General features: G+C 44.5%; 91 protein-coding genes and 1 pseudogene (1 of these 92 running past the window's edge). 46 read left to right on the forward strand and 46 right to left on the reverse strand.

Annotated elements, in window-relative coordinates; translation table 11 throughout:
* Positions 1-77 precede the first annotated feature (77 nt).
* Positions 78-506, reverse strand: a pseudogene (locus IEV16_RS08155) (transposase family protein); the annotation flags it as partial.
* A gap of 106 nt (positions 507-612) precedes the next feature.
* On the opposite strand from IEV16_RS08155, the gene IEV16_RS08160 reads away from it, so the two are divergent.
* Both IEV16_RS08160 and IEV16_RS08165 read left to right on the forward strand, forming a co-directional pair.
* The gene (locus tag IEV16_RS08160; RefSeq protein WP_188365206.1) at positions 613-1560 is read left to right on the forward strand and encodes a hypothetical protein; all 948 of its coding nucleotides are present in this window, start codon (positions 613-615) and stop codon (positions 1558-1560) included.
* 79 nt (positions 1561-1639) lie between these two features.
* Positions 1640-2134, forward strand: a complete 495-nt coding sequence (locus IEV16_RS08165; protein WP_188365207.1) for a hypothetical protein — start codon at positions 1640-1642, stop codon at positions 2132-2134.
* A 302-nt stretch (positions 2135-2436) separates the two neighbouring features.
* On the opposite strand, the gene IEV16_RS08170 is transcribed toward IEV16_RS08165, so the two are convergent.
* Positions 2437-3003, reverse strand: coding sequence for an NUDIX hydrolase (locus tag IEV16_RS08170; protein ID WP_188365360.1), 567 nt, complete (start codon positions 3001-3003; stop codon positions 2437-2439).
* Between the two features lie 14 nt (positions 3004-3017).
* Positions 3018-3908, reverse strand: a complete 891-nt coding sequence (rsgA, locus tag IEV16_RS08175; RefSeq protein ID WP_188365208.1) for a ribosome small subunit-dependent GTPase A — start codon at positions 3906-3908, stop codon at positions 3018-3020.
* Between the two features lie 65 nt (positions 3909-3973).
* On the opposite strand from rsgA, the gene orn reads away from it, so the two are divergent.
* Entirely contained in the window at positions 3974-4546 is a 573-nt protein-coding gene (gene orn / locus IEV16_RS08180) for an oligoribonuclease (protein WP_188365209.1), read from the forward strand.
* Positions 4547-4580: 34 nt separating this feature from the next.
* Here the strand turns inward: orn and IEV16_RS08185 are convergent, their stop codons facing one another.
* The 10 genes from IEV16_RS08185 to ccmA form a co-directional block, all read right to left on the reverse strand.
* A complete protein-coding gene (locus tag IEV16_RS08185) occupies positions 4581-4946 on the reverse strand; it encodes a response regulator (RefSeq protein WP_188365210.1) in 366 nt (121 codons plus the stop codon).
* Between the two features lie 163 nt (positions 4947-5109).
* The gene (locus IEV16_RS08190; RefSeq protein ID WP_188365211.1) at positions 5110-6228 is read right to left on the reverse strand and encodes a TPR domain-containing protein; all 1119 of its coding nucleotides are present in this window, start codon (positions 6226-6228) and stop codon (positions 5110-5112) included.
* Positions 6225-6608, reverse strand: coding sequence for a cytochrome c-type biogenesis protein (locus IEV16_RS08195; RefSeq protein WP_188365212.1), 384 nt, complete (start codon positions 6606-6608; stop codon positions 6225-6227). The genes IEV16_RS08190 and IEV16_RS08195 overlap by 4 nt, the downstream gene beginning before the upstream one ends.
* A 2-nt stretch (positions 6609-6610) precedes the next feature.
* The gene (locus IEV16_RS08200; RefSeq protein WP_188365213.1) at positions 6611-7138 is read right to left on the reverse strand and encodes a DsbE family thiol:disulfide interchange protein; all 528 of its coding nucleotides are present in this window, start codon (positions 7136-7138) and stop codon (positions 6611-6613) included.
* Positions 7135-9078, reverse strand: coding sequence for a heme lyase CcmF/NrfE family subunit (locus IEV16_RS08205; protein WP_188365214.1), 1944 nt, complete (start codon positions 9076-9078; stop codon positions 7135-7137). The genes IEV16_RS08200 and IEV16_RS08205 overlap by 4 nt, the downstream gene beginning before the upstream one ends.
* A 1-nt stretch (position 9079) precedes the next feature.
* Entirely contained in the window at positions 9080-9511 is a 432-nt protein-coding gene (gene ccmE, locus IEV16_RS08210) for a cytochrome c maturation protein CcmE (protein WP_188365215.1), read from the reverse strand.
* Positions 9508-9666: a heme exporter protein CcmD gene (ccmD, locus tag IEV16_RS08215; RefSeq protein ID WP_188365216.1), complete on the reverse strand. Its 159-nt coding sequence runs from the start codon at positions 9664-9666 to the stop codon at positions 9508-9510. The genes ccmE and ccmD overlap by 4 nt, the downstream gene beginning before the upstream one ends.
* 1 nt (position 9667) lies before the next feature.
* Entirely contained in the window at positions 9668-10423 is a 756-nt protein-coding gene (locus tag IEV16_RS08220; RefSeq protein ID WP_188365217.1) for a heme ABC transporter permease, read from the reverse strand.
* A 10-nt stretch (positions 10424-10433) separates the two neighbouring features.
* A complete protein-coding gene (ccmB, locus tag IEV16_RS08225) occupies positions 10434-11147 on the reverse strand; it encodes a heme exporter protein CcmB (protein ID WP_188365218.1) in 714 nt (237 codons plus the stop codon).
* Positions 11107-11763, reverse strand: coding sequence for a heme ABC exporter ATP-binding protein CcmA (gene ccmA, locus IEV16_RS08230; RefSeq protein ID WP_188365219.1), 657 nt, complete (start codon positions 11761-11763; stop codon positions 11107-11109). The genes ccmB and ccmA overlap by 41 nt, the downstream gene beginning before the upstream one ends.
* A 71-nt stretch (positions 11764-11834) precedes the next feature.
* Here ccmA and IEV16_RS08235 point away from each other — a divergent pair, with 71 nt between their 5' ends.
* Positions 11835-12539 (forward strand): NAD-dependent deacylase, encoded by a 705-nt coding sequence (locus tag IEV16_RS08235; protein WP_188365220.1) that lies wholly within the window; start codon positions 11835-11837, stop codon positions 12537-12539.
* 460 nt (positions 12540-12999) lie between these two features.
* Here IEV16_RS08235 and IEV16_RS08240 read toward each other — a convergent pair whose 3' ends face one another.
* The 11 genes from IEV16_RS08240 to recN all read right to left on the reverse strand — a co-directional run bounded on the left by IEV16_RS08240 (position 13000) and on the right by recN (position 30485).
* Positions 13000-13707 carry a Crp/Fnr family transcriptional regulator gene (locus IEV16_RS08240; RefSeq protein WP_188365221.1) on the reverse strand — a complete coding sequence of 236 codons (708 nt, stop codon included), beginning with the start codon at positions 13705-13707 and terminating at the stop codon, positions 13000-13002.
* 112 nt (positions 13708-13819) lie between these two features.
* Positions 13820-15964: a cytochrome D1 domain-containing protein gene (locus IEV16_RS08245; protein ID WP_308611103.1), complete on the reverse strand. Its 2145-nt coding sequence runs from the start codon at positions 15962-15964 to the stop codon at positions 13820-13822.
* A 146-nt stretch (positions 15965-16110) separates the two neighbouring features.
* Complete coding sequence (locus tag IEV16_RS08250) at positions 16111-18288, reverse strand: TonB-dependent hemoglobin/transferrin/lactoferrin family receptor (protein WP_188365222.1); 2178 nt, start codon at positions 18286-18288, stop codon at positions 16111-16113.
* Between the two features lie 45 nt (positions 18289-18333).
* The gene (ubiT, locus tag IEV16_RS08255; RefSeq protein ID WP_188365223.1) at positions 18334-18858 is read right to left on the reverse strand and encodes a ubiquinone anaerobic biosynthesis accessory factor UbiT; all 525 of its coding nucleotides are present in this window, start codon (positions 18856-18858) and stop codon (positions 18334-18336) included.
* Positions 18831-20357 carry a UbiD family decarboxylase gene (locus tag IEV16_RS08260; protein WP_188365224.1) on the reverse strand — a complete coding sequence of 509 codons (1527 nt, stop codon included), beginning with the start codon at positions 20355-20357 and terminating at the stop codon, positions 18831-18833. The genes ubiT and IEV16_RS08260 overlap by 28 nt, the downstream gene beginning before the upstream one ends.
* A gap of 6 nt (positions 20358-20363) precedes the next feature.
* The gene (gene ubiV, locus IEV16_RS08265; RefSeq protein WP_188365225.1) at positions 20364-21257 is read right to left on the reverse strand and encodes a ubiquinone anaerobic biosynthesis protein UbiV; all 894 of its coding nucleotides are present in this window, start codon (positions 21255-21257) and stop codon (positions 20364-20366) included.
* Entirely contained in the window at positions 21254-22249 is a 996-nt protein-coding gene (gene ubiU / locus IEV16_RS08270) for a ubiquinone anaerobic biosynthesis protein UbiU (RefSeq protein ID WP_188365226.1), read from the reverse strand. Before ubiU ends, ubiV begins: the two co-directional genes overlap by 4 nt.
* A gap of 76 nt (positions 22250-22325) precedes the next feature.
* The gene (locus IEV16_RS08275) at positions 22326-23519 is read right to left on the reverse strand and encodes a hypothetical protein (protein WP_188365227.1); all 1194 of its coding nucleotides are present in this window, start codon (positions 23517-23519) and stop codon (positions 22326-22328) included.
* A gap of 397 nt (positions 23520-23916) precedes the next feature.
* Positions 23917-27015 carry a choice-of-anchor Q domain-containing protein gene (locus tag IEV16_RS08280; RefSeq protein WP_188365228.1) on the reverse strand — a complete coding sequence of 1033 codons (3099 nt, stop codon included), beginning with the start codon at positions 27013-27015 and terminating at the stop codon, positions 23917-23919.
* Between the two features lie 361 nt (positions 27016-27376).
* A complete protein-coding gene (locus IEV16_RS08285; protein WP_188365229.1) occupies positions 27377-28567 on the reverse strand; it encodes an IS4 family transposase in 1191 nt (396 codons plus the stop codon).
* A gap of 250 nt (positions 28568-28817) precedes the next feature.
* Positions 28818-30485, reverse strand: a complete 1668-nt coding sequence (gene recN, locus IEV16_RS08290) for a DNA repair protein RecN (protein ID WP_188365230.1) — start codon at positions 30483-30485, stop codon at positions 28818-28820.
* A gap of 107 nt (positions 30486-30592) precedes the next feature.
* Between recN and IEV16_RS08295 the strand changes: the two genes are divergently transcribed.
* The 4 genes from IEV16_RS08295 (at position 30593) to dapB (ending at position 35218) form a co-directional block, all read left to right on the forward strand.
* The gene (locus tag IEV16_RS08295; RefSeq protein WP_188365231.1) at positions 30593-31210 is read left to right on the forward strand and encodes a nucleotide exchange factor GrpE; all 618 of its coding nucleotides are present in this window, start codon (positions 30593-30595) and stop codon (positions 31208-31210) included.
* A gap of 68 nt (positions 31211-31278) precedes the next feature.
* Entirely contained in the window at positions 31279-33216 is a 1938-nt protein-coding gene (gene dnaK, locus IEV16_RS08300) for a molecular chaperone DnaK (RefSeq protein WP_188365232.1), read from the forward strand.
* An 87-nt stretch (positions 33217-33303) separates the two neighbouring features.
* Positions 33304-34443, forward strand: coding sequence for a molecular chaperone DnaJ (gene dnaJ / locus IEV16_RS08305; protein ID WP_188365233.1), 1140 nt, complete (start codon positions 33304-33306; stop codon positions 34441-34443).
* Between the two features lies 1 nt (position 34444).
* Positions 34445-35218, forward strand: a complete 774-nt coding sequence (gene dapB / locus IEV16_RS08310) for a 4-hydroxy-tetrahydrodipicolinate reductase (RefSeq protein ID WP_188365234.1) — start codon at positions 34445-34447, stop codon at positions 35216-35218.
* Here the strand turns inward: dapB and IEV16_RS08315 are convergent.
* The 11 genes from IEV16_RS08315 to IEV16_RS08365 all read right to left on the reverse strand — a co-directional run bounded on the left by IEV16_RS08315 (position 35150) and on the right by IEV16_RS08365 (position 46140).
* On the reverse strand, positions 35150-35596 hold the full coding sequence (locus IEV16_RS08315) for a GGDEF domain-containing protein (protein ID WP_188365235.1): 447 nt from the start codon (positions 35594-35596) through the stop codon (positions 35150-35152). The genes dapB and IEV16_RS08315 overlap by 69 nt on opposite strands.
* Before the next feature lie 19 nt (positions 35597-35615).
* On the reverse strand, positions 35616-36281 hold the full coding sequence (locus IEV16_RS08320; protein WP_188365236.1) for an MASE2 domain-containing protein: 666 nt from the start codon (positions 36279-36281) through the stop codon (positions 35616-35618).
* Between the two features lie 197 nt (positions 36282-36478).
* On the reverse strand, positions 36479-37462 hold the full coding sequence (locus IEV16_RS08325) for a DUF1207 domain-containing protein (protein ID WP_188365237.1): 984 nt from the start codon (positions 37460-37462) through the stop codon (positions 36479-36481).
* Between the two features lie 46 nt (positions 37463-37508).
* Positions 37509-40172, reverse strand: a complete 2664-nt coding sequence (gene acnA, locus IEV16_RS08330; protein WP_188365238.1) for an aconitate hydratase AcnA — start codon at positions 40170-40172, stop codon at positions 37509-37511.
* 122 nt (positions 40173-40294) lie between these two features.
* Entirely contained in the window at positions 40295-40915 is a 621-nt protein-coding gene (hflD, locus tag IEV16_RS08335; protein WP_188365239.1) for a high frequency lysogenization protein HflD, read from the reverse strand.
* Entirely contained in the window at positions 40912-42027 is a 1116-nt protein-coding gene (gene mnmA / locus IEV16_RS08340) for a tRNA 2-thiouridine(34) synthase MnmA (RefSeq protein ID WP_188365240.1), read from the reverse strand. Before mnmA ends, hflD begins: the two co-directional genes overlap by 4 nt.
* 2 nt (positions 42028-42029) lie before the next feature.
* A complete protein-coding gene (locus tag IEV16_RS08345; RefSeq protein WP_188365241.1) occupies positions 42030-42476 on the reverse strand; it encodes an NUDIX hydrolase in 447 nt (148 codons plus the stop codon).
* Positions 42473-44122 carry a Na+/H+ antiporter NhaC family protein gene (locus tag IEV16_RS08350; protein WP_188365242.1) on the reverse strand — a complete coding sequence of 550 codons (1650 nt, stop codon included), beginning with the start codon at positions 44120-44122 and terminating at the stop codon, positions 42473-42475. Before IEV16_RS08350 ends, IEV16_RS08345 begins: the two co-directional genes overlap by 4 nt.
* A 41-nt stretch (positions 44123-44163) precedes the next feature.
* The gene (gene murU, locus IEV16_RS08355; RefSeq protein WP_188365243.1) at positions 44164-44838 is read right to left on the reverse strand and encodes an N-acetylmuramate alpha-1-phosphate uridylyltransferase MurU; all 675 of its coding nucleotides are present in this window, start codon (positions 44836-44838) and stop codon (positions 44164-44166) included.
* 8 nt (positions 44839-44846) lie between these two features.
* On the reverse strand, positions 44847-45830 hold the full coding sequence (locus IEV16_RS08360) for an aminoglycoside phosphotransferase family protein (RefSeq protein ID WP_188365244.1): 984 nt from the start codon (positions 45828-45830) through the stop codon (positions 44847-44849).
* Between the two features lie 13 nt (positions 45831-45843).
* Complete coding sequence (locus IEV16_RS08365) at positions 45844-46140, reverse strand: hypothetical protein (RefSeq protein WP_188365245.1); 297 nt, start codon at positions 46138-46140, stop codon at positions 45844-45846.
* Positions 46141-46279: 139 nt separating this feature from the next.
* Here IEV16_RS08365 and IEV16_RS08370 point away from each other — a divergent pair, with 139 nt between their 5' ends.
* The 6 genes from IEV16_RS08370 to IEV16_RS08395 all read left to right on the forward strand — a co-directional run bounded on the left by IEV16_RS08370 (position 46280) and on the right by IEV16_RS08395 (position 52321).
* Positions 46280-47002, forward strand: a complete 723-nt coding sequence (locus tag IEV16_RS08370; RefSeq protein ID WP_188365246.1) for a lysophospholipid acyltransferase family protein — start codon at positions 46280-46282, stop codon at positions 47000-47002.
* A 179-nt stretch (positions 47003-47181) separates the two neighbouring features.
* A complete protein-coding gene (locus IEV16_RS08375; RefSeq protein WP_188365247.1) occupies positions 47182-47502 on the forward strand; it encodes a lipopolysaccharide assembly protein LapA domain-containing protein in 321 nt (106 codons plus the stop codon).
* A complete protein-coding gene (gene lapB / locus IEV16_RS08380) occupies positions 47499-48668 on the forward strand; it encodes a lipopolysaccharide assembly protein LapB (RefSeq protein WP_188365248.1) in 1170 nt (389 codons plus the stop codon). The genes IEV16_RS08375 and lapB overlap by 4 nt, the downstream gene beginning before the upstream one ends.
* A complete protein-coding gene (locus IEV16_RS08385; protein ID WP_188365249.1) occupies positions 48655-49602 on the forward strand; it encodes an MraY family glycosyltransferase in 948 nt (315 codons plus the stop codon). Before lapB ends, IEV16_RS08385 begins: the two co-directional genes overlap by 14 nt.
* 9 nt (positions 49603-49611) lie before the next feature.
* A complete protein-coding gene (locus IEV16_RS08390) occupies positions 49612-51471 on the forward strand; it encodes a polysaccharide biosynthesis protein (RefSeq protein ID WP_188365250.1) in 1860 nt (619 codons plus the stop codon).
* A complete protein-coding gene (locus IEV16_RS08395) occupies positions 51431-52321 on the forward strand; it encodes a UTP--glucose-1-phosphate uridylyltransferase (protein ID WP_188365251.1) in 891 nt (296 codons plus the stop codon). The genes IEV16_RS08390 and IEV16_RS08395 overlap by 41 nt, the downstream gene beginning before the upstream one ends.
* Here IEV16_RS08395 and cdd read toward each other — a convergent pair.
* Together cdd and IEV16_RS08405 are read right to left on the reverse strand one after the other, a co-directional pair.
* Positions 52307-52711 carry a cytidine deaminase gene (gene cdd, locus IEV16_RS08400; RefSeq protein WP_188365252.1) on the reverse strand — a complete coding sequence of 135 codons (405 nt, stop codon included), beginning with the start codon at positions 52709-52711 and terminating at the stop codon, positions 52307-52309. The genes IEV16_RS08395 and cdd overlap by 15 nt on opposite strands.
* Positions 52704-53243, reverse strand: coding sequence for a hypoxanthine-guanine phosphoribosyltransferase (locus tag IEV16_RS08405; protein ID WP_188365253.1), 540 nt, complete (start codon positions 53241-53243; stop codon positions 52704-52706). The genes cdd and IEV16_RS08405 overlap by 8 nt, the downstream gene beginning before the upstream one ends.
* 72 nt (positions 53244-53315) lie before the next feature.
* Between IEV16_RS08405 and IEV16_RS08410 the strand changes: the two genes are divergently transcribed.
* Complete coding sequence (locus tag IEV16_RS08410) at positions 53316-54263, forward strand: DUF4920 domain-containing protein (RefSeq protein ID WP_229728298.1); 948 nt, start codon at positions 53316-53318, stop codon at positions 54261-54263.
* Between the two features lie 18 nt (positions 54264-54281).
* Positions 54282-55670: a GntP family permease gene (locus IEV16_RS08415; RefSeq protein WP_188365255.1), complete on the forward strand. Its 1389-nt coding sequence runs from the start codon at positions 54282-54284 to the stop codon at positions 55668-55670.
* Between the two features lie 75 nt (positions 55671-55745).
* Here the strand turns inward: IEV16_RS08415 and IEV16_RS08420 are convergent, their stop codons facing one another.
* From IEV16_RS08420 to coq7, 3 genes are all read right to left on the reverse strand, one after another.
* A complete protein-coding gene (locus IEV16_RS08420; protein WP_188365256.1) occupies positions 55746-55961 on the reverse strand; it encodes a cold-shock protein in 216 nt (71 codons plus the stop codon).
* Between the two features lie 194 nt (positions 55962-56155).
* The gene (locus IEV16_RS08425) at positions 56156-57802 is read right to left on the reverse strand and encodes an electron transfer flavoprotein-ubiquinone oxidoreductase (protein ID WP_188365257.1); all 1647 of its coding nucleotides are present in this window, start codon (positions 57800-57802) and stop codon (positions 56156-56158) included.
* The gene (coq7, locus tag IEV16_RS08430; RefSeq protein ID WP_188365258.1) at positions 57799-58431 is read right to left on the reverse strand and encodes a 2-polyprenyl-3-methyl-6-methoxy-1,4-benzoquinone monooxygenase; all 633 of its coding nucleotides are present in this window, start codon (positions 58429-58431) and stop codon (positions 57799-57801) included. Before coq7 ends, IEV16_RS08425 begins: the two co-directional genes overlap by 4 nt.
* 120 nt (positions 58432-58551) lie before the next feature.
* On the opposite strand from coq7, the gene IEV16_RS08435 reads away from it, so the two are divergent.
* On the forward strand, positions 58552-59280 hold the full coding sequence (locus tag IEV16_RS08435; RefSeq protein ID WP_188365259.1) for a DUF481 domain-containing protein: 729 nt from the start codon (positions 58552-58554) through the stop codon (positions 59278-59280).
* Positions 59281-59491: 211 nt separating this feature from the next.
* Here IEV16_RS08435 and tyrS read toward each other — a convergent pair whose 3' ends face one another.
* The gene (gene tyrS, locus IEV16_RS08440; protein ID WP_229728303.1) at positions 59492-60691 is read right to left on the reverse strand and encodes a tyrosine--tRNA ligase; all 1200 of its coding nucleotides are present in this window, start codon (positions 60689-60691) and stop codon (positions 59492-59494) included.
* A 120-nt stretch (positions 60692-60811) separates the two neighbouring features.
* On the opposite strand from tyrS, the gene IEV16_RS08445 reads away from it, so the two are divergent.
* The gene (locus IEV16_RS08445; RefSeq protein WP_188365261.1) at positions 60812-62176 is read left to right on the forward strand and encodes a peptidoglycan DD-metalloendopeptidase family protein; all 1365 of its coding nucleotides are present in this window, start codon (positions 60812-60814) and stop codon (positions 62174-62176) included.
* Complete coding sequence (locus IEV16_RS08450) at positions 62173-63255, forward strand: anhydro-N-acetylmuramic acid kinase (RefSeq protein WP_188365262.1); 1083 nt, start codon at positions 62173-62175, stop codon at positions 63253-63255. The genes IEV16_RS08445 and IEV16_RS08450 overlap by 4 nt, the downstream gene beginning before the upstream one ends.
* Here IEV16_RS08450 and IEV16_RS08455 read toward each other — a convergent pair.
* Together IEV16_RS08455 and mltF are read right to left on the reverse strand one after the other, a co-directional pair.
* Positions 63249-63956 (reverse strand): PP2C family protein-serine/threonine phosphatase, encoded by a 708-nt coding sequence (locus IEV16_RS08455; RefSeq protein ID WP_188365263.1) that lies wholly within the window; start codon positions 63954-63956, stop codon positions 63249-63251. The two genes, IEV16_RS08450 and IEV16_RS08455, sit on opposite strands and share 7 nt — an antisense overlap.
* Before the next feature lie 162 nt (positions 63957-64118).
* Entirely contained in the window at positions 64119-65501 is a 1383-nt protein-coding gene (mltF, locus tag IEV16_RS08460) for a membrane-bound lytic murein transglycosylase MltF (protein ID WP_188365362.1), read from the reverse strand.
* A 136-nt stretch (positions 65502-65637) separates the two neighbouring features.
* Between mltF and IEV16_RS08465 the strand changes: the two genes are divergently transcribed.
* The 15 genes from IEV16_RS08465 (at position 65638) to IEV16_RS08535 (ending at position 94431) form a co-directional block, all read left to right on the forward strand.
* The gene (locus tag IEV16_RS08465) at positions 65638-66030 is read left to right on the forward strand and encodes a DUF6165 family protein (RefSeq protein WP_188365264.1); all 393 of its coding nucleotides are present in this window, start codon (positions 65638-65640) and stop codon (positions 66028-66030) included.
* A gap of 101 nt (positions 66031-66131) precedes the next feature.
* A complete protein-coding gene (locus IEV16_RS08470; protein ID WP_188365265.1) occupies positions 66132-67094 on the forward strand; it encodes a GGDEF domain-containing protein in 963 nt (320 codons plus the stop codon).
* A 59-nt stretch (positions 67095-67153) separates the two neighbouring features.
* The gene (locus IEV16_RS08475) at positions 67154-70813 is read left to right on the forward strand and encodes an exodeoxyribonuclease V subunit gamma (RefSeq protein WP_188365266.1); all 3660 of its coding nucleotides are present in this window, start codon (positions 67154-67156) and stop codon (positions 70811-70813) included.
* Complete coding sequence (locus tag IEV16_RS08480; RefSeq protein ID WP_188365267.1) at positions 70810-74343, forward strand: UvrD-helicase domain-containing protein; 3534 nt, start codon at positions 70810-70812, stop codon at positions 74341-74343. Before IEV16_RS08475 ends, IEV16_RS08480 begins: the two co-directional genes overlap by 4 nt.
* Positions 74340-76301 carry an exodeoxyribonuclease V subunit alpha gene (recD, locus tag IEV16_RS08485; RefSeq protein WP_188365268.1) on the forward strand — a complete coding sequence of 654 codons (1962 nt, stop codon included), beginning with the start codon at positions 74340-74342 and terminating at the stop codon, positions 76299-76301. Before IEV16_RS08480 ends, recD begins: the two co-directional genes overlap by 4 nt.
* Positions 76302-76342: 41 nt before the next feature.
* On the forward strand, positions 76343-76717 hold the full coding sequence (locus tag IEV16_RS08490; RefSeq protein ID WP_188365269.1) for a VOC family protein: 375 nt from the start codon (positions 76343-76345) through the stop codon (positions 76715-76717).
* Positions 76718-76725: 8 nt separating this feature from the next.
* Positions 76726-77556, forward strand: a complete 831-nt coding sequence (gene proC, locus IEV16_RS08495; RefSeq protein ID WP_188365270.1) for a pyrroline-5-carboxylate reductase — start codon at positions 76726-76728, stop codon at positions 77554-77556.
* Positions 77557-77664: 108 nt separating this feature from the next.
* Positions 77665-80811 carry a DEAD/DEAH box helicase gene (locus IEV16_RS08500; protein ID WP_188365271.1) on the forward strand — a complete coding sequence of 1049 codons (3147 nt, stop codon included), beginning with the start codon at positions 77665-77667 and terminating at the stop codon, positions 80809-80811.
* Positions 80808-82373: a phospholipase D family protein gene (locus IEV16_RS08505; protein ID WP_188365272.1), complete on the forward strand. Its 1566-nt coding sequence runs from the start codon at positions 80808-80810 to the stop codon at positions 82371-82373. Before IEV16_RS08500 ends, IEV16_RS08505 begins: the two co-directional genes overlap by 4 nt.
* Before the next feature lie 32 nt (positions 82374-82405).
* On the forward strand, positions 82406-82732 hold the full coding sequence (locus tag IEV16_RS08510) for a hypothetical protein (RefSeq protein WP_188365273.1): 327 nt from the start codon (positions 82406-82408) through the stop codon (positions 82730-82732).
* A 558-nt stretch (positions 82733-83290) separates the two neighbouring features.
* Positions 83291-84262: a calcium/sodium antiporter gene (locus tag IEV16_RS08515; RefSeq protein WP_188365274.1), complete on the forward strand. Its 972-nt coding sequence runs from the start codon at positions 83291-83293 to the stop codon at positions 84260-84262.
* Between the two features lie 96 nt (positions 84263-84358).
* Positions 84359-89281: an alpha-2-macroglobulin family protein gene (locus IEV16_RS08520; protein ID WP_188365275.1), complete on the forward strand. Its 4923-nt coding sequence runs from the start codon at positions 84359-84361 to the stop codon at positions 89279-89281.
* 1 nt (position 89282) lies between these two features.
* Positions 89283-91631, forward strand: a complete 2349-nt coding sequence (gene pbpC / locus IEV16_RS08525; RefSeq protein ID WP_188365276.1) for a penicillin-binding protein 1C — start codon at positions 89283-89285, stop codon at positions 91629-91631.
* 199 nt (positions 91632-91830) lie between these two features.
* Positions 91831-93249: a right-handed parallel beta-helix repeat-containing protein gene (locus IEV16_RS08530; RefSeq protein ID WP_188365277.1), complete on the forward strand. Its 1419-nt coding sequence runs from the start codon at positions 91831-91833 to the stop codon at positions 93247-93249.
* 183 nt (positions 93250-93432) lie between these two features.
* Positions 93433-94431, forward strand: coding sequence for a virulence RhuM family protein/type II toxin-antitoxin system death-on-curing family toxin (locus IEV16_RS08535; protein ID WP_188365278.1), 999 nt, complete (start codon positions 93433-93435; stop codon positions 94429-94431).
* Positions 94432-94591: 160 nt separating this feature from the next.
* Here IEV16_RS08535 and acs read toward each other — a convergent pair whose 3' ends face one another.
* Positions 94592-96520, reverse strand: coding sequence for an acetate--CoA ligase (acs, locus tag IEV16_RS08540; RefSeq protein WP_188365279.1), 1929 nt, complete (start codon positions 96518-96520; stop codon positions 94592-94594).
* Between the two features lie 271 nt (positions 96521-96791).
* On the opposite strand from acs, the gene IEV16_RS08545 reads away from it, so the two are divergent.
* On the forward strand, positions 96792-97058 hold the full coding sequence (locus IEV16_RS08545) for a metalloregulator ArsR/SmtB family transcription factor (protein WP_188365280.1): 267 nt from the start codon (positions 96792-96794) through the stop codon (positions 97056-97058).
* A gap of 29 nt (positions 97059-97087) precedes the next feature.
* A complete protein-coding gene (locus tag IEV16_RS08550; RefSeq protein ID WP_188365281.1) occupies positions 97088-97741 on the forward strand; it encodes an SdpI family protein in 654 nt (217 codons plus the stop codon).
* Positions 97742-97996: 255 nt separating this feature from the next.
* Here IEV16_RS08550 and IEV16_RS08555 read toward each other — a convergent pair whose 3' ends face one another.
* Complete coding sequence (locus tag IEV16_RS08555) at positions 97997-98689, reverse strand: outer membrane protein (RefSeq protein ID WP_188365282.1); 693 nt, start codon at positions 98687-98689, stop codon at positions 97997-97999.
* 383 nt (positions 98690-99072) lie between these two features.
* On the opposite strand from IEV16_RS08555, the gene IEV16_RS08560 reads away from it, so the two are divergent.
* Genes IEV16_RS08560 through bamE form a run of 8 tightly spaced genes read left to right on the forward strand, consistent with a single transcriptional unit; the run spans position 99073 to position 114087 of the window.
* The gene (locus IEV16_RS08560; protein ID WP_188365283.1) at positions 99073-101397 is read left to right on the forward strand and encodes a type I restriction-modification system subunit M; all 2325 of its coding nucleotides are present in this window, start codon (positions 99073-99075) and stop codon (positions 101395-101397) included.
* Positions 101397-102701 carry a restriction endonuclease subunit S gene (locus IEV16_RS08565; RefSeq protein WP_188365284.1) on the forward strand — a complete coding sequence of 435 codons (1305 nt, stop codon included), beginning with the start codon at positions 101397-101399 and terminating at the stop codon, positions 102699-102701. Before IEV16_RS08560 ends, IEV16_RS08565 begins: the two co-directional genes overlap by 1 nt.
* Entirely contained in the window at positions 102698-103426 is a 729-nt protein-coding gene (locus IEV16_RS08570; RefSeq protein ID WP_188365285.1) for a hypothetical protein, read from the forward strand. The genes IEV16_RS08565 and IEV16_RS08570 overlap by 4 nt, the downstream gene beginning before the upstream one ends.
* The gene (locus IEV16_RS08575; protein WP_188365286.1) at positions 103423-106677 is read left to right on the forward strand and encodes a type I restriction endonuclease subunit R; all 3255 of its coding nucleotides are present in this window, start codon (positions 103423-103425) and stop codon (positions 106675-106677) included. The genes IEV16_RS08570 and IEV16_RS08575 overlap by 4 nt, the downstream gene beginning before the upstream one ends.
* Before the next feature lie 33 nt (positions 106678-106710).
* Positions 106711-112005: a DUF4011 domain-containing protein gene (locus IEV16_RS08580; protein WP_188365287.1), complete on the forward strand. Its 5295-nt coding sequence runs from the start codon at positions 106711-106713 to the stop codon at positions 112003-112005.
* A complete protein-coding gene (locus IEV16_RS08585; protein ID WP_188365288.1) occupies positions 112006-112842 on the forward strand; it encodes a GIY-YIG nuclease family protein in 837 nt (278 codons plus the stop codon).
* 7 nt (positions 112843-112849) lie between these two features.
* Positions 112850-113410 (forward strand): hypothetical protein, encoded by a 561-nt coding sequence (locus tag IEV16_RS08590; RefSeq protein ID WP_188365289.1) that lies wholly within the window; start codon positions 112850-112852, stop codon positions 113408-113410.
* Positions 113407-114087, forward strand: a complete 681-nt coding sequence (gene bamE, locus IEV16_RS08595; protein WP_188365290.1) for an outer membrane protein assembly factor BamE domain-containing protein — start codon at positions 113407-113409, stop codon at positions 114085-114087. The genes IEV16_RS08590 and bamE overlap by 4 nt, the downstream gene beginning before the upstream one ends.
* A gap of 71 nt (positions 114088-114158) precedes the next feature.
* Here the strand turns inward: bamE and IEV16_RS13560 are convergent, their stop codons facing one another.
* On the reverse strand, positions 114159-114251 hold the full coding sequence (locus tag IEV16_RS13560; protein ID WP_188365291.1) for an IS3 family transposase: 93 nt from the start codon (positions 114249-114251) through the stop codon (positions 114159-114161).
* A 79-nt stretch (positions 114252-114330) separates the two neighbouring features.
* Here IEV16_RS13560 and IEV16_RS08605 point away from each other — a divergent pair, with 79 nt between their 5' ends.
* Together IEV16_RS08605 and IEV16_RS08610 are read left to right on the forward strand one after the other, a co-directional pair.
* Complete coding sequence (locus IEV16_RS08605) at positions 114331-114915, forward strand: nucleotidyltransferase domain-containing protein (protein WP_188365292.1); 585 nt, start codon at positions 114331-114333, stop codon at positions 114913-114915.
* On the forward strand, positions 114902-115343 hold the 5' portion of the coding sequence (locus IEV16_RS08610) for a HEPN domain-containing protein (RefSeq protein WP_188365293.1). It continues 8 nt past the right edge of the window; only the first 442 of its 450 coding nucleotides appear in the window; it begins with the start codon at positions 114902-114904; the stop codon falls past the right edge of the window. Before IEV16_RS08605 ends, IEV16_RS08610 begins: the two co-directional genes overlap by 14 nt.

Genomic DNA, 115343 nt, shown 5'->3' on the forward strand with positions numbered 1-115343 from the left:
AAAATCTGTAGTGATTATCGATTGGACTTGTAAGAAATTGTCGATTTTCATGCCTGTCCTCAATTATTCAATTATTTAAAGTGCATTTGCTGTGAGGCACAATAACCGTGGTTGGGAGATGTTTTGATATCTTCACTGCAAATAGTTGACCTGTTAGAGCGACTCATTTTACAAACCTCAAGGGGCATAGAATCAATGATATAGTGGGTTTCTCCCTGGGTCATTTGTTCTACCATTTGTTCTCTAAGTGATTCAATATAAAAGAATAACCGTTTCTTTCTACGATGATAGACTGACCGCTCAATACGGGTGCTTAATCGGTCAGGCAATCGTCGAAAAAGATCTCTTTCAGAGTCGATATTCAGATATTCTGCAGTCAGTATCAGTGCAATTACTTCAATATCAGATAGTTTTGGAATCCTTATTTGGTTAAGAAAATTAGATTCTGGATTTAGTTGCTGTAAAACAGATAGAATTTTGATATAACTGGATTCTAAGTTACTCATAGTATTGGTAATTTTCAAGTTTCGAGACTTATTAATATACCGCATTTTGCTATGAGTAACTTCTTGTTTTTTAACTATTTTCTAAATGCACCACGGGTTAAATCATATGATAAAACAACTCACAATTATGCTTTGTTTGTTGGTGTTTTTCGCCATTAATGCAAGCAGTTCAAACACTTTGCAACAAGTCCCGGGCACCGGTATTTTTATGCAAACACCACAAGGCTTTACTGCGTCGAAACGTTTTGCCGGTTTTGAGCAGGTGGACAGCATGTCCTCTTTGATGGTTATGCCGTTAAAGGATGTTTCATTGGATGAGATCGGTCAACAGATGTTTTCTAAAGAGCAATTAAAAAAACAAAAGATGACGATGCTGGGCCGTGAAGACCTGCTTTTTAATGGTCGAATGGTTGGTTTGGTTTTCTTACAACAGGAAACAGCTGCCGGCGTGGTGGAAAAAATCGTACGTTTAATCGAGGGTGACAATGAATTGGTGGTTTTAAACGGCATTTACTTACCGTCCAATAAAGATCAGGTTTATCAGCCATTACGGCATGCGATTCTCAGTGCTGAATGGCGTGATGTGCCGGCGCCCACCGGTTTTGAAATGGTGGACTTTACGTTTGATGTGGCGCCGGGTTGGGAAATTCGTGAACCCGGTCAATTAGGTCGGATGGTTATGTTATCTCCTGTTGATGCACCTAAGCACAGTACACCCATGGATTGGCCACTGGTGATTGTGGCACCTTCATTGGATGACCGAACCGTTCATAATCTGCGTGCGAGCAGTATTGAGATGTTAAACAATGTCAAAGGCTATGAATTTGATTCGATTCAATCGGAACAGTCGCGTGAAATCGATGGTTTAAAATCTTATTTTATTAAAAGCACCGGCACGGATATTGAAACCTCAGAACCTTTAGAATGTTGGCAGTTACTGTTACGCGGACAAAACAATAAAGGCTATTACAGAATTCTGGCCCTTGGCAGTGACTTAAATTCCGATGCCGGAGAACTCTTTGAAATATTAAAAAGTACCTTTACGTTAAAATAAAATTTCGCCGGTAAATCAGCCATAATTTTCTGCCAGTCTACTATATTATAATGAGTTAATTGTACAAGGTTTTATAATTATGCTTAGCTTATATGATTTCGATATATTCCATTTGTTAATTGCTGCACCGTTGGTTTATTTCGGCTTACGCTTTTTATGGTTTAGTGCGCTTGTCAGCAGTTCTCTCATTAAATATGCAAAAGAACATGAACTTCGGGGTGCCTGGAAAAATGGGGGTTATTTTGTTCTTTATATTGGTATATTAATATGTATTTATGCACCTGTTACAGCTCGGATACCTCATGAAACGACATCAAGAATAATAGGCGCTGTTCTCGTGTTTTCCGGAGTTATTGCTCTTTGGACTGCTCGCCGTAGCATGCTTAAAATGAAGGTTTCAGCAATAGGACTTTCAGGTAACGATTTGACCGGGTATTCGCAAGGACATAAATTGGAGGAGGTTGTTGATGAGACTTGTCAACGCTTTGAACCATTAAATGCTGAAGATAAGGTTTTGGTTAATCGCATTAAAAAACAAGCGCTTATTGATGAAAAATTAAGTGATTTTGATTGAAAAATATATGCGTCTGCTGTGCTGGGTGGAATTGTATTTATTTCAGGAATAATACTTTGGCAGATTGAAATAAGATCGGGCGTGTCTGATCCGCCTTCAATCAGAGAACACACTGCAGTGGCCATGTTTATTTTTGGGATTATACTTATGTTGCCTTTGCTTTTTTTGTCCCTTCGTTCTTTGATGTCTGTTAAAAGATCGACTAAATAACATATATTTAAAGCTAAGTCTTAAGGAAAAGTATCGACAATACCTGAATAGTGTTGCGGCTATGTTATGGGATAAGACTTAATCAATGGACTTTAGCGGTCAAACTGTCTGAGCATGTCGTAATCAATCAGGATTTCTTGTTCGTGAATGGCGAACTCGTCGCTTTGCATGTCTTTGACGTAGTGTTTGAGGGCAGTGATGTTTACCGGGAAGGCGAGGTTGTCCCAGGGGATGTCATCGGGTAGAAATAATTTTGATTCGGAGGTTTCGGCACCGGCGCCAAAGTCGGCTGAATCTAATTGAGCACGGTAATAAATATGCACCTGACTGCGTTGTACGATGCTATAAATGCCGAACAATTCAATATTTTTGATGTCAGCCAGCACTTCTTCTTTGACTTCCCGGATGGCGCCATCGAGGGTGGATTCACCAATTTCTAAAAAGCCGGCCGGGACATTCCAGCAGTTTTTACGGGGTTCTATGGTGCGTTTGCCGAGTAATATGCTGCCTTTATGTTCAATGATACAGCCGGTAACAATCAGCGGATTTTCATACTGGACATAGAAACAGCTTTGACAGACTGCCCGAAGCTTGTCATCGTTTTCTGGTTTTTGATATTCAACAGGGTGTCCGCATTGATTACAGTATTTTATGGTCATTATCAGTCTTCCCGTTAATAATTTGTTGGTTTTAAATGGTCCATGGATTCGCAGATACGAATAAACGACTGGTAGCGTTTTTCTGATATTCTACCATCGGCCACCGCCTGAATAACAGCACAATCCGGTTCGTGACTGTGACTGCAGTTACTGAATTTACAAGCACCGAGATAATTTTGAAACTCACGAAAGCCGTGGGCAATTTCAATTGGTGACAAATGCCACAGTCCGTATTCCCAGACACCCGGTGAATCAATCAGAAAAGCATTTTGTGAGGTGTCATAATAAAGTTGGGTGACACTGGTGGTGTGCGCGCCCTTGCCGGTTTTTTTCGCCAGTTTACCGGTTTTTAAATCCAACGCCGGAAATAATAAGTTGCTCAAGCTGGATTTACCCACACCGGATTGACCGGCGAGTAAGGAGGTTTTATCTTTCAGGCATTGTTGTAATGCTTTGATGCTGTCGATTTGTCGGATGCTGGTCAGAAAAACCTCATAACCCAACTGTCTGTAGCTGTTGGCGGTGGCAATAAAATATTCTGATTGTAGGTCAATTTTATTGAACACCAACAGGGGCTTGATGTGATTGAGTTCAGCGGCCACCAGATAGCGGTTGATAATATCCCGGGTGGGTTCAGGTGAGACGGCCATAATAATGAGAACCTGATCAACATTGACGGCCAGGTGTTGCTTACGACCATGTTTGTCGGCACGGCTAAAGACATTATCTCGAGGCAAAATGCTTTCAATACGGTAATCGTTCTGCTCTTTGGTTAAAGCCACATAATCGCCGCATATCGGTTTGATTTTGCGATTAAAAAAAACCTGATGTTCAGAAAAATCTGACAGGTCAATGGCTGTGGCGGATTGTTTTAATGTGGCGCTGATTCGGTGGCGTTTTTCCATGAATAATGAGTTGATAGGCTAACAATCCATTATACAACAGGTATAATGCTTTTTTTATTGAGGAAATGCATGTGCGTTCAGAACATCATTTAATTTGGATTGACCTGGAAATGACCGGTCTAAATCCAATGAAGGATCATATTATTGAAATTGCCACCATTGTCACCGATACTGATTTAGAAATCGTTGCCCAGGGACCTGATGTTGCCATTCATCAACCACACAAAATACTGGAAGCCATGGATGACTGGAACACCGAGCACCATACTCAATCAGGTTTATGGCAAAGGGTATTGGATTCGGATGTCTCTGTGCGTGAGGCGGAGCGAATTACCCTTGAATTTTTAAAGGAGCATGTGCCCAAACATGCCTCACCCATGTGCGGTAACAGTATCTGTCAGGACCGACGCTTTCTGGCACGCTGGATGCCGGAATTAGAAAACTATTTTCATTACAGACAAATTGATGTGAGCTCAATCAAAGAGGTTATTCGTCGTTGGAACCCGCAATTATTAGACGGCTTCAGTAAAACAGGACAGCATCTGGCATTAGCGGATACGGAAGAATCGATTAAGGAGTTGCGTTATTACCGACAATTTATGGGAGAAGCTGGCGGCCACAAAAAAACCACTGATTAAAGATCAGTGGTTTTTAAAATAGGTGTCTCAATCTTTAACCGGGTAAATGATTTTCCAAAACCTCTTTTAAGGCCTTTTCTGTCACCGGTTTAACTAAATATTCTTTGGCGCCCTGACGCAGCCCCCAAACCCGATCAGTCTCCAGTTTTTTAGTGGTGACAATAATCACCGGAATATGGGCGGTACGTTCATCTTTACTGATTTTACGGGTGGCCTGAAAACCATTCAGATCCGGCATCACCACATCCATTAATATCAAATCAGGCAGCTGTTCACGCGCAATTTGAATCCCTTCCTTACCATCTTCTGTCAAAATAGTTTCATGACCCAGCTTTTCAACAATTTTTTGCATGCCGTAAAGCTGAGAAGGGGAGTCGTCAATAATTAGTATTCTTGCCATGTTGTTATTCTGTTTAAACCCAACATTATCTTAATGAAAACAGGGATTAATTGCAAAACATAGTTGCTTAACCCGGTTAAAAGGGTGATTTTAAATGACCAACGGAAGCCGGATTGTAAAAAGGGTCAAATATTGTCACAAATGAGTCCTTTAACGGTCTGTTTTATTGTTCGTTAAGTTTTAAATTTGCACGATTATTATCGGCAGTTAAGAGGACCTCTTCGCTGCGGTAATTACTGACGCCGGCATCTCCGCTGACACTCAACCGGGCTGAAAAAATCAGTTGTTCAAAGTCGCTGAGTTGACGTTGCGGGGTTAAGTTATGTTGATTGGATAATTCAACATTTAGAGGCCAGGTAAAGGGCGGTGCCAGGTCAATGGCTGCAACCGGCATGGCCGGGCCGGTCGGTGATTTGGCGGACACAAACACCCGCGTGGTGGCAGGGAATTGTTGGTTTTTAATCATTGCATCGGCGTCAATAACGATGTGGTAAATTGGTGTCTCTGAATCAGACTGAGTGGAACCTTTGCCGGGAATTAAATCCGTTGTGTTTAACGGGCTTTTATTTTGCTGACTGCGGGCCTGATTGATTTGTTTGATGATGGTGGCTTTGACTTGGTCGTCACTGATTTTTTGTATCAAGACAGTCCATACATTTTCGGCCTGGATGTAGTCTTGTTGCTCATAAGCAATTATGCCTTGTAACCACAAGGCTTTTTGGTGATTGGGATCAGCTGCTAAAGCCTGGTTGATGTATTTTTGTGGTTCGCCTAAAAAACTGCCGGTGTTGTTTTTAAAAGCCACCGCTTCCGCCAGTTCAGTGAGGATATTGGCATTGTTCGGTGCCAATGTATTGGCTTTTTTAAAGGCGTTGACCGCCGCCTCAAAATTTTGCATGCGCATCATGGCGCTGCCGTACAGCATTTGACCTTCTATATCATTGGGATTTTTTTGCAGTGATTGTTCTAACTGTGTCAGTGCCTCTTCAAGACTGGGTGGCTGTTGTGATTGTTGAGTTTGTTTAGGAAACAGGTAGGTGTTAAGCAGTAAAGTGGCCGGAATAAGTGCTAACAGCAGCCATACCGTTGTTTTAGAGCTGTGTGTTTGCTGTTGGTCTAATTTATTTAGAGCATTGATATAATCATCTTTGCGTACGGGATCGGTTTTAATTTTATTGAAAAGCCATTTTTTTTGAGAGGCTTTATTTTGGCGCCACAGCAACCAACCGAACAACAGGCCGATGAATAAAGTGATCGAAGCGTAAATCAACCAAGGGGTCATTTTTGTTTTTTCCTGATGTTATAAATAAGGATAACGGCACCCAGTAGTAATACCATAAATGGTGAAAACCACAGAAAAAATGTACTCGGGTTTAAGGGTGGGTTGTACGTGACAAAATCACCGTAGCGTTGCACCATATAAGCCAAAATGGTGTCTTTGTCCTGACCGTTGATAACAAACTCAGCCACCTGGTCCTTCAGGTCTTTGGCCAGATCAGCATCAGAATCGGCTAAGTTCTGATTTTGGCAGACCAAGCAACGCAGTTCCTCGGTGAGTTCCTGATACAATTCTCGTTGTTGCTCGTTTTTAAAATCATAGACCTCAATGGCATTCACATGGCCAGAGGTAATCAGAGATATAATAATGAAGAATAATCGCATGGTTATTTTAACTGAGCTAATTTGGGCAAAATTTCATTCTGTACATTGTCGGGGGTTAATTCGCCGACAATTTTATGGACGATAATACCGTTGGCATCAATCAAAAAGCTTTCAGGGGCACCGTAGACGCCAAAATCTATGGCCACATTACCTTTGTAATCGACCAAAATGGTGTCATAGGGATTACCCAGCCGTTTTAACCAGGCATCGGCATTTTCAAATTCATCTTTCCAGTTTAAACCCACCACCTTTAACTGGCCGGATTGGGCTAAATCCGTGACCACCGGATGTTCATACAAACAATTGGGACACCAGCTGCCCCAAACATTCAGTAACCAGGGTTCACCGAGAAAATCTTGCTCAGTGAGGGTGCCTTTTTCATAAAGCTGAGGCAGCTCGAAAGCCGGCACCGGCTTGCCGATTAAAGGCGAGGGCACTGTTTCGTTGTGATAACCCATGTTTAAAAACAACAGGGTCAATAGGCCGACAAAAATGGCTAAGGGGATGAGGGTAATTACAATTTTTTTCATGATAACTTTAACTGTTGTGCCATCACATGATCGCGTTGTTTGTCTTCCTGGCGTTTAATGCGGGCACTGAATAAACCGATAATGGCACCGGTGAGCATTAAAATACCGCCAAACCACATCCAGCGAATCATCGGTTTGATGTAAATACGTACTGCCCAGGCACCTTCCTGGTTGACCGCCTCACCCAGAGACACATAAATGTCTTTGCTCCAACCCACATAAATGGCGGCCTCGGTCATCGGCATTTGTTGTTTGGGATAGAAGCGTTTTTGCGGATTCAACGTGGTGATTAACCGACCGTCCCGGCGCACTTCCACATGGCCTTGCTGGGCCTGATAATTTTCTTGTTTAACGCGGTCCACACCGGTAAAAGTAAAGTCGTAACCACCGACCTGTTTGGTAATGCCCGGTGACATCAGGATATCTTGTTCAATGTCTTTATGTTCTGTCATCGACATCGCAATTAAAAAAACCGCCACACCCACATGGGCCACACTCATGCCGATAAATCCGGCAGTGGCACGTCCAGGCCGTTTAAACCACTGACCCAGAGTGGCAGTCAACACCCAAAAACCACCGTAAATTCCCGCAATGGCCCGTATATTCAACGGTTTAAAGATAAGCCAAACAACAACAGTCAACAGGGTTGAAGCGATAAAATAGGGTAACAGTTGCTTCACCGCAGCCAGCATGTCATCACGATGCCATCTCAGCTGACTGCCCAAAGGCAATATTACCGCCATCGGTATCATCAGCACAAAAAACATCAAACCGAAATAGGGTGCGCCCACCGAAATTTTCTTACCCACCGCTTCAAAAATCATGGGGAATAAAGTGCCCAGTAAAACCGTAAAAGTGGCGGTAATAAAAATCAGGGAATTGGCCAATAGCAGGGTTTCTCGGGAATTGAGATTAATGGTGTCACGGGATCTAAGCTGATTGGCACGGAAGGCGTAGAGGGTAAGCGCACCGCCAGAATATATCGCCAGCAACACCAGAATAAAAATGCCGCGGAAAGGATCGGCGGCAAAGGAATGCACCGAGGTGATACTGCCTGAGCGAACCAGAAATGTGCCTAAAATACATAAACTAAAAGCAATAATCGCCAGTAGTACGGTCCAGCCTCTGAACGCATTTTTGCGTTCACTGACCGCCTGAACATGAATTAATGCGGTACCGGCCAGCCAGGGCAGGAATGAGGCATTTTCTACCGGATCCCAGAACCACCAGCCGCCCCAACCGAGTTCATAATAAGCCCACCAGGAACCTAAAATGATACCCATGGTGAGAAAAGCCCAGGCAATATTGGTCCAGCGTCGTGACCAGCGAATCCACTGTTCGTTAATCTCACCGCCAATCAAGGCTGCCACGGATAAAGCAAAAGCGACGGATAAGCCCACATAGCCAAAATACAGTAATGGCGGGTGCATAATCATGCCGAAATCCTGTAGCAAGGGGTTCAAATCACGACCATCAGCGGGTACCGGAAAAATCGTTTCAAAAGGGTTGGACGCGAACAGCACAAAGGCCACAAAACCCAGGGCAATCAAACCCAAAACAGACAGTACCCGTGAAATCTGACTCAACGACAATGATTGGCTGAATTTGGCCACCGCAGAAATCCACAAAGCTTGTACCGTCACCCACATTAAAATAGAACCTTCATGGGCACCCCAGGCAGCGGTGATGCGGTAGCGTAAAGGCAGCTCTAAAGATGAATTTTCTGCCACATAAAGAACCGAAAAATCCTGCTGTACAAACAACACCACCAAAACCACAAAAGATGCCATAACCGTGATAAACAGTACATGCGCCAAAGGTCGGGCAGTTTGCATTAAGGTTTGACTGTTTCTGGCATAACCCAGCATCGGCAAAACCGTTAAGGCGGCAGCCAACAGTAAGGATAATACCAATAAAAATTGTCCAATTCCGGGTAACATATTAAGGTTGTTCCTGCGTTTGTAAAACATCGGCCACTTCAGGCGGCATATAGTTTTCATCGTGCTTGGCCAGCACTTCTTCTGCGACAAACAATTGGTCGCTTGCCATGTAACCTATGGCCACAACACCCTGACCCTCACGGAATAGATCCGGTAAAATACCTTCGTATTCAACGGCCACATCGGCACCATAATCGGTCACGTCAAATTGCACTTTTAAACTATTCTCAATGCGCTTTAAACTGCCTTCTTTTACCATACCACCCAGACGAAAACTGCGGTTTTGCGGATAGTCCTGAGCACTCACTTCGGTGGGACTTTTAAAAAACATCATATTGTCTTTGAAAGCAGTGAGGAAGATGGCGGTGGCCACGGCCACGCCAAAAATCACCAGCGAAATTAAAATCAAACGGCGTTTACGGGTCGGCGTCATGACTGTTGTCTCCGTTGTCGTGATTTAATTTGTCGGCTCAATTGTTTGCGTTGCCGGTGTATGCTGATAAAGTCAACGGCCAGCATGACACCAAACAGTGCCATAGAACCCCACACAAAAAAGTTATACTTGCCCATATCCAGTAGTGTCATCATGTTATTGCTCAGTCAATTGTCTCATTACCCATGATTTATTTTGCTCAGTGCGCAATAAATAATTACGCGCCCGATGTAACATGGAATAAAGATAGTAAAATTTAGTGGCCAGGGCCATGACCAGTAAAGGTCTTAACATAGACCAGTCTTTAATACCGCTGTTCCCGCCCATTAATGAAATACTGGCTCCCTGATGGATACTGGTCCACCATTCCACAGAGTAACGGATAATGGGTAAATTAATCAGGCCGATAATGGCGACCAAAGCGGCCAATCGGGCGGCTTTTCGCGGATCATCATCATAAGCGCTGTAAATGCCCATCACACCAATATATAAAAACAGCAGAATCAATTCGGAGGTCATGCGGGCGTCCCAGTCCCAGTAGGTGCCCCACATGGGTTTACCCCACAGCATGCCGGTGAGCAGCGTGAGGGCGGTAAACAGTGCGCCTATCGGGGCACTGGCCATCATCACCGCTTCGGCCACTTTCATGCGCCAGACGAAGGCAATAAGACCGCAGACACCGATAATGGCATAGATAAATAAACTCATCCAGGCCGCTGGAACATGCACAAACATAATGCGGTAGGAATCGCCCTGTTGATAATCAGGTGGTGCAAAAAACAAGCCGTCAATCAAACCATATACGGTTAATGCCAGGGCCAGAACAAAAAAAGGTTTTAGCCAATAGCCTGTGATGCGATAAAAGCTCGGGGGTGAGCCCATTTCATGATAAAACTTGACGATTTTGTTCATGTTTATTTCATTACTCCAAATTAACCTTGATGGCGGCTGCAGCCGCTAAAGGGGCCAGGGTCAGGGCGAGTACAAAACAACCGGCCAATAAAGCCAGATGACCATTCGGGTTGTTGCCTAAAGTGGTTTCAAGAACCGCACCCGCACCAAATATCAACACCGGCGCCAACAGCGGCATAATCAGAACACTGAGCAACATCCCGCCATTTTTAAGGTTCATTATAAGGGCTGAACCGACGGTACCCAATAAACTGAATATGGGGGTGGCCATCAGCAAAGACAACATCAAAACCCCGTAAGCATAGCCCGGTAAGTGTAACAACACGGCAATCACCGGTGCAAATAAAATAACCGGTAAACCGGTGGTTAGCCAGTGGGCACCGGCCTTGGCTAAAACAGCCACCGGCAAGGGTAATCCCGACAGCACATATAACCCCAAACTGCCATCCTCATAATCATCCTTAAAAATATTTTCTAAAGTAATCAGGGTGCTGATTAAAGCCAGAATCCAAACCACCGCCGGGGCAATTTTCTGCAAGGTTTGGGCACCGGCACCCAGGCCCAAAGGAAACATGGTAACAATTAAGAGTTGAAACACCAGCGGTTGATAAATATTGGATTTTTTTCGCCAGGCCACCAGTACATCGCGCTGTAGCAATACCCAAAACTTCATACCCATAGGCTTATGGCCGCTCCAGATGAATGAGGTGGTCGGCTTTTTCATGGATACGTTTGTTGTCATGAGCCGTGAGTAAAGCCGCGCCACCGTTATTAATGTGATGGCTGATACATTCAAACAACCAGTCGCACCCGGCCACATCCAGGTTCACAAAAGGCTCATCCAGCAACCAGTAGGTCTTGTTCAATATAAGCAAACGACTCAGTGCCAGACGTTTTTTCTGTCCGGCTGATAAATCACCGGCATGGTGGTATTCATATCCGCCCAAACCCACCTGATCCAGAGCAGCGGATAATTGGTTTTCATGGCTTGAAGAACCATTCATGGTGGCCGCAAAATTTAAGTTCTCAAGGCAGGTTAAACTGGCTTTGTTACCGAGAAAGTGCCCCACATAATGGCTGTGTTGTAACCAGGAATCCGGGCTGTCCGGGTGATCAAATTCCATGCCACCTTCACAAAAGCTGCCTAATCCGGCAACCGCTTCTAACAGGGTGGTTTTACCAGAACCATTGCGACCTGAAATAACGGCCATTTCACCACGTTCTAAACGTAAATTGATTGGTGCAAACAGCGGTTCACCGCCTTTTTGACACTGGGCATGTGAAATATGTAGAATGGTCGATTGCAAAGAAGTGTGTGGGTTTAAATTATTGAGGGACATTTTAGTTTTAAGTGCCCTGAAAGTAAAGAAATGGCGCTATTATACCGTCCTTTAAAAGTCTTGTCTTTGATATGAATCAATACCAAAAAATTGTTGTTTTAACCGGTGCCGGCATATCTGCAGACAGTGGCTTAGCCACCTTTAGAGATAATGATGGCTTATGGGAAAATCACCGGATTGAAGAAGTCGCCACCCCCGAAGCATTCGATCGATATCCGTCGCGGGTTCATCGTTTTTACAATGCCCGGCGTGCAGCCGCTGCTCAAGCTGAACCCAATGCTGCCCACCGTTGTCTGGCCAGGGTGGAGCAACAAATAGATGAATTTGTATTGATTAGTCAGAATGTGGATGATTTGCATCGGCGGGCCGGTAGTCAGCGGTTATTGTCGATGCATGGTCAACTCAACCGTTTTCGTTGTGTTCAATGCCATCAGGTGGGGTCAGTTAACCACGATCTGGCTGTTCATGATGCCTGTCCTCAATGCAAGAAGACAGGGTGTTTACGGCCTCATATAGTCTGGTTTGGTGAAATGCCTTTGTTTATGGATGACATTATGACGTATCTGATGGCCTGTGATTTATTTGTCGCCATCGGTACTTCGGGTACGGTTTACCCGGCCGCAGGATTTGTAGAAATCGCTAAAAGACATCAGGCACATACGGTGATGCTGAATTTGGATGGCACGGACAACCTGTTGTTTGATAAAGTGATAACCGGACAGGCTTCTGAAGTGGTACCGGCGTATTTTTACGAACAATTGGGTTTTAATCGTTAGTGACTTGTTATATTTATTTATCATTATCTTTTTTATTAACCACAGAGTTCACTCAGGTTTTCACAAAGGACACTAAGTTTAACTTTTAATTTTTTTGACTTTGTGAGCTTTGCGTGTATTTCGAGTTCTTTGTGGTTAAACCGTAGTTCGAACATGCTTAAAGACGCTGGTTAGCGGCCAGCGCCGGTATGGCGGTGTGATGCTTTGTATCAGCGCGACCCGCCGAGCCGGTTAGGCTAGGTAAATGAAGTCATGCGGTTTCGCCGCAGGCGAAGAAGCGTGACGGAATGTCCGTTAAGGCCGTGAGCGAGCGGCCGCTTCCGCTCCAAGCTCACGCGACAGACCTCCATCCATGGAGGCCAATCAGAGGCGAAGAGCGCGAAGTTATATGAAGTGTTCGCCGCGGCCGCTTTCACTTTTGTTGGGAACAAAAGTGAATGAAGTCCCAAGAGCACACCTTTTATAATTCTTCCAGTTCAATCATCTCTTTTAATAAGGCCACATCATGAAGTCGGATGGTTTGTTCCTGAATGCTGATTAGCCCTTTGTTTTGTAGCGATTTAAGGGCGCGGGAAAAGGTTTCGGGTTTAATGGAAAGCCGTGAAGCGATGTCTCTTTTGGGCACTGCGAGCTTAAATTCACACTCGTTACCGTCCTGATGCCTGACTTGACCGAGAAAATAATCCACCATTCTAAATGAGGCATTGTGCAGGGTTTGCTTGTCCAGTTCTTTCACCATCCAGTGTAAGCGTACCGATAAATGGCTGAGCATTTTAAGACACAGTTCTGTGGAGTTTTTCAAAAGATTAAGCAGTTTATTGCCATCAATAGAAACCAGCACACTGTCTTTGAGCGCGGTGGCGGTGACCGGATATTTGGGTGCACCGGCAAATAAAACGCCTTCAGCAAAGGTACGACCGGGCAACAGCACTTCGATAATTTTCTCTTCCCCTTTGAAACTGCCACGGCCGAGCTTAACCGCGCCATCGTAAACGAAATAAATGTGGGTCAGTTCTTGACCCTGTTGGAAGATGATTTGTTCCTGAGCGGCTTTGGTTAGACGAGAAAAGCTGAGCACCTGATCAAAGGTGTCGGTGTCAAACCCGGAAAACATCACCGATTGTTTTAAAGCCATGACCACATGGTGGTTCAGTGTTTTGTCTAACATGGATTCAATTTATTAAAAACACGCCATCTTACCATATTCGGGACTTAATACTTGAGGCAAAAAAAAGCGGCCTCTGAATGAGGCCGCCCGGGTATTGCGCTTGTATGAGCGCTTAGTAAACGTCGTTCACCGTGTTGTAAATATTGAATTTACCGGTGGGTGTTACGATGCGTTCATCATTGATGACTTTTTTCAGTTTTCTGGTTTTGTCATCAACAACCACGATGGCTGATTTTTCATCCATGGTGTTCCACACAGAGAACCAGACTTCGTCACCGGCTTTGTTGTATTCAGGTTGTACAACACGTTTAGGACCTTCGCCTAAATCTGCCCACTCGGCAATCGGCAGGACGTCATAACCTTTGTCCAGGTTATTGATGTCAAATACCGCGATGCTTTGTGATTTGGCAGGATCCGGGTTGAGGGTGGTGTCAACCCACAGATTTTTAGATTTTGGATGGGTTTTTACAAACAATGAGCCACCGCCTTGACCTTTCAGTGTGCGCACCACTTTCCAGGCATTCTCAGGGTGACCTTCGGGGTCAGTGCCTAAGAAGGTGATGTTATCATTACCCAGGGCAGAGGTGACCCAAACCGGACCATATTTCGGATCGTTGATATTGGCACCACGACCGGGATGAGGGATTTTGGTCACTTCAGTCAAAGCCACCAGTTTCCGATCAACCGAGTCAACCACCGCAATGCGGTCTGAATTATTGGCGGCTGTCAGGAAGTAGCGTTTGGAGCTGTCCCAGCCACCGTCGTGCAGGAAGCGGGCCGCACCAATGGTGGTCACCGATAAATTATCTACATCATTATAATTCACCAATAAAATTTTACCGGTTTCTTTGACGTTGACTATAAATTCAGGGTGGTTGTGGGAAGCCACAATCGCAGCCACACGGGGCTCAGGATGATACTCTTGGGTATCCACAGTCATACCGCGGGTGGAAACCACTTTTTTGGGCTCTAAGGTGTCTCCATCCATAATCACATATTGTGGTGGCCAGTAGGCACCGGCAATCGCCAACTTATCCTCAAAACCTTTATATTTAGAAGTTTCAACAGAGCGGGCTTCTAGACCAATTTTGATGGTTGAAACAATTTTCGGCGGATTCATGTAAAGATCGATCATGTCAATCTTGGCATCACGACCAATGGTAAAGGCGTAACGACCGGAAGCCGATGGGCGGGTGATATGTACCGCATAACCGGTATCCAGAATGGCCACGATGTCTTTGGAATCACCGTCAATAATGGCCACCTGACCGGCATCACGCAAGGTCACAGCGAAGAAATTTTCCACATCATAATCATGTTGCTTGGTTTTTGGACGGTCTTCGGGCTTCACATGAAGTACCCAGGAATCTTGCATCTCGGGCAATCCCCACTCTGGTGGTGCCGGTGGTTCATGTTGTAAGAAGCGTGCCAGGATATCGATTTCTTCATTGGTAAAATCACCGGAAGTACCCCAGTTGGGCATACCGGCGGGTGAACCGTAAGTGATTAAGGTTTTCAGATATTCAGAACCTTTTTCACGGGTGATGTCTGTGGTAAGTGGTTTACCGGTGGCGCCTTTACGCAACACACCGTGACAACCGGCACAACGCTCAAAGTATGTTTTCGTAGCAAACTCAAATTCTTCTTCGGTCATGGCAGGCCCTTGTGAATCCACCATTTTTTTGGTGACAGCCGGGTCAATGCCGGAAGGGGCGCCCTGATACTTAAGTTCTTCAATAGAACTGGTTGGGTGGGTCACGGGCTGGCCGGTAGCCACCGCTTTTTCTTCATCTTTGGCACGAATACTGGCCACTTCAGCCGCACTCACTTGATAACCTTCATTGCCCCAACTGTGGGTCACATAAGTCAGAATGTTGGCAATTTGCTCATCATTCAGATAAGACAGGTTTGGCATAACTGCATTGTATTTGGTGCCGTTAACGGTAATTTCACCTGACAATCCGTGAAGTACGGTGCCGATGGCGCGTTCTTTATCTTCCAGCAGGTAATCGGATTCTGCAAGCGGCGGGAATGCGCCGGCCATGCCCTGACCGTTGGGTTGGTGACAGGCCACACAATGGATGCCGTAGAGTTTCTCACCTTCGGCTATTTGGGTGGCCAAATCAGTGGTTCCGGCTTTCATTTCAGCCTTATGGCCCGCTAACGGGTCTTTGTTATTTTTATCGGCTTGGTCCGCACAGGCGGGTAAGGCCAAAACCAAACCGGCGACTAACAGACTTTGCTTAAGTTTTATCATGGTTATTAACTCCTGATATGAATAAAATCATTGTTCCAAATAGGCATTAACACTATTTCAATCAGGATTGTACTGTTGGATAAATATTGGCTCATTGATATAGGTCAATTGGCTATTGTTATTTTGCTATTTATTTTAACACCAGATCACCACTGCTGCGAGTAAGATAGTGAGAAATTACGTGAAGATTGTGTTAATGCTTCGATTATGGGGTCTTCTGCATCGAAATTGCGGACTTGTTGCCATTGCCAGTAGGTTTTATCCGTCAGGTTATTGATACTGAACTGCAAATGGGATTGTGGCGAAAAGTAATAACCGGACATCCAGTCAAAAACTGCATAACCGGGCGTTTGAAACAATTCTTCCTGGGTTAAATCAATTTCATCCTGTGCGGCACTGAATCGGCCGTACAAACCCGAGTGCCATTTTTTCGAGACACTGCTCCATTGGGTAGACAGCACCGCTTTGGGTGGGGATACCGAATTAAGCGGTTGGTCGTTGGTGGCGTTCACCCCCTTGGTCCAGGATAAGGCGATGTGGGTCTGCCACTGGTCGTTAATAAACCATTGGTGATCCAGTTCAAAACCGTGGATGCGGGCTTTGGCGATGTTTTGTGACTGAAACAGCAAGGCCTGGGTGTCCGGATCTATTCCCAGAGGCGCCCGCGAAACAATCAGATCTTTGTATTCATTATAAAAACCACTGAGGGTGAGTCGTTGATTGGGTAAAATCAATCGATAACCGGCTTCATAACCGTTGGAAGTTTCGCTTTTTAAATCGGGGTTTGGAATGGAGCGGTAATTAAATAATGCGATGTTAAAACCAATATTCACATCTTCTGCCGGTGGTGCCCGAAAGCCGCGGACATATTGGGCATAGAGGCTGTTGTAATCATTGATATGATACAGTAAGCCGAGTTTAGGTGAGAAGTCAGACTCATCAATATCAACCACGGCAATGTCTTCGGCGTTATTGTCAAACAAAGCATCGCGAGTCGGATCCAAATCATAGCGATCAAAACGCAGTGCCGGAATCAGTGTCCATTGTTCATTTAAGTCAATCTCATCATGAATAAACACACCAATTTCTTTGACATCGGTGAGCGGAAAATCCCGGAATGGAAATACCTCGCCCAATAAAATATTCGTACTGTCACCGGTGTTTAGATTGGTTTGCAGGGCGTCGCGGTATTCGGCGACATCTGTTTGGGTGATTTCAACACCATAAATAAGTCGATGCGACCAGTCGCCAGTGTTAAATTGTTTGGTGAAATTAGCTTCCATACCAAGCGTTTTTTGTTCAAAACTAAACAGCCTGTCTTGTAATAAGGGTGTATCACGACGTGAAAAACGATTTTCAGCTGTTTTTTGTAAAAATTCGGTGTTGCTGTGATAAAGCCGGATTAAGCCATCATCTGCCCAGTGTTTATTGAGCATAAAATCGTAAGTGGCACTTAACTTTTGGGATTCACTGCTGTCATCACCGGCCAGTGCCGTGGTGTTAGCAAAACGACCCTGGCCAATAAAAGAATGGATTTGGGTGCTTTGATCGCGTTGTTGGGCCTGTACATTAAATGACAGCTGATGCCCCGGCGCCACATCTGTGACCCATTTGCCGAAAACCGATTGCTGATCCCAGTCCGCATGATCGTCAGCCAGAGTACTGGGTCTTTGCATACCTTTACCGTCACGTTGGTTGATATTAAAAATCACGCCATTTTTTTCTCCATTCCAGGCATGGGTGTAGGTGCCGTGACGGCCATTGTACTCGCCATTAAAGCCGAATCTGATCTGACGCCATTGGTCACCGGAACTGACCCGGTCTTGTGGATTCCAGGTGTGGATGCTGACAATCCCCCCCAGGGCATTACTGCCATATAAAGTGGAGGCCGGACCTTTTAACACCTCAATGCTCTGAATGACAGACACATCCGGATACTGAGCGGTTGCAAAAGAATAGGAACCGATATCAAAGGCCTTGGCGTTGGGCACGCCATCGACTTCAACCGCCACCCGGTTACTGCCGATACCGCGAATATTGATGCCTGATGTGCCAAAACGGTTGCCGGCTTGTTCTATGTTAATGTTGGTTTCATAGCGCAAAGCCGCGGCCATGTCTTCGCTCTGGGTATTTTGGATATTTTCAGCACTGATGACGGCCACATCTGCGGCGACTTCCTGTAACTGACGGGCTTGTTTGTAGGCTACCACAATCATCGGGCTTAAATCAGTGGTGTCGTTTTTATCTTGATTGGATGGCTTGTCTTGGGCGTATAAGGTTGTTGTCAAAAAACACATACAGACAATTAAACTTAATTTTTTCATCACTTCGGTCAAATTTACAAAGTGACACAGTTTAACGGATTTGTCTTACGATGAAATGACTTTTGTCAATTTGCTGTGCTTGAAATTAATGATATGAATAAGATGCCGACTTATTTTCATACCTGCCTCAAGGTATCGGGATTCATCGGGATCCAATGCAGCCAGAAAATTTTTTACATACAACCCCAGTTCTGTATTGCCCTGGCTGTCTAACCGCCGGCTGAAAAACAGGCCGTCAGCATCTTCCTTCTGACTGATCATTTCGAGCAGGGTATAAACATCGGTGGAAAGGGTTAAATCAACATGAGCCGGAATTGACGATGCCTGCAACCGGTTGTTGTGTAAACGCAATGCAAAGTTAATGTGGGCATCTTTAATGATCACCGCAATGGTGTAATCAGCCAAAAAATCAAGATTATTGTCGCGCAAGTCCGCGGCAAAAAACCGGTTCAAGGCCAGTTCAATCAGTAGCCGCTGCGGGCGTTGCGGGAAATTTTTCAAAACCGCGGCCATTATGCCGGGCAACTGGGGTACGCCCTGTTTCAAGGGGTTTTGTTGATTTGTGTCCATAGGTCATCAATGTGTCGTTTAAATGCGTGGTCGTGTTGAATGGGACGGCCCCAGGTACGATTGGTTTCAGCCGGCCATTTATGGGTGGCATCAAGGCCCATTTTTCCACCGAGACGGCTTTGGGGACTGGAAAAATCCAGATAATCCACCGGGGTTCGTTCCAGAATAAGGCTGTCTCGGGCCGGGTCGGCACGGGTACTCATGGCCCAAATCACTTGAGACCAATTTCGCACATCGACATCTTCATCCGTCACAATAATAAATTTGGTATAAGAAAATTGCCGCAGATAAGACCACACCGCCATCATAATGCGTTTAGCATGTCCCGGATACTGTTTGCGGATACTGATCACCGCCATGCGATAGGAGCAGGCCGCCGGTGGCAAATAAAAATCCACGATTTCAGGGAACTGGTTTTGTAACAACGGTATAAAAAGTTCATTCAGAACCGAGGCCATCACAGACGGTTCATCTTCACCGGGGTGTCCCATATAGCTTGTGTGGTACAGGGGTTTGTCCTGAAAAGTCATGGCTTCGACCGTAAAAACCGGGAAGTCTTCGACTGAATTGTAAAAACCGGTGTGGTCTCCAAAGGGACCTTCAGCTGCGCTTTCATCCGGCTCGATATAGCCTTCCAAAACAATTTCAGCATGGGCCGGAATCTGTAAATGCGCATGAATTACACCCGCTGTCACCTGGGTCTTGGCACCGCGTAACAAACCGGCAAAATGGTATTCACTTAAGGTATCGGGAATCGGCGACACCGCGGCTAAGGTGGTGATGGGGTCGGCGCCAATCACCACCGACACCGGAAAACGTTCTCCCGGGTTGGTTTGTTTAAAATCATTGAAATCTGTGGCGCCACCGCGATGTGCCAGCCAGCGCATAATCAGTTTATTTTTAGCAATCGGTTGTTGCCGGTAAATACCAATGTTCTGGCGTTTTTGACGGGGTCCCTGGGTTATCACCAGGCCAAAAGTCAAAAGGGCACTGATGTCTTTCGGCCAACAGGTGGGCATTGGTAATAAACCCACATCCACCGCATCACCTTTAAGCACATGGGTTTGACAGGTCGGTTTGTCAATGATTCGGGGATTGATATAGCTGAGGCGTTTAAATTGTTTCAACAGGCTTTGACTTTGTTTCAGGTCGGTGGGCAGCTGCGGTGATTGTAAATAAGCCAATTGCCGACCTAGGGTGGTTAATTGCGCTTTATCGGTGACTCCCAATGCCTGTAATACCCGCTGTTCTGTACCAAATAAATTACCGATGACCGGCATAACGTGACCACTGCTCAGCTTGTTAAATTGCAATGCCGGACCCTGTTGCTTCAGACTTTTATGGCTCAGCGCCGTTAATTCATGACGCAAGTCTACGGTTTGATGAATGTGCAATAAATCATCGTTGTCGCTCAGCAATTGAAGAAAATCCCGCAGACTATGGATATGATCACTGCGGTGAGAATCTAAACTGTGGCTAATCAGGCGATTGAGGTCCATCAGTGTTCAGGCCACCCAGTTTTTTCCGGCTTGTCGGTGCCAGTAGCCATTGCTGATGGGGTGGATGGTACATTCGGCCAGTTTTTGTTGTCCCTCATCAACACCCATTTGCTGCTTTCTGACCCGGTCAAAAATATCAATCACCTCAAAACAGTTATTCTGTTGAGGTGTAATGCGTAATATATCCACCGCGTTGTCGTTGATGGCTTCTAAATGGTTCTGAATCGTGCCAGATTGAGTCTGGATACCGTTAATCACCAGAAAATCTTTCGCTTCCTGGGTTTTCATGGCCAGTCCATCGGGGTATTGGTCACAGACAAAACCACATTGGTCTTTACTGCGGTTATGGGTGCGGGCGGTAAAACAACGGGCCGAGTAGGCCAGTGATAATCGGCCCCAAACGGGCAATTCCACTTCGATTCCGGAAAGATCAAAATCGTGTAATGCCTGTTGATTATGTTCATGGGGTACCACCCAACGTTGTAAGCCCAGCGATTTAAGCTTATCCAAACTGCGTTGGTTATAAATATTTAAAGAACCACCAGCGATAAACTCAGGTTTGGTATAACTGGTGCGTAGTTGTAGCGCGGACATGTCATTGGCTTCCACGCCAAAGTCATTTTGTTTGCAGATTTTGGTCATCACCGATAATTCAGAGGCGGCTTCCACCAAAGACAGGGTCGACAAGACCACTTCTTTGCCGGCGGCGGTCAAATCCTGGCCAATACTGATCCAGTCACTTAAACCCAATGCCCGGCGTTTACTGCACACTGTTTCACCCAGATAGACAATATCAATGGGTGAATCGGCCGTTCGACGATAAAAGTCTTCCACTGTGGTTTGATCCCAGAAATAGGGGATGGGTGCCAGTGATAATTTTTTATGTATTCTTTGAGTCATTGCCAGTTCCGATAATAAGCCCCTAAGGTGGTTTGTTGGCCTTCGGATAAATCACCCAGGGTTTTATTCCATTGGTCTTTTAACTCATAAGCGTCCGGTTTTTCTAAACAGTCATCAATGGCGGCCCGCATCACTTCAGTCACTTGTCTGACATAGGCCGGACTGCGTTGCCGGCCTTCGACCTTAACCGCTACCACACCAATGGTTTTTAATTCGGCTAAAATCGATAAGGTGTTTAAACTGGTGGGTTCTTCGATGGCATAGCCAATATGATCATTGACCTTATAACGGCCTTTGCAAATCACCGGATAACCCACGGAATCGTCTTTATCCACCCGGTCAATCAGAATGCCATTGAGACGGGTTTCTAAATGGTCATCGGTGTTTTTCCACTCGACAAATTCAGCCGGCGAGCAGGCTCCGTGATTGTTTGGACCTAAACCGGTGGCATAGGACGACAATAAACAGCGGCCTTCAACCATCACACACAAACTGCCGAATCCAAAGACTTCAATGGGCACCTTAGATTGATTCACTAAATGTGCCACTTGTTTGATTGATAGAACGCGCGGAATAACGGCACGTTTAATATTAAATTGTTCAGCAAAAAAATTCACCGCGGCGGCACTGGTGGCTGAACCTTGTACGGATAAATGAATGTTTAAATCGGGGTGTTTCTCGCAAGCATAATCCATAACGCCCATATCAGCTAAGATTAGTGCATCGACCTTGAGTTCAGCAGCGGTATCCACCGCCTGTTGCCAGATATCTAAATCATGGCAATAAGGATAAGTGTTAACAGCTAAAAAGACTTTACAGCCACGACTTTGAGCAAACTCAATGCCTTGGGTCATCTGTTTTTCAGTGAAATTCAAGCCGGCAAAATGACGGGCATTGGTGGCATTTTGCAGGCCCATATAAACCGCATCGGCACCGGCTTTAACCGCGGCTTTTAAAGACGGTAAATTACCCGCCGGACAAACCAATTCCATAATATGTTCAGATAATAGAGTGCTGAACAGTGTAGATAGGTTAGTTAATATTAGCCTTGATGTAGGTCAATCGCGCTTATTGAACAATACAGGTTTCAGGGTTAACGGCTTCATCAGCCCCTTCGGTGAGTCTTTTTTCATACAGATAGGTGGCGATTTTAGTCAGTCTTGTCAGTTCATCTTCTGCAGTGAACCATAATTCTGAATAGTTTTCATCAAAATAGTCTGCAACAAAATCATTATTTTGGCTGTAGCTTTTACTGAGGCATTCCGCATACTGTTTAAAGCGCTCATGATTAGCCTGGCTGGCGGCCAGCATATCTTGTTGGTTATTGAGTTCATAAACAGCGATATTAATAACATGCCCGATGGCTTTCGTAATAATTGTGTTTCCATGGTTAATCATTGTTTTAGCAATGTATAAACACTCAGCACTGTAATCGGGATTGTTTTGGCAACTGTCTTTTAAGGGCTTAAACTGTGGTAACGGCAATGCCAATTGCATGCTAATTAGCATGATATAAACTTGAGAATCTGGCATTTTTTCATCCATTGTCGGAATGTCTTTTTCACTGAAATCAGTGGTGGCAATGAGATCATTTTTTTCCCGTATTAAAGCCTTTTCAGGGATGGGATTGGTTTTAACATAGTCTTTAATTAAAGCGATAAATTCAGGTAATAAATAATCGACATGGGTCATCTGTTGGGTACCACTCATGACTTTCAATAAATTAGCGGTTAAATCTTGATTGTCGGTTTCCAAAGCCAATTGTAATGGTCGTATATAGACACTTAAGTCACTGGGATAAAGTTGCATCTGCTTATCGAGTAAAGCCTGTCGATTACAGTGGTCATCCAATTCTGATAGAAAACACAAGTTTTCTAAGATTTGAAGTGTTTCAATATTGAGTGTCTCGTTATTAACAAGCTTATTAATATGTTGTCCGTGATTTTGATATAACAGTTGTAATGTATCGGGATCAATCTGTGTCGCTTGAGATTGTAAAATGGCGTTGGTTTTGTTTAAGCCAATGGCCTGGGCGTAGGGTTGTTCGTGATTTAATAAATACTCTGTCAGTTGCATGGTCCATTGGCCAAGTAGTTCCATAGATTCCTGTTCAGCGTCAGTGGGTTTTCGCATTAATTTGTTCATTGTTTCAGCAAGCTGCTGAACACTTTCATCTGCTTCTTGTTTCTTAACAGCGGCGGAGTCTTGAGCCACAACGGGCAAGGCGTATAGAAAAATAAGCATAAACACAAAGAATTTCATAAGCTAGAGCCATATTCGTAATTAAAAAATCAAGCAAATATAATTGCCTAAAAGGTTATAAAAGAAGCATTTGGTTCTTGTGCGACAAAACAATAAGTTATTGAGTTTAAAACATTTAGCATGAACCGCTTACTCAGTAAATTATATAGCTTGCGGACTTATTATTAAACAATTTTATTCCCTCGTCAAAAACAAGAGCTTGGGGACTTAGCGAAGCAGTATCAAAAATTTATTAGACTATTAGAGATCCTTCATAAAACAGGATTTCGATAGTGTATAAGGAGCCCAAGCATTACTGATTTACTGTGGATCACTATCACCGTGCGGACGGCAGCCTGACTCACTGCCGTCCTCGTAAATGCCAGTACGCTGATTATCGATTCCGGTGTGCCTGTGTTTAATCGAATCCGTTCTTAAAGATGAGGTCAGACGGCGCCTGAACAGCAGATTCCACCGCTCCGATATCGCAATGGGCACCCAGGGGTCGTGCTGTACCGCGCTGATCAACGATTGCACAGGTGCTGTCATTGCCCGCATCAATGGCGCTGCTGGCAGCGCCGGGCAGCATGGTTAAGGTAAAGCCGCCATTGTCGGCCAAGGTGCCCAACTGGGGGTCGGCCGTGATGACATTGCTGCAGGCGTTGGTGCCCTGGGCCGAAACGGGACAGCCGCCTTCGACGATGCTGTCATTGATTGTGCCATTCGCATCGTTGCCACCCATCTGGGACGTGCCGGCATCCTGCGATGCTGTGTTCTGCCATAGGATGACATTGTTCAGCGTCGTGTGGCTGTAGCCGTTGTTTCCGTCGCTGTAAATGGCTCCGCCATACTGCGCATTGTTGTTGCTGAACGTGGCATTGGTGAAACTTGGACTGGCATGGCCGTAATTGTTGCCATTGTTGTACACAGCACCCCCATTTCCGGAAGCAGTGTTGCCGTGAAAGGTGACATTCATCATGGCCGGGTTGGTGGCATAGTTGCTGCCACTGCCGTAGTTGTAGATGGCACCGCCGTTAACGGCATGGTTAGAACGGAAGGTGGCACTTTGGGCAATGACCGCGCCAACCAGTCCCACATCAGCATTGAACAGCGCACCGCCGGAACTGGCGGTGTTGAGATAGAAGTCCACGTTGTGGAACTCCGGCCGGACGGTCGATCCCACCTCACCCAGGCTGTAAACAGCGCCACCAGCCTGGCCTCCATCATTGGAGTTAAACCGGGTGTTGTTGAATCTGGGGTCCACCCAGCCGGAGGTGCTTGCCTTGTTATATACCGCACCACCGAGTTGAATGGCGGAGTTGTCGGAAAAGGTACCGCTAATGAGGTGGGGGGATATGGTGGCTTGATCAGCCTGATTGTAAATTCCACCTCCGTACTCTATGGCTTCATTGTTTATGAAATCAAAATTAATCAGCTTCGGGGACAGTCGACCAAATTGAGTGGCCAAATTTGCCATGGCACCACCCTTGATAGCGTAGTTGTTGTGGAATTCGACGTCCCATAACTGAGGCTCACTTATGACGCCAACCGCGGTATTACACATACCGCCGCCGATGATTGCCGCGTTGTCCTGAATCTTCACGTTAATCAGGGTCGGACTACAGTGGCCACCTGAGCCATTGCAGAATACACCGGCCCCGACATTGTTTGGATAATCGTAAATATCGGTCGAACTGAACCCTTTTTCTACCGTCACATCGGCCAGCACAGTATCCAAATTGATGGGGTTACTGGCGCCATCAAAGACAACAACGTGGTAGCTGTTGTCGGTGTCCGCAGCTCCGCCGATGTCCCCCGACAGCACTGTTTCATACATGCCATGATTGAGCTTGCGCTGGCCGGGATCGGTTTCGGTGCCGACAAAGTGGCCCAGCACCTCAACCCCGGACCGGATCCGGAAGCTGATGCTGCGGTCTGTTCCGGACGAGGGTTTATAGAGACCCATTGCCAGCCACAGTTGCTCGCAGGTGGGATCGTTGAGTGCGATTTGTATATCCATGGTGCTTGACCAGGTCGAGCCATTGCCTGCAGGCGGTGGATTGGCTGAGACCCGGCACACACCGGCATCACCGGCAACCTCGACTGCGCCCATGTCGCAGAGCGTGCTACCATTGTGGTCGCCATCCTGCGGTCGTGACACACCACGCTGGTCCTCAAGGCCACAAACAGGCGCGCCATTGTCCACAGCCGGACTGCCCACGTCGGGCACACGCACCCGGGTGGGGCTGCGATGTCGACCTAGCGGCCCAAGCATCGGATCGAGCAGCGACAGGTTGCTGCAGGTATTGCCGTCGCAGCCATGTTGCAAAATACTCCATGAGATGTCTGTGCTGGTGCCTGATCCGTCGTTGCGTATCACCCAGTTGGCAGAACCCGGTGCACCGCTCTCGCTGGTGTTATCCCACAGGATCGAATTCTCGATGACAATCTCAACCGGGCTGGGGATGTTTCCAGATTGTTGATGATAATTTTTGTTGTATATTGCAGCGCCACCATGGCCTGCGGTGTTGCCGGTAAAGGTGACACTTGACAGGATCATCGCGAGTTGAGAACCGTGTTCCGAATATTGATCTGCCAGGTTGGCCACTGCACCACCAGATTCAGCGGCGATATTGTTGTGGAATGTCGAGTTACTGATGAACATCTGGAGATTATTTTCAGTATTCTCCTTCAAGCGGGAGGCGATTACGCCTCCTCGGTAAGCTATGTTTTCTGTTGCGGTGACATTGATTAACTGGGCCGTACTGCTGTAGAAGGTATGCTTTTGTATGTAAACCGCGCCGCCATCCTTGTCGGCTTCGTTGTTGAGGAACTCGGTATTGGAGATCGTCACGTTGCTGGGCTCCATGATGGCAACGGCACCGCCGTAGAATTCAGCGTAATTGTTGACAAAACGCACATTGTTGATGTTCAGCTTACAGCTGCCAAGGCACAAAAGCCCACCGCCCGATTTGTCTTCCTCTTCCGAAGTGTAAGTCGTGTCGGCTTTGCCATCACGGATTGTTACCCCATCGATTGTCATTACATGAATGGCTGCCGTTACCTCAAGCACATGGTTAACAAATTCGCCGGGTACCAATGAGGATTCACCGCTTATCACCGTGGCATTAGTTTCCGGATCGGGGTTGCGATCTTCGCGCACTGTTTCTGTACCAACAAACCCCCCATAAATATCCCCTCTGTACCAGTCGTAACTTCCTTTGTAGACACCCTGTTTCAGCCAGATTTCTTCACATGTATCGTCGCTTAAGGCAGCACTAAACGGCATTGGGTTGTTCCAACTGTCGCCGTAGGCTAACACAACATTTGGCGCAACATGGCAAATCCGTGCCTGTAGCGCACCAGTGACAAACAAGCATGCAAAAAACAGCCCGATTAAGAAGGCGGGTTGGCGAGGGTAGGCCAACAACGAATGCTTGACAGACTCCTCGCTGCGATGGGTGTCGGATGCACGCCTGCTCGGTGCGATTCCACAGGAATCTGAAGTTTCTGACATGTTCTGGGGCCAAGAAACGTGTCGAAGCCCTGAGAACTTGGGCAAGTCCTGATTTCGTTTTGCCAAACTGTAATGGGCTCTGCTGGTTACTTTCAGCCGGATTATGCGTACAGCTGTGGCTGTAACAGCACGAATCAGACCTGTCACACAGTGTCTGAGCTTTAATAAGTAAGATTCAATAAACATATGATTTCCTCCGTTCGCTATATAAGTATTCGTTAAGTTTTGTTTTTATTTACTACATATTTCTTTAATTGATCAATTTATTAACGTAAACGATAGAATTGGCTGAAGGAGGACAAAGAATTTAATTTTTTTTGTAGGACCTTGAATCTTTAAACAAAACAATCATTCAAAATCATTAGTGTCCCAACGTTAAATCGAATAAATTCAATTGCTTAGAGCTGTCGTCATTATCGTTATTGTATTCGGAATTTGTAAGCAATTGATTTAGTTCGTTTTTTTCAAACAGGCTCAAGCTTAAAATCTGTAAAATTGTGTAAAGCTCTAATTTTAGCTTAAGACGCTTTTTTATGATGGCTATAAGGACATAAACAGATACAGCAATCCAGATTTGACTTTTTACTGCGTTCTCAGTTACACCGAAAAATGACTTTATTTTCAGGTGTTGTTTTATCCATTTAAAGAAAAGTTCAACTTGCCAGCGGTAGCGATAAAGTTGGGTTATTGTCATTGCCGGAACGATAAAATTATTGGTTAAAAAGTTAAAAGTTTTATCGGTTTCACTGTCATAGTACTTGATACGCCTCAGTTGCTGAGGGTAATTCACTTTTGCATCAACTCCGGCGAGTACAATCGTTTGGTCACATCTAATACCTTTTAATTTGTCTTCGTTAGTCACTTTGTGTGAATATTGCCGCTTGAATGAAGTATTCTTTTTTGCCCTAATAACAAAGAAGGCACCAGTCTGATGAATAGTAAACAATCTCTCGAAGTCTAAATAACCTCTGTCCATGATGTAGAATGCACCGGCTTCTGGAATCAAAATATCAAGGATATTAACATCATGCATCTTGCCATCTGAGATATGGATAAAAGCAGGAATGTTACCTTTCAAATCAAGCAAAGTATGTAACTTTACCGCTGACTTCGTTGAACGAAATCGTGCCCATGGAAAAACCGAAAGGCACAGATCAATGGTTGATGCATCAAGGGCATAAATCGTGTTGTCCAAATCAAGCCCCAAATCTTCTTCAGCGTACAATGGCCTGGCTATTTTTATTAACGCTTGAGCAAAGTCAGCATAAATTCTCCAATCTCGTACTTTGTTGGCATTGGACAGTGTATTGCGTGCTATACCGCCACGTATCCCCATATGATAGAGTTTGGATTTGTGTGATAACAGGCAAGTAACTGTTTCTCTTAAGCTTCCTCTGTAAGTTAGCTGAGCAAAAGACATACACAGAAAATGATCCTGGCAACTGAATGATTTAACCATATGGTTGCCGTTATAAGTTTGTACACAACGGCGAAATATTTTCATTGGAAGATGTTCCATCAACTGAGCAAAAACGAGTTTTCCTGTATACATTGGCAACCACCTAAAATCATAAAATGATTTGATTTTAAGTCGTTTAAGGCCGTTCAAGTCGATGCCCTTGCTAAATAGGCGTTTTTTGTAGAGAATACAGTGGCTTACGACCATTTATTTTTTCAACGCTGGGACAGTAGTGATTCAAAATATGTTCTTTGCAATAAAAAAGCCGAACCATGATTGTGATTCGGCTTTTTTACTGGTTTATGGGCTATTTGAAAACCTGACCAATATTGATTATGGCTTGCTATCCTGTTTTCAAAAATTCCTCGGCCTGGGCGAGGGTGGTTTCGGTGATGGTTTCGCCGCCGGCCATACGCGCCAGTTCTTGAATACGTTGTTCGCGGTTGAGGTGTTGAATGGCTGAGCGGGTCAGGCCGTGACTCTGGTCACTGGATTTTGACACCAGAATATGGTCATGGGCCTGGCCGGCCACTTGCGGTAAATGGGTGACGGCAAAGACCTGGTGTTGTTCACTGAGGTTGCGCATAATGCCACCGACTTTGGAGGCGGTGGCGCCGCCAATGCCGGTATCGACCTCATCAAACACAAAGGCTGTGTGATCATGGTTTTGTCCCACCACTTCGATGGCCAGACAAATCCGTGACAATTCACCGCCCGATGCGGTTTTACTTAAAGGTTGGGGTGACTGACCCTTGTTCACGGCAATCATAAATTCGACGTGGTCTAAGCCAAATACCTGTGGTTTACTGTCTTTGTTGAAGTCAGTCGGATTAACGTTGATGCTTAATTGGGCTTCGGGTAGGCCTAACTGTTGAATCATAGCCGTGATTTTAGCAGCCAGTTGTTTGGCGGCTTGTTGCCGGGCCTGAGTCAGGCGTAAACTGACATCATGGTATTGTTGTCTTAAGTCCCGGCGTTTTTTATCCAGTAGCGATTGTTGCTCTGATTGCTTTTGATGGCGATTAAGTTGCTCAGCCAGTTGTTGTTGATGATCGGTGAGTTGCTCAGCGGTGGTGTTTTGTTTGCGCGCGATGCGGGTAATTTGTTCCAATCGCTGTTCAATGGATTGTTGCTGCCCGGGGTCATGTTCAATGTTTTCAGCAAAATCCGTTAAATACTGCACCGCTTCCTGAACATTAATTAAGGCTTCATCAAGCATTTGACAGACCTGGGCGGCGTCGAAACCTTTTAAGTGTTTAAGTTGGTTAATGTGTTGCGCCAATAAATGCCGTACGGAATGATCAGCTTCATCGAGGTCATGAATGGTTTGCTGACAGGCTTGCTGAATGTCCTGGGCATGACTGACCTGTAATAAGTCCTGGTGTAATTGTTCGTATTCACCTTCTTTTAAATCCAATTCATGCAGTTCCTGGTATTGGTAATCCAGTAATTGTTGTTGTTCGGTAGAGAGTGATCCGGCTTGTTGCAAAGCCAGTGTTTCCGCATCCAATTGGTTTAAGGCTTTTGTGATGTCAGCGATTTCGGTGAGCAGTTCCTTATAATGACCGCTGCGGTCGAGTAGTTGCCGTTGGGTGGCACTTTGTAAAAGTTTAATCTGATCATGCTGGCCGTGAATTTGTACCAGATAGCGCCCCAGTTCTTTGACTAAATGGGCCGGCGTCGGACTGCCGTTAATCCACAATTGACTGCGCCCTTGTTTATTTAAAGTGCGGCGAATCATGAGGTTGTCATCTTCAAAATCGTTATTCTTCAACCATTGTTGAGCACTGATGTGACCTGAAACATCAAAAGTCACCACCACTTCACAAGCATCACCAAACGCACCAATCACAGCGGTATCGCCCCGCGCGCCTAATGCCAACGACAGGGCACCTATGGTGATTGATTTACCGGCGCCGGTTTCTCCGGTAAACACGGTCATGTGTGGACTGAAATCAATCTCTAATTGTTCAATCAGCACATAATTTTTGATGTAAATGGATTGCAACATGTGGGTCTTAACAGGGTTGAAATTAAATGGTTATTTTAGCCAGCGTGACTTGAATTGTCATCTGCTATCACTATATCACAGCCATTCATTCATTATTAGATAACATTATGACGGACAATAAACGCAACATAGATGATGAGAACGAGGACTTATACGAGTCTGATATGGACATGGATGAAACCAATGAAGAGGCGGAACACACCACCGACGATGAGGTTGAAGTGGTCAACCACCCTGAATCCGAATCAACGCAAACAGATGAATTGATGCATCAAATTAAAGACTTAGAGATGCAATTGGCTGCCAAGGATGAAGAAATCCTGCGGGTGGCCGCTGAAGGCATGAATGCCCAAAAACGCTTACAACGTGAATTGGAAAATACCCGTAAATATGCCAATGAGAAATTAATTAAGGCCATGATTCCGGTGATGGACAGTTTTGATAAAGCTTTGGAAATTGTCCATGATGATCAAGTTGAAGTGACGGTGGAAGCCATGGTTGAGGGCACCATAAACACCCAACAATCGATGACCAAAGTGTTGCAAGAATACGGCATCGAAATCATCAATCCGATGGGTGAAAAATTTGATCCGGACATTCATGAAGCCATGAGCATGGTGAAATCTGAAAACCATGAAAAAAATACGGTGGTGGATGTTTTTCAAAAAGGCTATTTATTGAACGGCCGTGTTATACGTGCCGCCATGGTTGTGGTGGCCCAATAGCTTGAATTCTATCAACCAGTCCATAGATAGTAACCAGTTTAAAAAATTAAAATCAGAGGATATTTAACATGTCAAAAGTAATAGGTATTGATTTAGGAACCACCAATTCCTGTGTCGCCGTGATGGAAGGTAAAGACATCAAGGTGATAGAAAATGCAGAAGGCGATCGAACCACCCCATCGATTGTTGCCTTTACCGACGAGGGTAAAACTTTGGTGGGTCAGTCTGCCAAAAGACAGGCTGTGACCAACCCTGAAAACACTTTGTTTGCCATTAAGCGCCTGATTGGCCGTAAATTTAATGAAGATGTGGTTAAAAAAGACCAGAACATCGTGCCCTATAAAATCATTGGCGCCGATAATGGTGATGCCTGGGTTGAGGTGCGTGGCAAAAAAATGGCACCGCAGGAAATTTCAGCACGTATTTTGGAAAAAATGAAAGCCACCGCTGAAGACTACCTGGGTGAAAAAGTGGAAGCCGCGGTCATTACTGTTCCGGCTTACTTTAACGACTCGCAGCGCCAAGCCACCAAAGATGCCGGTAAAATTGCCGGTTTGGAAGTTAAACGCATTATCAATGAGCCGACCGCTGCGGCTTTGGCTTATGGTATGGATAAAAAAGGCGGCGACCGCACCATTGCAGTGTATGACCTGGGTGGCGGTACCTTTGATATTTCGATTATTGAAATCGCTGATATTGACGGTGAGCAACAGTTTGAAGTGTTGGCCACCAACGGCGATACTTTCTTAGGTGGTGAAGACTTTGATAACCGCTTGATGGATTATCTGGTTGAAGAATTTAAAAAAGACCAGGGTGTCAACCTGCACAACGATCCTTTGGCTTTACAGCGTTTAAAAGAAGCCGCAGAAAAAGCCAAAATTGAGTTGTCTTCGTTAGACCAAACAGAAGTTAATTTACCTTACATCACGGCTGATGCTTCAGGTCCTAAACATTTGAACATTAAAATCACCCGCTCAAAACTTGAATCACTGGTATCCGACCTGGTGAAAAGAACAGTCGGCCCTTGTGAGACCGCCTTAAAAGATGCCGGTATTTCTTTGAATGAAATTTCAGACGTGATTCTGGTCGGTGGTCAAACCCGTATGCCTGCTGTACAGGAAATTGTAGAACAAACCTTTGGCAAAAAACCCCGTAAAGACGTCAATCCTGACGAGGCGGTCGCCATGGGTGCTGCAGTACAGGGTGGCGTACTGTCCGGTGATGTGAAAGACGTTTTACTGTTGGATGTGACACCTTTATCTTTGGGTATTGAAACCCTGGGTGGTGTGATGACCAAACTCATCGAGAAAAATACCACGGTGCCGACCAAAGCGTCTCAGGTTTTTTCAACCGCCGAAGACAACCAGTCAGCGGTCACTGTTCATGTCTTACAAGGTGAGCGAGAAGTGGCCAGTGCCAATAAATCACTGGGTCAGTTTAATTTAGAAGGCATTGCCCCGGCGAAACGCGGTATGCCACAGATTGAAGTGACCTTTGATATTGATGCCAACGGCATTATACATGTTTCCGCCAAAGACAAGGCCACCGGTAAAGAGCAACGCATTGAAATCAAAGCCGGTTCCGGTTTGTCCGATGAAGAAATCGAACAAATGATTAAAGATGCAGAATTAAATGCTGAAAAAGACAAGCAATTTCATGAAACGGTTCAGGCCCGCAACTCAGCGGATGCCATGATTCATTCCGCCAAAGAAATGCTGAATGAGCATAAGGATGTGATCGATGATGGTGAAAAATCAAGCATCGAATCTGCCATTGAAAATACCGAAAAAGCCATGAAAGAAGATGACAAATCCGCCATTGAGTCAGCCAGTGAAGCGCTTCAGCAAGCGATGCAACCGGTAATGCAAAAAGTGGCTCAGGCTGCCCAGGCAGGTCAGGCTGATACCGGTTCTGCCGGTGGTGAGGGTCAGACCTCTGACAATGGCCGTGACGATGACGTGGTCGATGCCGAATTTGAAGAAGTGGATGATGAGAAAAAAGGCTGAACATAAGATCAGCTGATAACAAAAGCCGGTATGAGTTTTTTATGCCGGCTTTTTCAGTGAAATAACCAAGCGCACAAACAAAACCGCATGAGTAAAGATTTATACAAAATTTTAGGAGTCAGTCGGTCCGCCGGTCAGGCAGACATCAAAAAAGCCTATCGCCGATTGGCCATGAAATACCACCCCGATCGTGCCGGTGATGATGCGGCAGCACAGGAAAAATTCAAAGAAGCCAAAATGGCTTATGAAATTCTGCGCGACGAGCGTAAACGCCAAATGTATGATCAGTACGGTTTTGATGCTGTCTCAGGTCAGAACGGCAGAGGTCCCGGAGGCTTTGGTGGTGGATTTCACGGTGATGTGGGTGATATTTTCGGCGATATTTTCAGTGATATTTTTGGCGGCGGGCGCCGTGGGGGTCGTTCAGCGGGGCCACAACGCGGCAGTGATATGCAGGTGGAGATGACCATAGAACTGGAAGAGGCAATAGAAGGTGTTGAAAAAGACATTACGCTGCCCACCATGTCACCTTGTGAACCCTGTCATGGCAGCGGCTCAAAAGACGGCAAAACCAGTCCCTGTCAAACCTGTCGTGGTGTGGGGCAGGTGCGCATGCAGCAGGGTATGTTTTCAGTGCAGCAAACCTGTCCCGATTGTCGCGGAAAAGGCAGCAGCATCAGCAATCCCTGTGGCCATTGTGGCGGTCAGGGCCGTCGTCAGGAAAACAAAACTTTTAAAGTGAATATACCCGCGGGTGTAGACGAAGGTGACCGCATTCGCTTAACCGGCAAAGGTGAAGCCGGTCCACAAGGCGGACCGGCCGGTGACTTGTATGTGGATATCCACGTTAAACCGCATGATATATTCACCCGTCAGGGGGATAACCTGTTGTGCGAAATTCCGGTGGATTTTGCCACCGCTTGTATTGGTGGCGAGTTGAATGTTCCGACTTTGTCTGGAGCAGTTAAGCTCAAGGTGCCTGCAGAAACTCAGTCTGGTAAGCAATTTAGACTTCGCGGGAAGGGTGTTCAGTCGGTGCGTTCTCACAGTCCCGGCGATTTATTCTGTAAAGTTCATGTGGAAACACCGGTTAACCTTAGCCATGAACAAAAAGAAATTTTGAAGCAATTTGATGACAGCCTTAAACAGGCCGGTGATAAGAATAATCCCAGACGTAAGGGCTGGTTTGACAACGTTAAATCATTTTTAGACAAGGTCACCGGCTGATATGACAGAGGTTTTGCGGGTCATCGTATCCGGTGTTACCGGCCGTATGGGCCGACGGCTTGTCAACGCACTGCAAAAACAAGCGACCATCCATATTGTGGCAGGTATCACATCCCCTGAAAATACATTTTTAGGTAAACCGCTGTCCGCAGTCAGCCACAATGCCAGTCATCAAGCACCGATATTAAGTAATTTTTCTGGTTTGCAAGCTGATGTGGTGATCGATTTCTCTCAAAGTAAATGTTTTGATCAGGTGGTGGATTATTGTGTCATGAATGAGGTTGCTTTGGTCAGTGGCACCACCGGTTTAAGTCAGTCACAATTTGATCGCATCAGTCAGGCCGGTCACTTTATACCGGTATTATGGGCGGCTAATTTTTCGATAAATATACAGATAATCAAAAACTTATTGCAGGTTTTTAAACAAAAAAATCATAACGGTGAATACCGGATTACAGAGACCCATCACCAACACAAACAAGACGCCCCATCGGGAACCGCCATTGCCCTGGCACAAAGTTTATCCGACAGTCAGCACTTAATGGTGGTGGATCATAACCGATTCACGCTCGGCACCATTGAGATCACATCAGTTCGGGAAGCAGAAGTACCCGGCACCCATCAAATTTATTGTGATTTCCCCAACGAAACAATAACGATTGAACATGTTTCCAAAAACGGTGATTTATTCGCTGAAGGGGCCGTTTCAGCCGCTAAGTGGTTGGTGCAACAAGACAACGGCTTGTACGATTTGAATGCGATTATATTGGCTTAATTTTCGTATCCGATCAACGTGTTGCGACCGGCTTTTTTTGGCTTTGTACAAAGCTTTGTCGGCGGCTTCAAACCAGCTTCTAATATCTTGTTCACCCTTCGTCAGGGTGGCTAAACCGATACTGACCGAGCATTGTAAGTCAGTTATAATCGTATCAAGGTTATTAACCGCAGCGTTAATGTTTTGGGCAAATTGCTTAGCGTTTTGCAAACCTTCAGGTATCACCACGATAAATTCATCGCCACCAAGTCGCCCAATAATGGCATCATCAGGACATTGGCTTAAAATAATTTGTGCCACATTGATCAAAACATCGTCACCCACTGCATGGCCAAATTTATCATTGATGGATTTAAACTGATCCACATCAATCAGCATTAAGGTCAGTGGTTTATCCTCACGAAAATTGTGGGTGTCTAAATAAAGATTGGGTTTTTTGTTGCCAGGTTCGGCGATTAAATAACAAGGTTAAATCATCTTGCTGACTGAGTTTGTTCAAAAGTCTGTTTTGAGTTTGTACCCGGTGAATCAGCCGATGTGCATTAAAACTCACAACGGTGAAATGAATAATAATCAAGGGTAGACAGCCGAGAATGACAAAATGACTGGTTTGCGGCTGATATGGACCTTTGTATAACCACGCCACCATTATTATGGTCACCAATGATACTACAAGGGCTTTCCACCAGATGCCTTTAATGGCGGTATTTACTTTGTCGGTAACGTTGAGCAAAATTAATAATACCGAAGGCAACAGATTAAAACCCATCAAAGGGACCCAGAAACCGGCAATCACCGAATCCATCATTAAATTAAACTTTTCAGTTTTAAAAGGGTTTGGTCTAATCCGGGTCAGGAAATAGGCCAGATGCGGCCAGATGATACAACTCAGCAGCAGCCAAAACCAACGGGCGAGACCCGCTTTCATTTCTATTAATACACTGGCAATGGCGATGGCCGCCATAAGCATACCCAGTATACGCATCGGATAGATGGCTTTGGGGAGACGGCTTAAGTGACTCAGCCTTTTTGATGTTTTTACCGTTTGAAAAGGGAGCCTCATTCGCTTCATTAATACAATCAACTTTTTATTATATCCAAAGTCTGTCCTGTTAGGTGAATACTTATCACTCGGTGGGGCTTTCACAAGATGACTTGGACATTTTCGGGTCAAAAATTTGAATGTAGATTAATTTCCCGGCCTTGAACTTTGGCTTTTTTAATTCTATTTTCCAAAAACCCGGACTTATGCAGAGGTCTCTACCAGTGATTATAAAGGCTTAAGCCAAAATAATTAAAATCTTCGGTGTAAAATTGCCCGTAAGGGGCGTGACCTTCCTGATATTCTAAAAATACATCAACAGGCCGATTAAACCATTTGTTGATTCTGAGTCCTGCGCGCAGTGTGAGATTAATGGCTCGATCGGCTTCCGGCCAGGCCGAAAAATCCATGCCCAACAGGGGCATAAAATCTGCGGATTCATCGCCTCGGTATTGCCAGCCGGCTTGCCACTGAAGCGGATGCAGTCCACCGGGTTCCATACGGGTTATAAAGCCGCCACCGGCATAAACATCCCATTGCCCCAGCGATTTAAAAGCCAGAAACTTGAGGATTTCGTAAGACAGGTTTGTTCGTTTGCTGAGATAATCCTGGTTTTCAATTAAAAATTCATCGCCCAAATGGGTGCTGCGGTGGCGATAAGACAGGCGCCATGACCAGTCAGGCCGGTGCTGAACCAGTTCGCCGCCGACGGTGAAATCGGTATTAATTAATGCACCACCACGGTTATTGCGGGTGCTCAGTTCTTCCACATCAAACTGCGCCCGGATTTGACCAAACACATTCAAATAGATTTCAGGCTGTTCAAAAAGTGAAAAATCAGCCACATTCACCCGATGCCCCAAACCCACCAACATGGCATCAAATTCCTCACCCAACAAATCCATGCGACCCAGGCTGTAACGAAAACCGGCTTCATCCAAATCAGCGATTAATACCGGCAATTGTGAGGTTTGGGTGTTTGATTGAGACAGCTCATTGGCTTGTTCGGATGGGTGTTGTTGATCTGACTGTGCGTTTTGATTTTGGGCTTTGCTTAAATTGTCATAGCACACCAGACGACCATAATCGCTTTCAATTTCACTGCATGCCTGCAAAGCATCAGCCAGGGGTACTGGTTGTTTTTCGGCCTGAACCGAAAAACTTAAGACAGTGATTAATAGAAAGAAAAAAACCGTTTTCATAATTTAAAAACCTGCCGAACTGATCAGCCCGGCAGGTTATCATGATTTACTGGGCTAAATTTCGCAACACATAATGCAAAATTCCACCATGACGACAATACTCCACCTCTTTGGGCGTGTCAATGCGCACATCCACATCAAATTCAACGGTGCTGCCATCTTCACGGTGAGCGGTGATATGTGCGGTTTTGCTGTTGCCGTTTTCCAAGCCGGTGATGTCATAAGTTTCATGACCGGTTAAATCATAAGTTTCCGCACTTTCACCGGCTTTAAATTGCAACGGAATGACACCCATTCCAACCAGATTAGAACGGTGAATGCGCTCGTAACTTTCCACCAGCACTGCTTTCACACCCAATAGGTTGGTGCCTTTGGCCGCCCAGTCACGTGAAGAACCGGTGCCGTATTCTTTTCCTGCAATAATCACCAGGGGCACTTGGTCTTTTTGGTATTTAATTGAAGCATCAAAAATGCTCATTTGCTCATCACTGGGCTGATGGCGGGTCCAGCCGCCTTCGGTGCCCGGAGCCAGTTGGTTGCGCAGACGAATGTTGGCAAAGGTGCCGCGCATCATCACCTCATGATTACCCCGCCGCGAACCGTAGGAATTAAACTCGGATTTGTCAACGCCTTTGGCCTTCAGATAGCGACCGGCCGGGGAGTCCTCGGCGATGGAACCGGCCGGAGAAATATGGTCAGTGGTGACCGAATCACCCAGTTTCGCCAAAACCCGGGCACCCTTAATGTCACTGATCCCGGCCACATCCAAGGTCATGCCTTCAAAGTAGGGTGGGTTTTTAATGTAGGTGGAATCATCCTGCCAGTCGAATAACTCAGAGGCTGAAGTTTTGACATTTTTCCAGTTGTCATCACCTTCAAAAACACCGTCATAACCTTTGGCAAACATGTCATTGGAGACATTGTTCTGTATGGTGTCGGCAATTTCATGGTTGCTTGGCCAGATGTCTTTTAAATAGACATCACGGCCCTCATGGTCTTGTCCCAGTGGGTCTTTTTGAACATCAATGTCCATGGTGCCGGCAATCGCATAGGCGACCACCAAAGGCGGGGAAGCCAGAAAGTTCATGCGCACATCCGCATGGATTCGACCTTCGAAATTTCGATTGCCGGACAATACAGACGTGGCCACCAAATCGTTGTCATTAATGGCTTTCGACAAGGCCGGATCTAAGGGACCTGAGTTGCCGATACAAGTGGTACAACCGAAACCCACCACATTAAAACCGAGGGTTTCCAAGTCATCTAATACACCGGCTGATTGTAAATAATGGGTCACCACTTTTGAACCGGGTGCCAGAGACGTTTTCACCCAGGGTTTCACTGTCAGACCTTTCTCTGCGGCATTGCGAGCCAGCAAACCTGCACCGAGCATCACAGCGGGATTCGAGGTGTTGGTACAAGAGGTGATGGCGGCCACAGCAATGTCGCCATCTGTAAAGTGGTATTCACCGCGTTCTGCTTTAACCGGTATGGATTTTTTGTCACGGCCATTTTCAAAAGCATTAAATAGGTTTTGGAATTTTTCTTTGGCTTCGGTTAAGACAATGCGATCCTGCGGACGTTTCGGGCCTGAAATACTGGGTACCACGGTACTCATGTCTAACTCAAGAACCGCTGTATATTCAGCATCTTCACTGTTCTCATCGTGGAACATGCCTTGGGCTTTGGCGTATTGTTTGACTAATTCTACCTGTTCTTCGCTGCGACCTGACAGGGTTAAATAACGCAATGTTTCATCATCCACCGGAAAAATACCACAGGTGGCACCGTATTCAGGGGCCATATTGGCCAGGGTAGCCCGGTCTGCCAGTGGTAAGTGCTGTAAGCCTGAGCCAAAGAATTCGACAAATTTACCGACCACACCATGTTCACGCAACATTTCGACCACAGTTAATACAAGGTCGGTGGCCGTGGCGCCTTCGGGTAAGCGACCGGTTAATTTAAAGCCGACGACTTGCGGAATCAACATCGAAATGGCCTGACCCAGCATAGCCGCTTCAGCTTCAATACCGCCGACACCCCAGCCCAGCACACCCAGACCATTAATCATGGTGGTGTGGGAGTCAGTACCGACCACAGTATCCGGGTAAGCGGTGAGTTCACCGTTTTGTTCGGCACCAAAAACCACCCGTGCCAGGTATTCCAGATTAACCTGATGCACGATACCATTACCCGGTGGAACCACTTTAAAAGTATCAAAAGCTGACTGACCCCATTTTAAAAAGCCATAACGTTCTTTATTGCGCTCAAATTCGATTTGGGTATTGCGTTCTGCGGCATCCGCAGTGCCGTATTTATCCACCTGTACCGAGTGGTCAATCACCAGTTCGGCGGGGGACAGCGGATTGATTTTTTGCACATCACCACCGAGGCTTTTCATGGCATCGCGCATGGCGGCTAGATCCACCACCGCCGGAACGCCGGTAAAGTCCTGCAGAACCACCCGCGATGGCGTGAAAGCAATTTCGGTGGCCGGTTGAGCTTGTGGATCCCATTGTGCCAGGGCCTGAATGTCCTCAAAAGTGACATCCACACCGTTTTCATGACGCAGTAAATTCTCCAATAAAATTTTCAAACTAAACGGCAAATGTGCAATATTGATTTGCTCATTAAGTTTGGCTAAGCTGTAGTAACGGTAATTTTTATTGTTGACAGCCAGTTGCATGGCCGTTTTTAATGTGTCACTCATTTTATGGAATCCCTAAGTCATTAAATTAAAGAATCGGCTGCCACATCGGACAACCGCTAAAAAGCGCGGTATTATCGCATTTTTACCGTGGAAAAAACAGTCTGAGTACTGTTTAAAATCGCTTATGAGGACAGCAGCGGTTGTTTCAGCAACTGTTCGGCTTGTTGGATATGGGCCTTGCGCTTAAACAATAATTGAAAATGACTGCCGCCGACTTGTTTCCAGAGAACCGCGGAGCGGATGCCGGCCAGTAAAATCGCGCGAATACGTTCCGTAACTTCTTTATTTTTTAGGTGATAGGGTTGTCCTGCGATAACCACTCTGGGTTGCAGTTGGCTGATGGTTTTGGAGTAGGTGGCGGCCAGAATTTCAATAACAGCCTGTTCATTCTCATCAAATTGACCCAGGTGTTGGGCCTGTTGAATGCCATGCTGAATCTGTTTAACCATGGCTTCATTCAACATCAGTTTTGATTGTAAATTTAACAGAGTCAAAACATATTTAATCACGTTTAAATAGGCTTTGTCTTTGTTAAAGGATTTGATCAGGGTCCTTAAACCCAAAGACAGTCGGTTCATATCGTGATTAAACACCGCCGGGGTGGACTCAGGATTAACCACAAATAAACTTTCAATACTGCCGGCAAAACAATCGCGGCGACTGACGGCGCCTGACTGAGCCAGTTCATGGGCACAGGCCGCCGCTTGATAAACACCGGCTAAGGCGATGGTTTGATCTCTCATGATTGTAACTCACAGGTTGAGGTTAATATATCAGAATCGGTGATTACCGCACCGCCTAAACAGACGTTGTCCTGATAAAATACCACCGACTGTCCCGGTGTGATGGCACGCTGCGGTTGATCAAAATAAACCGTTAACTGACCATTGTCAGACTGTGACACGGTACAGTTCTGATCCGGTTGGCGGTAGCGTATTTTAGCCTGACAAATAAGTGGAAATTCAGGGGCGAGACCACTGATCCAATTGATCTGATCAGCGTGTAATTGATGACCCAAAATCAGGTGTTCATGGTCACTTTGGCCCACAATAAGTTGGTTTTTGTTATGGGCTTTGGCAATCACAAACCAGGGCTCTGGTAGGGCATCTTTGACGCCGCCGATACCCAATCCTTGTCGCTGACCGATGGTGTAGTACATCAGTCCATTATGTTGTCCGACCACAGTGCCTTTTGGGGTGACAATCTCACCGGGATTGGGTTTCAGGTATTGGCTTAAAAAATTCTGAAACCGCTTTTCGCCGATAAAACAAATACCGGTGGAGTCTTTTTTATCGTGCACGGATAAACCCAACTCAGCGGCTTTGTCGCGGACTTCGGGCTTTTCTATTTCACCCACCGGAAACAAACTACGTGCCAGCTGATGTTGCTGAATGGCATACAGGAAATAACTTTGGTCTTTGTTGGAATCCACACCTTTTAACAGCTGATACTGACCATTGCATTCGGCTTTACGCACATAATGACCGGTGGCAATAAATTCAGCGCCCAAATCATCGGCATGATCGAGAAAAGTTTTAAATTTTATTTCCCGGTTACACAAAATATCTGGGTTTGGTGTACGGCCTTTTTGATATTCTTCCAAGAACTCACTGAACACATAATCCCAGTATTCAGCCGCAAAATTACGCCGATGTAGTTTAATACCTAACCGGTCGCACACGGCTTGTGCATCTTTGACATCCTCGTCTGCAGTACAGACGTCGCTGGTGTCATCTTCTTCCCAGTTCTTCATAAACAGTCCGGCGACTTGATTGGGATGTTGTTGCTGTAATAGGGCGGCACTGACCGAGGAATCAACGCCACCGGACATGCCCACGATGATTTTTTCGGACATTGTTAATCGTAATAACTAAAGATATCTAAGGGTGTTTGCTTGCCATTGATATAGTGGTCAATATGGTGCAACACAAGGGGTGAGCGCAATCGATTATGGTGAGCCGCCACCTCATCACGGGTCATCCAGAGCGCACGAATAATACCCTCATCTAAAATCTGATTAGGCATTAACTGAATCGCTCTTCCGGCAAAACAAGAACGTAAATAGTGGTTGCCTGATGCACTGGTCCACTGAGAAAATTCGACCAGGTAATCAATCTGAATCTGCCAGGCTGTTTCCTCCAGGGTCTCACGGACTGCAGCTTCGGGCAAAGTTTCTCCCGGTTCCAAATGACCGGCGGGTTGATTAATCTTGATTTCACCATGGACATTTTCTTCAACCATTAAAAAACGGCCGTCACGCTCCACAATGGTGGCCACTGTGACCCGTGGTAACCAGTCTCTCATACTTTGGTTCCCAGCCACCTTAAGCCGGCAAACATAGCGGCTAAACCGATGGCCAGCGCGATCCACGGGGATAAGCCCAGGCTGGTGGGAATAATGCCGATTAAAATAGCAAAACCACCGGCATACAAGGCGTAGGGAATTTGGGTGCGTACATGTTCGATGTGATCACAACCTGACGCCATTGACGATAAAATGGTGGTGTCTGAAATGGGTGAGCAATGGTCACCCCACACCGCACCGGCCAGTACGCTGGCTATGGTAATGTGAATGATGTGTAAATACTCGACATCCAGCACACCTTGTGCACTCATCACATTCCAGGTAATCGGAATAATTAAGGGAATTAAAATACCCATGGTGCCCCAACTGGAACCGGTGGCAAAGGCAGTGAGAGCAGCCAGTAAAAAAGTTAATACCGGCAACCAGTAATAGCTTAAGTCATCTTGTAATAAAGAGGAGATATAATCACTGGTTTCCAGCTGGTCGGTGATGGCAGCCAGCGACCAGGCAAGTATAAGGATAACAATCGCCTGAAGCATGGGTTTCATACCTTCATACCAGGCTTCAATGGTATCATCCAGTGACAATATCCGTTGACTAACGCTCATGAGCACAGCCACGATGGTGGCAGCAATACTGGCCCACAACATGGCTTTAAAGGCATCCGAAGCGCCGATGATGTCTTTTAAACTTTGATTGTCCAGTTCAGGGTTTAATCCGGTGACGTATAATCCGCCCATCACCACCACGATTAATACCCCAAACGGGATGAGTGCATTAACGGCACGATGCGGTTTGTTTTCGATCGGCTGAATATCATCATCGGCCAGGCCGATGCCCTCGGTGGTGTTAATTTCACCGCTGCGGGCTTTTTGTTCAGCCGTCAGCATGGGACCAAAGTCACGACCGGTTAAGGCAATATAAAAAGTCAAAGCAATTGCAAATAGCGGATAAAAACTATAGGGAATGGATTGTAAGAACATGATGTATGCGCCATCTCCCTGGTGGTTAATGGACCGCAAGGCTTCATCAATTAAACCCACTTCAAAACCCACCCAGGTGGTGATAAAAGCAATGCTGGCAATCGGCGCGGCGGTAGAATCCACAAGATAAGCCAGTTTTTCCCGTGAAATTTTCATTTTATCGGTTACCGGCCGCATGGTGTTGCCGACCACCAAAGAATTGGCATAGTCATCAAAAAAAATACTCAAACCCATGGCGATGGTGGCCAGCGAAGCCCGCTTCACAGTATTCGCCCAGTTGACTATTAAATTGACCACACCGACCATACCGCCGTTACGGGAACTGATGCCCACCAGCCCGCCAATCAGCAAGGAAAAGATAATCACCGAAGCGTGATCGGTGTCTGCCAGCGCTTCCACGGTATATTTCTGGACGGTCACCAGGGGTGATGTCCACAGGGCTTGCCAGGCTAAATCACCAATCAACCAGACGCCGAACATTAAACCCACAAACAACGCCGGTATCACCTGACGAAACAACAAGGCCACACCGATGGCCAATAAAGGCGGCACCACCGACAACCAGGTGCCGGCGTAAATAAGGGCGGTTTCTGTTTCAGCCGCCTGTAAGCTACCGGCGAAGAGCAAGGCTGTCAAGCCGGTGATTATGTTCGCTGTGGGCATATTTGTGTTCCCTTTTTTATTTTTGAAAGCAAATTTTAGCATTATCGTTGATTTAATTCAGCCAAACGTTCAGGCGTGCCCACATCGGTCCATAGACCATGGTAAATTTGACCGCCGGCTTGTTGATGTTGAATGGCGGAGTGGATTAATGGTGCCAGTTTAAAGGCTTGTCGAGAACGATGACTGACAGGCTTGAACAGCGCCGGACTGTAAACGCCGATGCCACTGTAGGTAAAACTGTCATGGGTCGGGGTAACTGACATCAATCTGTTGTTATGAAGAGAAAAATCACCTGACTGATTGTGCTCAGGGTTGGGTACCAACACAATATGCAGCCAATCATTATTCAGTGAAACGTTAATGAGACGACTGTAATCCATGTCTGTGAAAACATCGGCGTTGACACACAAAAAGGGCTGGTCACCGAGTAAAGGAAGGGCTTTTAACATACCGCCGCCGGTTTCTAAGGCCCGGCCACGTTCATCTGAAATTTGGATGGTTAAGCCTTTGGGGGTTTCGGTTTTAAGAAACTCAATAATTTGATCGCCTAACCAGGATACGTTGATAACAATGTCACGGAAACCGGCCTTTTTTAAAGCCAACAGATGGTGTAAAAGCAAAGGTTGACCCTGAACCGGAACCAGAGGTTTGGGCGTTTTGTCAGTGATGGGTTTGAGTCGCTGACCGCGACCGGCGGCCAAAATAAATGCTTTCATGGACTAAACTATTGGGCCTTAATCCTTGGCTGTAGTTCGTTTAACAATTGATTAAATTCATACAATTCCGGATATTTTTCAGCCACTTGCTTGAGGTATTTAAGCGTTCTTGGGATGTCATTGAGGTAATGACTTTTGCCGTCACGGTAATGAAGTCGACAAAAAATACCGATGGTTTTTAAATGCCTCTGAGCGGTCATGGTGTGGAACCATTCCATAAATTGGGACATGGCTATGCTGCTATGATGAAGCGCATTGTAATGCTGTATGAAATAATCACACAATTGTTGGACAAATTCATCCGGCCAGCTGATGTAACAGTCTTTTAACAGGGAGACCAGATCATAACTGAAAGGGCCGTGTACGGCATCCTGAAAGTCGATGATTCCCGGGTTGTTGTTTTCGGTAACCATTATATTACGGGCATGGTAATCACGGTGAACCATCACACGAGGCTGTTCTAAAGCATAACCCAATAACCATTGTCTGGTTTCTTTTAAAACCCTGCATTGTTTATCATCCAGTTCATAGCCCAGATGAGCGCCGATAAACCATTCATCGAACAACAACATTTCATTGTTTAATAATTCTTGAGAATATTTGGGTAAAGGGCTGGTTTGTGGTGTGATCTGTAATTTTAATAAACTATCAATGGCTTGTTTGTACAGTTGAATTGCATTGTCTTCGTTGAGTACATCCAGGTAAAGGGTTGAGCCCAAATCACTGAGTAATAAGAAACCCTGCTCAAGGTTACGTCCGTAAACCTCAGGAACATGGATATGGTGTTTTATTAACATCTGCTGGATTTCGAGAAAAGCCGTTAAATTCTCCTGTTCTGGTGGCGCATCCATGAGAATAAAAGTGTGTTCATTGGTGACAACCCGAAAGTACTGACGAAAGCTGGCATCGGCAGAGGCGGGACTCAAGGTGAAATTACGGTGACCAAAATGGTCGGCTAACCAATGATGACGTTGGCTTTGTCGATTCAGCATATGTAGGGTGATATCAGGGTTGCTCTGGTAGGTTTTTAACGTGTTTGAAAACAGTGTTCAAGACCAGGTTGTGTTCAAAATACACCACAAAATCAGCGTATTCCCATCGGGTTATCGGTGGTTCACCCACCGCTGCACGACGCACCAATGGCGCACCAAACCGCTGTTCCACCTGTTGCATGTTCTGACCATGCTTGGGCACCGCCTGATTGGCCTGTTGTTGGGTGCGCTCTATGAGCAATACTTCTGCTGAAACCGCACAAGAAACCAGACTGAATAGCACGATATAAATACATTTTTTAATCATCATTTGAATACTCCCGCTTCCTTAATGAATTGTTTAAAAAACTTATTTTAGCAATAAATTAAACCAGTTGTTATCTTAAAAAGAAACAATTTTACGACTGTGAACCACTTGGCAATTTTGACTTTGCTATATAATGCCTGCCATGAAAAAAGGTTTAAGTCATTTATTTCAGGTTTATACCTGGCTCATTATTTTCCCACTGGCCTGGTTGTGGACTGCATTCATTGCCATCATAGTCATTGTACTAACCTGGCTGGGTGCGGGTGCCTGGGCGGATAAATATGTGGCGCGTTTGTGGGGTCGGTTTATATTATGGATTACCCCGGTGCGGATTAAAATTGCTAACATGGACGTGATTGATAAAAACCAATCCTACGTGATTGTGGCCAACCACCAGAGCACTTACGACATTCTGGTGCTTTATGGCTATTTGCCCATGGCTTTTAAATGGGTGATGAAAATCGAATTGCGCAAAGTCCCTTTTATTGGTTACACCTGTGCTTTGATGGGTCATATTTATGTGGACCGCAAAAATCGCCAGGCCGCTCAAAAAACCATGCAGCAAGCCGGCGCAAAACTCACCGGCGGTATTTCTGTGTTGTTTTTCCCCGAAGGTACTCGTCATACGGGTACAGGTTTATTGCCATTCAAAAAAGGCGCATTCAAAATGGCCCAATCACTGGGTTTGCCTATTTTACCGGTAATCATCAAAGGCGCAGAACAGGTGATGCCGGCCAAAAGTTTACGTATACTGCCCGGAACCATTGAACTTGTATTTCAGCCGCCTATTTCGGCAGAAACGGTGAAGGGTAAATCCACGGATGACTTAATTCAACTCAGCCGGTCACTTCTGCACACTGAATGACGCCTCCAAGGAAGGTGGTGTGCTGCGTGAGCCGGGAGCGTAAGTGTACGCCTCCAAGGAAGGTGGTGTGCTGCGTGAGCCGGGAGCGGAAGTGTACGCCGCAATAACTTTCTTTCATCACAACAGATGTTGGTTATTCGGTGATATGAAATCTGTAAAACATTTATTATAATAGACACATGAAAACAATTAAAAAAACACTCATCATCGTTCTGGTGATTATATTGCTGTCATTTATTGTGACACTGAGCGCCTTAAATCTTGAAGCCGGTGAGCTGAATATGTACTTTTTCACCGTAAATGCCAGTTTAGGGTTTATTGTATTGATGACTTTGATTGCCGGCGTTTTGATTGGGGCTCTGATCAGTTGGGTGCTGTGGCTGTGGCCGGCCAACCGGGAGAAGCGCCACTGGCAACGTCGTTATCATCAGCTTAGGCAGGAAACTGAATCCCAACCCGCTTCTTCACAAGCGCTGAAATCGCCGACTGAAACCCGATGACCAGTGGTTTTATTTGGGTTTCAACGGCCCTGTTATGTGGTGTTTTGATGGGTATGTATCTGGCCTATATGTTGCGCAATGTGGCCACTCAGAAAAAACTTGAGCAATTAAACCATCGCTATTTCAAAGGCTTAAACTATTTACTTAATGATGAATCTGATAAAGCCATTGATGTTTTTATTCAGTTGGCAGAAACCTCTCATGCCACCTTTGAACCTCAACTGGCACTTGGCAATTTATACCGCAAAAAAGGTGAAGTGGACAAAGCCATCAAACTGCATCAGGCCTTAATTGCCCAGGCGCAATTACCCGAACGCTATCGCACGCGAGCCTTGCTGGCCATCGGCAAGGATTATATGAGTGCCGGTTTACTGGACCGTGCGGAAGTTTTGTTTGCTGAACTGGTGGAAATCGAAGCCCACACCCCCGAGGCCCTCAAGTGGCTGATGGACATCTATCAACAAGAACAGGACTGGCAGCAAGCCATTAAAACAGCGTCACGCTTTCAGGCCGCCACCGGACGTTCGATGCGTACCAACATTGCCCACTATCATTGTGAATTGGCAGATGCCGCGCGACTCAACAATGATGAAGCGGAGGCATTAAAACATCTGACTGCGGCTTTGCGGGTAGAAGAGCAGTCGGTTCGGGCGCATTTGAGTATTGGATTGATTGAACAGGCCAATAATCGCCATCAGACAGCCATCGCTTCTTTTCAGCAGGCGATTGTGGCTGACAAAAGTTTCGTACCGATTGTACTGGAGCCTCTGGTCAAAAGTTATCAGGCGATTGATGCGCCCGGTGATTTGATTCATTACCTCAACGACCTCAACAACCACTATGACGGTATCAGTCCGGTGTTGGCTCTGACCCGATTGACCGAACAGCAAACAGGCAGTGCGGCAGCCCGTGATTTATTACGTCGGCACCTGACTGAAAACCCGTCTTTTAAAGGTCTGGCTATGTTATTGAGTTTAGAGGGAACGGACGAAGACCACAGAAAAAGTGCCGATGAAACTATTTTAAAGAAACTGATATCACGACTGTTGGCCAAGCAACCACGTTTACGCTGTCGGAAATGTGGGTTTGGGGCACAATCCGTGCATTGGCAGTGTCCCAGCTGTAAGAACTGGGGCGTGGTGAAACCGATTGATGATGTGGTTTGATACACCCTGGCAATGGGTTATGCTGTGGGCTGCGCTTATTTTTGGACTAAGCTATCTTTATGTCAACGGCCGTTTAATTCGTTTTTCAGATCAGGCCGGGCATCGAAGTTTACACCAGGGTTCGGTGTTAACCGGTGGCGGATTTTTGATTTTTCTGCCACTGTCATTGGTGATGTTCTCCAGCGGCTGGTATTTACCGGCGGCCATGCTGATGGTTTTAACCGTGGTGGGCTTATTGGATGATATTTACGCTTTATCGGCAGCGCTTCGTTTGTTTGTGCAATTGGCTGTGGTGCTGCTTACTTTAGGGTATATGGGCTTTGACAGTTCGTTATGGGGTCTGTTTATGGCCGTATCATTTTTATGGTGGCTGAATCTTTTTAATTTTATGGATGGTGCCAATGGCTTGGTTGCAATGCACGCCATTGTCACATTAGGCCTTCCTTTAATTATGTATGATATGCCGATAGCTTTAAACCCGGTGGTGGTATTCAGTCTGGTGGCGTTGTTTGTTTATCTTTATTTTAATGTGGGTTTGAAATGCCTGTTTATGGGTGATTCGGGAAGTTTACCTTTGGCCTATTTAATTGGCTTGTTGATGCTGGTGATGATGAATGCGGGTTCTTTAAATCTTATTCAAGTGTTGTTAATGCATGCAGTTTTAATCATTGACAGCAGTCTGACCCTGCTGAACCGTCTTTTTCGGGGTGAACCCATCATGCAAGCCCACCGCAGTCATTTGTATCAACGCTTAATCAGTCAAATCACACATCATTGGCCGGTTAGTCTGGCTTATGCTGCGCTCACCGCGGTATGTTGTATCATCGCCTATATGATTGGGGATTATTCACTCACCAGCCAATTGCTGTGGTTTTTTGGGGTTAATACCTTTTTGATGCTGGTTTTTTTTCACTGCAGACGCATTGGCAGGTAGAATAAGCCCATGTTTAAACAATTGACACCTTTGCGACTTGCGGTTATCGGCCATGATTTATTTATGGTGTGGCTGGCGTGGGTGGTCAGCTTTTTGATTCGCTACAGTATCTGGCCGTTATCACCGGCGGTTACCTGGTGGTCCTATGAAATTGCCATGGTTCTGGTGGTGCAGGGACTTGTTTGTTTTTATTTCGACATGTACCGCGGCCTATGGCGTTTTGCCAGTATTCCGGATCTCATCAACCTGATGAAATCTGCGGTGGTGGGAACCCTGTGTATAGCGGCTATATTTTTTCTGCTGAACCGCCTCAGTGGCATGCCACGCAGTGTGATTGTGATGTATCCGATTTTGTTGGTGCTGTTTTGGGGTGTGCCGCGGATTGGTTATCGGTTATGGAAAGATAAGTACTTTAATCTCAGCCAAGACAGTATTCCGCGGGTTATTTTGGTGGGCGCGGGCAATATTGCCGATTTATTTATTCGCAATGCAGTGACTAACCGAAGTTGTCATGTGATGACCATTGTCGATGACGACAACAAGTATCACGGTACCCAGTTACGTGGTATTAAAATTCAACGCGGTGTCAGTCAGCTGACTGATTTGGTGACAAAGTATGGCGTGGATTTGGTGGTTATCACTAAACAAAACCCGGACGCGGCGCTCATCAGGACTGTGGTGGATGCCCTGGCCGAAAGTAATTGTCAGATACGCATTGCGCCGGATCCCGATGATTATGACAGCCATTTGGCCAACGTCAACGACCTTCAGCCGATTACGGTGGAAGATTTGCTGGGACGTGAAAAAGTGGAACTGGAATGGCAGCAGGTGGCCGATTTCGTGCGCAATAAATCGGTGCTGGTAACAGGTGGCGGTGGTTCCATCGGCGCTGAACTGTGCCGCCAATTGGCACGTTTTGGGGTCAGTCAGCTTACCATCGTGGATCATTCAGAGTTTAATTTATACGCCATCGACAACGAACTAAACAGCGGTCCGACTTTAATTAATGCCCGGTTAGGCGATGTCACCAATCAGGCTCAACTGTATTATCTGTTTAAACAAGTGAAACCCGATGTGGTATTTCACGCCGCGGCATACAAACATGTGCCTTTATTGGAAAGCCACTTGTGCGAAGCTTATCTGAATAATGTGATCGGCACCCAAACTGTGGTCGATTGTTGTCATCAGTTTCAGGTTGCCAAAATGGTTCTGATTTCCACTGATAAAGCGGTTAATCCGCACAGTGTTATGGGTGCCACCAAACGGCTTGCTGAAAAATATTGTCAGTACATGAACACCCAAAGTAATACCGATTATGTGACGGTGCGTTTTGGCAATGTGCTTGGCTCGGCGGGTTCCGTGGTGCCCTTGTTTAAGAAACAAATCGAGCAGGGTGGACCGGTAACGGTCACTGACGGTCGCATGGAACGTTACTTCATGACCATTGAAGAAGCCTGTCAGCTGATTTTGCAGGCCTTGGTGGTTGACCATGATGACGGGATTTTGGTGCTCGATATGGGTCAGCCGATAAAAATTGAATCGCTGGCCAAACGCATGATTGCCTTAACCGGGAAGTCGCGGGAAATAAAGATTGAATACACCGGTTTACGCCGTGGTGAAAAATTGTTTGAAGAACTGCACTATGCCAATGAGGAACTGACTGCCACGGCGGTTGACAAAATTAATCTGGCCAAACACAATAACGTCCCCACCGGACGATTGATTGAACATATTAACCACGGTCGGTCGGCGGCGGTGAATTATCGACACCGGGAACTCAAGCAGTTACTGCAAAAAATGATCAGGGATTTTAAAGGAAACCAACTGAATGTCATCAGCAAAGAACAAACCAGTAAAAAAAATAACTAAAGCCGTTTTTCCGGTCGGAGGCTTGGGCACACGGTTTTTGCCCGCCACCAAATCCATGCCCAAAGAATTGATGCCGATTATTGATAAACCCCTGATTCAATATGCGGTGGAAGAGGCGCTGGCGGTTGACATTGAGACCCTGATTTTTGTCACCAGTGCCAGTAAGCATGCCATTTTCGATCATTTTGATCCGATGCCGTCGCTGAAACTGCGCTTTGAGCAACAAGGCCGTCAGGATTTACTGGATAAAGTGGATATTCTTTCACCTGAGATTAAGACCGTGTTTATTCCGCAAGGCGAACCATTGGGCCTCGGGCATGCTGTGTTACAGGCACAAAGTCTTATAGCCCAAGATGAAATGTTTGCCGTTCTGCTGGCCGATGACTTTATAGAAGCGCCAAACAATCCATTAATGGCTTTGCTCGAATGTGCCCAATCGACCGGTCAGACGTGCTTAAGTGTTGAACAGGTGTCGCCCGAGCGCATCAGTAGTTACGGCATCGTTTCACCCAAACACTGGCACCGGGGTCAGGCTGAAATTGAAGCGATTGTGGAAAAACCGCGCCGAGAAGAGGCGCCCTCTGATTTTGGGGTGATTGGTCGTTATGTGTTACCGGCACGTATTTTTGATGTGTTGTCACACACCCAAGCGGATGCCAAAGGTGAAATTCAGTTAACCGATGCGATTAAAACCTTACTGCACCGTGAGGGTGTCCATGCAGTCAAATTGAGCGGTCAACGCTTTGACTGCGGTCATCATGAGGGCTTTGTAATGGCCAATTTGCATGTGGCCATGAAAGACCCACAATTACGCCAAAAAGTGAGGGAATATTTTTCAGCCGCCGTCTAAATGCCGGGGACTAAAAGCCTGCGGTAATAAATCTTCCACCGAATAACGGATGAGGCTGTTGTCTTCATTCAGCAAATAAATACCTGTGTTGTATTGGCTGTGTTCAGCAATAATCTGGCGACAGGCTCCGCAGGGCGGACAGGGGTTTTTTTGTGCCGACACAATCACAATATCCTGAATGCTTTGACCTTGTGCCAAAATCATGGCCGCCACCGCCGCCTGTTCTGCGCAACATCCAATGGGATAGGCTGAATTTTCCACATTACAGCCTGAATGAATAAGTCCTGCATTATCTGAGAGAGCTGCCCCGACTTTAAACTTTGAATAGGGCGCATAGGCTTGCTGCATCGCCTGTTTGGCCGCAGACAGGAGCTTTTGAATATCAGGCATCGGGCAAGTAGTAAATGGCGCGCAAATGGCGCAGACGTTCTTCTAAATCCATACCATAACCAAAAATATAATGGTCATCGATTTTTAATGCGGTGTATTCCGGTTCATAATCGGCATAACCGCGATCATGTTTTTTATACACCAACACCACCGATTTTACCGAAGCGGCCCCTTTAAGCAAGCACCAGTCATGGGCAGCTTTCAAGGTGTGACCCTGGTCGTAAATATCATCACACAAAATAACATGTTTGTTATGCATGTGAATTTCAGGCTGGTATTTCCACACCAGCTGACCACCGGTGGTGCTTTTACCATAGCGAGACAATTGCAGATAATCCATTTCCATATCAATGTTTAAGTGCAGGCTCAATTCGGATGCAAAAATCATGCCGCCATTCATTATGGTTAAAAAGGCCACTTTTTTATCGGCATATTCCCGGTTAATCTGTTCAGCGACGCTGAGCGTGGCCTGATCAATCTTTTGTTGTTCAACCAGAACTTCGGCACCCTTGGGTAATAATTTTTGATACATATTTAATTTAATTCTTTTTTAGTGCGGTGATTTTGTTAGAATCATTCCTTTTTAATGGCAAAAGACCTCACTATGAATAAAAAAAGTCTGATCACCGTGTTGTTGTTGGTGAATTTTATGGCGGTTGCCGACAGTATGCAAGGACAACCCGCACCGGTGTTTAATTTAAAAGACCAAAACGGGCAAAGCCACCAGTTGGCTGATTACAAGGGGCAATGGCTGGTGTTGTATTTTTATCCCAAAGACGGCACCTCAGGTTGTACAGTGGAGGCCAATGCCTTTAAAGACAATTATGATAAACTCAAAGCCATGAACACCGAAGTCTTGGGTATCTCCTTAGATGATGCCGAATCACATCGGAAATTTATAGCTGAACACGATTTGCCGTTTAATTTGTTGGTGGACAGTGACAAGGTGATGTCACGGGCTTACGGCGTGGATGGCGGTGCGGCTTTTTTCAGTTATGCCAAACGCCAGACTTTTATTGTGAACCCCGAAGGTGTGATTGTGAAGCATTTTGAAGCAGTGGATCCTGACACCCATGTGGATGAGGTACTCAAGGCCCTTAACACTTTACAGACTGAAAATAATGACGGCAGTCAGGATAAGGCCGGGCATGACGGACAAGTGGTTATTGCCGAAGAATTGGAAGATGCACTGGTCTATGGAGATGCATGGCCACATGATGAAACCCATGAATATAATCTGAACCGGGTTTTGGCATCGCCTGAACGTTATGAAAACAATAATTTTGTGATTTCAGGACGCATCACCCGGGTGTGTCAGACCATGGGTTGTTGGATGGTGCTCAGCGATGGCGATGATTTTGCCCGTGTGGATTTTAATCAACACAGTTTTTTTATTCCCAAAGATTCTCAAGGTCAGGCGCAGGTTTTCGGCCATTTGAAAATGATCAAAGACAGTGCTGAAAAACGGGCACACCTAACCGCAGAAGGGGCCGGTGAGCTGGCGCCTGAACGGTATGAGATTATTGCCTATTCCGTTAAAGTAAACAAATAAACCTGAGGGAATTAATTCATGTTGGGTGTATTTGGAATTTTATTGTCGTTGGGTTTGCTGATGTACCTGGCTTATCGGGGCATCAGCGTGATTATTCTGGCTCCCATACTCGCCATGCTGGCGGTGGTGCTGGCCGGTGAAGGATCGCAGATGCTGGGTATTTACACCCAGGTGTTTATGGTTAAGCTGGGTGGTTTTGCCATTAAGTATTTCCCGATTTTTCTGCTGGGGGCTATTTTCGGCAAACTTATGGAGGATTCCGGATCAGCCAAATCCATTGCCCAAACCATCATTAATAAACTCGGTCAACACCATTCTGTATTTGCCATCGTTGCTTCTTGCGGATTGCTCACTTATGGCGGGGTATCGGTGTTTGTGGTGGCGTTTGCGGTTTACCCCCTGGCCGCAGCTTTGTTTAAAGAAGCGGACATGCCCAAACGTTTTGTACCGGCAGCAATTGCCTTGGGCGCCTTTACCTTCAGTATGACGGCGTTACCCGGCACCTCTCAAATTCACAACATTATCCCGACCAGTTATTTTGGCACTGACATGTATGCCGCGCCGGTTGTTGGTCTGGTGGCCGGTTTTGCGATCATGTTCACCGGTATCTGGTGGATTAACCGGCGGGTGAATGAATTTAAGGCTGAAGGTTACGGCAGCAACCATAAAATGGAACCGGTGATTGACCCTGATTTAGAGCAAAGGTTGCCCAATCTGTGGGTGGCTTTAATCCCGGTTCTGATTGTGGTGTTGTCCAATTTCGTGCTTCAAAAATACGTCATACCCGGCTGGAACACAGGTTATTTAAACAGCGAAAAATTCGGTTATATCAATCCGGATAAACTGATCTCTATTTGGTCGATGATTATGGCCCTGATTATGGCTGTGCTTTCGGTGATTGCTTTAAACTGGCGTCGTATCCGAAACGTCAACACCAGCCTCACCAAAGGCGCCATCGGTTCCATGCTGCCGACATTTAACACCGCATCGGAAGTGGGTTACGGTGCCACCATTGCCTCTTTGGCGGCATTTACCCTGGTGAAAGATGCCGTGGTGAATATTTCTCCTAACAACCCTTTGATTTCGGAAGTGGTGGCGGTGAATGTATTGGCCGGTATCACCGGTTCAGCCTCCGGCGGTTTAACCATCGCTCTGGAAGCCCTTGGCAGCACTTATGCCCAGATGGCAACCCAGTTTGGCATCAACCCTGAATGGATGCACCGCCTGGCCTCGATGGCCTCCGGAGGATTTGATTCACTGCCTCATAACGGTGCTGTAATCACCTTACTGACCATATGTGGCTTAACCCACAAAACATCCTATAAAGACATTGCCATGGTTTCGCTGGCGATTCCGGTGACCATCACCGCCTTAACGGTTGCGGTGCTGAGTGTGTTTTTTGTGTAATATGTGATACCAGCGTAAAATGCAGACATAAAAAAAGCGGACCGAAGTCCGCTTTTTTTTGGGATTGTTGATTCTTTACAACGCAACAATATTTTCGGCCTGAGGGCCTTTTTGACCTTGGGTAACGTTGAATTCAACTTGTTGACCTTCTTTTAATGTACGAAAGCCGTCACCGTCGGACACAATCGCGCTGTAGTGGGCGAACACATCGGAACCGGATGCTTGTTGAATAAAACCAAAACCTTTTGACTCGTCAAACCACTTGACGGTACCTGTAATTTTTTCTGACATAAATTTACTCTAAATATTAAAAATTAAAAATACCCGATGATCGACAGATTGGCACCCACTGGTCAAAGTTTTGAAGATAAAGCGTTGAATAGAAAATGTAATCAGGCGAGTCTTCGAGCACTACGCAGTCTACCTGTGGTTTTTTCACGAGTCAATTAAAAAATGGTGTTTTGCTGCTAAAAAAGGCCATTTTCTCACATATTCGAATAATTGGGTCCACCACCGCCTTCTGGTGTGGTCCACACAATGTTCTGCGAAGGATCATTGATGTCACAGGTTTTACAGTGGACACAATTTTGGAAATTAATGCGAAACTTTTGTTCGCCGGATTCTTCCACCACCTCAAACACAGCCGCAGGACAGTAGCGCTGAGCCGGTTCAGCCCATTCAGGCAGATTGACCTGAATGGGAATATCAGGATCCTTGAGTTTAATGTGACTGGGCTGATCCTCTTCATGGTTGGTGCTGGATAAAAACACCGAAGATAAACGGTCAAAGGTGATTTCACCATCCGGTTTAGGGTATTCAATCGGGGTACTTTCTGCGGCCGGCTGATAACTGGCGTAATCCGGCTGCTTCAGACGCCAGGTAAATGGCATGTGACCCTGCATGATGTTTTGATCAATATAGGTAAAAGCAGCGCCCCAAAAAGTGCCTAATTTATTTAATGCCGGTTCAAAATTTCGGGATTTTTTCAATTCATGATAAATACTCGAACGTTCAATTTCTTCGGCATATAAAGTGAGTTCTGAATTAGGTGATGTCGTGTCTAAATGTTTAGCCAGCGTTTCAGCGGCAATCAGACCTGATTTTAAAGCTGTATGCGTGCCTTTGATTTTAACCGGATTGAGAAAGCCGGCATCACAACCCACCAGCAGGCCACCGGGAAAAGTGAGTTTAGGTAAAGACTGAAAGCCGCCTTTATTTAAAGCCCGGGCACCATAAGATATGCGCTGACCGTTTTTTAGCAAATTTTTAATAACCGGGTTGAGTTTCCATTGCTGGAAGGTTTCGAAGGGGCTGAAATAGGGGTTTTTATAATTTAAAGCCACCACAAAGCCAAGTGAAACCTGTCCGGGCGCTGAATGGTATAAAAACCCACCACCTTCGGTGTGGTTATCTAACGGCCAGCCTAAGGTGTGTACCACTTCACCGGGTTGCGACAATTCTTCATCAATTTGCCAGATTTCCTTAAAACCCAGACCATAATGTTGTGGATCACAATCTTTTTCCAAATCAAACTGCTGCTTTAATTGTTTACCCAATGAACCGCGGCAACCTTCTGCAAAAATCGTTTGCTTAGCCAGTAACTCATACCCCGGCTCAAAACTGTCCTTCGGTTGGCCGTCATGGCCGACACCCATATCACCGGTGATGATGCCTTTAACCGCACCGTCATCGCCATAGATCAGTTCAGATGCTGGGAAACCCGGGAATATATTGACCCCCAGATTTTCTGCCTGCTCACCCAGCCAGCGACATAATTGCCCCAATGAAATAATGTAATTGCCATGATTGCGCATGGGTTTGGGAATAAACAGGCCGGGCACTTTTGTGGCCTTGTCGATACCCCTTAAATAATAAAAGGTGTCATCGGTCACTTCTGTATTGACCGGCGCGCCCATGTTTTTCCAATCCGGAAATAATTCACTTAAAGCCTCGGTTTCGATAACCGCGCCGGACATAATATGTGCACCAATTTCAGAGCCTTTTTCTACCAGCGCAATTTGCCAGTCTTTGTTCTGTTCCTGTGATAATTGCGCCAGACGGCAAGCTGTGGCCAAACCGGCCGGTCCGCCGCCGACAATCACGACATCAAATTCCATGGATTCTCTGTTCATATTCGATAACTCACAAATTTCATTAATTGGGAAAGTCCTGTCATTAACACTTTGACAGGTTGGGGCAGTTCAATACCACCGGCTTGTTTGGCATTTTCGCCGTGGCGTATTTCATCCAGTTGCATCTGTTTCAAAATGGCGGCCGAGCGGGGATCCTTATCGCCAATGTCATCCAGGTGGTCTTGTAAATGACTTTCTACCTGACGTTCGGTTTCAATCACAAAGCCGTAACTCACTGCATCACCAAAAAAAGCCGCTGTACTGCCAATGGCAAAAGAATGGGCATACCAAAAAACATTGGTTTTACTCACCGGTTCACGCAGTTCATCCAAACGAACCTGGCACCAGTTTAAATGGTCATGTTCTTCTGCTGCGGCTTGTCGCAAATGGGCGTGAGTTCTAACATCTTTGGCCCACAGGGCCTGGCCATTGTAGAGTGCCTGGGCACACACTTCTCCGGTGTGGTTAATGCGCATCAAACCGCCAATGTGTTGTTTTTGCTGATCATTTAAATCAGGTTTTGTCACTGCATCGCCCGGGTGTTTGCGGGTATTGTCACTGACATGGTTAATCACCTTTAAGAAGCGATCAAATTCCGTCATCAGTCGGTTGGTGAGTGTTTCAGTCATGATTGTAATCATTAATTCAAACAATCAGACATTTTAACATTTCAGCACTTATTTTTTGATCAATTCATTGAAAAATACGCTAAAAGCATTAAATTAATGCATTTCATTGAAGGAAAGTTTATGCGATCGAAATTATGTAGAACAATGGTTTTGTCCTCTTTGGTGCTGGCATTTCAGGTGGCTATCGCCGATGAAGACAGTCATAACGGTGAATGGTCAGGCTCCGGGCAGTTGGGTTTTTCCATGACATCAGGCAATTCTGACACCGAAAGTTTAACCGCGGGTTTATTGCTTGAACGCGAATCAGAACAGTGGGTTAACAACCTCAATTTGGATGTGGTGCGGGCTTCCAGTGATGGTAAAGACACCGCAGAACGATACACCTTGAGCACCCGCAACGGTTATAAACTGGATGCTAATGATTACATTTATTATAACACCCGTTATGACAAGGATAATTTTTCAGGATTTGATTACACACTGACCACTTCATTCGGCTGGGGTCATCAATTTGCAGATACCGAAGACTATAAATTCAGTACAGAAATCGGTGTCGGTTATAAAATTGAAGCCCTGGATGCTGATCGCACTGAAAACACCGGCGCGGTGGCGGTGGGTAAACTTAATTATATGCGCGCCATCACCGAAACCATGAAATTCAGCGAGGTACTTTTGGTTGAATCCGGAGAGGATAACACTTTTGTGCAGAATGATATGGGTTTTAAATTTAAAATAAACAGCCAGTTTTCCGTCAAACTGGCCCATCAATACCGTTATAACACCGATGTGGTACCTGGAAAAGTGTCACATGATTCTTTGGTATCGGCTAATCTGGTCTATGACTTTTAATCTTTTGGTTTAAATAATTTGAGACCTCTGCATAAGTCGTGAATTAAGTAAAAATGTCTGAAATCCTGAATTTCTGCGTCAGAAAACTTAGCAATAGCTATTGCTATTACTTGCGTTTGCTTCCTTGAACTTCAAAATTTCAATCATTTTTTCAATAGCCCAGACTTATGCAGAGGTCTCAATTTGATAAAACCCGGACAATGACCGGGTTTTATTTCAGTGAAATATCAGCGAATTTACGTTTACCCACCTGAAAAACACCCTGAGTGCCCGCAGCCATCATTTTTTTGGGATCGGTTATTTTCTCACCATCGATTTTCACCGCGCCTTGATTGACCATGCGAATGGCTTCTGAGGTGCTTGGGCAAAGCCCGGCATTTTTCAGAATATGGGCAATCCCCATTTCGCCGGATTCGGCATTGAGCTCCATTACCGGAATATCTTCGGGAATGGCGCCTTTTTGAAACTGGGCTTTAAAGTTGGCCAGGGCTGTTTCTGCCGCCTGTTGGTCATGAAAACGCGCAATGATTTCAAGGGCCAGTTCAAACTTCGCATCACGCGGGTTCTTGCCATTTGCCACCGCTTGTTTGAGTGCGGCCAAATCCCGGTTACTTCTAAAACTCAATAAATCAAAATAACGCCACATCAGTTCATCGGAAATGGACATGATTTTTCCGAACATCACATCCGGTTTTTCATCAATACCAATGTAATTGCCTAATGATTTGGACATTTTCTGCACCCCGTCCAAACCTTCCAGTAAAGGCACTGTGATCACCACCTGGGGTTCTTGGCCTGCCTGTGCCTGTAAATGCCGGCCAACCAGCAAATTAAACTTTTGATCGGTACCACCCAATTCCACATCCGCTTTTAAAGCCACTGAATCATAGCCTTGTACCAGCGGATACATAAATTCATGAACTGCAATCGACTGGCCCGATTTATAACGTTTGTTAAAATCATCACGCTCCAGCATACGCGCCACATTATATTGCGCGGATAATTCAATCATATCAGCGGCTGTCATGGTATTAAACCATTGAGAGTTAAAGGCGATGGTGGTTTTGTCTTTATCCAGGATTTTATAAATTTGTTGCTGATAGGTTTTGGCGTTGTCCAACACCTGTTCTCGGGTCAGGGCTTTGCGGGTGGAACTTTTGCCACTCGGATCGCCAATCATACCGGTGAAATCACCAATGAGAAATATAACTTCATGGCCTAAATCTTGAAACTGGCGCATTTTATTAATCAACACCGTATGCCCCACATGCAAATCAGGTGCAGTGGGATCAAAACCGGCTTTAATTTTTAGTTTTTTGCCCGAATCGAGTTTTTGTTTTAATTCATCCAGTTTGATGACTTCTTCCGTGCCCCGGCAAATTAATTCCAGGTTTTCTTGTACCGACATAATGAAAGGCTTCGTTAAAAAGGGGTTAATTCTACAAAACTCATGTGAAAATGAGAACCTAAATTAAAGCAATGTCTCTGAAAATAATTTATAATCGGTCTGAAATGTCAATCTACTGGAGATATGGTTATTAAAGCCCAGGCCATTCCTAACAAAGCAAACCCGACAATTAAACAGCCGGGTTCGGTTAACTCATTTATCACCCCATTCATCCGTAATAAAAAAAATTTATTTGTGGTGGCAACAGTGCTTTTTTCACTGTTTGCGCTGGCTGATATGTTATCGGTGGGCGCCGATGCCCATGTGGACGTCCGGCCTGTGTACAATCAATTAAGCATTCCTGACACGCCATTGATGAGTTTTTCTGAAAACGGTATGATCGGCACCGAACAACTCAAAACCATCCATCATGTGGTCAAAAAAGGCGAAACCTTATCCGGCATTTTTACTGATGTGGGCTTATCTCAGGGCTTGTTGTTGTCGATTGCGCATTTTAATGAAGACAGTCGCTTACTAACCAAAGTGATGCCGGGTAACACCCTAACGTTTCAAATGAACCATGCAGGTGAACTGGCCAGTTTGGCTTATCAGGTTTCAGAATTTAAAACCCTGTTGATTCATCATGACATTGGGCAGATTTCCACTGAAATCGTGACCCAGGAACAACAGGTTCACCTGGTGAGTACCCACGGTGTGATTGATCACTCAGTGTTTTCTGCCGGTAAAAAAGCCGGCCTCAGTGATAAAATGGTGATGGATTTGGCCAATATTTTTAGTTGGGACATTGATTTTGTATTAGAAATCAGGGCCGGTGACCAGTTCAGCTTAATTTACGAAAAAGTGTATAAAAACGGTGAATTTTTGACCGACGGACGCATACTGGCCGCCAGTTTTACCAATCAGGATCGCCATTATGAAGCGGTCTTATACGATGACGGTTCCGGCGAAACCCAATATTATGCCCCCAATGGCCGCAGCATGAAAAAAGCCTTTTTACGGGCACCCCTTAATTTTTCCTACATCAGTTCTAACTTCAACCCTAAACGTTTGCATCCGGTTACAAAACGCGTTAAAGCCCACCGGGGCATCGATTACAGTGCGCCCACAGGCACACCCGTGTATGCCGCCGGTGCGGGTAAAGTGATTCGCTCGGCTTACAATAAATACAACGGACACCATGTATTTATTCAACATCCCAACGGCATAGTGACCAAATACCTGCATTTCACCAAAAGAGCGGTCAAACAGGGACAGCGGGTGAAACAAAAACAAACCATCGGATATGTGGGTGCCACCGGCCTGGCCACCGGCCCACATTTGCATTACGAATTTATTTATAACGGCGTGCACCGCAATCCGCGTACCGTTGACCTGCCCAAAGCCGAACCCCTGGCCAAAGATAAGATGGCTGCTTTTCATGATTATGCCCGTCCCATTTTGGGACAATTGCACAACATTAACCAAGGTTTGATCGCCCGCATTGAATGAAAACCTTGGGTGTGATGTCCGGCACATCTGCCGATGGCATTGATATTGTTCTTATCGAAGATGAACCTTTAACCCTGCTGGCCCGCGGTTATTTTGCTTTCGATAAAGCCTTAAAATCCCGGGTGTTGGCGGCTATACAAAACAAACCCCTCACAGCTTCTGAAATGGCCGGTCTGGATGCCGATTTAGGCGAAGCTTACAGCGCTGCAATCAATCACTTTATTACCCACAATCAGATTGATAAAAGTAGCCTACGGGCGATTGGTTTGCATGGTCAGACGGTGGCACATTTGCCGGATAATGCAGTCCCAAACAGTTGGCAATTGGGCCATCCCGCCTGGGTGGCTGCGCAAACCGGTTTACCGGTTATTTGTGATTTCCGGCGCACGGATATAAGCCATGGCGGGCAGGGCGCACCTTTGGCACCGGCATTACATGAGGCATTATTTAAACAAACCGGAAGAACCATCGGCGTTTTAAACCTGGGTGGCATTGCCAATTTAACCCTGATTAATGATAATTTAATGGGCTTTGATGTGGGGCCGGCCAATTGTTTACTCGATGAATGGTGCCATCAATATACCGGCAAGGCTTACGATGATAAAGGCCAGTGGGGACAGGCCGGCCAGGTCAGACAACCTTTACTTGAGGCCATGCTGAGTGATCCTTACTTTCGAAAACCCGCACCGAAAAGCACCGGTCGCGAATATTTCAACCAACGCTGGTTGCGGGCTTTTTTAACAGACAATCCAATCCAGCCAGTTGATGTTCAACGTACATTGATAGAACTGGTGGTGCAATCTGTTCTCAGGGCTGTCAATAACTGCCAACCATCGCCGGATCTGCTCATGGTTGCAGGCGGTGGAGTACACAACCATTTTTTAATGGCTTGTTTACAGCAAGGCTTGAAGTGTCCGGTGTTCAGTACCGAAAAGCAGGGTATCGGGGCAGATGATATTGAAGCGATGTTAATGGCCTGGTTGGCAGCTCGCCATTGTCGTGGCCTTAAAACCGATTTAAGGTCAGTCACCGGTTGTCAAAAAGCCCACGTCTATGGTATTTACTACGGCATTTACTGATCCAGCACCAGCACAATGGCCGTGATGTTGTCAGACCCCCCGTTCTCAAGGGCCTTAATCAGAAGCTGATCACACAGCTCCCCCGGAGCCAGATTTTGTGACAAAATAGATGCGATTTCCGTATCATCCACTTCTTCGGTTAAACCATCACTGCAGACCAGGAATTTATCCCCCGGTTGCCAGAGATCAGTCACTCTGGCAATATTTAATTCACTGTTGTCGGTCACACCCAGTGCCTGAGTGACCACATTACGGTGCGGATGATTGCGAGCCTGATCGCGGGTGATGAGCTGCTGATCAACCAGCTCCTGAACATAGGAATGATCTGAACTAATGGCAGTCAGTTCACCATCCCGAAAGCGATATATGCGTGAATCGCCAACCCAGGCACAATGACATTGTTGTGCATCAAACCGGACAATCGCAACCGTGGTTCCCATCGGCAACTGGCTTTGCTTTTCCAATGAACAGGCGATTATGGCGTCATTCGCTCGGTAAATGGTATCGGACAAATCATTGTCTTCGACAAGACCCGCCATAATATAATCACGTGCCAGGGCACTGGCGATTTCACCATGGTCATGACCGCCCATACCGTCGGCCACCAGGAAGATGTGTTTGTCTGCATCAATGCCGTAAGTGTCTTCGTTGTGACTGCGTTTAATGCCTTCGTGGCTATTATGGGCCAACCGATAATTCATATTTTTAGGGTAATAGAATATTTTTTGTAAATCATACTTATAGATCTTGTCAACCACAAACAACTTTGTTTGAAAACAAAGCCAAAAGAATAAAAATCGTGGGTGGTTTCATAAAATTTATACAGCGACATTAAGTATAACGAAAAAAACACCCTAAAACTGTCAATTATTTTTTTCTTTTTGTTGTTGCCAGGCCATCAGCTTGCGGTAAATCATAATGTTTTCCACATAAGTTCGTGCGGTTTTACCATCGGCGGCACCATGCTTTAAGGTTTTTGCCACCGCAGGCTTATTGAGCTGGGGTAAGAAATTTTTAACATCATTCCATAAATCGGGGTTTTTACCCTGTCGCTGGGTTAAAATCCGCGCATCTTCTAAATGGCCGTAACCCATGTTGTAAGCGGCCAATGCCAATTTGGTGCGATCCGTGTCACGAATGCGTTGTGGTAACTTGTTTTTCATTTTTCTGAAATACTTAATGCCGCCGCGCAAACTTTGAACAGGATCAATGCGGTCTTTAACCCCCATTTCTTTGGCCGTAAAGCGGGTCAGCATCATCAAACCTTTGACGCCTGTGATGGATGTGGCATCCAGTTCCCAGTGGGACTCTTGATAACTCATGGCTGCCAGCAACATGGCATCAAAACCCATTTCATCAGCCACCTCATAGACCCAGTGTTTAACGATTGGCCAGTTACTTTTCAGCTTGTTAAAAAACGTGACTGTGTTGGCGGTGTCAATATCAGGAATATAATGCAATAAGTTTTGTTTGTAATCCTCAAACAAACCCAGCCGTTGGCCTTCGGTAATAAATTGATTAAGTTTTTGCAACAATCGATCTGATTGAACTCGCCGTGCCATCAATGCCACCTTTTGGTTATTTGAAACCTGAATCGGCGTATAAAGACCCGGTATAAAGTTCTGATAGATGGCGATGATTTCACTGTCGCCAAGTGTAAAATCAATGTTTTTTGAATTGATTTCACGAATGATATCAAATAAGGAATGGACTTCACTGATAACAATATGGTCTCGCTGATCTGCTGCGAACTGATTTAATAATTCCACATAACTGCTGCCTTTAATCAAATAACCGGTGGCACCGGCTAATTCCGATAAATCTTCAATATCCCGATAGTCATAGTGGGTCACCAATGAAACGGAGGTGTTGTTAATTGGTTGGGTAAATTTAAAATGTTCCAGACGCTTTTTGGTGACGGTTAAATGACCGCCGGCGAGATCAATGATGCCACTTTTCAAATCATTAAACAGTTGACCATTGTTATCATAAGGTATCACCTCAAGCTTCAGACCATTCGAGTCACAGAAGGATTTAAGAATCTGGTATTCATAGCCGGCTCGGGATGAACCGTCTTCAAAATAAGACAGTAAAGAGGTCTGTGTGCCGTAACGCAATGCCCCGCGTTTTTGAATGTAATCCCATTGGCTCATAGCTACCCAGGGGCTGGTTAAACTCCACCAGATAACTGGAATCCATAACAGCAGTATGTATTTATGTTGGGGCGTGATGGTTTTTATGTTGATTCAAAGACCTGATCAAAGTTTGTTCATAAAACCATGCCGTACGCCAAAAGTCAATATCGGAGTGACTGAAAAATCGTTTAAGAATCCCGGTTATGAATTGTTTATAATGTCCTGTTTTAAAACCAAGGAGAATACCGTGAGTTTAATCAGCACCCCCATATCTGTCGGTGAATTATTGGACAAAGTCACCATACTGGAAATTAAACAGGACAAAATTAAAGCGGCCGACAAACTAAAAAATGTTCGCCATGAGCTGCATTTACTGCAGTCGATTTGTGAACAGGAAAATCTGTTAAACGATGAAGTTAAAGCACAAAAACAGGCTTTAAAAGCTGTTAACCTCAGACTGTGGGCAATTGAAGATGATATTCGTATCAAAGAGAAAAAAGGTGAATTTGACGAGGATTTTATTCAACTGGCCCGGCGTGTTTATTTTGAGAATGACGACCGCGCTGCCATCAAAAAACAGATCAATTTAATGACCGGTTCCCAGCTTATTGAAGAAAAATCCTACCAGGATTACCGTTGATGCGCGATTTTAGGTCGCATACATTCAAATATAAGTCATACCTATTACCGACTTGTTTATTAGCAATGTTATAATCCTGAGTATTTAAACAGAAGACCCGTATGAAAGGACACATAAAAAGAACAGAGGAAGACATCATTGTATTAGGGTTAATCGGGATTTACACCCTTGCGGTGGGTTTATTGGGATTTTACCGGTTGTGGCGTCAGGAATACGATATGATGCTTCTGGACTGGTTTCTGGTCGCCATATCAACAGCCATATTTATCTACCATTGGCGCAGCGGCAACACCCGTTTGGCCAGTTATTATGTGGCTGTGTTATCGGTTATCGGTGTTGAATTAACGGTGGCATTTAAGGGTATCGGCCAAATCATGTGGGCTTATCCGGCGGTGACGCTGGTGTTTTATTTGTTGCCACCCAAACATGCCATAACACTGTGGACCATAGGTTTGATCATCCTGGCAGTACAAATTATCGATGCCCCTCTGATTGAACTGGTTTTAATTTCTTCGACCTTGATTGTTACCAGTTTGTTCTGTGTGTTATTTGCTTATAAAATGAAACAGCAAAATGATAATCTGCGTAAAATTTCACGTCAGGATGTGATGACCAAAGTGCATAACCGCCGGGCGTTTTATGAAGATTTAAAACGGCTCAAAGCCACAGGAGACAGCATAACCGCCATTTTTATTGATGTGGATAATTTTAAAAATGTGAATGATCGGCTGGGCCATGTGGAAGGTGATCTGGTGCTGCAATTGGCCACGGATATCATTAAACAGTCTCTGGAACCCAAAGACCGATTATACCGTATGGGTGGTGATGAATTTGTCGCCATGTCGCGCCATTTGAGCTGGCAAAAAGTCTGCGAACTGGCGCATAAGGTGCACCGGAAATTTGCCAACAGTGCACTGGCCAAAAAACATAACTTAACCCTGTCGATGGCGGTGGGAAATCGTCAGGATGATGAGTCTTTAAGTCAATGGTTAAACCGCTTAGACGCCGCCTTATATGATGCCAAAAAGAAAGGCCGTAATCAGGTTGTGTATTTAAGTGATTAGGCTATGTATAAAGCAACAGTTAATGACCTGTTATATCAAGATTATTACCCAGTCTGACCATGATGTCTGAACAAGGCGCCATCCAAATTTATTACAGTGCCCGGGTTAATCGATTGGTTGATGCCCTCAATAGCGACATTAAATCCCATTATGGTAAGCAGCCAAATCCGCTCAAACCACTTAGCATCATTGTTCCTAATGGCCACATCCAAAAATACCTGAATCGCCGCTTAACTGAAATTAATGGTATTGTTGCCAATCTGGAATTTCCGTTTTTGGAAAGCGGACTGTACCAGGCGTTAAGCGACACACAACGCCAAAAAACACCCTCTTTGCTGTCCGTTCAGGACATGGAGTTAGCGCTGTGGGGCTTTTTCTGTAACGCCGATAATCAAGGTGATCCTGTTTTGTCGCCGTTATATGACTATTTATTCAGCCAACAAAACCCGGTGTTGCTCAGTCAAAAACGCTGGCAGCTGGCAGAACAGCTGGCTTTGTTATTTATTGATTATGAGTTATCACGCCCGGATATGATTGCGGCCTGGTTAGCAGGCCGCTTATTTTTCAGCCATAGTCAAAATAAACGATTAAAACAGATTGAAGCCGCTCAGCGCGCTGTTTATCTGGATTTGTTTAAAGGGACCAATCATGGTGTGACGTTAAATGGTTTGTTGCAAGCCCTTGAGCCCGAACAACCACAACAATCTCAATCCCTGTTTTTGTTTGTACCATCACGTCTCAGCCCGTTGCATCGACACATTATTCTGTTATTGGCACAGTATTATCCGGTTCATATTTATCATTTTAATGTTTGTCGTGAATTCTGGCAGGATTTGGAAACGGATGCCGAAATAAGCTGGCGCCAATCCATTCAACAGCTGGATTTAACTGCCACCGATGCCAATGGCCATGCCCTTGAAAATTCTGATCAATCATTAACTGAAGAATTGTTTTTCGATTTAGACGCCGGTTTAGATGACTATGAAAACCCTTTATTAAAAGCCTGGGGCAAACCCGGCCGGGAAACCCTGCGCCTGTTGAGTGACCTGGAAAATGATGCCATACATGCCGGTATCGGCTATCAAGATGACTTGTTAGATGAACATGCCGAAACGATTGATTCGCCGACCTGTACCTTACAGGCCTTACAGCACAGCATATTAAATCGCATTCCGGGTGATCAATCGCAACATGCCTTAAAAACCACGGTACAACTGGCGGCCGCACCCTCCATTGAAGTTGAAGTAAGCCAGGTTTATAACAGTATCCTCTATGAACTGAAACAAGATCCGTCTCTGCAATTAACCGATATCGCGGTACTGGTGATTGATATGCCATCCTATCGCTATGTCATTGAACAGGTGTTTGATCGCTTAAATCGGCATGTGATGAGTCCTTTGCGTTATAGCATCAGTGATTCCAACGCCGGTGAAGAAAGCTTATATGCGCGTGCTGTCAGTCAATTATTGATGATTTTAGAAACAGACTTTATCCGCGATGAGGTGTTTGCATTTTTGACCAACCCTTGTGTCATGGCAGCCCTTGGTAGTCATTCAGGTGAAATGGATGCCTGGTTACAAACCGCCGTGGACTTAGGCATTTACCGTGGATTTCAGCATCTCTATGCATCGCCTGATTCAGAAACCGGCCGTCTTTATACCTGGCAACAAGGCTTACAGCGTTTACATCGCTCACTGGTACAATCCAATGCCGACAGGAGTTCATTAAACAGCCATGAAATAGGGCGCTTGTCGGTGGTCATGACACGCCTGAATGGCTTTAAATCCATACTTAATCAGCCGCTAAGCGGTCGTCAATGGCAGCCCAGTTTGCAAAATTTATTCGATACATTTATTGCCGTTCCGGCGGATTATCAACATGAGGAATCGGTGGCACTGGCCTTAAGCCGGGATTTACAGCAATTAGCGGATCAGCAACCGGACCTCCAACTGGGCTATCATGATATGAAGCAGTACCTGTTATCACGTCTGACTAACATGGATGCCGGACGGGGCCGTTATTTATCCGGCGGCGTGGTCTGTGCCGCCTTACAACCGATGCGACCTGTGCCTTTTAAAATCACCTATGTGTTGGGCCTGGGGGAAGCTAAATTTCCGGGTCAAATTCGACACAACACCCTGGATTTAGCGGCTTATTCACGTCGTATCGGTGATATTAATCAGGTTGAGAACAATAAATATTTGTTTTTAGAAACGCTGATGAGCAGCCAGAATAAACTATTTTTATCCTATATCGCCCGCGATGAAAATACCGGTGATTCCCTGGCGCCGAGTGTGGTGGTCAATGATGTCATCGACTGGTTTGATCAAAATGACAACGCACATCTGCCCATCGTTCATTTGCCTTTATCACTGGCGGACAATTTTAAATTACAAACACAGCTTGATAATCCATCCTTAGTTCAAAACCACAGCATACGTGATTATCTCCTGTATCGCCACCAACTGAACCCTGACATCACATGGTCTGAAGAAGACCTGGCAACGATGACCGTCGAGCAGCGGACTGAAATAAATCGTTTTGCATCACTGAATGATGGTCATTTCGGTCAATCGATTCAAGAAGAAGCCACTTCTGAGTCGGTGATTGATTTAACACTGTCAGCATTAAATGACTATCTGATTAACCCCACTGAAACCATTTTTGCTCAACAGGGCGGCGTGTTAACGCGCATTGAAGACACCGAATTATTGAGTGATGAGCCGTTACGCATCAACCCTTTGGATAAACACCAGATATTAAATCAAGCGGTGGCCACTGATTTAAAGCTGAACCCGGATCAGGCGGTTAGTAAACCTGATTTGGCGTCAGTATTAGATCATCACTATCATCTTTATTTACAACAAAGTCGGGTCCCCATTCCATTATTTGCGTCTATTGAGCCGCTTAAACAGATTCAGGATATCGATGAGTATCAGTCACTTAAAAGCGCTATTGAAAGTAATCAGTTATTACCCTTAAATGGCAATTTAGTTATTGGTTCAGCCTACAGCCAAGTAACCGTGGCGCAACAATTAACGGCTGTTGATTTGGGTGAAATTAACGGGCAAGTGTGCCAATTGTCGGCATCGATGGCTCACCTAATGAAAAATAAACAGCAACAAATCGCTGCCCAGGTGGTTATTCGTGCCGGCAAGTATGATAAAGATAAAAGTTATCAGTTATTGCTTAAAGCCTTTTTAGATTGGTGTGTACTGCTGTTACATGATGCCATATCGGTGGCTGAAAACCATCAGGTTTGGCTTATTTTTCAGGATAAAGTCATCACTCAAAATTTCCGCCGGGATTTAATCAATAAAAAAATAATTAACAATTATTTAAAGCATTTGTGTCATCACTTTATGGACGCCAATAACGATTATCTGCCGTTAGAGTTGCACAAAGTTCTGAGCTTTAAATGCACCCAAAAAGATGATGCCCAACCCATTAAAGTATACCCCTTTAAAACGCAGATATATTTTGCCTATCAGGACTTACCCGGTCACTTACTGGATTCATTGCGTTACAACTACCGTCAGGCCTTGGCCTCAGCCGATGAAGTGAAGGCAACGTTCGGCGGTCAAAAGTCACCGGCCTATAATGAAATCAAAAGTCTGCTTCATTACCCGGCGTCAGAAAACGTTTTGCTTGATTACCAAAATCGGTTTATGTTGTTTTTTGCCCTGTTAGACGGCATTGATATCAGGAACATACCATGACTGATTCATTCCAAATTATACACGGGGCCGCGGATATCGATGTAAACCGGCATGCGGTGATTGAAGCGTCCGCCGGAACCGGTAAAACCTATACCATGGTGGCTTTGGTTATGCGTCTGATGGCCGATGAACAGGCCGGCTTACCCTTGGATAAAATCCTGATTACCACCTTTACTGATAATGCCGCCAATGAATTAAAAGACCGTATTCGAAAACAATTAAAACAGCAGTTAAGCGCAGGTGGTTTGTCTGAAAAAATAACAAAACGTTTTGAAAAGGGCTTGCAGCAGATTGAATCGGCACCGATTCATACCATCCATGGTTTTTGTCAACGCATGACCCGGGAATTTGCCTTTGAATCAGGTCAAATTTTTGACCAGGCATTGGTGTCCGGCGACCAGGTCTTAGAAGATTGTTTTAATGCTTATGTCAGAACCTGGCCGGCTGATAAAGAAATCAAAGCCGAATTTAAGACCTATTTAGCGACAGATGCCAAAAACAGTTTAGCCAAATTAAAAACCACGGTTTTAACATTAGCGAGGCAAATAAAACCTGATTTTGATGTGATACATCCTCAAGACCCGGGACAGATAACTGATTTAGCTGGGTTTACACTACTGGCTGGAATGGACAGCTTAAAAGATCAGTTTTTGCAGTTGCACACCAATAAAGGCGGGGCCATCAATAAAGCCATTTCGGATAATTGGAACGAGCGTGTCGAACCGTTATTGTCTCAATTAGCAGATCCGACCAGCAGCCATCAACAGAAACTCATCAGATTAAATCAAGAAATCGATGACATGGGGGATAAAGATTGTTTTACACACTTTTTCAATCGAGCACCTAAAGCCTTTAAAGATGGACAATGGACCCACAATCAAGAAAATTACCCCATCATATGCCAGCAATTAGAAGCTGTTTTTGAACTGATTAATCAGCTTAAATCTCAACGTTCTTTTGGTCAAACGGCCATCATTAAACGCTGTTTAGACCATTTAAACACAGCGGTCTCGGATTATTTATCTGAACAAGGCCAAGTCACCTATGATCGCATTATTCGTCAGTTATATGAAATTTTACAGCGTGAGAAACGCGATAACACCAGCGCATTGAGCGATGCCATTCGAGATCAGTTTTCGGTGGCCATGATCGATGAATTTCAGGACACCGATCCTTATCAATGGCAGATTTTCAAAGGGCTGTTTTTATCGACCGATAGCAGCACCCATCGATTATGGGTGATTGGCGACCCTAAACAATCCATCTATGGTTTTCGGGGCGCGGATGTCAACACCTATTATCACGCCCGCACAAGTCTGCAAGCAGCGGGTGCCCAAAGCTATCGTTTAAACACCAACTACCGCAGTATTGCGCCGTTGATTTCGACCTTTAATCACTTTTTTACGGCACAACAAGATGCCGACAGTCCGGATTACTGGTACCCGAAAGACAGTATTGAAGTGGCGGCTGCAGATCGCCAGAAAAATTCTGATTTACCCCGCTTACAACAGGATAATTCCGGCTTATCAGCGTTTAGTTTTATTCCGTTAGATGCCGATAATAAGGCCGATTCACGGCGCCTTGAACTGGCTGAATTAATTGCCGATATCATTAAAACACGCTTAATTGGTCGCCTAGAGTTTACATCTGATAAAACTTCTAAGGTCCTGAATTACGACGATATTTGTATCTTGGTTCGGGCCCATAGCGACAGTGAAGTTATCAAAAAGGTCTGTCAGGCTCAGCAGATTCCTATCAGCTTGCAGAAAAGTAAAGGCTTGTATCTGCAACCGGAAGCGATTCAATATGAGGTTATTCTCAGTGCTTTACATCAACCCCATGACAATGCCCGGGTACATAATGCCTTAAGTACCTTGTTTTTTGATCAGGCTTACAGTCAACCACAGTTATTATCAGACCAGCAACAGCGGGCTCTGAACCAACAGTGGCTACAATTATTAAACTGGGCCAAAACGGCTGATTGGGTGGCCTTGTTTGATTGGTTAGTCGATGGCAGTGGTGCGCGCTTCCGCGCTGAAAAATCCCATAACAGACGGCAATTGGCCAACCTTCAAAAGATTGCCAATACCTTGTGTCGTTATGCCATCCAAAACGATGCCAGTCCTGCGGAACTGCTTCGCTATTATAAAAAATTGCGATTAACCGCTGCCGAACAGGAAGAAGATGACCAGAATCAGGACACCGATCAACAAGCCGTTAAAGTCATGACCCAACATGGCGCCAAGGGTTTGGAGTTTCCGGTGGTTTTTATTTTTGATGGTTTAACCAATCCGCGCGATAAAGATGCCTTTCATAAATTTTACAGTGAATCTGAACAAGCCACTGTTTACGACATCAGTAAACAATCCAAAGCATTACAGAAAGAGACCAAGCACAAAGAGTTTAAGCAATTGTATTATGTGGCCATCACCCGAGCCGTTTATAAGGTCTTCGTTCCTTATCTGCCGGCAGACAGTAAAAGCCTGTCACATGATTATCGTCACCTCATCATTAATAATATTAATCGTTGTGCAGAAAAAACGGAAAGTCAGGATTGCTGTCCCATAAGCACCGCATCGGCGCAAGCGCCGGGACCAGCTTTATCGATACCGAAAGAACCGGCTGTTTCACTGACAGCCTTTTCACAAGGACCAACACAACTGTCAAAACGCAGTCAATTTATTTACTCATTTTCCTCGTTAAGTCAATACCTTATCAGCGACTCAGGCGACACCCAACAACGTCACTTTGGTGATGAAACAACCATCAGCGATGAGTTTTCGACCACAGAACTGGTGCAAGCCGAAGTACCCTTAATACCCGGCGGTGTGACTACTGGTCATGTACTGCATGGTGTCTTTGAACACGTTGATTTTAACGCGGTGATGGCACATAACACACTGGCCGACTTATGGCAGGACAGCACAATCATGGCGGTAATTGATGAGCAAATGCAGTTATTTAAGATGGCTAATCAGCCCATTCATCGCGTCAATCTGGATCGCACTGAGGCCAAAGATTACCAACAGCAACTGGCCGTCTGGGTCTGGCACACCCTAAAAAAACCATTACCCATATTAAACGAACAATGTCTGGGAATGATCGGTGCAGAAGATCGCAGACACGAAATGGCCTTTCATTGGCAGCATCTGGGACAAACTTTGACCGGTTACATTGACTTGTTGTTTCGCGTTGATGACGGGCAGGGGGGGCATGATTATTTTATTTTGGACTGGAAAAGTAATCTGAATGCCGAGGGTTATGATCCCAAGGTATTGGCCGCAACGGTGATGAAACACCATCATTATGATCTGCAATATCAGATCTATGCGGCTGCAGTGTCGAGCTGGTTTCAACAACTTAAATTACCCAATGTCCGACTTAAAGGCGCCATTTACGCCTTTTCCCGGGGTATCAACTGGCAATCGGATGATCAGATGGGTTTTTATTGCCATGAATTTGCGGATTTAGAGCAGCAGAATATAGAGACCCAACAGCATATCGCCACGCTCACCGGAGTCAAACCATGAGCTTATTCGATATCAATCAATCATTTTTGCAACAGTGCTTTCCCGGTCTCGATCTGGATTATGTTTTGCTGAGCGAGCAGCTCAACCTTGATTTGGCGCATCTGCAATTGTTGCGTGACTGTTATCAATCATGGCAACAGCCATCATTGCCGTCTGAATTTTGGCTGTATGCCTTGTTGTTAGTGGATGAAATTAACCGCGGTTCATCCTGTCTTAATAGATCATCTGAACGATTTAAGCATTATCAACAACAATTTAATTTAACGGACTGGCAGGATTTAGTCATCGATTTGGATTTATTGAAGCTGGCTGAACAACCAGTGTTTGTGGATCATAATGGCTGTTTGTTTTTCCAAAAATACCATGATGCCGAGCAACGATTGCAACAGCAAATTAGCGCATTAATTCATGATTATCAAGGTCAGCGTTATCAGCCAACGGCAATTAAACAAGCCCTTCAAAGTGCTTTAACAAACCGACAATACCCATTGAATACCGAGCAAATTCAAGCCGTTATAACCGGCTTGATGCAATCATTCAGTTTGGTCTCCGGCGGGCCGGGAACCGGTAAAACCACCATGGTTGTCAGTTTATTGCGTTGTTTACAGGCTTTGGGCGTGGACCCGGCGTATATGGCACTGGCCGCACCCACCGGACGCGCCGCTTATCGCATGACGGCGTCGTTACAATCCGGTTTGCATGAAGAGCTCAACAAGCAAGTCAATGATAAGCCATCACCCTTAATGGCATTAGAAGCCCAAACCATTCACCGTTTGATCGGAAAAAGTCACCGATTTAATCAAACTAATCGCTATCACAGTCAGCACAAATTACCCTATAAAGTGATTATTATTGATGAGGTGTCGATGGTGGATTTACAACTCATGACTGAACTGCTCGATGCCGTGGCGCCAGATTGCCGCCTTATTTTAGTCGGTGATCAATTTCAACTGCCCTCGGTGGAATCCGGGGCCGTATTGGCCGATCTGATGCCACCACAAGGTCATAACGTACGCTTAAGTCGGACTTTCGCCTCAGTACTGGCTGCGCTTATGACACCGTATGTCGAAGATACCTTGCATATAACCGCTGAATCGGATGATAACCAATCGGGATTATTAGTCGATACCTGTACGATTTTACGGCAATCTCATCGCAGTATTCAGTCCATCCAAACCATCAGTGAATATGTCCGTTTGGGTGATGCGGAGGGGCTTTTTAAGGCCCCTGAATTAGTCAAACTCCCTCAAAAAAGTCTAACTGATTCGAGCCAAGAGGGCGTTATCTGGATGCCACAACACAACCATGCCTCCGCCGGTTTAGCACTGATATGGGATTGGTTTAAGCAGCACATTGAATTAGATCAATACCATCAAAGTTTACAGCCCTGTGTTAATTTTGAAGCGCAAGCGATCGGCGACTATCAGACAAACCTATCAACAATATTTGATTATATTAACCAGCAACAAATCCTGACCCTGATGAATACAGGTTCTGCTGGTCAAGAGTTTATTAACCGCTACCTGTGCCAGCAATTAAAACAACGCTGGCAGATTAACGTTGGTCAAAACCATTTTCATGGTCAAGCGGTAATGATGCGTCGCAACGATTATGACAAACAGCTCTTTAACGGCGATATCGGCATTATTCTGCAGGCTGATGAGGGCTGGCACGTGGTGTTCCCCGGCCGAAACGGGTATCGCTCTTATGCCTTGGCTTTATTACCTGAATTAATCACTGCATTTGCCATCACTGTGCACAAAAGCCAGGGTTCAGAATACCGTCATGTATTCATGCCTTTACCCCATGACCCTGGTAATCGTTTATTAAGCCGGGAAATTATTTACACCGGCTTAACACGAGCCAAAAAATCGGCATTTATTTATGGCCATCAATCGGTGTTAAGTCAGGCCATTAATAATCACAATGAACGCCAAAGTGGATTGCAATTCTGGTAAATCAAATTTAAAATTTTGACCCTTTCTCATTAAAAATTACAATGCACACAGTCAGAGGAGTCGGTGGCCTGTTTTTTAAATGTAACAACCCCGAAAAATTAGCCGCATGGTATAAAGAACATTTGGGGTTTGAATTAGACGCACCGTTTTGTGCGGTTTTCAATCCCCGGAAAGCGAAACCCGAGGACCGGACGGTGTGGGGCGTTTTTAAAAATGAATCTGATTATTTCTTACCATCACGACAACGGTTTATGTTTAACTTTATTGTTGATGATGTTCAAGGGATGATCGATCAGGTGGTCAAAGCCGGTGCCCGTCAAGTGGGTGAAGTGGCGCAGGAAGAGTATGGTGATTTTGGCTGGTTTATCGATCCAGAAGGATTTAAAGTCGAATTGTGGCGGCCTAAAGCAGATTAATTCACTTTATGAAAACACTGCGTGATATTCAAATTCGTTTTATTGGTGCCGGCAATATGGCCACCAGTTTGATCAGCGGTTTACTCAACAAAGGCCTCAATACGGCTCAGATTAAAGCCACCAACCCTAATTACAACCAACGAGAATACATCCGCAAACAGTTCAACATTCAGGTATTTGATGACAACAACGAACATTTTGGTTGGCCGGATGTGGTGGTGATGGCGGTTAAACCGCAGGTGATGAAAACGGCCTTAACTGAAATTCGTGAAAACATCCATCATACCCAAGCGGTTGTGGTGTCGGTGGCAGCGGGTATCACCACGACCCAAATACAAGAGTGGTTACATGAACCCAGTGCCATTATCCGCACCATGCCCAACACACCGGCGGCCATCGGCCAGGGGGCCATTGGTATGTTTGCCAATAACCGGGTCAGTACTGCACAACGCAGTCAATGTGAACAGATTATGGATGCAGTGGGCACGTCCGTTTGGGTCACTCAAGAATCAGACATGGACATTGTCACCGCCTTATCAGGCAGTGGTCCGGCTTATTTTTTCAAGTTTATCCAAGCCTTGCAAAAGGCCGCCGAAGACTTGGGTTTATCAACACAAAATGCCCGGTTACTGACCCGACAAACAGCCGTCGGTGCGGCCTTACTGGCCGAACGCAGCGACCGACCCATCACCGAATTGATTGAGCAGGTAACATCGCCTCAGGGCACGACCCATGCTGCTTTAACCCGATTGAATGATTTACATTTAGATGACGTTGTAAGGCAGGCGGTGACTGCCGCCTGGCAACGTTCTGCCGAGCTGTCTGCAGACAGCGACTGATACCTCACTGTCAAATGAGTGATTTCATCTTTGACGAACTTCGGTGGGCATCCCCGGCCTGATGTTTTATAATGGTTGATTGGTTAAAAAAACAACAGAGACCTTTGTATGCAAAAAACGCCCCTCGCGTTTCAGGGACCCGGTGAATCAATCAGCCGCATATTCAGCGAAAAAAATTTATACCACGCTTGTCAGTTGCTGATAAATAACCAATTCAGTGATTGGCAAAAACCCGCTAACACCGGTATCAGCCGTGCCGTGATTGATGGTTATGCGGTTAAAATGAGCTGGCCCTTGCCCAAAAAGCCCGATCAATCGATTGGCCAGTGCCACTGTGGTCACTCTTCTGCCTGCGTTCACAAAGCCGCTTTGGCCTTGTTAAACCGCAGCCGCCTGAACCGAATCCAACCATTCACCCATCAGATCAAAGCCCTGCAAAACATCAACCAGACGTTTATGGTGTGGATGCAAAAACAAGTGCACGATCCGTTTCCACCCATGGCCCGACATCGGGTGGTGTATTTACTGGATGAAAACGACGATAAAACCGGCTATGTGGTCGCCATTCATAAAGCCTACCTGAGCCAGGAAGACCGGTACACCCTTAAAGAAGCCATAGATAACAGTTTGTTGTGGCAGAAAAATCGCCCCAAATTCGTGTCACTGGCAGATCAGAAAGTGTTTTACCTGATGCATGAAAACGGACTCACACAAACCCACCGCTTAGACATTGATTCACGGCGTGATGATGAAACCCTCAAAGCCATGGTTGAGACCGGCCGATGTTTTTGGCGCGCCTGCTATCGCAACCCCATCCAATACCAGGAACACTCTGAACATCGGGGAAAATCACCTCATCTCACGGAAAACCATGATTTTATACTCGCTGAAAATGCACTGGTGAAGCGTAAATCCAAACACCCTAAACCCATCAAACTGCCACAGGCGCTAAACATAAAACCCCGCATTCAAATCCACAGTGAACAGCTGCAGTTTCCCTGGCCGCCACAGTCTTTATACGCTTTTGATTGGGCACACATCGAATTTTACGTGGGGGACAACGATTTTAGTTTCAGTTTGAGTGATGTTCGCAATGGCCGTGTATCCATAGATCAGCAACAACTGGAGGTCCTCGCCGGTTATGCTTATCTTCTGGACAAGCTGGATTCGGTTCATGCCCATTTTGAAGCCCCCGTCAGTAACCGTTTTGAAATCAACGATCGTTTTATTCCGCCCGATTTTGTGCGCATCTGCACTTTGCTGGTGGCTTTGCATGATTTGGGCTGGGACGTTTCTTTTGCTGACAGTTTTCGCCTAAATCGTCAATCAGTCAATGACTGGTACCTTAAAGTCGATCAAAAAACCGGTCACAGCGGTGGCACCGCATCTTATGGGCTGGAATTGGGTGTTGAGGTTAACGGAGAAAAATTAAACATCATGCCATATCTGGTGAAAGCAATCCAAACCGGACGGTTTGAACAAATCCAAAATGAGTTGGTATTGCAACTGGAATCCGGTCAAATGATTGGATTGGAGGCCGCCAAAGTCAAACAAATAATCGCCACCATGGGTGAGCTTTACAGTGAAAACCCTTTAAATGATGCGCAACAGATTGAATTGCCAGAACAACAACTGATGCAAGTGGCTCGCTTACAGCAAAACTGGCAAACCGAGCAAACCGAGGACAGGCATCAAACGACAGGATCAAGCGAGGATAAACAAAGCCAACAGGATACGATAACAGCGGGCAGCCGGCTTCAATGGATGGGTGATGACCGGATTTACAATAAGATAAAAGCGTTGCAAAAATACAAAGAATTGCCTGTCATTGAACCGCCACAAGGCTTAAAAGCCAATCTCCGTGAATATCAGTTGAAAGGTTTTAGTTGGCTCTGTTTTCTGCAACAACACCAGTTACACGGTTTACTGGCTGATGACATGGGCCTCGGTAAAACCATCCAAACGCTGGCTTTATTACTCCACCAAAAAGAACAAGGTCTTGCCAAAGCAACGAACTTATTGGTGGCACCGACCAGTTTATTGGGAAACTGGCAGTCCGAAGCCCGCCGCTTCACACCCGATTTAAAGGTTCTTATTTTGGCCGGCGATAACCGTGACATACAATATGCCGTCTGGTCGGATTATGATTTGGTGGTTACCAGTTACGGCATTTTGAACCGTGACATGGATCAACTGCGTCAGCTGCCGGTGCATTATTTGATTCTGGATGAAGCCCAGGCAATCAAAAATCGCAAAACCCAGACCGCTCAGGCTGCCAAAGCAATTCCATCAGCACATCGCCTGTGTTTAAGCGGCACACCGGTTGAAAACCATTTGGGTGAGTTGTGGTCCATGTTTGATTTTCTGATGCCGGGTTTTTTGGGGCGCGAAAAACTGTTTCAGCAAGTCTATCAGATTCCCATTGAAAAAGATCAAAATCGGGAACGACTACAGGAACTGCAACAACGCATGGCGCCGTTTATTCTGCGCCGTACAAAATCTCAGGTGGCCAAAGAACTCCCGGATAAAAATGAAATCGTCAAAATGATCAATTTGCATGAGCAACAGGCACATATCTATGAAAGCATCCGCTTAACCATGGTGGATGAAATCAAACAGGCCTTTAAAGACCACCGAGGCAATCAGATTTTGATTGGCAATGCTTTATTGCGTTTACGTCAGGTTTGTTGTCATCCAAGTTTGGTCAAATTGGACTCAGTCGATAAAACGGCACCTTCTGCGAAATTGGATTGGTTGATGACCGCCATCCCAAATTTGGTGGAAGAGGGCAGACGTATCCTGGTTTTTTCTTCCTTTACCGGTATGCTATCTTTAATCCAAGAACAATTGAAGAACATTAAAATCCATTATTTATCCTTGACCGGTAAAACCCCGGCGAAACAACGCACAAAAGACATTAAACGTTTTCAAAATGAAGACGTCCCCGTGTATTTAATCAGCTTAAAAGCCGGTGGTGCGGGCATTAATTTAACCGCTGCTGATACCGTGATTCACTATGACCCCTGGTGGAATCCGGCGGCTGAACAACAAGCCAGTGATCGCGCCCATCGGATTGGCCAGGAAAAACAGGTGTTCGTCTATAAACTGATTAGCCGTGGTACCGTAGAAGAAAAGATTTATAACATGCAACAGAAAAAAAGCGAACTCGCCTCGCAGCTGTTATCCGCTGACAACAGTGGCTTAAAACTTAATGAACATCAATGGCAAGATTTGCTTAAACCCATCTCATCATGAAACGCCTGGCACTCAAAACTATCAAATTTTTGGTTATCACATTGTTGCTGTTTGCTTTGTATGTGCTGGTGGCACGACAATTATTCACACTGCCGTCCATTGAAAACCGACTCGACAGCCACGTCCTGACAGCACCTAATACCAGTCCATGGGCACAATATATTAATAAATTGTCAGAACAACATCCCGGGCAAAGCGGCATTAAACCTCTGGCCAGTGGGCTGGATGCCTTTATTATGCGTTTATTGCTGATTGAAAAGGCCCAGGTCAGCATCGATGCCCAATATTACATTTGGCACAATGATTTAACCGGCTTGTGGTTATTACAGGCCTTAAAAAAAGCCGCTGATCGCGGGGTGCGGGTGCGCTTATTGCTGGATGATAACGGCATCGATGGTCTGGATGCCATTATCAACCAATTAAATCAACATGAACTGATTGATGTCAGACTGTATAACCCGTTTGTCGTACGCCAATTAAAGTGGATCAATTTTACCTGGGATTTCTTTCGCCTCAATCACCGCATGCACAACAAAGCCATGATTGTCGATGGCCTGGCCGCCATTGTGGGCGGTCGCAATATCGGTGATGAATATTTCAACACCGGACTAAATCGTCACTACAATGATTTAGACGTGTTGACCATTGGCCGCGTTACCCCGGACATCGCCGCTAACTTCGACCTGTTTTATAACAGCCAACTGGCCATCCCGGCCGATCAAATCATCAACCCAAACAAAATTGATATGGATTTCCTGGGACAGGCATTTAAACCGCTGAAAAAATCGCAACAATACCTCGCGTATCGACAGGCCATCATAGACAGCAATTTAGCTCAAGCCATCCCAAATCATGATATTGTGACCACCTGGTCAGAAGTAACCCTCATCAGTGATCACCCCAAAAAGTCATTGGGCGTGAACAGAAAAGATGTCCTGATGGTCACCCGCTTAAGCGAAATTTTAGAATCACCCCAATCCAAAGTGGATATCGTGACGCCGTACTTTGTCCCGGCGAAATCGGTTAAGCTCTTTGCCAATCTCACAGCACGGGGCGTCAAAGTCCGTATCCTCACCAATTCCTTCGAAGCCAATGACGTTATACCGGTGCATGCCGGTTATGCCAAATACCGCAAACCCTTATTACAAGCCGGCGTTGAATTATTTGAATTAAAAGTTAATCTTGCGATTGAAGAAAACAAAGCCGATCTGGGCTTTATGGGTTCCTCCGGCGCCAGCTTACACGCCAAAACATTTGCTGTGGACGATCGTCTGGTGTTTGTCGGTTCCTTTAATTTTGATCCCCGCTCAGCCAGACTCAACACCGAAATGGGCGTCGTTATTGATAACCCCCAATTGGCCCAAAACATTCACAGACATTTTCAACAAGACCTGCAGCGACAAGCCTACAGCTTAGAGCTCGACCAAGACGGTGACATCATCTGGCTTGATTACCAAAACCCTAATGACAACAAGATCTACCATAAAGACCCCAACAGTACCGCCTTACACCGCATGATGTTGACCCTCATCGGCTGGCTGCCGATTCAGAAATTGTTATAAAATTTTCAACATGAATTTCCATAACACTCAAAATGTCTAAAAATTTTGCCGAACAGTGTGTCCGCTATATACTGGCTCAATACCGCAATGAATCGGCTGATTTTGATTTTATCCGTGAACTCGAACAATCAACCGATATGGTCTTTTTAGCCAATACTACAGACACTGAATCCCTGTGCTATGCCAACAGCCAAGCCGTCCGCCCCGAATACAAAACCAACTTCACCCCCGCCGATCTCTGGAACTATATCAGCAACCAACAAAATCATCAAAACGCAGACATCAACGCATACCTAAAATCAATTCTTCCCAAAAACAAACAACAATTCTGGCGAATCTCCTCACAAAACCAGCCATAACCCTAAAACAATCATTGATTTTTTATGCTTCAAAACATTGAACGGCAAATTAATACAAAGTAAAAACAAAGAATAAAATCCAATGGCCAGTCACCCAAATAAGTTCTGTTTTTTGAGGCTGTTACATACGCACCGCGATGCATAACTGTTCAATTTGGGTTCATTTGCCCGGTCAAACCGGTTCGAGGGGTTGGGCTCAGCAGTTCGCCTGTGGCTGTACTGATTGCATACTGAAGTTGTGCAGATTGCAATGTTTTTGCTTAGCGATATAAATATGTAACATTTATTTTTATTTTTTGAGCTATAATAATGGTGACTTTCGGCGATTTGACTGGTGTTAATTTGCCTTAAGTTTGTTGATTGGTATTTTGCGGAGAATTGTATGAGCAAAAGTCATGATGCTAAAAAAGCAACAAAGAAACAACCTGAAAAGACGTTAAAAGAAAAACGTCTTGAGAAAAAACAGAAAAAAGCTTCTAAATAAACGAAGATTTGAACTTATTAACAACACGATACAAAGGCGCTTTAAAGGCGCCTTTGTTTTTTTAAGTAATGCATATGTTAGAAAACCTGGCTGCAATCACTGGGGGTTTGATTTTGTTGGTGTGGAGTGCTGAACGATTTGTGTCGGGCGCTGCAAGCATCGCCCGGCATTATGGTGTTTCGCCTATGATTATTGGTATGGTGATTGTCGGCTTTGGAACTTCGGCACCGGAAATGCTGGTGTCAGTTTCAGCCTCCTTTGAAGGTAACAATGGTATCGCATTGGGCAACGCTTACGGCTCAAATATTGTTAATATTTCTGTTATTTTGGGTATTTCAGCCTTGATTTTCCCGATAAAAGTTCAGTCATCGGTGCTCAAAAAAGAAATCCCTTGGCTGATTTTGGTGAGTCTGTTATCGCTGATGTTACTTTGGGATTATTCCTTATCACGATTGGATGCGGTTGTGTTGCTTTCGGTGTTTGTGATTTTAATGAGCTGGACCATTGTTCAGGGTATGAAGTATCCACAGGATTCACTGGCTCAGAACGTCGATGAAACAGCGCATAAAGTCATGACTTTTAAAACCGCTATTTTCTGGCTGATGGTTGGTTTGCTGCTCTTAATATTAAGTGCACAGTTATTGGTTTGGGGGGCGGTTAATCTGGCCGTGTATTTTGGTGTAAGCGATCTGGTGGTTGGTCTGACCATTGTTGCCATTGGTACATCTTTGCCGGAACTGGCTTCTTCGGTGATGGCAGCCAGACAGGGTGCCCATGAAATTGCGCTGGGTAATGTACTTGGATCTAATTTATTCAATACCTTGGTGGTGGTCGGGTTGAGCGGAATCATTCATCCTTTTTCTGTGGGTCGTGAGGTTATTAATCGCGACATGATGGTGATGCTGGCATTAACGCTTGTATTGTTTGTTTTTGCTTACGGTTTCAAAAAACCCGGACGCATTAACCGCGTGGAAGGTGTTTTTTTATTGCTTTTCTATCTGACTTATACAACCTGGCTTTTAAACCCTGCTGTTCTGAGAATGTGACAGGGTTCATGCAATTCACTTTTTTACCCTAAATAATCATTTTTTTGTCAGATTCCTTCGCTACAATAATCGCTATTCATCAAAATAGGTATTGCAATGCATCACTTTAAATGGATTCTGTTATTGGCAGTTTTAACACTCTCTGCATGTGGCGATTCAAACAATCAATCATCGCAGAAGCAAACCGATAAACCGGCAACTTCTGCAGCCACTGATCAAAACACGACACCGCAAGAACCGGACACCGATAAACCGGGAATTTTGTTCAGTCATACGGGTGAATTTCGGGTTTTAAATATATCTGAGGGCATATACGACAACACCGCGGCGTTACAGATTAATGTTAATCAACCTCTGGATCGAAGCCAGGATTTTAATCAATTAATACAAGTCACTGAAGCCGGGCAGGGGATACAGCCCGCCTGGATTGTCGGCGATCAGGGTTTGGCCTTGTATTACCCATTTATCGAAACCGACACCGAATATTCGATTAAGGTCAGTCAGTCTTTACAATCGGATAAAGGGAAAACACTGAGCCAGAATCACACAAAAAACCTCAAAACCCAGCCGGCCCAACAATCGGTGCGGTTTTTATCACAAGGCTATACTTTATTGCCGCATGATGCGGCATTGCCTATTGAAGCGGTGAATGTCAGCGCAGTGGATTTGAAATTCTGGCGAATTAAGTCAGACCAACTGCATCAATTCCTGCAAAACCCCTATAAAACGAGCACCTACCAGTTACGTGATCTCTCTGAGATTGCTGATCTGGCGTATTCAGCTCAATTTTCGCTGGATCACACAACCAACAAAACCGAACAGCACCAACTGTCGATAAATAACATCGGCGTACTTAATGAAGCCGGGGTGTACTTTGTTACGATGATGGGCGCTGAAAATTACGATTATGATTATGCCAGTACCTGGTTTATCCAAACGGACATTGCTTTGCACAGTCGCCAATACCGGGATTCGATGGCTGTTTTTGCACAACATCTACCGGATGGCAAACCCTATCAGAATGTTAAACTGACTGCCTATGACGACAAAGGTCATACCAAGGTGGGGGTCAAAACTGATGCCGCCGGTTTTGCTAAATTATCCGCTTTAACCAATAAAAATATTCAATTTATTATCGCCGAGCATGGCAGGCACATCCAGCTACTGAGACTCAATGAGCCAAAACTCGATTTATCCGAATACCCCATCAATGGTCGCGATTATCGGCCCCGAGAACTGTTTTTGTATGCACCAAGAGACCTCTATCGACCCGGCGAAACCGTTCAGATTAATGGTCTTCTGCGTAATGATGACGCGCGTTTTGAAACAACTTTACCTTTTACGGTGGAAGTCAAGCGGCCGGATAATCGTGTCATTCGGCATTTTAACTGGGCTGGTGATGCCGATGGTTTTTATCACAGCCGTTTTCAGTTGCCTGAAAATGCCATGAGAGGACAGTGGCGTTTTGTGGTGCATTTCAATGACCAGCACCGACAGACCTATGAGTTTTCGGTTCAGGATTTTTTACCCGAACGCCTGAGCATGTCTCTCAAACCGGAACAAACACTTGTTTCCACCGAAGAACCTGCGAACATTCATATTCAAGCTGATTATTTATATGGTGCACCGGCCGCCGGTAACCGTTTTGATGCCACCATAACGCTGTCAACTGCTCAAAAATTGTTTAAAGAGGATTACCCCGAATTTAATTTTGGTTCCAATCATGATAAGGGATTGAATGACACGTTTACGGTGGATGCTGAAAAACTCAGTGAAGCTGGAGCAGGCACCCTGGTGATACCGAATAAATGGCAGGACGCAAAATTTCCTTTAGATATTACCGCCCATATTAATGTCTATGAGGCCGGTGGACGGCCTTTGTCACGTTACAGCCGGTTACAGGTATGGCCCTATGACCGTGCTGTCGGTATTAAGCCTTTATGGGACAGTCGTTTTGCTGACCCCAATAGCCAAAACGGTTTCGAGTTGATTGCCATCAATCAGACCGGAGAACCCATCGATATGGCGGATGCACAACTTGTTTTGGTCCATGAAAACAGACAGCGTTATTGGCATTGGGGAGATGACGGCTGGGCGTACCGAAATCAAGAGGATGAGCAGACAGTCTTTAGCGCCATTCAGCCGCTGACTGCTGGGCAGCCGGTGAGTGTACAATTGCCGATTCAGTATGGTCAATACCGACTGGAAGTCCGAGACAGTCATCAAAACATACTGAGTTCTTACCGCTTTTTTGCCGGTTGGCGCTGGTATGACCCGAATGATCTGCAGGCAGAAAAACCCGATCAGGTGAAACTGCAATGGCAGAATCATGCCGTGACACCGGGTTCACAAGCCACTTTAAGTGTGCAGGCACCCTTTACCGGCACTGCGATTATTACGGTGGAGGCTGATGATTTATTGTGGCACCGGGTCACCGAAATTAACCAGGCTCAAACCGATTTAGCCATTCCAATTGATCAAACCTGGCGTCGCCACGACATCTATGCAGCGGTGACGGTGATAAAAGCCGGCCAGCCAAAACGCAAACACCTGCCCAGGCGGGCTTTGGGTTTGATTCACATGCCTTTAAACCGCGAACCTGAACATCTTGATGTTGAGTTGAAGCATAAAGACAAGGTTTTACCGGATAAAACCTTGGTTGTTCAGGTCAAAGTCAATAATCTGAAAGACAGGCAATCAGGTTTTGTAACACTGGCCGCAGTGGATACCGGGATTTTAAATGTGAGTCAGTTTGAAACACCGGATCCTTTTGCCTGGTTCTTTAATCCGCGCCAATATGCACCCGCCATTTATGACATGTACGGACGATTGATCGCCATGATTGAGGCCAAAAAAGCGGTGCAAAAATTTGGTGGTGATGCCGACATCAGCCGCGGCGGTGATAAACCCAAATCAGAGGTGCAAATTGTTTCTTTACTCAGCGATAAAGTGCCGCTGAACGACCGGGGTGAAGCGGAAATTGAGTTTAAGTTGCCGTACTTTAATGGCGAGTTGCGTTTGATGGCGGTGGCTTTTAATAACAGCCAAATTGGCAGCACTGACAGCACCGTCAAAGTCGCTGCCCCGGTGGTGATTGAAGCCTCTTTACCACGCTTTATGGCCAAGGACGATCAGTCAACCGCCGTGATTGAAGTGCATAACACCGAAGACACAGACAGCGAAATTCAGCTCAGCATTCAGGCCGATCAAGCCCTTGGCGGCGAACACAAAGACCTGACCTTATCGCTCACAGCCAATGAAAAACAACGCATTGAACTGCCGATTAATGCCACCAATCACCAGGGACAGGGTCAGCTCAGCATTCAGGCCGAAGCCAGTAACAGTAGCTTTCAAATGGATCGCCAATGGACCCTGGGATTACGTGCCGCACGGCCGGCCATCACTCAGCAGCACAGTCTGATTGTCCAGGCCGGTCAAACGGTGTCCAATAAAAAGGATTGGCACAATCACTTTGAATCAGATGGTTTGAAATCGGTGTTAACAATCTCCGATCAAATCATTCTGGCCGAGGAACAACAACTGGCTGAATTGCTGCAATATCCCTATGGCTGCCTGGAACAAACCACCAGCCGCGCCTGGCCACTCATTTTGGCCGATCAACAGGATTTCTCGGTATATGCCAAACAAAGCAGCCGGGATCTATATGCCAACCGGCACAAGCACATCGAAACCGCCATTGGCCGAATCTTAAGTATGCAGAAATCCAACGGCAGTTTTGGTTATTGGTCGAATGACAGCCAGGAAGCCAACTGGCTAACCGTATTTGCCACGGATTTTCTGTTGACCGCTCAAAACCAGGGCTATTCCGTACCGCAGAATGCTTTGAACAAAGCCACAGAACGCCTGCGTTATTATGTGCAAAGTCAATTTCGTCTGCAATCAGATCTCAGCCGTTATCTCAGTGATCAGCATGTTTTTCGGGTGTCGGTGAAAGCTTATGCCGTTTATGTTTTGGCCCAAAGTCAGCAACTCAGTGTCGGTGATGTGCGTCGGGTTTATGACAACATCCCTAAAGACATCAACAGCCCCTTGCCCTTAGCCCACAGCGCCCGGGCCTTAGAACTGGTGGGTGATCAACAGCGGGCCACTGAAGCCTGGCAGAAGGTGGTGGACTTCCAGTGGCAAGCAGACCGCCATGCCTATTACGGCAATTATGGCTCAAAAATCCGTGATTATGCCGCCGTGGTGCGTTTGGGCTTAGAGAGCCCGCTGTTAAAACAATTACCGCAATCGGTTCTGTCCATGCTACCGGAGATCAAATCTGAACTCACAAAACGCCGTTGGCTTTCCACTCAGGAGCGCGGTATGTTATTCAGAACCGCCAAATCCCTGGCCCGGCAATCAGACGGCGACTGGCAGATTAATTTCATCAATGCCGGTGAAACCACCGCCATCCAGCGACAACAGGATCTGGTTAATGTCTATGTCGGGGATGATGCCAAAACCGATATTAAAATAGAAAACACCGGCAATGAAGCCTTGTATGTGGATTGGATTTATCAGGGTTATCCCAATAAACCCATGGATTTAACAGAAGGGGTGAGCGTTGATAAACAGTATTATGATCTGGCGGGCAAGGTTTTGGACTTATCGACCGTCCGCAGCGGTGATTTGGTGATTGTTAAAATCAGTGCCAGCCTCGATAAATCCATCGGCTATCTGCCCGATGCCTTATTAGTGGATTTGCTGCCGGCCGGATTCGAACCGGAAAATCAGGCGCTCGACCATGCCATGAGCCTCGATGACATTCAAATTGACGGTAAAACACCGCAACAATGGAATGAGAACAACCGCTTAATGCATGAAGAATACCGTGATGACCGTTATGTGGCGGCCTTTACCTTGTCATCATATGACGCCACTCATCTGGTGTATTTGGTGCGGGCGGTAACCCCGGGCACTTACACCGTACCCCAGGCGCTGGTGGAAGACATGTACCGGCCTGAAATCCGGGGGTTATCCGACACCGATGCCCGGTTAACGGTTAAGGCCCGGTAACATGACCACACAACCCAATAACAGCATCCGACAGCGGCTTAAAAAACCGCTTTGGCTGCTGTTGTTATTGTGCGTCGCGTCTTGGCTCACTTTTTTAATCCTGGATCGTATATGGCCTTTACCGGTGGAATCCTTTGAGCAACGGCATTTTGCCCAGGTGGTGGTGGATAAAGACGGTTTACCGTTACGTGCTTTTGCCGATGACAATGGCGTCTGGCGTTATCCTACCACCGTCGATCAAGTCTCACCCTTGTATATTGAAGCCTTAATTAATTACGAAGACCGCTATTTTTACCGGCACTTCGGCATTAACCCATTTTCCATCGTTCGCGCCGCCTGGCAGCGATTAACAGAAGGGCGCTATGTCTCCGGTGCCTCGACCCTGACTATGCAAGTGGCCAGAATCATGCAAAATCACGACAAAACCCTGCGTGGTAAAGTCGGACAAATGTTCCGAGCCTTACAGCTGGAATGGCATTACAGTAAAACCGAGATACTCAATTATTACCTCAATTACGCGCCCTTTGGCGGGCCTTTGGAAGGTGTTGAAGCCGCCGCCCATGCTTATCTGGGCAAACCGGCCGCCCAATTAAGCCATGCCGAAGCGGCGTTACTGGCGGTGATGCCGCAGGCGCCGAGCCTGTACCGGCCTGATCGTTATCCGGAACGCGCGCAACAGGCCCGCGATAAGGTTTTAAACCGGCTGGCGGCCTATAAAGTTTGGTCCCAACAAACCGTTCAGGAAGCCCGGCAGGAAACGGTCTATGCACAGTATAAAACCCAACCGATGACCGCCGCTTTATTGGCCCGTCAATTACGTGGTCAATACCCCGATCGGTCTCTTATTCAAACCACCATCGACCGAGATTTACAAACCGAACTGGAATGGCTGGCCAAAGACTACGCCGAAAACAGCGGTGAGGCCCTGTCGGTGGCGGTGATGGTGGTGGACAATGAATCCATGGCGGTGACCGCTTATCTGGGCAGTGCCGATTTTTTCAGCGACAGCCGTGCCGGGCAGGTGGACATGATCCAGGCCGTGCGCTCACCGGGCTCCACCTTAAAACCCTTTATTTATGGCCTGGCCTTAGATCAGGGTTTAATCCATTCGCAGTCCTTATTATTTGATGTACCGACTTCGTTTGACGGCTATCGGCCGCATAATTTTTCTGAGTATTTTAGCGGGCCGGTAAGTGCTTCAGAAGCCTTGTTGCGGTCTTTGAATATGCCGGCGGTGCAATTACTCGATGCCATCGGTCCCGAACCCTTTTATGCCAGCATGCATAATGCCGGTTTAAATTTACAGCTCCCTGGCCAAGCGCAACCCAATCTGTCAATGGCCTTAGGCGGTGGCGGTGTCAATATGGCGGAATTAATGCAGGTGTTTAGTGCCCTGGGCCGTCAAGGACAGGCCGGTTTTTTACGTTACCTGCCCGAACAACAACTGGTGGAACGGCCCTTATTAAGTGACGGCGCTGCCTGGATTGTGCAAGATATCCTGGCGCAGGGGCACCTTAAAAAACGCCTCTATCACGATGATTTAACCGGCAGCCGAGATTTGGCCTTTAAAACCGGCACCAGCTACGGTGGCCGCGATGCCTGGGCGATTGGCGTTAATAGCGCGTATACCATTGGTGTCTGGGTCGGTCGGCCGGATGGCGCGTTCGTCAGCGATAACACCGGGCGTTTGGCTGCCGTGCCCTTACTGCGCCAAGTCCATGGCATGCTGCCTAAAAACACTGAAAGCAATCCGCCACCACCCAGCGTTCAGCTAACCACCATTTGCTGGCCCCTGGGCACCGCCATAAACCTACAAAAGCCGGGCGATTGTCACCGTAAAAAACAGGCCTATACGCTCAATAATATGACACCACCAACTCGCCACGATGGATTGATTAACCCGCTGCAAAAACCCCGCTTAACCGTAACACTTAATGAGAAGGGCGAACGTGTCACGCCGCAATGCCACGACGGTCAAACCCGACAACAACAGATTACCGTCTGGCCGGCAGTGCTGGAACCTTGGCTGCCACAGCGCTGGCACCGAGAACAGTTATTGCCGGAATTTGCCGAGGACTGCCAGCTTTGGCACAACCAAAACCGCCTGGAAATCGTCGGCATCCACCCCGATGCCACACTCTATCCCGAAGCCGGCAGCCTACAACTACCGAGCATCGAACTCAAGGTCGCCGGTTCCACCGGCCAGCATTACTGGTTCCTCAACGACCAACTCATCCGCAATCACCAAAGCACCGTGCAACTCGATAACCTCACCCCCGGCCACTACCAACTCCGCGTCATCGACCAAAGCGCCCAACAAGCCAGCCTGGATTTCCAGGTGGCGATGTGAGCAATTAGGTCAACCAATGTAGCTGCGTGGCTGCCTAAGGGGCTCTACTGTTGGTGTCCCCGCCTTGCACCGCAACAGTGATTAAAAAAATCCATAACCTAAATTTTCGTACATTCCTGTTTTATCCATTTACCTCATTTTGCGAAAATTTTGTGCACCCATTCTCAATAATCTGGTTCTGTAGGATTATAATCATCCTATGAAACGCAAAACATACACCTTTATAGCCTTATTGCTGGTATTCAGCTCAGTACAAGCTGCCGACTACCACATTGGCCCGGGTCAACCCTTATCGGCCATTGCCGATGTCGATTGGACGGCTTTGCAAGCCGGCGATAACGTCTATATTCACTGGCGAAGTACGCCATACCGGGAAAAATGGGTCATTAATGTTCAGGGTACGGCGCAAAATCCCATATCGATTATTGGCGTTAATGGCCCGAATGGTCAACAGCCGGTGATTGATGGTGAAAATGCCGTGACGGTGGCCGGTTTGAATTTTTGGAATGAACCCCGGGGTCTGATTAAAATCGGTGGCTCAAACATTCCGGGCGATGCTCTGCCACAACACATTATTATCGAGAATTTAGATATCCGCTCGGCCTATAAGGATTATCAATTCATCAATGACCAGGGCCAGACTGAAACATACAGTAACAATGCCGCTGCCATCTATGTGGAAAAAGCTGCGCATTTAACCATTCGTAACTGCAGCCTCAGTAACTCCGGCAACGGTTTGTTTATCGGTGCCTTTAACGGCCAGACCGAAGACATCCTGATAGAGAAAAACCATATTCACGGTAACGGTGTGGTCGGTCGCATTTATGAACACAACACCTACACCGCCGCCATCGACATCACCTACCAATTCAATCGATTCGGGCCCTTAAAAGCCGGGGCAGGGGGCAATAACCTGAAAGATCGATCCGCCGGTTTGGTGGTGGCCTATAACTGGATTGAAGGTGGTAATCGCCAATTAGACCTGGTGGATGCCGAAGATTCTGAAAATCTGGTCAATCACCCAAGTTACCACAAAACCCATGTCTATGGTAATGTCCTGATTGAACCGGATAACGACGGTAACTCACAGATCATTCATTACGGCGGCGACAGCGGCACCACCGCTGACTACCGAAAAGGCACACTGTTTTTATACAACAACACCATCATCTCACAACGCAGCGGCAACACCACCTTGGTGCGTCTATCCACCAACGATGAAACTGCCGAAGTATTTAATAACATCTATTACGGTGAATCCGCCGGACACACCCTGGCACTGATAGCCGGCAACGGCACGTTCAATTACCAACATAACTGGCTGAAAACCAATTACAGCGACTGCCACTGCAACCCCAATGGCACCATCAACAACCTTGGCAATCAAATCACCGGCACCACCCCTGATTTTCTCGACCTCAATGGTCAAAACTATCGACTCACAGTGAATGCTCCCGGCATCAACCAGGGCATGCCCATTCCCGCCAATCTATCCACACACATTCCCCATTCCGAATACCAAAAACACCAACAAGCCAGCCCCCGACCTAACGATGGCTCCATCGACATCGGTGCTTATGAAACCATCGATCTGATTTTTGCTGATGGGTTTGAGTGATTCAGTCAGGCTGAGCTTTCGTAAGAAACCACTTTAGATTCTTGTCTATTAAATGTTAATTTGATTCTGTCATGATTTGAAACATCAATTAAAAATATAATCATTCATCTGTTGATATAGAATTAGTTATTATATTATGTTCGCTAAACAGACTGATAATTGTCTGTTAATAGGAGCCAAGCCATGAAAAACCAGCAACAGATAACGATCTATGAATCACAAGATGGACAAGTTGAAGTCGAAGTTCGCCTTGCACAAGAAACTTTGTGGATGACTCAAGCACAATTGGCAGACCTGTTTAATGTTAAGCCACAAAATATCACACAGCACGTTAAAAATATTTATAAAGAGCAAGAACTTACTGAAAAAGCAACTTGTAAGAATTTCTTACAAGTTCAAAAAGAAGGCCAGAGAGAAGTTAAACGAAATCGAAAGCACTATAATTTGGATGTTGTCATATCAGTAGGCTATAGAATTAATTCTGGTAGAGCAACACAATTCCGCATTTGGGCCACCAAACGCCTGAAAGAATATCTGATACAAGGCTACACCATTGACCAACACCGCTTTGTCCAAAATGCAAAAGAATTAAAACAGGCCCTTGCCTTAATTGAGAAAACAGCCAAATCTCCGGAACTGAATCAAGATGCCGGCAGAGGGCTGGTAGAAATCGTTAGTCGTTATACACAATCGTTCTTATGGCTGCAGCGCTACGATGAAGGTCTTTTAGAAGAACCCCAAGGCCAAGCTGGTGGAATACTGCCTACAGCAAAACAAACCAGAGAATCATTGTCTCAGCTGAAATCCAGCCTCATTAAACGCGGTGAAGCAACCGAGCTATTTGCGAAGGAGCGAAGTGATGGTATTGAATCGATACTGGGAAATCTTGAACAAAGTGTCTTTGGAGAACCCGCTTACCCTACGATTGAAAGTAAGGCAGCGCATTTATTGTATTTCTTTGTGAAAAACCATCCCTTTACCGATGGCAATAAACGCAGTGGAGCTTTTTTATTTGTTGACTTTTTGCATCGTAATCACCGTCTTTTGGATAATAATAATCATCCCTGTATTAACGATACAGGCTTGGCCGCATTAACGCTTTTAGTTGCAGAATCAAAACCAGATCAAAAAGAAACCATTATCCGATTGATTATGAATATGTTGGCTCGGGAATCAAATTAGAATTTTTCTCGTTCCCATGTTCCACGTGGGAATGCATATCCTCAATTTACTGGCCAACCAATTAATTTGGTAGAAACTAAACTTCTCGAATAAATTACGTGCCCACGCCGGAGCATGGGCACGAGTGTTTTGATTTATGGCGACAAATTTAGCAAAAACCCTACCGATTCAACCGATTCTCAATCAACTGCTTGACCACCTCAGGCTCTGCCAGGGTGGTGGTATCCCCTAAAGAATCGACTTCGTTGGCGGCGATTTTTCTGAGGATCCGGCGCATGATTTTTCCGGAGCGGGTTTTGGGCAGGCTTGGGGTAAATTGAATCAGATCCGGGGTGGCGATGGGGCCGATTTCTTTGCGTACCCATTGCTTGAGTTCGGCTTCCAGCTCATCACCGGCATCATCATCGTTGTTTAAAATAGCATAGACATAAATACCCTGGCCTTTGATGTCGTGGGGATAACCGACCACGGCGGCTTCCACCACATGGTCATGTTCACAAATGGCGCTTTCCACTTCCGCGGTGCCCATGCGATGCCCCGAAACATTAATGACATCATCGACCCGGCCGGTGATGCGATAAAAGCCATCTTCATCCCGACGCGCACCGTCACCGGAGGTGTAAACGCCTTTAAAAGCTGAGAAATAGGTTTGATAAAAACGTTTATGGTCACCATACACAGTCCGCATTTGGCCGGGCCAACTGTCTTTAATCACCAGCTGACCTTCATTCTGGCCGGATAATTCCTGACCATCTGCATCCATTAAAGCCGGCTGAATGCCGAAAAAGGGCAGGGAGGCTTTCCCCGGTTTTAAAGGTGTAACACCGGCTAACGGCGAAATCATGATGCCGCCGGTCTCGGTTTGCCACCAGGTATCGATGACCGGACAACGCTTATCGCCGACCTGTTCGTAATACCATTCCCAGGCTTCGACATTAATCGGCTCACCCACTGAGCCCAGGACCCGCAGCGATTTACGCGAGGTGTTTTCAAGAAATTGATCACCTTGCTTCATCAGCGCCCGAATCGCCGTTGGCGCGGTGTAAATAATATCCACCCGGTGCTTATCCACAATCTGCCAAAAGCGACTGAAATCAGGATAACTGGGCACACCTTCGAACATCACCGTGGTACAACCATTGGCCAGCGGACCATAGACCACATAACTGTGACCGGTGACCCAGCCGATGTCAGCGGTACACCAATAAACATCATTTTTCTGTATCCCAAACACCTCTTTGTGGGTGAGGGCGCTATACACCAGATAGCCACCGGTGGTGTGCACCACGCCTTTGGGTGAACCGGTGGAGCCGGAGGTATAGAGAATAAACAACGGATCTTCGGCATTCATGGCTTCCGGCTGACATTCATCACTGACCTCCTGAGCCAATTCATGGTACCAATGGTCATGATCGTTCATTGCCACCGCTTCTGCATCGGTTTGAACCACCAGCACATCCGTTAAATAATCTTTCACCCCCGGTTTATCGAAGGCTTTATCAACATTGGCTTTTAACGGAATCTTTTTACCACCACGGCGACTGAAATCAGCGGTAACCACAAATTGAGACTGACAATTTATAATCCGATCACCCAGGGCATCCGCCGAAAACCCGCCGAAAACCACAGAATGAATGGCGCCGATTCGGGTACAAGCCAGCATGGCATAGGCCGCTTCCGGAATCATCGGCATATAGAGCGTCACCCGGTCGCCTTTTTTGACGCCGATTTTCTTTAACGCATTGGCAAAACGACAGACCTCATCATGCAAATCCCCATAACTGATGTGTCGGCTTTTCTTCGGATCATCGCCTTCCCAGATAATCGCGGTCTTGTCGGCTTTTTCAGGTAAATGCCGGTCAATGCAGTTATAAGAGACATTCAGCTCACCATCGCCATACCAGCGGAAATGTAAGTCATCCTCATCAAAAGACACATCCTTAACCTCAGAATAGGGCTTAAACCAATCTAAAATCTGCCCCTGCTGTCGCCAAAATTCAACATTATTATCAATACTCTGACGATACAATTCCTGATAACTCTCCATAGTAAATCGGGACGGGGCTTTATTTTTAATCGGTTCAGTCATGGCTACCTCAATATCTGTTTTTATAATGAAACCATTATAACCAAAACAAAGTAAAACTGTCATGTAGGAAACACCACACAATATAAAACCCATCGTAGCTGCGGGGCTTGACCCCGCCTTGCCCCGCAACATTGTTAAATAACTAATAAATCAAAGTGGGCGACCGCAAGGGTGGCCTACAGGACGTAGGTCTGCAGACTTAGCAGGAGCGGTATATGCCGCAGCTACAATAATACTTGCTAAATAGATATTTAGATGATAATCTAAATACATGCAAGAAGACAGCCAACAAACTTTATTCCAGGCCATTGCCGATACCCAGCGCAGAAAAATACTCGACGTCTTAAAATCCGGTGAAAAATCCGTGGCTGAAATTAACGAACACATCGACGTCAGCGGTGCCACCTTATCCCACCACTTAAGCATATTAAAACAAGCCGATCTTGTGCGGGTACGTCGGGCTGGGCAGAAACGGATATACACCCTAAACGTCAGTGTCCTTGAACAAATACTGATTCAGATTAAAAAACTATTGTAGAACATAGATAACAAGAAGTGGAGAAACCCATGCGACATAAAAACCTTATCATCAGCACCCTGATAACCATACTCATTACCTGGATCGTCGCCGTGATTTATTCGGGTTATTTACCCGATCCCGTACCGACGCACTGGAATATCGACGGCGAAATCGACGGCTGGACCGCGAAACCCTGGGGCGTTTATATGCTGCCGATTATCGACACCGCCACCATACTCCTGCTTTTAGTCTTACCCAAAATCGCGCCCAAAGGCTTCCGCTTAGAAGGCGCCTTAAAAGTTTATTACCTCCTGACCCTGGTCATCGCCATCTTTATGCTGATGATCATGCTGTTTATGTTCAACGCCGCACTTAACAAAAACTTCAACATGACCACCTGGATTATGTCCGGCATCGGCCTGCTGTTTATCGTCATCGGCAATTACCTCACAAAAATCCCCAAAAACTTCTTTCTCGGCATCCGCACACCCTGGACACTCTCCAGCGACGAAGTCTGGTACAAAACCCACCGCCTCAGCGCCTGGGTCTTCATCCTCGCCGGCCTCGCCATGATGCTGTCGCCATTCACCCCCTACCAGAAAATCATACTCACCACCGTCATCATAGCCACCGCCGCCATCCCCATCCTGTATTCCTTGTACTTATACAAGAACATCGAAGGATTCGATGAGGATTCATAACCCCACCGTAACGATACACTCAAGAATGTTGCGGTGCAAGGCGGGGACACCAACATTAGGGCCCCTTAGGGCAGCCCCGCAGCTACAAAAAATGACGTAGTCACCCCGTGCCCCGACACGGGGTCCAATCGCTATCGAGTCCAATCTATCGCGATACACCTCCATCCATGGAGGCGAGTTCGTAAAACGAACAAATGCATAGCATTTCGCGGACCTCGTAAAAGACCCGGTTTTATTCAATCAACCTTCTTTTATTCAGAACTGAAAATTCACACCCAGTTTAAAGAAATCCATCTCATGACCGATATCCGCCTGGTAATCATCGATATCCCAGGTCGATAAATCCGTTAACAGAACATTGCGTTCAGTCCCGAAATCGATCTGATTGTATTCAGCGAACACCGACCAGTTGGCATTAAAGCGATACTCAAAACCGACACCAACCATAACATCATCGAGGGTGTCCTTATGCTGGAAATAAATCGGCTCCTGATAATTCGGATCCGTGTCTTCCACCAGCATATCAATCTGACCATAGCCTAAATTCACATAAAGCAAAGATGCTTCAGAAAGCAAGAAGCCGAATTGGCCGCTCAAAGTCACCAGATTATCCGCATCATAAGACACATAGTTGGTCGGGCTGGTGCCATTGATATAGGGATGTCGGGCATTGGTATCACCATCACTGCCACTTAAACGCAGACCCAGAACCCAATTATCACTCACCAACATCCGACAACCCACCTGAGCCCCGAAAAATTCACCATCCCCGGAAACCGTACCTAAGTTATCATTGATCACATCACCGACAAAAAACACCCCACGGTAACTGCTATCAACCTCAGCCGAACCACCATGAACCCCAACATAACAGCCACGCCAGTCATCAGAAGCGGCCATCGCCGAACAACTCAAAGCCAACAGGCCCAAATATTTAAAACTTCGCATAAAAATCTCCTTGTTAACGTCCCCTCATTATAACCGCACAAACCACGCAAACAAAACGACACCGCTCACAAAAATGACAAGTCGCCCGAGCGAAGCCCAGGGAGCTCCGAACACTATCCAAATCTTAAACCAGCGCGTCGCTCTCGGACTTGATTCGGGAGCCAAGTTCGTAAAACGAACAAATGCAAAGCATTTCAACATCACAAATTTTGTCACCCACCACCCAAAAAAGGACAAATGTCATCCCGAGCGTAGCCGAGGGATCTCCCAAACACCACCATAAGTCGCAAAGAACAAAACAATGGGAAACTTTCTATTGCAAAAGTTTCTTATATTGGGCAAAGTAATTTAATTATTTTTTTAAGATTTTTAACAAGGATGCCATGACACAAAACACCAATAACCTTGCGGCCTATATTTGGTCGTTGGCTGATTTATTGCGCGGGGATTTTAAACAAAGTCAATATGGGCGCATTATTTTACCTTTTACCTTATTACGTCGATTGGAATGCGTACTGGAGTCCAGTAAACAGGCTGTTTTAGATAAAGTGGCTGAAGTTGAAAAAATGGATATTCCGGAGGAGGCCAAGGAAAAGCTGATTTTACCGGCCACCAATGGTCTGTCTTTTTATAACAGTTCACCGATGGATTTATCCAAACTGGGTCAGTCTGGAATTCAAGGAAATCTGGAAACTTATGTGCAAAACTTCTCAGCCCATGCCCGGGAAATATTTGAGCATTTTAAATTCAGCGAGTTTGTCGGTCGTCTGGCTGATTCTAATTTACTGTATAAGGTTGTTGAGAAAGTGCGTAATACCGACTTAAGTCCTGAAACGGTTTCTAATCATGACATGGGTTTGGTGTTTGAAGAGCTAATCCGACGTTTTGCGGAGAGTTCTAATGAAACTGCCGGTGAGCATTTTACTCCGAGAGATATTGTACGTCTGACCACTTCGTTAGTTTTCATGGAAGATAATGAGGTACTCACCCGTGATGGTATCATTCGCACCATTTATGACCCGACAGCCGGAACCGGTGGTTTTTTATCATCAGGCATGGAGTATGTCCATGAAATGAACCCGAATGCGGTTTTAAAACCTTTTGGTCAGGAGTTAAACCCGGAGAGTTATGCCATTTGTAAAGCGGACATGCTGATTAAGGGCCAGGAAGTGAATAACATTAAACTCGGTAACACCTTATCCAATGATCAGCTGTATGCGCAAAAGTTCGATTACATGCTGTCCAATCCGCCATTCGGTGTGGACTGGAAGAAAATTAAAAAAGAAATCCTCGATGAACATAAGCTCAAAGGCCATGACGGACGTTTTGGTCCCGGCTTACCTCGGGTATCCGATGGGTCGCTATTGTTCTTAATGCATCTGATTGATAAGTTGCGTGACACTCAAGACGGCGGTGGCCGTATCGGCATTATCCTTAACGGCTCGCCATTGTTTACCGGAGGGGCAGGTTCCGGTGAATCTGAAATCAGACGCTATATACTGGAAGCCGACCTGTTAGAAGCCATCGTGGCTTTACCTACTGATATGTTTTATAACACCGGTATCGCCACCTATATCTGGATTCTATCTAACCATAAACAAGCTGAGCGCAAAGGTAAGGTTCAGTTGATTAACGGCGTTAATCTGTACGCTAAAATGCGTAAATCATTGGGTTCTAAACGCAATTTAGTGGAAGAAGATGACATTGCCCTCATTACCCGTACATTTGGCGCCTATGAAGCTGTGGACAATATGGCATTGGATAAGCCAGAGGAACAAAAAAGTAACCGGGGTCGCCAATCTGAAAACGATAAAGCAGAAACACCTAAAACCTTCAGCAGTAAAATCTTCAAAAACCATGAATTTGGCTACCGCCGTATCACCATAGAACGGCCTTTGAGAGAATCGTTTCAATTCAGTGATGAAAAACTGGAAGAACTGCGTTTCGCCAATAAGCCACTGAATACAGCGATGCAATGGATCTATCAAGAATACGGTCAGCAATGGACTGATCAGCCAGACTGCGAACATTACGGCGTCATAAGTGATGATGACCAGATTTTGATCCGTGCTTACATCAAAGATAACTTCAGTAACCTCAAAGAAAAACAAATCAAAGAACTTTTAAACCCAAAAACATGGCGAGCACAAAAAGCCTTGTTACTCAAAGCCAAACAACTTCAACAAGTTATCGGCACGGCACAGCACGATGACATGAATCAATACGATGGCATCATTAAACAGGCCTGTAAGGAAGTAGACTTAAAGCTCGACGCCAAAGAAAAGAAGCAAATCACTCAAGTAGTTAGTTGGAAAAACCCGGAAGCAGAAAAAGTGGTGAAAAAAGTCCATAAGGGTAAAGCTAATCCATTGTATGGTTTATTTGAAGTTTCTGGAAAGGTCATCGAATATAAACCCGACACCGAACTGCGTGATTATGAAAACGTCGCTTTAAATCCAAATCAATCCGTCAACGAAACCAACGAAGCCTACTTCAAAAAAGAAGTCCAACCGCACGTCCCTGATGCCTGGATTGATGCTGGTAAAAAAGATGCCTTAGACGATGAAATCGGTATTGTCGGTTATGAAATACCCTTTAACCGACATTTTTATCAATACGTGCCACCGAGACCCTTAGAAGAAATAGACAAAGAACTGGATTTGGTCAGCAAGGAAATCATGGACTTATTGAATGAGGTGCATTCATAGTGGAGAAGTATCAAACTTATTCTAAATATAAAGATTTTAAGACTGTCTTTCTGAACACTATTCCATCACATTGGGATGTAAAGCCTCTATATACCATTTGTGGGTTTAGGCAAGGAAAAGCGCATGAGCCATTTGTTGATGATGATGGGAAATACATTTGCGTCAACTCCCGCTTCGTATCTACGAGAGGTCAGAAAATTAAACGGTGTACGCAGAATTTAACTCCTGCAAATCTATATGATGTGCTTATGGTAATGAGCGACCTCCCTAATGGTCGAGCACTAGCAAAGGCTTTTTATGTAGAAAACAATAATATGTATGCAGTGAATCAACGAGTATGTGCTCTAACTGCGCACAAGATTAATTCGAAATTTCTTTATTACCAGCTAGATAGAAGTCCATATTTTTTAATGTACGATGATGGCTCAAACCAAACTCACTTATCTAATGATTCATATAGAAAATATCCAGTTCTAGTTCCATTGGAGGAAGAACAAAAACAAATAGCCAACTTCCTCGACCACGAAACCGCCAAAATCGATCAGCTGATTGAAAAACAACAACAACTGATCAAACTCCTCAAAGAAAAACGCCAAGCCGTAATCAGCCACGCCGTCACCAAAGGCCTCAACCCCAACGCCCCCATGAAGGACTCCGGCGTCGAATGGTTAGGGGATGTGCCGGAGCATTGGGATGTAAGTAAACTGAAATATTTAACTATTCAAATAGTTGATGGAGCACATTTTACTCCAACGTATGTAGATGAAGGAGTACCATTCCTGAGAGTTACTGATATACATAGTGAAAAAATTAATATGGATCACATCAAGTATATTCCAAGAATTGAGCATCAAGATTTGATAAAAAGATGTAATCCACAAAAGGGAGATTTGTTGCTTTCTAAAAATGGAACAATTGGTGTCCCAAAAATTGTAGATTGGGATTGGGAATTTAGTATATTTGTTAGTTTGTGTTTAATTAAATTTAATAAAAAGCTTAATGTAAATTATGCATATTATTTTTTTAAAACACATGAAATCAGAGAGCAAATTTTTGGGCAAATTAAACAAAGCACCGTTATTAACTTGCACTTAGATAAAATAGCAAAATTCGATTTTACGGTTCCACCAATAAAAGAACAGAAAGAAATAGTTAACCATTTAGATCAAGTTATTAGCAAATATGATTTACAGTTGAATAAAGCCAATCAAATAAGTGTATTACTGAGAGAGCGCCGAACAGCACTGATCTCAGCAGCCGTAACAGGAAAGATTGATGTGAGAAATTGGAAAATATCTCAATGAGTAATGATGAAAACAGTATAAAGACTCAGATGGACTCAGATAAAGGATTTCAGTCTAAAAGAAAAGTATTGGTGACTTTGTCTATACTTTTTATTGGTATAAAGCTGTCAGGAATTAAAATTATCGAAGCGAATACTTTTATTTTGAAATTATCTATTGCTAACGAAGGAGCCATTGGGCAATTAATTTTCTTTGCTCTTATATATACTTTTATTCGTTATTTTACTTACGCGCACAAGTACCATGTGAAACTATTTAATTCTTGGAGTCAAAATCTAATGGCGGATGATTTTTTCATTCATCTAGACAGTGATGGAAGACAGTTTTACGGATTAATTCCTGAAAAATTTCCTATGAATGACGGCTATTATAATTTTATTAAAAAAGATAGTAATTCGATTACAACTAGATATGAATGTAAAGGGCTCTTTAGAAGGTATTTAGTATATGATTGGAAAAAAGGAGATGATTATGAAACTGACAAGGCAAGTATTCATGAATATATTAAATTAAAACCTAATTGGTTGAAGTGGATAAATAACAAAATAAGAAAGCCTGGATTATTAATGCCTAAAGTTATACGAAAGGAGCTTTATTACCAATTTAGAAGTTATATACAGGATCGTGAACAATTAGATTTGTTGGCTCCATATTTATTGGCTATATTTGCAATATGTTGTCAATTTTACTCGAGTGAAATCATTAACTTTTTAGGAATTACATGATGACTAAAGCCAACGAATTACCTTTTCAGAACGATATAATTAATCAGCTGGTATGTAATGGTTGGCAAGTGGGTCATCCCGATAATTACAACCGTGAATTGGCTTTGTACTCTGAGGATTTACTTGGTTTTATCAAGGATACACAAGACAAACAGTGGCAGAAATTTTGTCGTTTATACCCAAATAATCCAGAACAAAAGTTATTAGAACGGGTTGCAGCGCAGTTAAATAAAGCCGATCCCAATGCCGCGAATAAGGAAATGCGAACGTTTGGCACTTTAGGTGTTTTAAGGCATAACTTGAAAGATCGGGGCACACGGTTTGACTTAGTCCAGTTTAAACCTGAACATGATCTCAATCCGAATACCTTGAAGCGATATGATAAGAATCGATTTAGGGTTGTACCTGAGTTAGTTTATTCGCCCTGGGCTACCGATGTTCATGAGTTGGAAGAGGGTGTTAAGTCCAAGAAATGGCGGATTGATTTGGTGCTATTCGTGAATGGCTTACCTATTGCGACTTTGGAACTTAAAAGCGAATTCAAACAAGCAGTACATAACGCCATTAAGCAATATAAAACCACGCGATTAGCGATTGATCCTGTTACTAAAAAGCCGGAACCACTATTAACATTTAAGCGCGGTGCTTTGGTGCATTTTGCTGTGAGCCAGTATGAAGTCTATATGGCGACAAAATTAGCTGGTCAAGATACTTTCTTCTTACCGTTCAATAAAGGTACGAAAGAGGGTGGTGCGGGTAATGACAGTCCCGAAGATGTTAACCAATATGCTACCGACTATCTGTGGAATGAGGTGTTACAGCCCGATAATTTACTTAATATTCTGGCTAAGTATATTCATTTGGAAATCGAAGACAAGGAAGACTGGGAAGGGCGAAGGTATAAAAAGGAAACCATGATTTTTCCTCGATACCACCAGTGGGATGTGGTTAATCAGTTGGTTAATACCTCCAAAGTCGAAGGGCCCGGACATAAATACCTGGTTCAGCACAGTGCCGGCTCCGGTAAGTCTTATTCAATCGCCTGGACAGCCCATCAGTTGTCAGCCGCTTTTACAGCTGAGGGTAAAAAACAATTTGATTCGGTGATTATTGTCACTGACCGCACAGTATTGGATGATCAGTTACAGGACACCATTTATCAATTCGAGCATCAGGACGGTGTGGTCGGTCGTATAAATAGAGAGGAGGGTGATGGCAGTAAATCCGAAAAGCTGGCGACAGCTTTAGAAAATTCACAACCGATTATTATCGTCACTATTCAAACGTTTCCATTTGTTCTGCAGGCCATCGAAAATAGTACCAGCTTGAAACAAAGAAATTACGCCATTATTGCTGATGAGGCGCATTCTTCGCAGACAGGTACTACAGCCAGAAAGCTCAAAGAAACTTTAATGAAAGAAGGGCGTGAGGAAAATGAGGAAGAATTATCTTCTGAGGATTACATTGGCGCAACAGTCGCTTCACGCAAGAAAGCTGAAAACTTAAGTTATTTTGCGTTTACTGCTACGCCTAAAGCCAAAACCATTGAGCTGTTTGGTCGTTTACCAAACTCTGGTGAGCCACCATCATCATCGAATAAGCCTGAAGCCTTTCATGTTTACAGTATGCGACAAGCCATCGAAGAAGGCTTTATTCTCGATGTGTTAAAGAACTACACCAATTACAAAGTAGCCTATAACTTGGCGCTTAGAATTCAAGATGCTGACCAGGAAGTTGAAAGTAAAAAAGCCAAGATTAAGCTCAATCAATGGGTGCGTTTACATGATTACAACATCGCCCAAAAAGTGCAGGTCATTATTGAGCATTTTAAAAATAATGTGATGGGACTACTTGGTGGGCAAGCTAAGGCCATGGTGGTCACCAGTTCACGTAAAGAAGCCGTGCGATACAAGCTTTGTTTTGATCAATACATCAAACAAAACAACTATCAGAAAATACATGCCATGGTGGCATTTTCTGGTGAAGTTGAGTTTAATGAAAAAGATCCCAATGCGGCGGCTTTATTGGGTGAGAAGTTTACTGAAATCAGCATGAACCCTAACCTTAAAGGCCGAGATCTTCGTAACGCCTTCGATTCTGATGATTATCAGGTCATGATTGTCGCCAACAAGTTCCAAACAGGATTTGATCAGCCGAAACTTTGCGCCATGTATGTGGATAAGAAGCTCGGAGGGGTCGAGTGTGTGCAAACGCTTTCACGGTTGAACAGAACTTATCCAACCAAAGCCGAAACTGGTACCTATGTACTGGACTTCCTTAATGAACCAGAAGATATTTTAGCGGCCTTTCAGCCTTATTACGAAACCGCTGAACTGGCTGATGTTTCAGATCCTAATCTTATTTTTGATTTGTTTGAAAAGCTTAAATCATTCGGTATCTTTATGTGGCAGGAGGTGGAACAGTTCTGTCAATTTTTTTATGAAAAAAGCAAAAGTAACGCTGCCCTTGCCAATATTTGTAAGCCGGCAGTTCAAAGGTGGCAAGGCCGATATAAGTTAGCCCTAGAAGCCTTTAAAGATGCTAAAGAAATGTTTGAGCGGGCAAAGAAGACCGGCGATGCTGTTATCATTGCTAACACTGAAAATACGTTTAAAGAATGTAAACAAGCCAAAGACGAATTAGAAATTTTCAAAAAGGATTTAGGTTCGTTCGTCAGGCAATATGAATTCATGTCCCAAATTTGTGATTACGATGATAAGGATTTGGAAAAGCTGGCCCTTTATGCCAGAAACCTGCGACCTATGTTACGTGAATCCCAGGTTGAAGATGATGATATCGATTTAGATTATGTGGTACTCAGTCATTACCGCTTATCTAAAACCAGACAACAAGACATACGGTTAAAAGAAGACTCATCTGACTACAAACTTGAATCTGCAGACAGCGTTGGAACAGCCAAGGCCAAAAACAAAAAAGAAGAACTATTGTCACAAATCATCAATCGTCTCAATGAAATATTCATCACCGATAACCTCACCGAAAAGGACATGGTCAATTACGCCTACACCGTCAGAGATAAACTCAGCGAAAACACAAAAGTAATGGCACAAATCGCCAACAATACCCAGGAACAAGCCATGCTCGGTGACTTTGACAGCGCTCTCAGTACTGCCATTATCGAGAGCAACGAGATACACAAAGACCAAATGCTTCAACTCCTATCAGATCCAAGAAAGCAAAAAATGTTTGCGAATTTAATTTTTGGTATGTTGAAGGGGATTGAAAATTGATTATTTAGGATATGTAAATAAAGAGTAAAAGAAATGGATAGAGATTCTGTAAATCAACTTGAACACAGTGATTTTTTTAATCAGTCATTAGAACGTTCCAGACAAAAGTTATTGGATTTGACCCGAAGAAATCGGTTATTGAATTTTCGTGAAGGTGCAAAGGATATTGCTATTATTGATGAAATGGCGGATTTAGTTTTCAACGATCTTTTAGAAAATAACGTTGAATTTGAATTTGGAAACACGGATGAATTACAGCAGAATTTAGATGATGAGATTGATGCCCAAGGTAAGTTAACGGAAGATATTTTTTCTGATTTAGACCGTTCATTGCCTGAGTCACTTAATCAACAAGAAATTGAAGAAAAATATCAGGATTCAATACTACAAACTCCATATTCAGAAACTTTGCTTAATCGAAAGCTTAGAAACTTATATAGTGCCTCAAGAAGCTATACTGAAGAAACCGGTGCTAATGCTTTATATTTGGCTATTGGTTTTTTGGAATGGTCTGATAGTAGAGATAGTAAAACATGCAAAGCACCATTAATCATGATACCGATTCAAATGAAAAAGTTAGGCGTTTCTGGCGAAGGAAAGTTTCTAATTAAATATTCTGATGAACCGATTTCAAATAACTATTCTTTATCTGAAAAGCTATTACATGACTTCGACATAAAAATCTCAGAGTATCAGTCTGAAGTTAAACCAGAGGCGTACTGGAATGAAATAGATCAGATTATTCCGTTAAGTCTTAAGGAAAGTGGCTGGAAAATAATCAGAGAAATGACTATTGGCTTATTTAGTTTTAGTAAGCAAGTTATGTGGCATGATTTGAATCCAGCTAATTGGCCTGCACATGCCCCTTTAGAGAATAAGAAAGTGCTTCGCAATATAATTTTAGGCACAGATGATAAAGAACAAACACTGCAAGGCTATAACTCAGAAAATAGAAATAATAATTTTAAAAATAATAATCTGAAGCTTGTTAGAGATGCAGATTTAACTCAACAAAAAGCCATTATAAAAGCACTAGAATCAGAAGATGGTTTGGTTATAGAGGGTCCACCTGGGACAGGAAAATCACAAACAATTACAAATTTAATTGCTGTGGCTTTGAGCCAAAATAAATCAATTCTATTTGTGGCTGAAAAAATGGCTGCTTTAGACGTTGTTTATAAGCACTTGGCTGATGTAGGGTTAGATGTGTTTTGTTTACAGTTACATGGCTTGAAAAGCAGCAAAAAAGAACTTCTAGAATCATTAAAGAAAAAAATTGAGTTTAATCCTCATCATGATATTTATATGGGGGTCAAGGAAGATAAATTAGAAGTTTCACGCCAGAAGTTACTTGCTTTTTCCAAATTACTGAATCAACAACTTGGCCCGGAAAACCTTCCTTTATATGATATATTCTGGCGTGTTGAAAGACTAAGTCAAAATTTACCTGGATCTATACTTAGTTCAGATTTAGAAGTTGAATTTAATATTTCTAGTTCTGAATTTGATGAAAATAGAAATTTATTAAATGACTTAGGGACAAGTTGGGATAGTATTCCAGAAAGTGTGCGTAATTCATGGATTGGTTTTTTACCGGATAAAATAAATGATGCGGATATTGAAAATATAAAACATAAACTAGAGTCTCTAATTTTAGCTACAGTAGATTTCGAGGATTTTTTAGTACAAAACCCTAAAAACAAAGAAGGTAAAGCTGTTTTTACTGTACAAGCTTTATTAAACATAGATAAATCATTTGAATATGATAACTTCAGTAAATTTAATAAAGTTGATGAACTTTTGATTGGTGAAATAGTAAATCAAAGTAAATTAAATGAATTTGAAGATTTATCAGCTCAAATTAAAAAATATTTCGATAATATTGAACTAGTGAATCGAGTGTTTAGTTATTCACATGATAATGCTCATTCTTACGCCCAACTTCTTTATAGGCATTACAAGCAACTTTCCGGCAATGTCATAAATCCCGCTGTAAAGATAAATCAACTTGAGTCTGAGGCTATTGATTTTAAGAAATTAATTGGAAAGTTAGAAAATCTGAACTCGGATGCAAGCTATGTTTCAAACCTAATAGGAGTTCAAGCAGTAACCATTGAAGCTCATGAAAGACTGTTAAAAAGCATTCATGAATTAAAGGATATAAATATCGAGTTTATTCCATTACTACATAGTGAACATGTTAATAGTAATTCAAGTGAATACTTATCATTAGCAAAAGATAAATTCGAATCCATTGTACAGCTAGAAAAAAAACAAAACACGTTTTTAATTCATAAAGAAATAACTTCAGATGAGTTGAAGGATATAAAAATAATCTTAGAGCAAAATATATCTAATTTTTTTGCATTTTTAAATAAAGATTATCGATTAGCAAAACGAAAAATATTACCATTATTGAAAAATACCAATGGATTTAGTAAAAGTTTAGATTTTATTGATCAACTTGAAACCTATATAAGTTATGTATATCGAAAAGAGGAGTTTTTAAAAGATGAATTATTTATTAATTCCTTAGGTGTTGGCTTTAAAGGTATTGATACTAATTGGGAAAATGTTGATGAAGTTATTAAGTTTGCTGAGAAATTAAAAGATAAAGTTGGAAAAATCAATGCTCAAAACATATTAAGTAACTGGAACCGGCATTATGCAAAACTCGAGATAATTGAGAATAAAATAACGAAAACTTTTAAAATGTTAGAACAATTTAAAAGTAATCATCCTTTCCCAGAAAGTACATGGACTAAGTCGCTTTCTCAAGTAATCTCAGATTTAATACCATGGGGCGATTATATTCAAAAAGCTTATGAACAATTAAACCAAGGTTGGTGTAATACAGATACATCCTTTACAGAATTAAGACAGGTATTAAAATTATTTTATACAAATATTAAATTTGAGTCTGAAATTCAAAAAAACCATTGCTACCCCATAATTAAGGAAAAACTCTGGAAAGGTCACCAAACTGATATTTCTCAATTAGTTGCAATTAATCAATGGATTGAAACCCGTATAAAGCTACCAGGCATTAACTCAGAAGTATTGTCATATTTATTTAATGAAAGAAATAAATTTCAAAATGATATATTTGATTCGCTAATGAATAAGACAAGTACCTTTTTAACAGAGTTACAGGCGTTTAAGGATTTGTTATGTAGCCTTGGCCAATTTAATCTGAATGAATGGATTGATAAGAAGCCAATAGTAATGGCTGTTTTTGTTGAGAAGCTAAAAATTGCCATTGATTCTACATTTCATTTAAAGAGCATTTCTAAATGGGTACGATTTAGCTTAGAAGCTGATAAAAAAAGGTTAACTTCTATCTCGTCAATAATTAAAAATAACCAAATAAAAGGCAGTCAGGCTGCCGATATGTACGAATATTTAGTACACAAAACTCTTCTAAATAGGGAAATTGAAAGCAAGCCCGAACTAGAAAGTTTTTCATCCTCTTCTTATGAGAATTTACAAAAAAGATTTGCTGAATTGGATCGTCAAGTTTTAGCCAACAATGCAAATAGAATTCAAAACACTTTAAAGAAAAATGTAATTCCAAAAGGTACTAATGTAGGCAAGGTAAGTAATAAAACTCAATTATCGTTAATTAAACATGAAATTGGAAAAAAAACTCGACACCTACCTGTACGACAACTGATGAATAGGGCTGGCCAAGCTATTATTGCTTTAAAACCTTGTTTTTTAATGTCTCCTCTTTCAGTTTCGCAATACCTTTCACCTGGTGAATTTCATTTTGATTTTGTGGTTATGGATGAAGCGTCGCAAATTAAACCTGAAGATGCATTATCAGCGATAGCAAGAGGCAATAAAGTCATTATTGTTGGTGATTCGAAACAACTTCCTCCAACATCATTTTTCAGTGTTGAGGTTGAGAGGACTGAAGAAGATGAAGAAACTGTATTAGATGATACTGAGTCGATTTTAGAAGTTTGCTCTAAACAAATGAAATTTGAAAGGCTTAAGTTCCATTACCGTTCAGAACATGAATCACTTATTCAGTTTTCTAATTTAAGATTTTACGAATCAGATCTAATAACTATTCCATCACCTTATAATCAGTCAAATAAATATGGCGTCTTTTATAAATATATTGAGGACTCAAACTATCTAAAAGGGAAGAATCCAAATGAAGCGAAAGTTGTTGTAGAATATATTATAAAGCACTTTCAGTCTTTTCCAAATAAGTCTCTTGGTGTTGCTACATTTAATAAGGCTCAAGCAGAGTTGATAACATTATTAATTGATAAGGCAAGACAACATCACCATGATCTAAATAACGCCTTAACAAGTGAAGATCTAGACAATAAGTTTTTTGTTAAAAATCTTGAAAATGTTCAAGGAGATGAAAGAGATGTTATTATTATTTCAACAACTTATGGGCCGGAAACTAAAGGTGGACAAGTTGCTCAACGATTTGGCCCAATAAATTCCGAATTAGGTTGGAGGCGACTTAATGTAATTGCTTCTAGAGCAAAACAAAAAATGATGGTTATTACTTCACTTAAACCAAGTGATATACGAGTAACTAATAATACAAGAAAAGGATTAAAAGAGTTTAAAAAATTCTTAGAATTTATTTATAGTGGTGCAATTGGCGAAACGGGAGTTGAGACAGGCAAAGAGCCTGATAGCGATTTTGAAGTTTCTGTTATTAACATAATTAATCAACTGGGTTATGAATGTCATCCTCAAGTTGGTGTTTCAAAGTATCGAATTGATATTGGAGTAGTCAACCCGAAAAGTCCAGGTGAGTATTTGTTGGGTGTAGAATGTGATGGTGCTGCTTATCACTCAAGTATATCTGCAAGAGATCGAGATCGGTTAAGGCAAGAAAACCTGGAAAGAAAGGGTTGGAATATTCATAGAATTTGGTCGACTGATTGGTTTAATTCACGTGACATTGAGATTTATAGACTTGAAAAGGCTATTAAGTCAAGTTTAGAAGCTTACCAAAATAACTTTATTGATATAAAAGAGCCATCAAACGCTTCTTTTGTTGAAACCGATGTTAAAGATCTTGTTGCTACAGAATATGAAGATGATGAAAATGAAAAAACTCTTGATTTAAAAGAAGCTCTTAATAGGTTCTGGAAAAATCATATCTCGCCTGATTATCCAAATAAAGGAAATAGCATTCTAAATAATGAAGTAATAAATTATTTAGTCAAAGAAAAACCAATTAACGACACAGAATGGTTTAGAGCTGTACCGGTAGAACTGCGAGAAAAAATAGACGTTAAACAAATGCAGTTTAAAGAGGATATATTAAATCTGATATTTGAATACAGTTAAATGAAACCCCAAACCATCCAAATATTCCTCCCCGAAGGCGCACCGACTTCAGTTAAAGAAGCCGAGCTAACGAATCGCCTGATTAAAACCATTTGGTTTCCGCGAACAGCGATGGATAAAGCCGCGAAGCGAGACATCTCGCAGTATACGGGCGTTTATTTCTTGTTTGGGGATGACGAGGAGGGCAGGCCGCAGGTGTACATTGGCGAGGGTGAGAATTGCTGGACGCGCTTGCAGCAGCATAACCGGAATAAAGACTTCTGGACGCATTGCGTCATTGCTGTGACGAAGACCAATGAATTCACCAAGACCGATGTGAAGTTCTTGGAGCATTATTGCTTAGATCAGGCCACAAAAGCCGGGCGCTATACCACTGATAACAGCACCGGTTCTTTATTGCCTTCGATCTCTGAGCCGAGAAAATATGATTTACTCGATAACTTCGAAACCATTAAAGTCTTGTTAGCAACTTTAGGCTATCCGATATTTGATGATAAACGCGGTGACAAAGCCCAACAAAGAAAAATCTTTTACTGCAAAGGCAAACAAGCTATAGCTAAATGCATAGTCACAGATGAGGGGTACTTGGTTTTGGCTGGTTCGACTGCGCACATTAAGATGTCAATGGCACCTGGAAGTAGTTACCGAGCATTGCGTGAAGAGTTAGTTGAAAAAGAAGTATTGGTCCAAAAGGGCGATGTATATGAGTTTAACTCAGACCAGTTATTTAAATCCCCCTCAGCTGCTTCCGCCACTGTCTTGGGCCGTAGTTCAAATGGCTGGATTGAGTGGAAAGATAAGAATGGTCAGACTTTGGATGAATTGTTACGGCAATAATTAATTCATGTCTGAGCTATCTGATAAAGCGCTACAAAAAATTGGCCGGAATGTCGTTAATCTATCCAAGATTGAGGGGATGCTGAAGTTATTTCTAAGCAGAGTTAATTTTCAATGTCCAATTATTGAGTTAAAAGAAACGCTGGAAGCTAAGAAGAAAAAATATGAAACCATGACCTTGGGTCAGGTCAGTCAGCACTATTTCAAGACATATAATTTTAATGCAGATCCGATACATGAATATCCTGAAAACAGTAGCGAATCCTGGATTTCTTTTTCGTATGATACAGAAACCGACAGCTTAGAATCTCAAAAAAAGGATTTCGAGTTTTTAGTTGAACAGCGTAATAAATTAATCCATGAATTACTGATCGATTTTAATCCTATTTCGGATAATAACTGTCGATCATTAATCAATTCACTGGATGAGCAGAACGAACAAATTAAAATTCAGTATAAATACCTACAGGAGAAATTATTCATTTTGCATAAGAGCATAAAACAATGGTTATTGAATCAATTAAAAGATATTAATGGTAAGACTTTGGATGAGGTATTGAGACAATGAAAATTTCCATATTGCTCGTTTTATTGTTTTATTGGGTTGTGGTTTTTGCTACTGAACCATTCATTGAAATTGACGTTTCAGAGCCTAATCAATATCAAATAACAGTTGAGATATTGAAAGAGAATGAAATTCTGATTAAAACGCCAAAAGAATATAATGATGTTGATTTTTCGTATGCAATATTAATTGTCGGTGACCAAAAAATAAACTCAGATGATTATTTAGAAGTTCCTTTGACCAGTCTTGATGAAAATCAGTTAAAGCAGATTTATTTCAAATCCGGTAAAAATAACCTTAAAGATATCCAGGTAAATATCCTTTACAAAAAACCTAAGTTATTATGTATTGAGGCTGTGTTTCTATTAACAGGCTTTGAGCATCTAAATTTCAGTCAAAACTGGCGAGAATCTGACAAAAATAATTTATTTAATAGAGTGGAAAAACTCAAAAAGGGAATGAGCTTTGAAAAAGTCAGAGAGATACTTGGTCGCCCCAGATATGAAAGTAGTCATTACCCGAAAAGCTTAACTGAAACAAATAATGGCCATGCGTTGGTATACATTTTAAATAAAAATGACAGTGAAGACAGGTCAAAAGATCAGATTTTATCGATACATTTTAACCATGAATTTGAATTCAAAAATATAACTTCCAAAAATTTGATGTTGGATATTTGAACTATTTAAAAGAACTCATGAACAAAAAATATGGGACAGGCTGAGGTATACCCGTTTCCACGGACAGTTAATTAAATGACACATTGTTCAAAATCATTAGGCGTTTTATAGCCTAATGATTGATGAATACGTTGCCGGTTATAAAATATTTCTATGTAATCCAAAATAGCTGCTCAAATACAGGTCTTGCCAGGTGTTGCAAAAAAAGCTACAATCGTTGCAATATTTGCAACATTTTGAAAAATGTCCATTGAGTTGGCCGAAATACTGTTTAAAGACTACCGTAAGCGAATTTTGGGTTTGTTGTTGCTGCATCCTGAGCGGGTTTTTCATGTTCGTGAGGTGGCCCGTTTAACCGGTACCATTGCAGGCACCACCGGACGAGAGTTAAAAAAATTAGCAAAAGCAGGGATATTGCTTAATTCTAAACGCGGTAATCAGGTGACCTATACCGCTAATCAAGCCTGTCCAATTTTTAAGGAGTTGGTCAGTATCTTACGTAAAACTTCAGGATTAGCCGATGTTCTTGCTGAAGCCTTGATGCCATTAGCTGGACAAATTGAGGCGGCTTTTGTTTTCGGTTCTGTCGCCACAGGAAAAGCTAATCAATACAGTGATGTGGACGTTTGTGTCATCGGCGATGTTGAGTACAATGATGTGGTTCATGCTTTGTACGATGCTCAGGAATTTTTGGGCCGAGAAATTAATCCACAATGTTTTTCGGTCAAAGAATGGCTGTCCCAGATAGAAAAGCCTAACGCTTTTTTTAAGAATCTATTAAATAATGACGTTATTCACATAATAGGTCATCGCGATGACATTAAGTAATCTGATTGGTATCAGTCTTGAGCAGGTCAAAGCCGATCCAGCGATGATACAACGTTTGTTACAGTCTGCTGAATCTTCATTACAAGACGCCAAAGTAGAAGGACTAAGCAATGAAACTCGATTCGATGTGGCTTATAAAACGGTGATGCAATTGGCGAATGCGGCATTACAAGCCAATGGTTATCGGACGCTGACCAGTCGTCCGGGGCATCACCAAACGATGATTCAGTCATTGAGTCAAACGATTGGATTAGAACGCAAAGTGGTTATTGAACTGGATGCCTTACGCAAACAAAGAAACATCACGGATTATTCGGGTGATTTGGTGAGCAATAAAGCGTGTGAAGCCTGTATTTCACATGCTAAGGTATTATATGCTGACGTCAGCCATTGGATAAAAGAAAACCATCCGGAATTATTGGCCAATT

Source organism: Marinicella pacifica, assembly GCF_014636635.1.
Classification (GTDB): domain Bacteria; phylum Pseudomonadota; class Gammaproteobacteria; order Xanthomonadales; family Marinicellaceae; genus Marinicella; species Marinicella pacifica.

What these genes read in the sequence shown, in the direction of transcription:
- IEV16_RS08200 (WP_188365213.1), bottom strand. Translation starts at nt 7,138, where the DNA reads ATGAAAAAAATTGTAATTACCCTCATCCCCTTAGCCATTTTTGTCGGC.
- IEV16_RS08250 (WP_188365222.1), bottom strand. Translation starts at nt 18,288, where the DNA reads ATGAAAAAATTAAGTTTAATTGTCTGTATGTGTTTTTTGACAACAACC.
- IEV16_RS08510 (WP_188365273.1), top strand. Translation starts at nt 82,406, where the DNA reads ATGTCTAAAAATTTTGCCGAACAGTGTGTCCGCTATATACTGGCTCAA.
- IEV16_RS08555 (WP_188365282.1), bottom strand. Translation starts at nt 98,689, where the DNA reads ATGCGAAGTTTTAAATATTTGGGCCTGTTGGCTTTGAGTTGTTCGGCG.
- dnaJ (WP_188365233.1), top strand. Translation starts at nt 33,304, where the DNA reads ATGAGTAAAGATTTATACAAAATTTTAGGAGTCAGTCGGTCCGCCGGT.
- IEV16_RS08220 (WP_188365217.1), bottom strand. Translation starts at nt 10,423, where the DNA reads ATGAACAAAATCGTCAAGTTTTATCATGAAATGGGCTCACCCCCGAGC.
- IEV16_RS08505 (WP_188365272.1), top strand. Translation starts at nt 80,808, where the DNA reads ATGAAACGCCTGGCACTCAAAACTATCAAATTTTTGGTTATCACATTG.
- IEV16_RS08455 (WP_188365263.1), bottom strand. Translation starts at nt 63,956, where the DNA reads ATGAATTATCGGTTGGCCCATAATAGCCACGAAGGCATTAAACGCAGT.
- IEV16_RS08605 (WP_188365292.1), top strand. Translation starts at nt 114,331, where the DNA reads ATGTCCATTGAGTTGGCCGAAATACTGTTTAAAGACTACCGTAAGCGA.
- IEV16_RS08350 (WP_188365242.1), bottom strand. Translation starts at nt 44,122, where the DNA reads ATGCCCACAGCGAACATAATCACCGGCTTGACAGCCTTGCTCTTCGCC.
- IEV16_RS08530 (WP_188365277.1), top strand. Translation starts at nt 91,831, where the DNA reads ATGAAACGCAAAACATACACCTTTATAGCCTTATTGCTGGTATTCAGC.
- dnaK (WP_188365232.1), top strand. Translation starts at nt 31,279, where the DNA reads ATGTCAAAAGTAATAGGTATTGATTTAGGAACCACCAATTCCTGTGTC.
- IEV16_RS08370 (WP_188365246.1), top strand. Translation starts at nt 46,280, where the DNA reads ATGAAAAAAGGTTTAAGTCATTTATTTCAGGTTTATACCTGGCTCATT.
- IEV16_RS08240 (WP_188365221.1), bottom strand. Translation starts at nt 13,707, where the DNA reads ATGTTAGACAAAACACTGAACCACCATGTGGTCATGGCTTTAAAACAA.
- IEV16_RS08425 (WP_188365257.1), bottom strand. Translation starts at nt 57,802, where the DNA reads ATGAACAGAGAATCCATGGAATTTGATGTCGTGATTGTCGGCGGCGGA.
- coq7 (WP_188365258.1), bottom strand. Translation starts at nt 58,431, where the DNA reads ATGACTGAAACACTCACCAACCGACTGATGACGGAATTTGATCGCTTC.
- ccmD (WP_188365216.1), bottom strand. Translation starts at nt 9,666, where the DNA reads ATGATGACACTACTGGATATGGGCAAGTATAACTTTTTTGTGTGGGGT.
- recD (WP_188365268.1), top strand. Translation starts at nt 74,340, where the DNA reads ATGAGCTTATTCGATATCAATCAATCATTTTTGCAACAGTGCTTTCCC.
- IEV16_RS08165 (WP_188365207.1), top strand. Translation starts at nt 1,640, where the DNA reads ATGCTTAGCTTATATGATTTCGATATATTCCATTTGTTAATTGCTGCA.
- IEV16_RS08405 (WP_188365253.1), bottom strand. Translation starts at nt 53,243, where the DNA reads ATGTATCAAAAATTATTACCCAAGGGTGCCGAAGTTCTGGTTGAACAA.
- IEV16_RS08285 (WP_188365229.1), bottom strand. Translation starts at nt 28,567, where the DNA reads ATGTATACAGGAAAACTCGTTTTTGCTCAGTTGATGGAACATCTTCCA.
- IEV16_RS08560 (WP_188365283.1), top strand. Translation starts at nt 99,073, where the DNA reads ATGACACAAAACACCAATAACCTTGCGGCCTATATTTGGTCGTTGGCT.
- IEV16_RS08520 (WP_188365275.1), top strand. Translation starts at nt 84,359, where the DNA reads ATGCATCACTTTAAATGGATTCTGTTATTGGCAGTTTTAACACTCTCT.
- IEV16_RS08275 (WP_188365227.1), bottom strand. Translation starts at nt 23,519, where the DNA reads ATGAAATTCTTTGTGTTTATGCTTATTTTTCTATACGCCTTGCCCGTT.
- IEV16_RS08205 (WP_188365214.1), bottom strand. Translation starts at nt 9,078, where the DNA reads ATGTTACCCGGAATTGGACAATTTTTATTGGTATTATCCTTACTGTTG.
- IEV16_RS08325 (WP_188365237.1), bottom strand. Translation starts at nt 37,462, where the DNA reads ATGAAAACGGTTTTTTTCTTTCTATTAATCACTGTCTTAAGTTTTTCG.
- IEV16_RS08185 (WP_188365210.1), bottom strand. Translation starts at nt 4,946, where the DNA reads ATGGCAAGAATACTAATTATTGACGACTCCCCTTCTCAGCTTTACGGC.
- rsgA (WP_188365208.1), bottom strand. Translation starts at nt 3,908, where the DNA reads ATGGAAAAACGCCACCGAATCAGCGCCACATTAAAACAATCCGCCACA.
- ccmE (WP_188365215.1), bottom strand. Translation starts at nt 9,511, where the DNA reads ATGACGCCGACCCGTAAACGCCGTTTGATTTTAATTTCGCTGGTGATT.
- IEV16_RS08490 (WP_188365269.1), top strand. Translation starts at nt 76,343, where the DNA reads ATGCACACAGTCAGAGGAGTCGGTGGCCTGTTTTTTAAATGTAACAAC.
- IEV16_RS08410 (WP_229728298.1), top strand. Translation starts at nt 53,316, where the DNA reads ATGAATAAAAAAAGTCTGATCACCGTGTTGTTGTTGGTGAATTTTATG.
- bamE (WP_188365290.1), top strand. Translation starts at nt 113,407, where the DNA reads ATGAAAATTTCCATATTGCTCGTTTTATTGTTTTATTGGGTTGTGGTT.
- ccmB (WP_188365218.1), bottom strand. Translation starts at nt 11,147, where the DNA reads ATGAAAAAGCCGACCACCTCATTCATCTGGAGCGGCCATAAGCCTATG.
- IEV16_RS08195 (WP_188365212.1), bottom strand. Translation starts at nt 6,608, where the DNA reads ATGCGATTATTCTTCATTATTATATCTCTGATTACCTCTGGCCATGTG.
- IEV16_RS08435 (WP_188365259.1), top strand. Translation starts at nt 58,552, where the DNA reads ATGCGATCGAAATTATGTAGAACAATGGTTTTGTCCTCTTTGGTGCTG.
- IEV16_RS08545 (WP_188365280.1), top strand. Translation starts at nt 96,792, where the DNA reads ATGCAAGAAGACAGCCAACAAACTTTATTCCAGGCCATTGCCGATACC.
- lapB (WP_188365248.1), top strand. Translation starts at nt 47,499, where the DNA reads ATGACCAGTGGTTTTATTTGGGTTTCAACGGCCCTGTTATGTGGTGTT.
- IEV16_RS08585 (WP_188365288.1), top strand. Translation starts at nt 112,006, where the DNA reads ATGAAACCCCAAACCATCCAAATATTCCTCCCCGAAGGCGCACCGACT.
- IEV16_RS08360 (WP_188365244.1), bottom strand. Translation starts at nt 45,830, where the DNA reads ATGCTGAATCGACAAAGCCAACGTCATCATTGGTTAGCCGACCATTTT.
- IEV16_RS08580 (WP_188365287.1), top strand. Translation starts at nt 106,711, where the DNA reads ATGGATAGAGATTCTGTAAATCAACTTGAACACAGTGATTTTTTTAAT.
- ubiV (WP_188365225.1), bottom strand. Translation starts at nt 21,257, where the DNA reads ATGACTCAAAGAATACATAAAAAATTATCACTGGCACCCATCCCCTAT.
- hflD (WP_188365239.1), bottom strand. Translation starts at nt 40,915, where the DNA reads ATGAGAGATCAAACCATCGCCTTAGCCGGTGTTTATCAAGCGGCGGCC.
- IEV16_RS08415 (WP_188365255.1), top strand. Translation starts at nt 54,282, where the DNA reads ATGTTGGGTGTATTTGGAATTTTATTGTCGTTGGGTTTGCTGATGTAC.
- orn (WP_188365209.1), top strand. Translation starts at nt 3,974, where the DNA reads ATGCATGTGCGTTCAGAACATCATTTAATTTGGATTGACCTGGAAATG.
- IEV16_RS08345 (WP_188365241.1), bottom strand. Translation starts at nt 42,476, where the DNA reads ATGAGAGACTGGTTACCACGGGTCACAGTGGCCACCATTGTGGAGCGT.
- cdd (WP_188365252.1), bottom strand. Translation starts at nt 52,711, where the DNA reads ATGCCTGATATTCAAAAGCTCCTGTCTGCGGCCAAACAGGCGATGCAG.
- proC (WP_188365270.1), top strand. Translation starts at nt 76,726, where the DNA reads ATGAAAACACTGCGTGATATTCAAATTCGTTTTATTGGTGCCGGCAAT.
- IEV16_RS08375 (WP_188365247.1), top strand. Translation starts at nt 47,182, where the DNA reads ATGAAAACAATTAAAAAAACACTCATCATCGTTCTGGTGATTATATTG.
- IEV16_RS08385 (WP_188365249.1), top strand. Translation starts at nt 48,655, where the DNA reads ATGATGTGGTTTGATACACCCTGGCAATGGGTTATGCTGTGGGCTGCG.
- IEV16_RS08295 (WP_188365231.1), top strand. Translation starts at nt 30,593, where the DNA reads ATGACGGACAATAAACGCAACATAGATGATGAGAACGAGGACTTATAC.
- IEV16_RS08570 (WP_188365285.1), top strand. Translation starts at nt 102,698, where the DNA reads ATGAGTAATGATGAAAACAGTATAAAGACTCAGATGGACTCAGATAAA.
- IEV16_RS08320 (WP_188365236.1), bottom strand. Translation starts at nt 36,281, where the DNA reads ATGAGGCTCCCTTTTCAAACGGTAAAAACATCAAAAAGGCTGAGTCAC.
- acnA (WP_188365238.1), bottom strand. Translation starts at nt 40,172, where the DNA reads ATGAGTGACACATTAAAAACGGCCATGCAACTGGCTGTCAACAATAAA.
- ccmA (WP_188365219.1), bottom strand. Translation starts at nt 11,763, where the DNA reads ATGTCCCTCAATAATTTAAACCCACACACTTCTTTGCAATCGACCATT.
- IEV16_RS08315 (WP_188365235.1), bottom strand. Translation starts at nt 35,596, where the DNA reads ATGCTGATTGATGTGGATCAGTTTAAATCCATCAATGATAAATTTGGC.
- IEV16_RS08550 (WP_188365281.1), top strand. Translation starts at nt 97,088, where the DNA reads ATGCGACATAAAAACCTTATCATCAGCACCCTGATAACCATACTCATT.
- IEV16_RS08245 (WP_308611103.1), bottom strand. Translation starts at nt 15,964, where the DNA reads ATGATAAAACTTAAGCAAAGTCTGTTAGTCGCCGGTTTGGTTTTGGCC.
- ubiU (WP_188365226.1), bottom strand. Translation starts at nt 22,249, where the DNA reads ATGGAATTGGTTTGTCCGGCGGGTAATTTACCGTCTTTAAAAGCCGCG.
- IEV16_RS08390 (WP_188365250.1), top strand. Translation starts at nt 49,612, where the DNA reads ATGTTTAAACAATTGACACCTTTGCGACTTGCGGTTATCGGCCATGAT.
- IEV16_RS08450 (WP_188365262.1), top strand. Translation starts at nt 62,173, where the DNA reads ATGAAAACCTTGGGTGTGATGTCCGGCACATCTGCCGATGGCATTGAT.
- pbpC (WP_188365276.1), top strand. Translation starts at nt 89,283, where the DNA reads ATGACCACACAACCCAATAACAGCATCCGACAGCGGCTTAAAAAACCG.
- ubiT (WP_188365223.1), bottom strand. Translation starts at nt 18,858, where the DNA reads ATGGACACAAATCAACAAAACCCCTTGAAACAGGGCGTACCCCAGTTG.
- IEV16_RS08420 (WP_188365256.1), bottom strand. Translation starts at nt 55,961, where the DNA reads ATGTCAGAAAAAATTACAGGTACCGTCAAGTGGTTTGACGAGTCAAAA.
- IEV16_RS08500 (WP_188365271.1), top strand. Translation starts at nt 77,665, where the DNA reads ATGCAAAAAACGCCCCTCGCGTTTCAGGGACCCGGTGAATCAATCAGC.
- acs (WP_188365279.1), bottom strand. Translation starts at nt 96,520, where the DNA reads ATGACTGAACCGATTAAAAATAAAGCCCCGTCCCGATTTACTATGGAG.
- IEV16_RS08535 (WP_188365278.1), top strand. Translation starts at nt 93,433, where the DNA reads ATGAAAAACCAGCAACAGATAACGATCTATGAATCACAAGATGGACAA.
- dapB (WP_188365234.1), top strand. Translation starts at nt 34,445, where the DNA reads ATGACAGAGGTTTTGCGGGTCATCGTATCCGGTGTTACCGGCCGTATG.
- IEV16_RS08235 (WP_188365220.1), top strand. Translation starts at nt 11,835, where the DNA reads ATGAATCAATACCAAAAAATTGTTGTTTTAACCGGTGCCGGCATATCT.
- IEV16_RS08190 (WP_188365211.1), bottom strand. Translation starts at nt 6,228, where the DNA reads ATGACCCCTTGGTTGATTTACGCTTCGATCACTTTATTCATCGGCCTG.
- IEV16_RS08365 (WP_188365245.1), bottom strand. Translation starts at nt 46,140, where the DNA reads ATGATGATTAAAAAATGTATTTATATCGTGCTATTCAGTCTGGTTTCT.
- IEV16_RS08395 (WP_188365251.1), top strand. Translation starts at nt 51,431, where the DNA reads ATGTCATCAGCAAAGAACAAACCAGTAAAAAAAATAACTAAAGCCGTT.
- IEV16_RS08160 (WP_188365206.1), top strand. Translation starts at nt 613, where the DNA reads ATGATAAAACAACTCACAATTATGCTTTGTTTGTTGGTGTTTTTCGCC.
- IEV16_RS08575 (WP_188365286.1), top strand. Translation starts at nt 103,423, where the DNA reads ATGATGACTAAAGCCAACGAATTACCTTTTCAGAACGATATAATTAAT.
- IEV16_RS08475 (WP_188365266.1), top strand. Translation starts at nt 67,154, where the DNA reads ATGATGTCTGAACAAGGCGCCATCCAAATTTATTACAGTGCCCGGGTT.
- mnmA (WP_188365240.1), bottom strand. Translation starts at nt 42,027, where the DNA reads ATGTCCGAAAAAATCATCGTGGGCATGTCCGGTGGCGTTGATTCCTCG.
- IEV16_RS08515 (WP_188365274.1), top strand. Translation starts at nt 83,291, where the DNA reads ATGTTAGAAAACCTGGCTGCAATCACTGGGGGTTTGATTTTGTTGGTG.
- IEV16_RS08260 (WP_188365224.1), bottom strand. Translation starts at nt 20,357, where the DNA reads ATGGACCTCAATCGCCTGATTAGCCACAGTTTAGATTCTCACCGCAGT.
- IEV16_RS08280 (WP_188365228.1), bottom strand. Translation starts at nt 27,015, where the DNA reads ATGTCAGAAACTTCAGATTCCTGTGGAATCGCACCGAGCAGGCGTGCA.
- recN (WP_188365230.1), bottom strand. Translation starts at nt 30,485, where the DNA reads ATGTTGCAATCCATTTACATCAAAAATTATGTGCTGATTGAACAATTA.
- murU (WP_188365243.1), bottom strand. Translation starts at nt 44,838, where the DNA reads ATGAAAGCATTTATTTTGGCCGCCGGTCGCGGTCAGCGACTCAAACCC.
- IEV16_RS08170 (WP_188365360.1), bottom strand. Translation starts at nt 3,003, where the DNA reads ATGACCATAAAATACTGTAATCAATGCGGACACCCTGTTGAATATCAA.
- IEV16_RS08445 (WP_188365261.1), top strand. Translation starts at nt 60,812, where the DNA reads ATGGTTATTAAAGCCCAGGCCATTCCTAACAAAGCAAACCCGACAATT.
- IEV16_RS08590 (WP_188365289.1), top strand. Translation starts at nt 112,850, where the DNA reads ATGTCTGAGCTATCTGATAAAGCGCTACAAAAAATTGGCCGGAATGTC.
- IEV16_RS08470 (WP_188365265.1), top strand. Translation starts at nt 66,132, where the DNA reads ATGAAAGGACACATAAAAAGAACAGAGGAAGACATCATTGTATTAGGG.
- IEV16_RS08480 (WP_188365267.1), top strand. Translation starts at nt 70,810, where the DNA reads ATGACTGATTCATTCCAAATTATACACGGGGCCGCGGATATCGATGTA.